Below are 100,852 nucleotides of genomic sequence, written 5' to 3'. Positions count from 1 at the left end.
CGGCAGCCCCTGTTCGACCGCGCCGTAGGGCCGCGGGCGCGCGGCGGGCGCGGGTCCGATGTGGCCGGTCGCGCAGTTCCCCGCGCCCCTACCGGCGTTGCGGCAGCCCCTGTTCGACCGCGCCGTAGGGCCGCGGGCGCGCGGCGGGCGCGGGTCCGATGTGGCCGGTCGCGCAGTTCCCCGCGCCCCTACCGGCGTCACAGCAGCGGCTACTGGACCGCGCCGTAGGGTCGCGGTCGCGGGGCGGGCGCAGGTCCCATGGGGCCGGTCGCGCAGTTCCCCGCGCCCCTACGGCGTTACGGCAGCGGCTATTCGGCCGCGCCGTAGAGGCGGTCTCCCGCGTCGCCCAGGCCCGGCACGATGTAGCCGTGGTCGTTGAGGTGGTCGTCGACCGCCGCCGTCACCACCGTCACCGGCGTGCCCGCCAGCTCCCGCTCCATGACCTCGACGCCCTCGGGGGCCGCCAGCAGCACGACCGCGGTCACGTCGTCGGCGCCGCGCTTGATCAGCTCCTGGATGGCCGCGACCAGCGTCCCGCCCGTCGCCAGCATCGGGTCGAGGACGTAGACCTGGCGTCCGGAGAGGTCCTCCGGCATCCGCGAGGCGTACGTCGAGGCCTGCAGGGTCTCCTCGTTGCGGATCATCCCCAGGAAGCCCACCTCGGCGGTCGGCAGCAGCCGGACCATGCCGTCCAGCATGCCGAGGCCCGCCCGCAGGATCGGGACGACCAGCGGACGCGGACGGGAGAGCTTGACGCCGGTGGTCCGGGCGACCGGCGTCTGGATGTCGATCGCCTCGGTGCGCACGTCGCGCGTGGCCTCGTAGGCGAGCAGGGTGACCAGCTCGTCGGCGAGACGGCGGAAGGTCGCGGAGTCGGTGCGCTGGTCGCGCAGGGTGGTGAGCTTGTGGGCGACCAGGGGGTGGTCGACGACGTGGAGACGCATGACCTAACAGTAACCGCGCTCCGGGAACGCTCGCTCTGGCATCAAACCGGCCATCGGGGGGAAAGTGGGAGGGACGTAAACGGGGTGGTGAACCAATGCCTGAGCCTGAGTCCCGAGCGGACACGTCACAGCAGGAGACCGACGCCGAGCGCAGGCGGCGCCGCGCCCGGTTCCTGCGCGAGCTCGCGGAGGCCCGCGAACTGCGGGACCGGGTGCAGCCCCGCCGCGCCAAGGTCGCCCGCCTTCGTCACGCCATGCGCATGCGGACCTTCCGCTGGTAGCGGGGGGCCGTCGCGGGAGCCGAGTAGGGCAACCGGGTGCATGTGCCTCACGTTTGCCGCGTACGATCCCGCTGGTGGTCGATCAAAACGAGCGGACACAGGGAGCCGAAGACGTCCCCTGAACGCCTTGTTTCTGCCACGATTCCGAGTGGGTGGGGCTCGGAGCCAAGCTCTCTCCGCCCGAAACCTCCGCCGGGGGGACCCCCAACCGGCACACCTATGACCAGTGGGAGAGTCACGGTGTACTTCGCCGCACTGCTCGCGCGCACCGAAGACGGGTGGGAAGCGAGCGACACAGAGCTCCTCGACAATGTGGAGACGCTGTCGGATCTGGCCGATCTCGCCCGGGAGGCCTCGGCCGAGGACGACACGGTGCTCGTCCTGATCGAGCAGGAGGACGCCTGGTTCGGCGTCGTCCGCATCGACGGCGAGGACGACCCCCGTATCTACGTGTCGGACGCCGCCGCCGCTGCCCGCAGCAGTTACGGCGAGATCCTGCTCACCGACGAACTGCTCGGAAGGGAGCCCGGGGACGACGGCCCCGACCTCGACGCCCTCGACCTCGACGGGACCGAGGACGGCGAGGACGAGGACGACGACGGCGACGAGGAGAGCGGGTCCGCCGAGGCGGTGCCGCACAGCCCCGTCGGCGACGTCGAGATCCTCGACGACCTCGGCGTCAACGCCAAGGAGCTGCGCTCCCTGGACGAGGACGCCCTGACCGCGATCGCCGAGGCCCTGGGCGCCTCGGAGGTCCTGGAGACCGTCCGCTGACGGCGCCCGACCCCGTACGTGACCGTTGGCGGGCCGCGATGCGGCTCGCCCTGGCCGAGGCCGGGCGGGCCGGCGCCGACGTCCCCGTGGGCGCCGTCGTGCTGGCCCCGGACGGCACGACGGTGCTCGGCGGCGGGCACAACGAACGCGAGGCCACCGGCGACCCGACCGCGCACGCCGAGGTCCTGGCGATACGGCGGGCCGCCGCCGGCCTCGGCCGGTGGCGGCTGTCCGGATGCACGCTCGTCGTCACCCTGGAGCCGTGCACGATGTGCGCGGGCGCGATCGTGCAGTCCCGCGTCGACCGGGTCGTCTACGGCGCCCGGGACGAGAAGGCCGGCGCGGCCGGATCCGTCTGGGACGTGGTCCGCGACCGACGGCTGAACCACCGTCCCGAGGTGATCGAGGGCGTGCTCGGCGAGGAGTGCGCCCGGCTGCTCACGGACTTCTTCCGGACCCGCTGAGAGCCTTACGAATACCGATTTCAAAGCACGGGCCACTGTGCTGTAAGGTCTCCCTCGGTAGCGTGTCCGAGCGGCCGAAGGAGCTCGCCTCGAAAGCGAGTGTGGCGCAAGTCACCGAGGGTTCAAATCCCTCCGCTACCGCTTGAGAAGGGCCCCGTCGAAAGACGGGGCCCTTTGTGCGTCCCGGAACGGAACTCAGGACGGGGGAGACGGCTTCGAGGGATGAGCCGTCTCCCCCGGCGGGGACCGGACCCTCAAGTGCGCGGCGCCGACGGGGGAGAACGGCGGTGCGCACCCCGCAGTGGGGTTCGGTCCCGGGCCCGGGATTCCTGCCAGATCCTTCGGGCCCGATTCCATCCTGCTCCTCGCCGGGGCCTCGCGGATCCGGCAAAGGCCCCGGGCATGCGGGCCGTTGGTCCTTAAAGTCCGTGTGAAGTTACACTCACCGGCGGCAACAGGGGTCCCTAGCAGCACATCAGTCACAGGGGAGGCCGCGATGGCGGTGAACGCGAAGAAGATCACCGTCTATGTGCTCGTGGTCTTCGCGCTCTACGTGATCATCACGGACCCGGCCAAGGCCGCCGACTACGTCCAGATAGCGTTCGAGGGCATCTCGGACGCCGCCAAGGCCGTCGGCGACTTCTTCACCTGGCTCGCCGACGGAGCCAAGTGACCGACCGTCACGACTCAGGAGCGCACATGATCCGCCACCTCGTCCTCTTCAAGCTCGACGAGGGCGTCGAGCGCGACGACCCGCGCGTCGTGGCCGGCGTCGAGGCCTTCCGCTCGCTGGAGGGGAAGATCCCCGAGATCCGCTTCTGGGAGCTGGGCTGGAACCTCAGCGACCGGCCCATCGCCTACGACTTCGCCATCAACTCCGGCTTCGACGACCCGGACGCGCTGCGCCGCTACGTCGAGCACCCGGAGCACCAGGCCGGCGTGGCCCTGTGGAAGGAGTTCGCCACCTGGGTGATCGCCGACTACGAGTACTGAGCCGGTAGGCCCAGCGAGCCACCCCATCTGGAGCCCTCCGCCGGAACGGCGGGGGGCTTCCGTGCGCCAACACGGGATAACACGGAGTTATGCGGTGCTTGCACACAGTGCACATGTCTTGTGATGCTATGACCGCTTTTGACGGATGAGTTGACCGATGAAGACCATTTGAAGAGGTGGCGTTGACCGTGTCGGCCAGTACTGCGCCTCCCCAGGAGGTCACGGAAGTCGCGCCGGCCGCTCCGCAGCGCAGCCGCGGCGCCGACACCCGGGCCCTGACCCAGGTGCTCTTCGCCCAGCTCAAGGAGCTCAGGCCGGGCACGCCCGAGCACAACCGGGTGCGCGGGGCCCTGATCGAGGCCAACCTCCCGCTCGTGCGCTACGCGGCCGCCCGCTTCCGCTCCCGCAACGAGCCGATGGAGGACGTGGTCCAGGTCGGCACCATCGGGCTCATCAACGCCATCGACCGCTTCGACCCGGACCGCGGGGTACAGTTCCCGACCTTCGCGATGCCGACGGTCGTCGGCGAGATCAAGCGGTACTTCCGGGACAACGTACGGACCGTCCACGTACCGCGCCGGCTGCACGAGCTGTGGGTGCAGGTCAACAGCGCCACCGAGGACCTGACGACCTCCTTCGGCCGCACCCCGACCACCTCGGAGATCGCCGAACGGCTCCGGATCTCCGAGGACGAGGTGCTGTCCTGCATCGAGGCCGGCCGCTCGTACCACGCGACCTCGCTGGAGGCCGCCCAGGAGGGCGACGGGATGCCGGGACTGCTGGACCGGCTCGGCTACGAGGACCCGGCGCTGGACGGCGTGGAGCACCGCGATCTGGTCCGCCATCTCCTCGTCCAGCTCCCCGAACGCGAACAGCGAATCCTTCTGCTGCGCTACTACAGCAATCTCACCCAGTCGCAGATCAGCGCGGAACTCGGCGTCTCTCAGATGCACGTCTCGCGGCTACTCGCGCGTAGTTTCCAGCGGCTGCGTTCCGCGAATCGGATCGAGGCATAAGAGGCGCACGGGAGCACACGCGAGAACACGGCGGATCATCGCAGTTCGCAAGCAGGATCGAGCCGTAACCGGCGCGAGCGAATCGCTCATCGGCGCTCTTCCCGACAGTTCTCTCCAGAAAAACGCTCAGACCCCCTCTTTCCAGGGCCGATTCGCGTCTGCTGTGTCGACATGTCACTACAGCGTGTTGCCGACATGTGACATTCTTCCGGCAGAGCGTTTGCCGTGGCTTCGGCTCCGGTATTCAGGTGAAGGCTGAACTCCTCGCCATGAGGCGGGGGTCGGCCGCGACCGTCCCGCGACCCAGAGGGGGTGGCATGTCCGCAGAACAGGGCAGCTCGAAGGTGCTCACGCTCACGAAGAGCGAGTCCGCGCCCGACGCCGTGCTCGACGACGTACCGGCTCTGGAGGCCCTGCCGGCCCCGGCTCTCCCGGCCTCGTCCGAGTCCATCGACACCCGCACCCTGTCCCGCTCCCTGTTCCTGCGGCTCGCCGCCCTGGACGAGAACAGCCCCGAGCGCGCCTACGTCCGGGACACGCTCATCGAGCTCAACCTCCCGCTCGTGCGGTACGCGGCGGCCCGCTTCCGCTCCCGCAACGAGCCGATGGAGGACATCGTCCAGGTCGGCACCATCGGCCTGATCAAGGCGATCGACCGCTTCGACTGCGAACGGGGCGTGGAGTTCCCGACGTTCGCGATGCCGACGGTCGTCGGTGAGATCAAGCGGTTCTTCCGCGACACCTCGTGGTCGGTGCGCGTCCCGCGCCGCCTGCAGGAGCTGCGCCTGGCCCTCACCAAGGCCAGCGACGAGCTCTCGCAGAAGCTGGACCGCTCCCCGACCGTGCCCGAACTCGCCGCCGTGCTGGGCGTGTCCGAGGAGGACGTGGTCGACGGCCTGGCGGTGGGCAACGCCTACACCGCGTCCTCGCTGGACTCGCCGGCCCCGGAGGACGACGGCGGCGAGGGCTCGCTGGCCGACCGGCTCGGCTACGAGGACAGCGCGCTGGAGGGCGTCGAGTACCGCGAGTCCCTCAAGCCGCTGCTGGCCAAACTCCCGCCCCGCGAGCGGCAGATCATCATGCTCCGCTTCTTCGCGAACATGACCCAGTCGCAGATCGGCGAGGAGGTCGGCATCTCCCAGATGCACGTCTCCCGGCTGCTGACCCGGACGCTGGCCCAGCTGCGCGAGGGCCTCATCTCGGACTGATCCTCCCGCGGGGGTTCCTCTTTGACGGAGCGTCAGCCACCATGGCGCGATGCTTCGTGGGACTCCTGGGTCGACGTGGACACCCGGCCGTCGAGGCGCCCTGATCGGCGCGTCGGCGGCCGTCGTCTGCCTCGGCGCGGCACTGGCCGCTTGCGGGGCCGGCGGCGGAGGCGGGGGTTACGTCGCGACCGGAGCGGTGGGGGGAGGTCCCTCCGGTCGGGCGATGGCGCCGACGGGGAGCGTGACGCTGGTGCCGCTGGACGGGCCGCGCCGGGAGAGCGGGGCACCGCGGGCCGCCGACCGCAACGCCCCTGCCGCGAAGGCGACTTCGCCCGGCGCCACGGTCACGGCCACGGGCACGGGCACGGCGTCCGGGGCGGGCGGCGGTCCGTCGCGGGACCCGGCCGACCCGGGCCGTACGACCACCGCTTCGCCCTCGCCCGGGGCGACTTCGCGTCCTGCGAGCCCCGCCGCGCTGACCTGGTCCGATCCGAGCCGTGCGGCCACCGACAGGCGCTGGTGCGAGGACGTGACCCTGACCTTCACCAACTCCGGCGGCACCGCCGTGCGTTCGGGCACGGTGACCTTCGGGACGCACGTCATCGGCGCGCTCGGCGTCGACTGGGGGACCGTCACCTCGGACGTGGCCCTGCCGACGCCGATCGGGGCCGGGGCGCGCAGGGAGAAGACCTGGACGGTGTGCGTCGACGCCTGGCGCGTGCCGCTGGGCATGCACATCGAGACGCGGGACGTCACCGTCCAGTGGAAGTGAGCTGTCGTACCGCTTACATGAGGGCGAGCCAGGCGACGCCGGCCACGACCGCCACGGCGACGACGATGCCGACGATGAGGCCGATGCGGGGACCCGCCGGGGCGGCGGCCTGCTGCTGTCCGCCCTGCGGCCCCTCGTCCACGAACGCGCGGAACATCTGGGTGCTGCCGGCGGGGTCGTAGTTGCCCTGGGGGTTCTGGGGGTTTGCCATAGCCCGAGACCCTAGCGAATCCGCGGTTGTGGCCCAAGTGGGGGGCCGGGACCCGGGAGGACGCTCCCCACCTGCGTGTTTACGTTCGCAATACTTGCCTTTGCCAAGTTTTTATGCCCGCGGGGCCCCAATATGTTTGCCTGCAGCAACCAACAACTCTTATGGTTGCCCTAAGCAACGAATGCGGGAGGTGTCATGGCCGAGCGGGCGCAGTACGAGGAGCTGATGCGTCAGTTCAGCGCCTTCGGCGCCGTGAAGCGGGAGCTCGGGCGGATCATGCCGTCCGACTGCCCGAGCGGCGGCGCCGCCGTGCTGACCCTGCTGGGCCGGTTCGGCGACATGCGCATGAGCAGGCTCGCCGAACTGCTCGCCGTGGACATGTCGGTCACCAGCCGCCATGTCGCCCACCTCGCCGAGCGCGGCTGGATCGACCGCTCCCCCGACCCGACGGACAAGCGGTCCCGGATCGTGCACCTGACGCCGAAGGGCCTGGCCCAGCTGGAGCTGCTCTCCGAGCGGACCACGCAGCTGCTGGCCGACTGCCTGAGCGACTGGAGCGACGAGGAGGTCGCCCAGCTCACGCGGCTCATGGCGCGGCTGCGCGCCAGTTTCGACGACAGCCGTGTCGCCGTACCGCCCCGGCTGCCGCCGCCCGCACTCGAACTCGAAGCGACCACCCGTACACCCGCGAACACGTAAGAAAAGGAAGCCCATGGCAACGACCACACCAGCCGGTGTGCGGGCTCATGCCAAGCACGGGGGAGGCTCCGCCGAGCACGGCCCGATGACGCACCGGCAGATCATGGAGGCGCTCTCCGGTCTGCTGCTCGGCATGTTCGTGGCGATCCTGTCGTCGACGATCGTCTCCAACGCCCTGCCGCACATCATCAGCGACCTCGGCGGCGGCCAGTCCGCCTACACCTGGGTCGTCACCGCCGCCCTGCTGTCGATGACCGCGGCCACTCCCCTGTGGGGCAAGCTCGCCGACCTCTACAGCAAGAAGGCCCTCGTCCAGATAGCCCTGGTCATCTACGTCCTGGGCTCCATGGCGGCCGGCCTGTCGCAGAACTCCGGCATGCTGATCGCCTGCCGTGTCGTCCAGGGCATCGGCGTCGGCGGTCTGTCTGCCCTCGCCCAGATCGTCATGGCCGCGATGATCTCGCCGCGTGAGCGCGGCCGTTACTCCGGCTACCTCGGCGCCACCTTCGCCGTCGCCACCGTCGGCGGCCCGCTGCTCGGCGGTGTCATCACCGACACCTCGTGGCTGGGCTGGCGCTGGTGCTTCTACGTCGGCGTCCCCTTCGCCGTCATCGCGCTGATCGTCCTGCAGAAGACCCTGCACCTGCCCGTGGTCAAGCGGGAGGTCAAGGTCGACTGGGGCGGTGCCACCGCCATCGCCGCCGCCGTCTCGCTGCTGCTGGTCTGGGTCACCTTCGCCGGTGACAAGTACGACTGGCTGTCGTGGCAGACGTACAGCATGGTCGGCGGTTCGATCCTGCTCGGCGCGCTCTTCGTGCTGATCGAGTCCAGGGCCAGCGAGCCGATCATCCCGCTGCGCCTGTTCCGCAACCGCACCATCACCCTGGCGTCGCTGGCCTCGATGTTCGTCGGCATCGCGATGTTCGCGGGCACGGTGTTCTTCAGCCAGTACTTCCAGCTGGCACGGGACAAGTCCCCGACGATGTCCGGTGTGCTGACGATCCCGATGATCGGCGGTCTGTTCGTCTCCTCGACCGTCTCCGGGCAGTTCATCACCCGCACCGGCCGCTGGAAGGCCTGGCTGGTCAGCGGTGGTGTCCTGGTGACGGCCGGACTGGGGCTGCTCGGCACCATCCGGTACGACACGGCCTACTGGAAGATGGCCATCTTCATGGCCCTGCTGGGCCTCGGCATCGGCATGATGATGCAGAACCTGGTGCTGTGCACGCAGAACCAGGTCGACCCGAGCGACCTCGGCTCGGCCAGCTCCACGGTCACCTTCTTCCGTTCCCTCGGCGGTGCGGTCGGCGTCTCCGCCCTCGGCGCGGTGATGGCCCACAGGATCACCCACTACGTCAAGGACGGCATCGCCGCCCTCGACCCGCAGTACCGGGCCGCGCTGGCGGGCTCGAGCTCGTCCACGGACACCATTCCGGACATGGACAAGCTGCCGGCCCCCATCCGCACCCTCATGGAGAGCGCCTACGGGCACGGCATCGCCGACGTCTTCATGATCGCCGGTGCCCTCGCGGCCATCGCGTTCCTGATCACCCTGTTCATCAAGGAGGTCCCGCTGCGGACCAAGGGCGCCCTGGCGCAGGCCGCGAGCGCGGCGGAGACCCCGGCCGACGCGGAGGCCGCCCCGGCCGCCGCCGAGGCTCCCGCCGAGACCCCGGCCGCCGAGCACGTCCCGAGCTGGGCCGTGACCTCCGACACGGAGGCCACCGCCGACGGCACGCAGCGGCTCGCCGCCGTGGCGACCATCGCCCGCCCCGAGGAGTCGGCCGGCTCCGGCGGCATCCCGGTGCGCGGCTTCGTGCGCGGCAACGAGAGCGCGCCCGTCCCGCAGGCCGCCGTCACCCTGATCTCGCTCGCCGGGCGGCAGCTGGGCCGGTCGGTGACCCAGGCCGACGGTTCCTACGCGGTGGACGCGCCGAGCGTCGGCTCCTACGTCCTGATCGCCGCCGCCGACGGGTTCCAGCCGCAGGCCTCCACCGTCGTGGTGAACGGCGAGCCGGTCTCGTACGACGTCCTGCTCAGCGGCACCAGCGGACTGAGCGGTGTGGTGCGGGCCGCCGACGGCGCGCTGCCCGTCAAGGACGCCATGGTCATCGTGACCGATGTGCGCGGGGACCTGCTCGCCACCGGACACACCGGTGAGCAGGGCGAGTTCTCCTTCGCGGAGCTGGTGCCGGGTGCCGTGACCGTCGCGGTGAACGCCGCCGGGTTCCGGCCGCGCGCGCTGCCCGTCGAGGTCGGCGGCACCGGGGTCACCCGGATCGAGATCGACCTGGACTCCGGGGCCCAGCTGCAGGGCGTCGTCCGGGCGCCGCACGGACCGCTGGCCGACGCAAGGGTCACCCTCGTGGACGCGGCCGGCAACGTGGTCGGCACCGCCACCACCGGGTCGGACGGGGCGTACGCCTTCACCGACCTGAACAGCGGTGAGTACACGGTCATCGCGACGGGCTACCCGCCGGTCGCCACCGCGCTCACCGTGAAAGGCCGTGGCGTCGACGACCACGACATCGAACTGGCCCACCCGGCCGAATAGTTCGAAAACCCCGGCCCGTGGCTGACGGTGTGCGTACTTCGAGCGGAGGTGCGCGGCCGGTGCCACGGGCCGGTTTCTTTGAGACCACTTTGCACCGCAGGGAGAAAACGGGATGGGACTGAGCGCGAGGATCCGGACGCGGGACGGATGGGCCGTCTCGCACGCGGTCGTCACGGTGACCGACATGGCCGGCACGCAGGTGCTGCGCGCCGAGGCGGACGCCGAGGGGGCCGTACGGGACACGACGACGCTGACGCCCGGGCCGTACGTCGTGATCGTCACCGCCGTCGGGTACGCACCCACGGCCTCCACGGCGATCGTCACCGCGAGCGGCCGGGCCGAGCTGGGCTCGGTGACCCTGGCACGGCAGGGCGGCACCGAACTGCCGCCGCCCGGACCGTGGACCGTGGACCCGGCGCACTCGTCCGTGGCCGCGGTCGCCCAGCACCTGGGCATCTCCAGCGTCCGCGGACGCTTCACCGACTTCTCGGCGCGGCTGGAGATCGCCCCGGACGAGGTGGAGAAGTCGAGCGTGGAGGCCGTGATCCGGGCCGCGTCCATCGACACGGGCAACGGCCTGCGCGACGACCACCTGCGCTCGCCCGACTTCCTCGACGTGGAGCGGTTCCCGGAGATCACCTACCGGTCGACGGGTCTGACGGCGGCCGGCTCGGACCGCTGGACGGTGCACGGGGAACTGACGCTGCACGGGGTCGTCCGGCCGGTCGACCTGGACATGGCCTACCTGGGCACGGGCGCCGACCCGTGGGGCGGGACGCGGGCCGCCTTCCGCGCCACGACCGAGCTGCGGCGCGAGGACTTCGCCATGAACTACAACCAGGTGGTGCAGGCGGGCATCGCGGCGATCGGCACGACGCTGAAGGTGGAACTGGACATCCAGGCGGTGCAGGGGGAGTCGCTGCCGCAAGGGTAGGCACGGCGGGGACAGGCTGAGCGGGTGCCGTGCGCCTAGGCTGGCGGCATGGCACCGAACATCGCTACGAACACGTCCGTCTCCCGCGACGAGTTGCTGGACTTCGTACGGCCCCGTCATCGCGCGATCCTGCTGACGCGGCGGGCCGACGGCAGCCCGCAGGCCTCGCCGTTGACCTGTGGTGTGGACGACTCGGGGCGGATCGTCGTCTCGACGTACCCCGAGCGGGCCAAGACGCGCAACGCCAAGCGGGACGACCGGGTCAGCCTCGTCGTCCTGAGCGACGACTGGAACGGGCCGTGGGTCCAGGTCGACGGCACGGCCGAGGTCATCGACGCGCCGGAGTCCGTCGAGCCCCTGGTGGAGTACTACCGCAACATCGCCGGCGAGCACCCGGACTGGGACGAGTACCGTCAGGCCATGCTCAAGCAGGGCAAGTCGATCATCCGGGTCACGCCGGAGCGGTGGGGTCCGGTCGCGACCGGCGGCTTCCCGGCCCGACTGGCTTCTCCGGACGCCTAGGTCCTGTCGTTCGGCCCTGGGCCCGTTCCACCATCGCCTCGATTCCCGCCACCAGCAGGTCCAGGGCGAAGGTGAAGTCGCGATCCCTCATCTCCTCGACCGTGTCACCGCCGCGGGCCGCCATGATCTCCTCGTTCTCCTTGACGATCTCGGCGGCCTCCGGGGACCGCGTCACCGCGCTCATCGCGTGCCGGAAGTACTCGTCCTGGGTCATGCCGGCGGTGGCGCAGCGGGCGATGAAGTGGCCCTCGATGGTGCCGAAGCCGTACACGAACTGGAAGACGGCGGAGATGGCGCCCGTGAGACCCGGCACGGGCAGGCCCGTCTTCCGGATCACCTGCTGGACGACCCGCGAGAAGGCGAGGGAGTTCGGGCCGATGTTCAGGAAGGTTCCGGCCAGCGGGGACAGCCAGGGGTGGCGGACCAGGAGCGCCCGGTACTCCGTTGCCAGCGTGCGCAGTTGGTCCCGCCAGTCCTCCGCGGCCTCGGGGTCGGGCAGGATCAGCTCGCCGAAGGCCGCGTCGAGGGCGAGTTCGAGGAGGTCGTCCTTGGTGTCCACGTACCAGTAGACGGACATCGCGGTGACGTTCAGCTCCGCGGCCAGCCGGCGCATCGAGAACTTGGCCAGCCCCTCGGCGTCCAGGAGACGGACGGTGACCTCGGTGATGCGGTCGCGGTCCAGGCCGGACGGCTGGCCGCCACGACCGCCTCGGCGCACCTTGCCCTCCAGCCAGACGCTGGTCCGCGCCGCACGCTCAGCCGCCTTCACCATTGGCGCACCTTCCTAGCCCTGTCCGACCTCATTGATCAAGATGCTAGGCGGCAGCCGACCTTCCGGGGCCCGGGGAACTGCGCGATCGACCCCTACAACCGGTAGCCGCACGACGGCCCTGTCACCCGGTCAGCGGGCGACGACCATCTCCGAGTCTGCCCGCTGAGCCCGCCGCAGCAACGCCGCCGCCACGAACCCGCCCAGCAGCACGGCCACGGCCCCCACCAACTGCCCGGCCCGCAGGCCTTGAGCCAGCCCTCTGGAGGAACTGAGCACGGCCCCGAGCACCGCGACGCCCAGCCCGTTCCCGAACTCCGCCAGCGTCCCGTTGATCCCGGCCCCCACCCCCGCCTTCTCCGGCGGGATCGAGCTCATGATCGCGTGCGCCATCGCAGGGTTGGCGATCGCGCAGCCCGCACCGATCAGCAGCAGCCCCGCCAGGGTCCCGGCGTAACCCCCGCCGTCCAGCACGGCGACGGCGGCCAGGCCGCCCGCCATCAGCACCATCCCCGACGCGATGGACACCGGCGTGCCGAGCCTGGCCGACCACTTCGCCGACAGTCCCGAGAAGTTGAGCGCGACGACGGTGAGCGCGAGCGGCGCCGTACGCAGGCCCGCTTCGAGGGGGCCGTATCCGAGGACGAGTTGCAGGTGCTGGGTGAGCAGGAACAGCGCGCCGCCCATGCCGAAGGTGATCAGCACGGCTCCGGTGACCGCGCCGGTGAACCGGCGGTCGCGGAAGAAGTGCGGGTCGAGCATGGGGTACGGGATCCGGCTCTCCCAGTACGCGAAGGCGCCCAGGAACAGGACCGCGACGGCCGCCGTCGACAGTACCCGGCCGGACGTCCACCCGTGCTCGGGACCGGAGATGATCGCGAACACCAGCGAGGCCATGCCGATCGTGGAGAGCAGCGCGCCGAGCAGGTCGGGGCGGTCGCCGCGGGGGTTCCTGGACTCCGGTACCAGGACCACCACCGCCACCAGGCCGAGCGCCACCACCGGCAGGTTGACCAGGAAGATCGCTCCCCACCAGAAGTGGTCGAGCATGAAACCGCCGAGCAGCGGCCCCGCCGCGAAGCCCAGCGCGTTGACCGCCGCCCAGATGCCGATCGCCCTGGGCTGCTCCTCGGGCGTGAAGATCTGCATGGCGACGGCGAGGGTGGTGGTCAGCAGCAGCGCGCCGCCCACGCCCATGCCCGCCCGTGCCGCGATCAGCCGGCCGGTGCCGTCCGCCAGGCCGGCGGCCAGCGAGCCGATGCCGAACAGGACCAGGCCGGCGATCAGCATCTTCTTGCGGCCGTAGCGGTCCGCCGCGCTGCCGGCCGTGAGCAGCAGGCCGGACTGGACCAGCGAGTACGCGTTGATCATCCACTGGATGTCGGAGGTCTCCGCGCCCAGTTGCCGGGTGAGGGAGGGGATGGCCACGTTCAGGACGGTGTTGTCGAGCAGCACGGTCAGTTGTGCGAGACAGATGACGCCGAGGATCAGCCAGCGCTGGGGGTGGCCCTGGGAAACGGACATGCTGTACACCGTATAGCCGTAGCTATACGGTGTACAGCGCGGTTGGGGTCAGCCGCTCGCCTTCTGCGTCAGGTCGTAGAAGGTGGCCGAACCCACCGTCACCTTCTTGAAGGTCTGCTCGACCCAGGAGGTGATCTGCGAGGACGTGCCGCTGCTGCTGCCGCCCATGCCGCCGCCGGTGCCCGACGAGATGAAGTAGTGGATCTTCCCTTCCTCCACGTACTTCTTGAACTGGGCCAGTGTCGGGGACGGGTCGGTGCCGTTGAAGCCGCCGATCGCCATCACCGGGTCGCCGGTGGAGAGCTGGTAGCTCGCCGCGTTCTGGGCGCCGATGGCCGCCGCGACCCAGGTGTACTTGGACGAGTCCGTCTCCAGCAGCTTCTTGGCCTGCGAGGAGACGCTCGCGCCGTTCAGCAGGCCGCCGACGCCACCGCCGCCGCCCATGCCGCCGCCGTCGCCCATCCGGCCGCCGCCGGGGAAGCCGTTGCCGTTCTGCTGGTTCTGCGTGCCGCCGTTGCCGTTCTGGCCGGGCATGCCGCCGAAGCCGCCGTTGCCATTGCCATTGCCATTGCCCGTCGTACCGCCGCCGGGGAAGCCGTTCCCGTTCTGCTGACCCTGCTGACCCTGCCGGCCCGGCATGCCGCCGCCACCGAAGCCGCCCCGCATGCCGCCACCGCCGCCGGGGCCGCCGCCCATCATGCTCGCGCCGGCCGGGCCGGCCGTCACGATGGAACCGGTGTGGCCCGTCTGCAGGGTGCTGAGGGTGTACGCCGTCGGGCCGGCCAGCGAGGCCACCAGGCCCACGGCCGCCGCCCCGAGCGCGAGTTGGCGGCTGACACGGCCAGCGAAGATCAGGCCGAGCGCGGCGGTCAGACCGCCGACGAGGATCAGGTACTTGAGCCAGGGGAGGTAGGTGGAAGTGCGGTTGAGCAGGACGTAGCTCCAGACCGCGCTCGCCACGACCGCGCCCGCGAGGGTGAGCGAGGCCCACTTCTCGGTCCGCTTCTCCCACAGGATCCCGGCGCCCATGCCGATCACGGCCGCCATGTAGGGGGCGAGGGCCACGGTGTAGTACTGGTGGAAGATGCCCGCCATGTAGCTGAAGACGATCGCGGTCATCAGCAGCGAGCCGCCCCAGACCAGGAACGAGGCCCGGGTCGCGGAGGTCCGCTTCAGTTTCCGCGTCGCCACCAGACCGCCGGCCAGCAGGATCAGCGCGGCCGGGAGCAGCCAGGAGATCTGGCCGCCGACCTCGGAGTTGAACATGCGGTTCCAGCCGGTGGCGCCCCACATGCCGGTGCCGCCGCCTCCGCCACCGCCACCGACGCTGCCGGTCTCGTCGCCGCTGAGGCGGCCGAGCCCGTTGTAGCCGAAGGTCAGCTCCAGGAAGCTGTTGTTCTGCGAACCGCCGATGTACGGGCGGGAGGACGCCGGCCACAGCTCGACGATCGCCACCCACCAGCCACCGGAGACCACCAACGCGGCTGTGGCGGCGGCCAGTTGACCGAGGCGCTTCTTCAACGACACCGGCGCGCAGACCGCGTACACGATCGCCAGCGGCGGCAGGATCAGGAAGGCCTGCAGGGTCTTGGCGAGGAACGCGAAGCCGATCGCGACACCGGCCCACAGCAGCCACTTCGTCCGGCCGTCCTCGACGCCGCGGACCACGAAGTAGCAGGCGAGCGCCATCAGCAGCGCCAGCATGGCGTCCGGGTTGTTGAACCGGAACATCAGCGCCGCGACGGGAGTGAGCGCGAGCACCGCGCCCGCGATCAGACCGGCCCCGGGGCTGAACCGGCGGCGTACGGCCGCGTACACGACGGCGACCGCGCCGACTCCCATCAGGACCTCGGGGACCAGGATCGCCCAGGAGTTGAGACCGAAGATCCGCACCGACAGCTCCATCGGCCACAGGGAGGCCGGGGGCTTGTCGACGGTGATGGCGTTGCTCGCGTCCAGCGACCCGAAGAAGAAGGCCTTCCATGACCTGCTGCCGGCCTGGACGGCCGCCGAGTAGAAGGAGTTGGCCCAGCCGGAGGCGCTCAGGTTGTAGAGGTAGAGCAGGCCGGTGGCGAGGAGCAGGCCCCAGAAGGCCGGACGGGCCCAGCGGGGGTCCTCGGGGCGGCCCCTCCACAGTCCGCGGACGAAGGGCTGCTTCGGCTCGCCGGCCCCGGGGGCCGGGACGGCCGGCGGTGCCACGGGTTCCCGCACGGCCGACGGCGTCTCCGCCACGGCCGTCGTCGGTTCCGGCCCCCAGGAGGAGGGACCGTGGTCGTCCTCCTGGTGGGGCGGCCGGTGGTCATGGATGGTCATGGTCAGTCCCTCGGATCGGTGTCGGTCGGACGCACCGGCTGCAGATGCAGGGTGGCGTCCTCCCAGCTGCGGTCCGCGACTTCACCGGCGCGGAAGCGGGTGGTCTGGTACGGGTTCGGCGGCGCGACCGGACGCTGCGGCAGCGGCTGGTACGGCTGCTGCCGGTACTGCGGGTACGCGGCCGTCGCGTACGTCGGCGAGGACGGGCCCTGCTCCGGCGTGTGCGAGGCCACCACGGTGGACGCGCGGTCCTCGCGCCGGTCGGAGAACACCCAGGCGCGGAAGAGCAGGAAGCGCAGCACGGTCGCGGCGAGGTTGGCGGCGATCAGCACCGCCAGCTCGGTGGAGTGCGCCGGGTCGCTGCTCGCCGCGTTCAGGGCGGCGAGCGAGCCACTGGTCAGGGCGAGGCCGATGCCGAAGACGACGAGCCCCTGCGCCTGGTGGCGGACGGCGCCGCCCCGGCCGCGCACCCCGAAGGTCAGGCGCCGGTTGGCCGCCGTGTTGGCGACCGCGGAGACCAGCAGCGCGAGCGCGTTGGCGACCTGCGAGCCGGAGAAGGTCCGGAAGCCGCTGTAGAGCAGCAGGTAGAAGAGGGTCGACAGACCGCCGATCACGCAGAACCCGACGAGCTGGCGGGCCAGCCCCTTGGGCACGTCCTCGACGTCACGGTCGCGCGGGTCGTCCCCGAAGGGACGGGCGAGCCGGTCCAGCGGCAGGGCGCCCGTGGCCAGGGCCTTGCCCACCCGCCACACCCCCTTGAGGTCGTCGGTCGCCGTCTTCACGATGTGCACGGTGGAGTCGGGGTCGTCGACCCAGTCGACGGGCACCTCGTGGATGCGCAGGCCCGCGCGCTCGGCGAGCACCAGCATCTCGGTGTCGAAGAACCAGCCGGTGTCCTCCACCAGCGGCAGCAGCGCCTGGGCGACGTCACGCCGGATCGCCTTGAACCCGCACTGCGCGTCCGAGAAGCGGGCCTGCAGCGAGCCGCGCAGGATCAGGTTGTACGTACGGCTGATGAACTCCCGCTTGGGGCCGCGCACCACCCGGGAGGAGCGGGCGAGCCTCGATCCGATCGCCAGGTCGGAGTGGCCCGAGATCAGCGGGGCCACCAGCGGGAGCAGGGCGTTGAGGTCGGTGGACAGGTCCACGTCCATGTAGGCGAGGATCGGCGAGTCCGAGGCCGACCACACGGTCCGCAGGGCCCGGCCCCGCCCCTTCTGCTCCAGGCGGAAGTTGGTGACCTCGGGGATCTCCGCCTCCAGCCGCGCCGCCACCAGCGGGGTGGTGTCCGTGGACGCGTTGTCCGCGATCGTGATGCGGAACGCGTACGGGAACGTGCGCTTGAGGTGCTCGTGCAGTCTGAGCACACACGGCTGGAGGTCCTTCTCCTCGTTGTAGACGGGGATCACTACGTCCAGGACAGGCGTACCGGCGTCGCCGGCCGGGAGGTGCTCCCGCGCCGGCAGGGTGCCGGGAGAAGAGTCGGTTCGCATGGAAACGACTCTGGTCAAGTGCCCTGTTGCACCCATGTGCTGGCACTGTGCTGTGCCTGTGAGTGCGATTGCCAGTTCGTTTCGGGCGCCGGGCGGGGGGCCGCCGGGGCAAGCGCCGGCAAATGCACGGTGAACGCGGTCCGTCCGGGAACGCTGTCCACGGTCACGGCACCGCCGTGCGCGGTCGCGACGGCCTGGACGATGGCGAGCCCGAGCCCGGTGGAACCGGTGGCACGGGACCGCGCCGAGTCGCCTCGCGCGAACCTCTCGAAGACGTGCGGCAGCAACTCGGCTGAGATTCCCTGCCCGTTGTCCTCGACGTCCACGCACATCCACGGCCCGCGCCGCTGCACGCGCGCGGTGATGGTCGTCCCCGCGGGGGTGTGTTTACGGGCGTTCCCCAGCAGGTTGACCAGCACCTGCTGGATGCGTGCCGCGTCCGCCGACACCAGCGCCGGCTCGTCCGGCAGGTCGAGGCGCCAGTTGTGGTCCATGCCGGCCGCGCGGGAGTCGCTGACGGTGTCGACGACCAGCGGAATGAGGTCGGTGTGCTCGAACTGCAGCGGCCGTCCGGCGTCCAGCCGGGCGAGCAGCAACAGGTCCTCGACGAGCAGGGTCATGCGGCCCGCCTCGGACTCGATACGGCCGAGGGCGTGCCGGGTGTCGGGCCCGATCTGCTCCCTGCCGCGCCGGGTCAGCTCCGCGTATCCCCGGATGGAGGCGAGGGGGGTCCTGAGCTCGTGACTTGCGTCGGCCACGAACTGCCGTACGCGCATCTCGCTCTGCTGGCGTGCGTGCAGCGCGCCGTGGACGTGGTCCAGCATCCGGTTGAGCGCCGCGCCCACCTGGCCGACCTCGGTGTGCGGATCGGTCTCCGACTCCGGGACCCGCTCACTGAGGTTCACCTCGCCGGTGTGCAGGGGCAGTTCGGACACCCGCGTCGCGGTCACGGCGACCCGGCGGAGGGGGCGGGTGGCGACACCGACGAGGACGTATCCGGCGATGACGGCGGCACCGAGGCCGGCGACGGTGACGCTGACTTCTACGAGGATGAGGGTGTTGATGGTGTTGTCGGGCCCCTTGGTGGGGACGGCGACGTAGTAGCTGCCCCGGTCACCGGTGACGTACTGGACCCGGTACGTGCCCAGCCCGCTGATCTCCACGGTGTGGATCTTGCTGTCCTTGGCGACCGAGTCCAGCGAGTCACGGCCCGCCGCGCTGAGGGAGCTGGCGATCATGCCGCTGAGGTCGGTGCTGTGGCTGGACCGCTTGCCGTACTTGGCGTCGGTGATGTGCCCCTTCTTGACGGAGGCGACGACCGTGCCCTCCGGTTGGGGGCCATGCCTGACGAAATCGCTCAGGTCGAGGGTCTGGCCGGTGCCGTTGGTGGAGGGGGTCTTCCCGTCGAGGGGCGAGCCGTTCGTGCCGGGGAACGCACCGTTCTTGTCAGGGGCCGAGCTGTTCTTGTCGGCGTCCGTACCGCCGAGCGGCCCACCGAAGCCCTTCGCCCGCCCGGCGACCTGGACCAGTTGCTGGTCCAACTGGCCGTACAGATGCGACCGCAGCGCAAGCGTCGTCACCGTGCCGATCACCGCGCACACCACCGCGATCAGTACCACGGACGCGACGACGAGCCGCGCCCGCAGGGTGCGCGGCTTGCCGGCACGTCGCTTCTGCGCACGCGGTCGTCGTCGCCCGCTCATGACGCGGCGGGCTTGATCAGGTAACCGGCCCCACGCCGGGTGTGGATCATCGGCTCCCGCCCCGCGTCGATCTTCCGTCGTAGGTACGAGATGTAGAGCTCGACCACGTTGGCCTGCCCGCCGAAGTCGTACGACCAGACCCGGTCGAGGATCTGCGCCTTGCTGAGCACCCGCCGGGGGTTGCGCATCAGGAACCGCAGCAGCTCGAACTCGGTCGCGGTGAGGTGGATGGAGTCGCCGGCCCGCGACACCTCGTGACTGTCCTCGTCCAGCGTCAGATCACCGACGACCAGCACGGAGTCCGAGCGGCGGTCGGCGGCCCCCGAGCGGCGGATGAGGCCACGCAGCCGGGCGACGACCTCCTCCAGGCTGAACGGCTTGGTGACGTAGTCGTCGCCACCGGCGGTGAGTCCGGCGATACGGTCCTCGACCGCGTCCTTGGCGGTCAGGAACAGCACCGGCACGTCCGGCAGCTCGCGCCGCAGGCGGCCGAGGACGGTCAACCCGTCCATGTCCGGAAGCATCATGTCGAGAACGACGGCGTCGGGCCGGAACTCCCGCGCGGTCTGGATGGCACCCGTGCCATCGCCCGCGCTGCGGATCTGCCATCCCTCGTAGCGAAGGGCCATGGACAGCAGCTCGGTGATCGACAGTTCGTCGTCCACCACAAGCACTCGGACGGGGCTCCCGTCCGGCCTCAGCAGTTCGGTGCGCCCCTGGGGCGAGGTCGTGGTCATGGTGGACACACTGTCGGGATCCTCTGAGAGAGCCCTTTCGACAACCTGTGATTTCCCTAAGAAACGCACAGGCGCCTCTCAGGGAACCCCTGGGAAGCTCTTTCCCTGAAGTGACGGGGGAGCGGCGTCCATCATCGGCCAGACCCTGGTCATCAGCGCGTAAAGGCTTGCTGTGGACGGCCTGAGGGACGGGCCGGGTGCGTCCTCACAGCCCGAACAGCCGGGCCCCGTTGTCATGGCACACAGCTCTCAGCCACCCGTCACCCAGCCCCAGCCGTTCCAGGGCATGCAGCTGCTCGATGTACGGGTACGGGATGTTCGGGAAGTCGGTCCCGAGCAGGATGCGGTCGCCGAGGTCCGCCAGCCGGGGCAACGCCCGCCGCGGGAAGGGCGCCAGCTGCTCGGCGAAGTCCGTGAACGCCATCGTCGTGTCCAGCCGCACCTCCCCGTACCGCTCGGCCAGGCCGAGGAAGTCCTCGTACTCCGGCATGCCCATGTGCGCGATCACCAGCCGCAGTCGGGGGTGCCGGGCCAGCACGCGCGCGATCGGCTCGGGTCCGGTGAACTTGCCGGGTGCCGGCCCGGACCCGCAGTGGATCACCACCGGCGTCCCCGCCTCCGCGAGCAACCCCCAGGCGCCGTCGAGGAGTTCGCTCGCCGGGTCGTACGCCCCCACCTGCACGTGCGCCTTGAACACCCGCGCCCCCGCGTCGAGCGCCTCCCGGACGTAGTCCTCGACGCCCGCTTCCGGAAAGAGAGTCGAGGTGTGCAGACAGTCCGGTGTTCGCCCGGCGAAGTCGACGGCCCAGCTGTTGAGCCACCGCGCCATGCCCGGCTTGTGCGGGTAGAGCATGGCCGTGAAGGCGCGTGCGCCGAACTCCCTGATGAGCGCGACCCGTTCCTCTTCCTCCTTCCGGTACGTGATCGGCCACTCCAGCCCGCCGGTCAACGGCCCCAGCGAGTCGAAGTAACCCCAGACCTTCCGCAGTACCCGCTCGGGCATGAAGTGCGTGTGGACGTCGACGATCCCCGGCAGCCCGAGCCGCCGCCAGAACCGCCGGACCTGCTCGGGCTCGGATTCCGTCCGCGTCGGTGTCCCAGTCATGCGCCCTCTCGAAACCGTGGCCGCGCCCGCCGCAGGCCACACGCGGCGAGCCCCCCAACGATCACCCTCGCACCACGACCGCGTCCACCTCCCCACCCAAAAGGGCCCTCAGAACAGCCCGTCCTGAACCCCGGCCGCCTCCCTGGACTCCCTCACCGGAACGGTCAGCCCACGCTCCTCCCCGGCCGGCACGATGTCCCACCCCGTCATCAGCCGGGTGTCCAGCACCACCACCCCCCGCGCGGTGTCGAGGTGCAGATCCGGCCCCGCGGCGGCGACCAGCTCCCCGCTCACGCACCCGCCGCCGACCAGCTCGCTCACCTCTCCGACGGCACCCGGCAGCCCCTCCAGCCCGAACACCCCGACGTGGTCGACGACTCGGCAGGGCCGCCGCTCCAGCGACTCGGGCCAGCCGGCCAGCCCCACGGCCCGCCCGTGCAACGCCTCCACCTCGGCCGCCCGCTCGGCCGCCGTCGCCGGCAGCCGGGACCGCACGGCACGCTTCTCGGCGTACGGAATCCGGTCCGGCACCCGCAGCGCGGCCCGCAGCAACTCCTCACTGCGCCGCGCGGCCATCAGTGGACCGAGCCCCAGCCAGCTGAAGCAGACCGCCCCCTGCTCGAGCAGCCGCGCGCTGCCCCGCTCCTCGGCGGTGATCCCGACCTTGACCATGCCGGGACCGAACCAGGCCAGATATACGTGGTACGGCCGCGGGTCGTCCGCGATCGTGTCGGCGGCCACGGAGTGCGCCCGGTCCAGCCGCGCACACTCCTCGCACCGCGCCCCCGTACTCCGCCCCGGCACGACGGCCCGCACCGGACACCCGTGCCCCCGCGCTCCCACACACGTCCGCACACCCCCGTCCGCGACCCCGAAGGCCACCCGTTTCCCCCGGGTCAGCACACTGCGCCGCCCGCCGTCCCACACCAGCACAGGACCATCCGCCGACCACCGCAGCCCCGTGCACTTCCACGCCTGTGCCATCACTCACGAGAGTAGAAGACCCCACTGACAACGCGATCCGAGCCCGATGGGCCCCGCCGAACCGATACGGTGCCCACAGGCCCGAAGCCGCAAGTCCGTTTTGCGACTTCGGGCCTTTCCCGTCCGGGGCCTACGGCAGCACGTACACCGGCGAGCCGTCGGGATCGCATCCGGTCTGCCGCACGCATCCACGCTTGATCAGCATCCGCAGGCAGTCGTGGACCCGTTCGAGCGTCAGCCCCGTACGAGCGGCGATCTCCTCCAGCCTGCACCGGGCGCCGCCCCGGACCAGCGCCGGAGCGAGGTGCGCCGCGACCGCGTGGACGTCCTCGGTGACGACCAGGTTCTTCGCCCGCCAACGGGCGAGCAGCTCCTGGGGCGTCATGGCCGAGGGTGCGGCCTCGGGCGCGGCGGGCTGGAAGCGGTCGGTGATGCGCTCCAGGGTGTCCGCGATGCGGTGCAGGGCCTCGGCCATGGAGAGCTGACCACGGATGATCTCCGCCTGCGATGCCGCCAACGCCTCGTCCGCCCTGATGTTCCGCTCCTCGAGCCGGACGATCGCGTCGGCGACCTGCTGCGGCATGAGGTAGGCGGTACCACCGTCCCGGGCGGGTTGCAGCGGAGCCGGGTCGAGGCTGTAGGTGCCGTCGCGTTGAATGCCGGCGATCACCTCGGAGACCCAGAGTTTGAAGGGCTGGCATTCGGGCTTGGTGCAGCCGTTGACCAGGGCGACGAGACCCCTCAGGTCCACCATCTTCATCGACTTCTGAAGCCTGTGACCTGCAAGTTTGCGCAAGGCGTCTGCTGTACAGACGCCTTGTGCAAGCTCACTGAGCCGCTTGGTGCAATCCGGCGCAACGTGCCACAGCAGTGCTTGCCGCGTGTTCGCGTAGCCGAGATTCATGGCCACGTCCGCCGCCGGAAACCAGTGCTCACCGTCAGGCGTGGTCAGCCTCCGCACTCGCGCGCCGGTCGCCGCGAAGACGAAGTCGTTGATGTCGATCGCGTCCTGTCTCTGTGCCGCCGACGGGTCCTGCGGCGTGTCGTTCTGCTCGTACATCGAGCATCACCTCCGCACCGCAAGCTAGAGACGCGCGTACACAACCCCCGTCTCCGTAAAGCACATTCACTCGATGGTGAAGAGAGGCATCGATTCTGCGACCGAGCGTCCGTCTGAGCGGCGACAAGCTCACCGCTTCAGAGCCCGATACCGCTTCAACAGCGCCGTGATGCGCTCGCTGTTCGCCTCGCCGTTGAGCTCGGTGAGCAGGTCGTCGGGGCAGAGTTCGTAGAGGTCGCCCCACCAGCGGCGTCCGTGGTTGTCCCAGATCCGGTAGCCACCGGGCACCCCTCTGGCTACGTAACGCCTCCTACTCACCGGCTTCCTCCTCCTTCGACTGAGGCACCATGGGGGGAACGGCCCTCACAGGGGTGCGGCTGGCTGCACCCCCGGTCCGGTAGAGGACCTCATGGTGGGGGCCGGCGGTCGGCGGCATCGTAGAACGAGGACGGAAACCTTCAAGGACGGAGACCTTTCATGAAGCCGCAGCAGCACGGCGAGTCGGCGCGCCACGAGGTGCGTACGGCCCAGGAGGTGCCCGAGGGCGAGCTCATTACGCTTCTCACCGCCTGGGACCAGGCCCACCCGGACACCCCGGACCCCGAGTGGCGCCACGTTCTGGACGAGCTCGCCCACCCGCGCACGACGCGTGCTTTCCACCGCCTGGCGGACACGACGGCCTGAGCGGCCGCGGCCCGCCCGCCAGGTCGTCAGTCCTCTTCCGGCGCTCCCGCCTCGCACAACTGCTCTCCGATCTCGTCCGCCCACCCCTGGGCCCACCGGCGCAGCTCTTCGATCGCGGCCGTGTCGAGGCCGTGGACGGCGAAGTCGGTGTCGTCGACCCAGTCCGTGCCGGTGAGGCGCATGTGGAGGTCGGTGAGGTCGAAGGCGTCACGGGCGTGACGGCGGCCGAGTTCCTCGAGCTCGGGAAGGCTCCACCGGCGCGCGGCGGCCCGCACGCCGATCAGGTCCCCGACCAGGCCACGCTCGGCCAGCGCCCCGACCGTGATGCCGACGGCGTCCTCCAGGGACAGGGCAGGGCCGTACCCGGTCGGCACCGGCGCCCGCCACAAGACCTCCTTGGCCACGCCCACTTCGCACTCCTCCCCGCTGTCCGGTTCGGTGACGATCAGCCGCGCGGACAGGGGACCCGTCCCCCACACTCCGGCCTGCCAACCCCGCTCCCAAAGTCCCGCCCGGAGCACGGCCACGATCCGCTCCATGTCCTCGGCGTGCTCCGTGGCGACTTCCAGTTCCCGGCCGGGCCACCCGACCAGGCCGTGCGCGTGCAGGGCGTGGTCGCCCGCGAGCGCGAGACCGTATGGATCGCCCGCGGCGAGTACGTCGGCCGGCAGCCGGCGACGCGGCTCGGAGACGGAGGTCAGGGCGGCCATCCCCCGAGTATCGCCGTCCCGGTCGACGGTGGCGCAGACATCACTGGCCGGGCGTCGATGTCGTCGGCGACCAGCGGGTGATGATCGACTTCCCGTCCCGGCTCCCTGAGCACCTGGTCGCGGCGAGCGCCGGCCGACGGCTCGTGCTGCACGCGATGCACAGCGTCGTCGACTGGCTGGCGTTCGCTGTGTGGGAGGACGGCCGGCTGCTGCGCTCGCTGAGCGTGTCCCCGGACAGCGGGATCATCGAGAACATCGGCGAACCGCTCCCCTTCGAGCGGCCCTACTGGGCCGGGGAGTGCCCCGCCGACGTCGTCCCGTGGCCCGACGAGGACGAGGAGCCGTACCCGCTCCCCTTCCATCCGCCGGAACTCGGCGAGGACGCGCTGCGCGCACTGTGCGGGTTCGTCATGGAGGGCATGCCCGAGCCCGACGACGTCGACGCGAGCCGCATCGTGCTGCACGGCTTCCGGGTACGGGATGCGCAGGCGCCCGACACCTCGGAACAGGAAGCGGAACTGCGCAGCGCCATGGAGGCCATGGGCCCACCCCGCGTCTTCGCCCTGGGCCCTGACGGCAGGCTGGTCGAGCGGCACCGGTCCTAGGGCAGGCCCAGCCACCAGGGCACGTCCAGGCTGTCGGCCGGAATGACAGCGGCCCTCGAAAGGATCTTCTCGTCGAGGGCCCGCACGAGGACGCGCAACTCACGTGCGCTCTTCTTGGGCAGTGCGTGCAGCACCGCTTCGAGTTGCGCGCGGAAGCCGGCGCCGTTGCACCCGCACTCGGGGATGCCGCAGCAAGGACCCCCGAGTGGGTCCACGAGCTGCCTCAGCGGGCCGTGGGCGAGGGCGTTCCAGTGCCAGAAGGCCTCTTCGGCGGCCTCGGGCCAGAAGCGGGTCCGCTCCAGCCGACGCAGGTCGGCCGCGCAAGATCCTGGAAGACGGTCGATCGTCGGGTACCGGCGCGGCCGCGGACGGCGGACAGGCAGATCGCCTCGCAGGGCGGACGGGCGCCTACGCGGCATCGCCCCTTCGGTTGTCGGTCATGGCCGCAAAGTACAGAACCGACTGCCGACCGGCCAACGGAATTGAGATCGACTCGGGCCACCGATCAGGGGATGATCTCGCACATGAAGAAGGTGGCGGGCCAGGACGCCGACGACGGCCACACGTGGGGCGAGCGCCTGGGATGGGCCTACGGCCTGACCGCACCCGAAGCCGTCGACCGTGCCGCCGCTCTCGTCCGGCTGGACGACGCTCGCGCCACCGTCCGGAGGACACGTGTCCACCTCAACGAGACCCGGCGCCTGACCTCGGGACTGGGACACGAGGAGCAGGACCGCGAGCCGGTGCTGCTGGCCGCCCGGGAGGCCCACGAGGAGGCCTTGAGTCGTTGTCTGCCGGAAGCCCTGTGGGACAGGTCCGTCTTCGGGAGTATCGGCACCTGGCCGGGGCTCCCCTTCGCGCTGCTCTTCCTGGAGTGGGAGGCCAGGTATCCACAGGAGTGGACACAGCACGCCAAGGCATGGGGGACGAAGGAGAGCCTCATACGGCAGCTGGCGGCCGACGACCACAGCGACGCGGTCCGAGCCGCACTCCTCGACCTGGTCGATCACGTCGTCCGGCGCGCCTACCGATGCAAGGACCGTGAGTACGTGCGTGTGGCCCGGGCGGTGGACGGAGACGACCTGCGCGACCGACTCGACAAGTCCCGCCGCTCGGACAACCCATGGGCACAACTGCACGCCGGTTACGTGCTCTGGCTGCTCGACCACCCCGAGACACCCAACACCCGCCGCGTCTGGCGGACATGGCTCGCCGACGGAACGACGAAGCCCCCTCCGGGATGATCCCGAGGGGGCTTCGGCCTGTGTGCACTCGGCAGGATTCGAACCTGCAACCTTCTGATCCGTAGTCAGATGCTCTATCCGTTAAGCTACGAGTGCTTGTTTTGTTTTTTCGCCGGTCCCGGTCCTTTCGGCCCGCTCGCGGCGACAGGAAGAACATTACATGACTGCCGCCGCCATGTGAAATCCGTTAGCTCTACCCCTTGTGAGCTGCGGAAACAGGCTCAAGTGGGGGTCTGGGACGGGGTGGGGAACGACGAAGCCCCGGTCCGTCGGACCGGGGCTTCGGTGATCACTGGTGATCAGGGGCGGAGGCGGAGGGATTTGAACCCTCGATGGGCTTTAAGGCCCAAACCGCATTAGCAGTGCGGCGCCATAGACCGGACTAGGCGACGCCTCCAGCACAGCCGCTCGCGCGAGCGCGAGTGGTGCGTGCAGATGATGACACAGTCGAGCGTGCTGTCACCAATCGGCCTCCACGGTACTAGGCAGTCGGGTCGCAGAGCAAAGGGGTTGCCCGGCGCGCGGCGGCGCGCGGCGGCGGGGTGCGCAACGTCGTACGCCGCTCCGCGTTAGTCAGGTCATGTCCCAGGTCATCGTCCGTACCCGCCGCCGGCCCCTCGCCCGGCTCGTGCTCGCCCTCGGCGCACTCGGCGCCGCCTCCTCCCTCACCCCAGCCGTCGCCCACGCCGACGCCGACCACCTCACCGTCACGGTGCGGCACGCGGGCGGCGGCAGGGACGGGACCTTCCAGCTGTACTGCCACCCCGACTCCGGGGACCACCCGGACGCGGCGGGCGCCTGCGCGGCGATCGATCGCGGCAGCCGGTGGGGCAGGGAGACCTTCGCGCCCGTACCCCAGGGCAGCATCTGCACCATGCAGTACGGCGGCCCCGCGACCGCGCACGTCACCGGCGTCTGGGCGGGGCGGCCCGTGGACGCGACGTACAGCCGCGGCGACGGGTGCGAGATCGCCCGCTGAGACCGGATGGTGCCGCTGCTACCGGATCTGCGGCCGCAGGGACGTCCGTAAGGGGACGTTCCTGCGCCGGCCGTCGGCGGACGTGGGCTTCGTCGCCCGGCGGAAACCACGGCTCCGTAAAGTCGCCCAGGCCAGGCCGGGGGCCGGAAGATACGGTCACATGTTCTGCTTCACTTCCTCGTGCGACCTCCCTCTCATCCGGCGCCGCGGGCGCAACCGGTGCCCGTAGACTCCCCCGCGTGACACGCCGCGGGACGGTTGGCAAGATGGCCCGAGCGGTCGGCAAGGTGCGGTAACAGGGAGGAAGCGTCTCGTGAGCAGCAGGCCATCCCGAGGCGCTGCTCGCCTCGCAGCCATACTCGACGCGCTTCCCGATGCGTTGGTGCTGGTCAACGCCAACGGGACCGTCGTCAACGCCAACACCATCGCCCTGGAGGCCTTCGAGGCTCCGGGGACGGCTCTGGTGGGGCGGGGGCTGCTGGACCTGCTGCCGCAGTTCGACTCCAAGCTCATCCCCGGGTCCATGCGACGGCCCGACCACATGGACCCGCGCGGCCGGACCAAGCCGACCCGCATGATCGCCCGGCGGACCGACGGGACCGAGTTCCCCGTCGAGGTGACCAGCGCCAACCTGGAGAACGGGCAGCAGGCGTACGACGGTTACGGCTACAGCGGCGACGAGCTGCTGATGCTCGTCGTGCGCGACCTGACCGGCACCGTGGACACCGAGGCCGAGCTGGCCCGGTCGCAGCGGCAGACCGAGATGATCCTGCGGGCCGCGGCCGAGGGCGTCGTGGGCACGGACACCGACGGGCGGATCGTGCTCGTCAACCCGGCCGCCGCTCAGATACTGGGCTACCGGGCGAGCGATCTCGGCGGCAAGGAGCTGCACACACTCGTCCTGCACTCGCGTGCCGACGGGTCCCCCTTCCCGTACGACGAGTCCCCGCTCGCCGACACCCTGCGCTCCGGGCGCAAGCACCGGGTGCGCGGGCAGGTGCTGTTCGCAAAGAACGGGGAGCCCGTCTCCGTCGACCTCACCACCGCGCCCGTGCGCGACGGCGACCAGCTCGTCGGCGCCGTGATGACCTTCACCGACCGGCGGCCCTACGACGCCCTCGCCGAGGAGAAGGCCGCGCTGGAGAAGCGGCACGCCGAGGAACTGGAGCGGATCGACGAGGAGCACGCCTCGGAGCTCACCGCCCTGCGGCAGAAGCACCTCAACGAAGTCGAGGACCTCCAGGAGCAGCACGAGGAGGAGCTCGCCGCCGGCGAGGAGCGGTACGCCGCGCTCGGCGAGCGGGAGAAGGACCGGTACGAGGCTCTCGCCGGGCGGCACGAGCAGCTGCTGACGCTGCTGGGGCGTTCGCTGCGGGGGCCGCTGGACGAGCTGCGGCGGGAGCTGGCCGCGCTCGCCGCCGACGACGCCGGGCAGCTGTGGCCCGAGGCCAACCAGGTGCTGCACCACCTGTCCGCCGGGTACTCGCGGATCACGACGCTCATCGACAGCGTCCTCGGCTACCAGCGCCTCGACGCCGGCAGTGAGCAGATCACCCGTACGAAGGTCATGCTCGACGCCGTCGTCGCGGCCGGTGTCGACGATGCCGTCGAGCTCATCGGGCCCGGACGCGTGCAGTTCGCCGTGCACGCGCCGCCCATCGAGGCCGAGGTCGACCCGCAGCGGCTCGCGGGCGCGCTCGCGCACCTCATCGCCGATGTCGCCGGGGTGGACGCGACCGGCAACGCGCCCGTCTCCGCGGGCGGTTACATGGACAACACCGTCGTCGTCGCCGCTGCTCAGCGCGGCGAGGTCGTACGGATCGAGGTGCGCGGGCCGTACGCCGGGGGAGACCCGGTGCACGAGCCGATCGTGCGGGGGATCGTGCGCGCCCACGGTGGTGTGCTGCAGACCCACGAAGTGCCGGGGATGAGCGGCAGCGCCTTCGTGCTGGAGGTGCCCATCGGGGGCGGGGCCGGGGCCGTCGTGGCCGAGGCCCCTGTCGAGGCGCCCGCCGCGGAGGACACCTCCGGCGGCGGACGGCGGCGGGCCCGGCGGTCCTCCGTCGACGCCTTCCTGGACAGCGAGGTCACGGGGGAGAGCGGCGAGGCCGCCACCGCCGACGCGGAGGCCGGTGTGCCCACCGGGCGGCGCAGGCGGCGGGCCGTCGAGGAGTCGGCCGCCGCCGCGGCCTCGGGTGCCCTCGAGGTGTCCGGCGGCACCGGGCGGCGGCGCGGGCGGCCGGCCGAGAGCGCCGGTGACGGGGTCGCCGCCGAGGGTGCCGTCGTCATGGCCGCCGAGCATGCCGCGGGAACCGCCGCCGCCGGTACGGGCCTGGGCGGCACCGTTCCGCCGCAGGGCGTGCCCGCGCCCGGCGGGCGCCGCGCCCGACACGGCGGCGGGGCACAACAGGCGTTGCCCGCGGCGCTGCCCGCGGCCCCCGCGCCGGCCGGTGAACCGGCTCCGGGTGACCAGTCCGGCGAGCCCGTTGCCGCCGAGGGCACCCAGCCGACCGGGCGCCGTCGGCGCGCCCTGGCCGCCGCGAACGAGCGTGCCGCCGCGCAGGAGGCCGGCCCCCGCACGGTGTTCGCCCTGCCCCCGGCTGAGGCGGACCGGACGCCCGACGGCACGGTGACCGCCGCGCCGGCGCAACCCCAGATTCCCGGCCAGGTCCAGCCCCAGGTTCCCGGCCCGCAGCCGCAGCTGCCCGGCCAGAGCGGTCAGGACGTCGCGGGTGACGCCCTGATCGACGACGGCCGTCACGACGCCGTGCCGCACGACCAGTCCGGCGACCACACCCCGCCCCAGCCGCATCCCACGAGCGCTCCTACGGGCCGCCGTCGCCGTGCCGTCGCACAGCCCGCGGCCGCGGCCGGGACGCCCGCGCAGGGAGTGCCGGCACAGGAGGCCGCCGCCGAGCAAGGCGGCCCGGCGACCGGCATGCCGATGCCGGGTCAGCCGATGCAGCCGATGCAGCCGATGCAGCCGAGTCAGCCGATGCATCCGGTTACGCCAGGACAGCAGGGGCAGCCGGTGCCCTCGGGTCAGGCCGTTGCGCCCGGACAGCAGCCGCAGCTCCAGCAGGCCGTGGCCCAGCAGCCCGTGGCCGTGCCCGCGCAGGGCGCGCTGCCGGGGGGCGTGCAGATGGCGCCGGGCCAGCCCATCCCGGTCCAGGGCGCCCCCGGCCAGCCAGTACCGGTCCAGGGTGTTCCCGGCCGGCCCGCGCAGGCACACGGAGTACCGGCAGCCCCCGGCCGGCCCGGCGCCGCCCAGGCACTCCCCGGCCAGCCGGCTCCCGTCCAGGCGGCGCCCGCCGCCCAGACGCCGGGCGCCCCCATCCCGAACCCGACGGCGACCCCGCTCGCACCCGGGCAGCCCGCGCCCGCCCAGGCCGTCACCCCGCCCCTCCCGGCACCGGGCACCCAAGCCACGCCGGTGCCTCCGGGCAGCCCCGTGCCTCCGGGCGCCCCGCTGCCCCCCGGCGCCTCCATCCCCCCGGGCACCCCCACCCCCGGCCAGCCCCTGCCGGCCGAGGCACCCCCCGGTGCCGTACCCGCCTCACCCGTGCCGCCCAACGGCGCCACCACCCCCGTACCCCCACAGCCTCCGCAGCCCGCCCAGCCCGGGCAGCCGGCGCAGCTCCCCCAATCCGCACAGCCCGCGGCGCCCACCCCGCCCCCCGCCGTCCAGCCCCCCGCCGAGGCCACGGCCAGCGTGACCGGCGTGGGACAGGCGCAGCCCGGAACGCGCGGTGTCGCTCAGCCGTTGTCCGCCGACGCGGCCGCCCCCGTCGACCCCAACTCGACGCAGGGGCGGGCGATCAGCGTGCGGACGCTGGGGCAGGGGGTGCCGTTCACCCGGCAGGCCGCGCAGGTTCAGCAGCCGACGGCGACTCCCGCACCGCACAACCCCGGGGGTTCCGGCCGGCGCCGCAAGCTGGGGACCCGGCCCGACGCCGCCGCGGCGGCAGAGCAGCCACAGTCCGCGGCGCAGCCGCAGCCGCAGCCCTCCCTGGCCGGGCAGTCCCGGCTCGCGCAGGCGACCGAGGGCACCGGACGGTCGTACGCCATAGGGGCGCCGGACGAGAACGCCGCCGAAGGGCCTGAGCCGCTGGACGGGCCGGGCGGGGCCGTCGAGGTCGCCGACCCGCCGCGGCCGCAGCCGCTGGACGACGAGCTGCCGCCGGAGCCGCTGGACAACCCGCGCCGGCTGCTGGTGTGGCCCGCGCCGGACGTGACGACCCAGCAGGCGCTCAGCGACCGCGGCTACCGGCCGGTGATCGTGCACTCGCGCGAGGAGGTCGACGCGCAGATCGCCGCGTTCCCGGCCGCGCTGTTCGTGGACCCGCTGACCGGTCCGATCACGCGGACGGCGCTGCAGTCGCTGCGGCAGGCGGCCGTCGCCGCCGAGGTGCCGGTCATGGTGACCGCGGGGCTCGGGCAGGCGACGCGCGAGGCGGCCTACGGCGCCGACCCCGCCGTACTGCTGAAGGCGCTCGCGCCCCGGGACAGCGAGCAGCATCCGCCGCGGGTGCTGCTCATCGAGGAGCACGCCGAGATCGCGCTCGCCCTGACCGCGACGCTGGAGCGGCGCGGGATGCAGGTGGCGCGGGCCGCGAGTGACGCGGACGCCGTGACGCTGGCCGGGCAGCTCAGGCCCAACCTCGTCGTGATGGACCTGATGCAGGTGCACCGCCGGCAGGCCGGGATCATCGACTGGCTGCGCGCGAACGGGCAGCTCAACCGAACCCCGCTCGTCGTCTACACCGCCGCCGTCGACCAGGCCGACCTGCCCAGGCTGGCGTCCGGGGAGACGGTGCTGTTCCTCGCGGAGCGGTCGACGAGTGAAGAGGTGCAGGCCCGGATCGTGGACCTGCTGGCCCGGATCGGCACGAACTAGCCGTAGGCGGCGGTCACTTCGCCACCAGCCGTCGCGCCGCCTCCCGCACCGAGGCGCGCAGGCGGTCGCGGTCGGTGGTCTCGGCGCCGACCAGGATGCGCCTCATCTGCGGGACGACCGCGGCCCAGTTGGCCACGGCGATCAGCAGGAACAGCAGGTCGCGGGGCGGGATGGCGTCGGTGACGACACCGCGCGCCTGGCCGTCCTCCAGGGCGGCGACCTTGCGGCGGTAGTGCTCCTGGCGTTCGGCCTCGTCGGGGAGTTCGGCGGTGGCGCCGTACTCCAGGCCCTCCCAGAAGAGCAGGCGCAGCACCTCGGGGTGCTGCTCGTGGTAGTCCATCAGGCGGTCGATCCAGCCCTCGATGTCGTCCGGGTCGACGGGGACGGCGACGGCCAGGTCGAGCATGACCTTCCCCAGCACCTGCGTGAACAGCTCGGCCTTGTTGCCGAAGTACGCGTAGATCAACTGCTTGTTGGCCTTGGCCTCGGCCGCGATGCGGTCGATGCGGGCGCCCGCGATGCCGTGCCGGGCGAACTCGGCGACCGCCGCCTCGAAGATCCGGGCCCTGGTGGCCTCGGGGTCCCTCACTGCTGCCATGAGGACAGGGTAGCGGGCAAGTAACCAACCGTTTGGTTGACAGGGAATCGAACGGCGTCCCAGACTGTTCACCATTCCAACCAACCAGTTAGTTGCTAGAGCTGGCTCGAAGGAGTCCGTCCGCCCATGTCCTCCACAACAACCGCCGCCCGAGCCCGCACCACAGCCCCCCGCCGCCCCGCCGACGGCCTGGCCGGTCGCCTGCTGCTCCCCCTCATCGCCCTGTGCACCGCCGTCACGGCGGCCAACATCTACCTCGCGGCCCCGCTGCTCCCCCTCATCGCGCGCGACTTCGGCTCGACCCCGTCGGCGGTGGCCTGGATCGCCTCGGTCGCGCAGTTCGGCTACGCGGCCGGCCTGCTCTTCTTCGCGCCGCTCGGCGACAGCGTCAGCCGGCGCCGCCTGGTGGCCGTCCTGTCGGTCGTCACCACGGCGGCCCTGATCGCCGGCGCCACGGCCGCCGGGACCACCGCGCTCGCCGCGGCCGTCCTGGTCGCCTCCGCGGCCACCGTGGTCCCGCAGCTCCTGGTCCCGCTCGTCGCCCAGCGCGCTCCCGCCGACCGGCGCGCCCGCCATGTCGCGGCCGTCATCGCGGGCCTGTTCACCGGAATCGTCGCGGCCCGGGTGCTCGGCGGGCTGGTCGGGCAGACCTTCGGATGGCGGACGGTGTTCGTCGGCGCGGCGGTGCTGACGGCCGTGCTGGGCCTGGCCACCGCGGCCGTCCTGCCCACGGAGCCCCGCAACCGCCGGGGGTCGCTGTTCGCCGGGCTGCTGGCCATGCCCTCGGTGGTCCGCCGCTCGCCCGACCTGTGGCGCGCCTGCGTGCGGCAGGCGGGGATGTACGGCGCCTGGAGCGCGCTGTGGACCTCGCTCGCCCTGCTGCTGACGGGCGGTTCCTACGGCTACTCCACCGCCACCGCCGGCCTGTTCGGCCTCTTCGGGCTCGCGGCCAGCGTGGTGGCGCCCCTGGCGGGCGGGCTGGTGGACCGTTTCGGCGCCGCCAGGGTCGTACGGTCCGCGTATCTGCTCGCGGCCGTCTCCGTGCCCCTCTTCCGGCTGGGCGGGCAGGTGCTCGTGGCCCTGTTCGCGGCGGCGATCGCCATCCACGCGGCCCTGGTCGCCTCCCACGTCGCCAACCAGACCCTGGCCCTGACGACGACCTCGACCCCGGCCACCGCCAACAGCGCCTACGTGGTCGCGGGCTTCGCGGGCGGCGCCACCGCCTCGGCCCTCGCGGGCCTCGCCTTCAGCCACTGGGGCTGGGGCGGGGTGTGCGCGGTGGCGGGGGTGTGGCTGCTGCTGGGCTGGACCACGACGGCCGTACGACGGTGACCACCGCCGTCGTACGACGGTGACCGCGACGACGGTACGGGTGCGCGCCGGGCGGGGCTCCTCGGGAGTCCCGCCCGGCGCGTCCGTGCGTCAGAGCTGGGTGACGTCCAGGTCTCCCTCGGCGTACCGCCTGCGCAGCACCTTCTTGTCGAACTTGCCCACGCTCGTCTTCGGCACCGCCTCGACGATCGACCAGCGCTCCGGGAGCTGCCACTTGGCGATCCTGCAGGCGTCGGAGGCGAGGAAGGCGCGCAGGGTCTCGAAGTCGGCGGTGGAGCCCTCCTTCAACACGACCGTGGCGAGCGGGCGTTCGCCCCACTTCTCGTCCGGTACGGCGACCACCGCGGCCTCGGCGACGTCCGGGTGGGACATCAGCGCGTTCTCCAGCTCGACCGAGGAGATCCACTCGCCGCCGGACTTGATGACGTCCTTGGCGCGGTCGGTGAGGGTGAGGAAGCCGTCGGCGGAGATGGTGCCGACGTCGCCGGTCTTCAGCCAGCCGTCCTCGCTGAACTTGTCGGCGGGGCGCAGGGGTTCGGCGTCGGGGCCGTTGTAGTAGGCGCCGGCGATCCAGGGTCCGCGGACCTCCAGCTCGCCCGCCGACTCGCCGTCCCAGGGGAGGCGTTCGCCGCCGGGGCCGGTGAGACGGGCCTCGACGGAGGCGGGGAAGCGGCCCTGGGTGAGGCGGTAGGCGAACTCCTCCTCGGTGCCGACCGCGTGGGCCGGCGGGCGGGCGACCGTGCCCAGCGGGGAGGTCTCCGTCATGCCCCAGGCGTGGCAGACCCGCATGCCCAGCTCGTCGAAGGCCTTCATGAGGGAGGGCGGGCAGGCCGAGCCGCCGATGGTGACCTGGACGAGGGAGGAGACGTCCCGCGGCTTGGCGGTCAGCTCGGCGAGCAGCCCCTGCCAGATGGTGGGGACGGCGGCCGCGTGGGTCGGCTTCTCGCCCTCGATCATCTCGGCGAGGGGCGCGGGCTGCAGGAAGCGGTCCGGCATCAGCATGTTGACGCCGGTCATGAAGGTCGCGTGCGGCAGGCCCCAGGCGTTGACGTGGAACTGCGGGACGACGACCAGGGAGGTGTCCTGGTCGGTCAGCCCCATCGACTGGGTCATGTTCACCTGCATCGAGTGCAGGTAGATCGAACGGTGGCTGTAGACCACGCCCTTGGGGTCGCCCGTGGTGCCGGAGGTGTAGCACATGGAGGCGGCCGTGCGTTCGTCGAGCTCCGGCCAGTCGTAGGTGCGCGGCCGGTCCGCGATCAGCTCCTCGTACTCGTGCACCCGGGCGGAGGCGTCGGCGAGCACGGACCGGTCGCCGGGGCCGGAGACCACGATGTGCTCGAGCGTCGGCAGCTTGTCCAGCAGCGGCGCGAGCAGCGGCAGCAGCGATCCGTTGACGACGACGACCTTGTCGGCCGCGTGGTTGACGATCCAGACCAGCTGCTCGGGCGGCAGCCGGAGGTTCAGGGTGTGCAGGACCGCGCCCATGGAGGGGATCGCGAAGTACGCCTCGACGTGCTCGGCGTTGTTCCACATCAGGGTCGCCACACGGTCGTCGCCCGTCACCCCGAGCTCGTCGCGCAGGGCGTGCGCCAGCTGCGCCGCGCGTTCCCCGATCTCGGCGAAGGAGCGGCGGTGCGGTTCGCCCTCCCCGGTCCAGGTGGTCACCTGTGACGTGCCGTGGACCCGTGACCCGTGAGTCAGGATCCTCGAGATCAGCAGCGGTACGTCCTGCATGGTGCTCAGCACGGCGTCCTCCCGGGGCGACATTGCCTACGCGGTAGTAGGGGCTCGCGCTGATTCTGCGCACATACCGAGCGGTATGTCACTAGCTGCCGGTGATCGATCAGGTCACGGTGGCGGAAACCGACCCGATCGCGGGTACCGCGCTACCGCACCAGGCCCAGCTCGGGATCCTCGCGGAGCTTGCCGAGCGCGCGCGAGACCGCCGACTTCACGGTTCCCACGGAGACGCCGAGCACCTCGGCCGTCTGGACCTCGCTGAGGTCCTCGTAGTACCTGAGGACGACCATCGCCCGCTGCCGGTCGGGGAGCTTCATGATCGCCCGCCACATCGCGTCGTGCAGCGCCTGCTGCTCGGCCGGGTCGTCACCGGCCGGCACCGGCTCCGGCTCGGGCAGTTCCTCGCACACGAACTCGTCGACCTTGCGCTTGCGCCACTGCGAGGTGCGCGTGTTCACCAGGGCCCGGCGCACATAGCCGTCCAGCGCCCGGTGGTCCTCGATCCGCTCCCAGGCGACGTACGTCTTGGTGAGCGCGGTCTGCAGCAGGTCCTCCGCGTCGCTCGGGTTCGCGGTGAGCGACCGGGCGGTGCGCAGCAGCACCGGCTGCCGGGCCCTGACGTACGACGAGAACGACGGGTACGGCAGAGTCTGCGTCGCCGGGACGGCGGCGGTCGAAGCGCTGGTGCAGACGGGTGTGGTCATGGCTCCACGCTATGAGCGGGTGCACCTTCCGCTCATCGGCCGCAGGTCCCGAAGCCGGGTCCGCCTCAGGTTGTAGGGGTGGGGCCGGCTGCACCTCCTGAAGGTGGACGAGCGGATGAGGGTCACTGCGGGATGACCCCTGCGGGCAGGCCGCGGGAACGGTGTGGAACTCAGCCGTCCGCCGTGAGCACCAGGCCGGACGTCGGAACGCCGGTACCCGCGGTGACCAGCACCCTTTCCGCGTCCGGCACCCGGTTCACGGCCGTCCCGCGCAGCTGCCGTACGCCCTCCGCTATCCCGTTCATCCCGTGGAGGTACGCCTCCCCGAGCTGTCCCCCGTGCGTGTTGATCGGCAGCACCTCCCGGGCGACGAAATCGGCCGCCTCGCCCCTCCCGCAGAACCCGAACTCCTCCAGCTGCATCAGGACGAACGGCGTGAAGTGGTCGTACAGGATCGCCACGTCCACGTCGGCCGGCGTCAGCCCGGAGGTGCGCCACAGCTGCCGGGCCACCACGCCCATCTCCGGCAGGCCGGTCAGGTCGTCGCGGTAGAAGCTCGTCATCTGCTCCTGGCCGCGCCCCGCGCCCTGGGCGGCCGCCGCGATCACCGCGGGCCGGTTCGGCAGGTCGCGGGCGCGCTCCACGGACGTGACGACGACCGCCTGGCCGCCGTCTGTCTCCTGACAGCAGTCCAGGAGTCTGAGCGGCTCGACGATCCAGCGCGAGGCGGCGTGGTCGGCGAGGGTGATCGGGCGGCCGTGGAAGTACGCCGCCGGATTCGTCGCCGCGTACTTCCGGTCGACCACGGCCACCTGCCCGAACGCCTCCGGCGTCAGCCCGTGCACGTGCAGATAGCGCTGGGCCGCCATCGCCACCCAGGAAGCCGGAGTGAGCAGCCCGAACGGCAGGGCCCAGCCGAGCGCCACGCCCTCCGCGGACGGTTCGCGGTGCTGGACCCCGGAACCGAACCTGCGGCCCGAGCGCTCGTTGAACGCCCGGTAGCAGACGACCACCTCGGCCACGCCGGCGGCAACGGCGAGCGCCGCCTGCTGGACCGTCGCGCAGGCCGCCCCGCCGCCGTAGTGGACACGGGAGAAGAAGGACAGCTCGCCGATCCCGGCCGCCTGGGCGACGGTGATCTCCGGGTTGGTGTCCATCGTGAACGTGACCATGCCGTCGACGTCGGCGGGACTCAGCCCGGCGTCGTCGAGCGCGGCCCGCACGGCCTCCACGGCCAGCCGCAGCTCACTGCGGCCCGAGTCCTTGAAGAACTCCGTGGCCCCGATGCCGACGATCGCCGCGCGGCCGCCGAGGGTGTCGCGGGTGCGCGCGCTCATCCGGCACCTCCCGACGGCGTCCCGGGCGGCACGGTCACCGTCACCGTGCCCGTGACGTGGTCGCCGATGCCGTTCGCGCCGACCACCCGGACCGTCGTCGTGTCGCCGTCGACCCGTTCGACCGTCCCCGTCAGCACCATGGTGTCGCCGGCGTGGTTGGGCGCTCCGAGCCGGATGGCGACCCGGCGGAGCACGGCCGTCGGGCCGAAGTGGTCGGTGACGTAGCGGCCGACCAGGCCGTTGGTGGTCAGGATGTTCATGAAGATGTCGGGGGAGCCCTTCCGCCGGGCCAGTTCGGCGTCGTGGTGCACGTCCTGGTAGTCGCGGGAGGCGATGGCGCCGGCCACGATCAGGGTGCGGGTGACGGGGATCTCCAGCGGCGGGAGTTCGTCTCCGGTGCGCCACCGGGTGTCCCGCCTCATCGGTTCTGCTCCCTCATCGGACCTGCTCCCTCATACGGCCTCCTCCAGGGCGCGGAAGACGGGCAGTGTCGACTCCTCGTCATAGGAGTGGAATTCGAGCCGGACCGGCAGACCCGTGCGCACCTTGTCGCAGGGCAGTCCGACGACGTTGCTGATCATGCGGACGCCTTCGGCGAGTTCGACGAGAGCGACCGCGTAAGGCGGATCGAAGGCCGGGAAGGGCGGGTGGTGCATGACGACGTAGGAGTAGACCGTCCCCTCGCCGCTCGCCTCGACCGTGTCCCAGTCCGGGCAGCCGCAGTGGTTGCAGCCGGGCAGCCAGGGGAACCGGAGCGTGCCGCAGCCGGTGCAGCGCTGGATGAGCAGGCGGTGTTCGGCGACTCCTTCCCAGAAGCCGGCGTTGTCGCGGTTGACGACCGGGCGGGGGCGCGGAGGCCGCTTGCGGGGACGCGGCGCGGGGGCGTACTTCAGGACGCGGAAGCGGTGGGTGCCGACGAGGTCGGGGCCCACGCGGACGTTCGTCCGCGTCGTGACGAAGTACCCCGTGCCCAGCTTGGTCGTCTTGCGGTCCGACACCGACTCGATCACCGAGTCGAAGGTGATCTCGTCGCCGGGGCGCAGGGGCCGCAGGTACTCCTGCTCGCAGTCGGTGGCGACGATCGAGGTGCAGCCGGCCTCGTCGAGCAGCGCGCTGAGCTCGTCGTACGCCTCGGAGTGGCCGCCGTGGCCGGAGAGGCCGCCCATGATCCAGGCCTGGAGCATGGTGGGCGGGGCCACGGCGTCCGGGCCGGTGTACGCGGGGTTCGTGTCGCCCATCGCCTCGCACCAGTGCCGGATCATGGGCAGGTTGACGGGGTCCTTGCCCGTACCGGCGACGGTGGCGGCCCGTCCCTCGTAGGCCTTCAGCCGCGCGCCCAGCTCGTCCACGCCCACCGTCGCCCCCTCGCTTCCTGAGAGGTTTCTGACTGTCCGTCAGATCTGATGCGGTGTCAAGGTCGCTTCACCGCATACGGAAACGCCTGCGCGCCATGCGTGACCGCATACGGAAACTCCTGCGCGTCACGCGTGACCGCACAGGGAAACGTCTGCGCGTCACCGCATACGGAAACGCCTGCGCGGCGGCACCGAAGTACCGCCGCGCAGACATGTCACCCCCAACCCCCCACGGAGCACACCACGGGACCCTCCCCCGGGTCAGAGCCGGCGGCTCACCACAGATGGCCGAAGTGGATGGCGACGTTCTCGTTCCCCTGCTGGATGGCCGTGAACGCGGAGCCGTTGACCTGTGCGGTATTGCTCTGGTTCGAGGCGCCGGAGCCGACCGCGTTCTGCTGCGTGGTGGACGAGTTGCCGTGGTTGTCGTGGCCGACGCCACTGCCGACGACGCTCGCCACGCCCGCGTTCGATCCGTCGTCCGCGAAGGCGCCGTTGTCCGCCGCCGCGACGCCCGCGAAGAGGGCGGCTGCCAGCGGGAGGGCGGAGACGGCGGCGATGACGCGGGCGGTACGGATGCTTGCCATGTTTCTTCCTCCAGAACCCGGCTTCCTTGCCGGAAGTACGTCAGGTACGTCAAGTACGGCTGCTGCCAGGGGAGTTGGCCGACCACCCCGGCGGTTGTGCACGACGTCGCGAGACCAGAGTTGCCCACCGAATCCCCGGCGAACCACCCCGGAAGCACCGATTCCCACTCAAGTGCTACGACAAGTCGATAAACCCCTTTCGCTACTTCGACCCCCCGAACCAGGGCAATACGAGCCACTCGGACCCATGCCGCACAAGGGGCGAAGCGTTACGGCAGTTTTCCGGCCATTCCCCTCACCCCGGCGCGTCGACCCCGACTCCCCTTCCCTTTTTCGAACGTACGTACGAACATGGAGGCATGGCCACCACCGACCGGCAGGCCACGACGCTGGCCCTCGCACACGCCCTGTCAGCCGCCGAGCGCGGACTGGCCGTCATCCCCCTGTCCCGCACGAAGCTCCCGGCCCTGCGCTCCCCCCACCGCGACGACCCCGATCCCAGGCCCTGCCACGGCGAGTGCGGCCGCCTCGGCCACGGCGTGTACGACGCCTCGGCCGACCCGGCGCGCATCCGCGAACTGTTCGCCGCGGCCCCTTGGGCGACGGGCTACGGCATCGCCTGCGGCCTGCCGCCCCACCACCTGATCGGCATCGACCTCGACACCAAGTCCGGCACCGACTCCTCGGCGGCCCTGTGCGAACTGGCCCTGCGCCACCTCTTCACGATCCCCGACACCGTCGTCGTGCTCACCCCCAGCGGCGGCCGCCACCTCTGGCTGACCGGACCGCCCGACACCGCCGTCCCCAACTCCGCCGGCCGCCTGGCCCCCGGCATCGACATCCGGGGCGCCGGCGGCTACCTCGTCGGCCCGGGCTCCCGCACCGACCACGGCGTCTACACGGCCGCTCCCGGGACCGCCCACCTCGCCCCGGCCGCCTGCCCGCCGGCCCTGCTGCGGCTGCTCCTGCCGCCACCGCGCCCGACCCACCCCTCGACCCACCCCTCGGCCGGCGACCACGGGCAGGGCCTGGTCCAGTTCGTCCTCGCCGCCCACGAGGGCCAGCGCAACACCCGCCTGTTCTGGGCCGCCTGCCGCGCCTACGAGAACGGCATCGGCCCCGCCCTCGTCGCCCCCCTGGTCGACGCGGCACTCGACACCGGCCTGACCGAACGCGAGGCGCGCGCGACGATCGCGTCGGCGGCCCGGATGACGGGGCATCGGGCCTGACACGACGGCTCGTCGCCCGGACGTCCGGGCGGTCAGGAAACACCTCGTCCGGACCACTGGGCGGGCGGCAAGGAAGCACCTCGTCCGGACCTCTGGGCGGCGCGGAGACACCTTCGTCCGCACCTCCGGGCGGCACGGAAAACAAAAGGACCTCGATGCACCACCGCCCTAGAGTGCGGACCATGTCGCTGACCCGCGTGATCCTCACTTCCGGCCGCTCCGTCGACCTCACCGAGCTGAAGCTCTCGTCGACGTACGGCGGCATGCTCGAGGGCTACCCCTGCAAGCCGGTCAACGACATGCGCATCAAGGGCCTGCTGCACACCGCCGAACGCGCCTTCCCCACCGGTCCGATCCACTTCGTCGCGCCGCCGCGCGAGTACCCCGACCAGTACGCGGGCGCCTTCGGCCCCGTGGAGATCCTGCCGCCGGTGGCCTGCGTCGGTTCCTTCCGCTCCGGCCCCCTCGACCCCGCGCACGACCCGGTCCTGTACCGCTCGGGACTCACGGTCGTCTGGTTCCAGCCGACGACCGAGGTCCCGTACGAGTGCGAGGCGACGGCGGAGCTGCGGGAAGTGGACTGGGCGGGGCTGGCGCGGGACTACGAGCTCTGACGCACCTTGTCGACGCGCCAGGCGATCACCCCGGCGGCCCCTCGGCCGCCCTGCACGTCGATCCTGGTCCCGGCCGCCTTCACCGCGAAGCGCGTGGAGACCGGGACGCCGTCGCAGGACACCCGCCGGGCGGGCGCCGTGCGGGCCGGTACGAACCCGACCTCGACGGTTCCGCGGCCCGCGCAGGCCACGGTGACGCGGTAGCCGCTGCCCTTCGGCAGGCCGAGCGCGTCCTGGACGCCGTCCGCCACGCGGTCCAGGCCGGACACCAGCGGGGCGTCGTTCGAGGTCGCGGCGAGGCCGGCCCGGGCCGCCGTCGCGAGCTCCTTCTCCCGCTGGACGGCCGCGGACTTCGAACTACGCCCGGGCGCGGCCTTGGAGCCCTCGGGGGCCGCACCGGAACTGCACGCGGTGAGGAGCAGAGCCGGTACGAGGGCGAGGGCGCAGGTCAGGAAGGCGAGACGGGGACGCTCGGTTGTCATGACCTGCAAGACAGCGGGGCCGGCGGAACCGTTCCCGCCGCTTGCTCACGGCACGAGGACGATCTTGCCTGTGGTGCGCTTGGCCTCGATCGCGCGGTGGGCCTCGGCGGCCTCGCCCAGGGGATACGTCTCCTGGACGGCGACCCTCAGTCGGCCCTCCGCGATGCGCTCGGTGATCCGCTCCAGGACCTCACCGGACGGTTCGGCGGTGACCCACACGTAGCGCAGCCCCCGGGCGGCGGCCCGCTGTTCGTCCGTTCCCGGATCGATGGACGCGCCGATGAGGAGCCCTCCCGGCCGCAGCACGTCCAGGGAACGCGGGCCGTACGCGCCCCCGACCAGGTCAAGGACCACGTCCACGTCGGTCACGGCGGCGCGGAAATCGGTGGCGGTGTAGTCGATCAGTTCGTCGGCGCCCAGCTCGCGCAGGAAGTCGTGGTTGGCCGCCCGCGCCGTACCGATGACGTACGCGCCGAACTCCTTCGCCAGCTGCACCGCCACATGCCCGACACCGCCCGCCGCCGCGTGGATCAACACCCGGTCGCCGGGCCGGACCCGTGCCAGCACGGCCAGGGCCTGCCAGGCGGTGAACGCGACCAGAGGCACGGCCGCCGCGTGCGCCAGGTCGAGGTTCTTCGGCGCGAACGCCAGGGTGTCGGCCGGTACGGCGGTGTACTCGGCGTAGGCGCCGCGCCGGGCGAGCGCCAGCATGCCGTACACCTCGTCGCCCGGCACGAACCGCGTCACGCCCTCGCCGACCCGCTCGACCACTCCGGCCACGTCGTTGCCCGGCGTCCACGGAAGCGTGACCAACTCCGGCACCCGGCCGGCCCGCAGCACGGCGTCGCCCGGATTGACCCCGGCGCCGGCCACCCGCAACAGCACCTCACCGGGCCCGACTTCCGGTACGTCGGTCTCGGTGTAGGCGAGCACTTCAGGACCGCCGAACGCGGACTGGACGATGGCGTGCATACGGGCGGTGCGCATCACAACTCCTCGGCTCCTCGGCATAGGAGGTCACGGGTCACGCGGTGCTTTCCCCATCCTGCCTGTCGCTCAGTCGACCCTGCGGTCCGCGACCTCCTGCACGACCACTCCCATGCAGGCCAGTGACACGGCGAGCACGGCGGCCGTGGTCCATGACTCGTTCAGCCAGAGATGCGACCCCACGGCGGCCCCGCCCAGCCAAAGCAGCCCCAACCCGAACCGCATCCCGCGACGCGCCCACGGCGATCGCGCTCGCCCGGCCCCCGGCCGTTCATCCGTCATGCCCAAATCAATACCACCACCCCGCAAGCCCGTCGCCGTGATCACTCGCCCCACCGATGAGAAGCTGCCGCGGAATCCGTCCTACTGGGAGCAGCGACGAGGCGGCCGACCGGCCGCCACACAAGGAGGGCGACCACGATGGCGCGTTACCTGATCTCGTTCGACGACGGATCGATGGACTTCCTCGAGGGGGAACTCTCGGCGGTTGGCGAGGCAGCCCACCGGGTGGTCAAGGAGGCCAAGGAGGCCGGCGTCTGGATCTTCGGCGCCGGAATCGAGCGCCAGCGGGCGAACATCGTGGCCCCCGACGGCACGGTCACGGACGGACCGTTCCCCGAGACCAAAGCGGTCGTCGGCGGTTTCGCGATCATCGAGGTCCCGACGCGCGAGGAGGCGCTGAGGTGGGCCGCGAAGATCGCCGAGGCGTGCCGGTGCGCACAGGAGGTACGCGAGATCATGTACGACCCGGAAAGCTGAGTCACCGATCCGGGCGTGCGTGATCGTGTGTCCGGCAAGCTTGGTGGCGGAGCAAGGCAGGCGGGCATCTGTTCAGCGCGTCCACGACCGCTCCTGACGGTTGGATCGCTGACGACGATGCCTTCCGGCTGAGCGCCTTCATCGACAGCTGCTATGACGACTCCGATCCGGTGGAGGCGCTGCGCGACGCCGTAATGGACCACTTCCCGCCCCAGGGAGATGAGGGTCTGTTCGCGGCCGTGGCACGCAAGGCCAGCCCGTTCTCGGCCTTGGCTTGCGCACTTGGTCCCGATGCGGTGCTGCAACTGCCAGGCTGGTTCGGGGACTTCCTGCTGGATGCCGAACAAGTCCAGGCGCGGCTCCCTGCGGCCGAGGAAGCCCTCACCTTCACCCGAACGCAGCGGCAGGACGCGATCGAGCGGATCCGCGCGTGGATGACTGGGCTGGGTGAACCGGGGTTGACCGTGAGAGGTCTAGGGCCATCACTTCCAGAAGAACTGGCCATCCCACCGATCACGTCGAAGAAGCGTCCTCTACGCTCCGGCTGTGATCGTTCGCTGCCACCAGATCGTCAGCCCAATCAGCCGTGAGATCGTACGAGACCATCCGGGCATTCGAATCGGCGCGGAGTATCCCGTCCTGGAGATCGTCACCAACCCACGTCAGGTCCTCCTGCGTCTACCGGAGCAGGGTTACGGCGACGGGTACAGAGAGACCCCGGGACTTTGGGACGCAGCCATGTTCACGATCGTCCGCGAAGGTGTTCCGACGTGCTGGGTCGCCGGGCTCGATAACGGCAGGCTGACGCTCGCACCGGCGGAGTGGCAGCGCCCCGGGTTCTGGGATGACTACTTCGACGACGTGCCGCAGGCGATCGCCGAGTACGACCGTCTGCGGGCTGAAATCGTGGCCCAGGCCTGACCAGTGGGCTCGGCGGGCATCGTGTGAGGGGTTGTGGGCGACGACCTTCATCGCCACGGCGGTGATCGCGAGGACCAGCATGAGTACGGCGACCCAGCCGGGCGCATAGCGGGCGCCTGTGACGTGCTCCATCTCGCCCATGCAGCAGCCTCGGCCCCTGCGCGGACGACGGCCGATGGGGACGGCGGCCAGCGTGCTGCAAGGATGGCGGACAGTACGCTGAACCCAGCGGGATCGGGCCCGCAGCACAGTGTCCGGGAGGTGCTTCATGACGGCCGAGATGGTTGCCCCGGCGTGGATGCATGAGCAGATCACTGCGGAGGAGTACGACTCCTGGTCCGAGGAGCAGGTTGCCGGCATCGAGATTGTGGACGGGATGGTCGTCGTGAGTCCGAGTGCGTCCAAGCGGCACAACCGGCTGGCCCGGATTGTGGCGAACGCCCTGGATGCCGCCGCGGGCCCGGAGTGGAATGCCGACACGGACTGCGACGTCCGGCTTCAGGACGTCCCGCTCACCAATCGCCGTGCGGACGTCGTCGTGTACCGCGCAGACACGATCGACATCACCCCGACCCGCCCTGAGCACGTGCTGCTGGTCGCGGAGGTGGTGTCGCCGGGCTCGGAGACCACCGACCGGATCGTGAAGGTCGATCAGTACGCCAAGGCAGGCATCGCCTTCTACTGGAGGATCGAGCAGGCCGCGACAGGCGTTCCCCTCGTGTACACCTACGTTCTCGACCCCGCGACGAAGGCCTACCGGGACGGAGACGTGTTCACCGGTGTCCTCAAGGTGGCGGCCCCCTTCCCGGTGGAGATCGACCTGGGCCAGATCTGACAGCCGTTGCCCCACGCGTGCCCGATCGGGCTGGAAACCACGGGATGGCGCGCGGGGAACATCGGGCAGTCACAGTAGCCAGGCACGAGAGCGGCCCCTGACCAAACACCCAGGTCAGAGGCCGTTCTCACTGCTCTCAGCGCGGAGGCGGTGGGATTTGAACCCACGGTGACATCGCTGCCACGACGGTTTTCAAGACCGTTCCCTTCGGCCGCTCGGGCACGCCTCCCCGCGCCGCTCGTGATCGGCGGCGCGGGGACAAGAGTAACGGGTTGGCACGCGCGCGCGTGGGGCAGATGTCGCGAACCCGGGGAGGTACGCGCGCGTGGGTCGGTGGGTCAGCTGTCGCCCGTGCGGGAGCCCAGGGTGAGCTGGACCGTGTGGGACTTGCCGCCCCGCTCGTAGGTGATCGTGACCGTGTCGCCGGGCTTGTGGGTCCAGATCTCGCCGATCAGGGTGGGGCCGGAGTCGATCACCCTGTCGTCCAGCTTGGTGATGACGTCGCCCGGCTTGAGACCGGCCTTGGCGGCCGGGCCGCCGGACTCCACCGAGGAGGAGCCGCCGGTGCCCGAGTCGGTGATCTTCGCGCCGTTGGTGGAGTCCTCCAGGGAGACGGAGGCGCCGATCTTGGCGTACACCGGCTTGCCGGTCTTGATCAGCTGCTGGGCGACGTACTTGGCCTGGTTGATCGGGATGGCGAAGCCGAGGCCGATCGAGCCGGACTGGCTGGAGCCGCCGAGGCCCCCGCTGCCGGTGGACTGGATGGCGGAGTTGATGCCGATGACGTTGCCCTGGGCGTCCAGCAGCGGTCCGCCGGAGTTGCCCGGGTTAATCGAGGCGTCCGTCTGCAGGGCGCTCATGTAGGAGGCGTTGGAGCCGGTGCCGTCGCTGGAGGCGACGGGACGGTTCTTGGCGCTGATGATGCCGGTCGTCACCGTGTTGGACAGGCCGAAGGGCGCGCCGATGGCGATCGTGGAGTCGCCGACGGCCACCTTGTCGGAGTCGCCCAGCGTCAGGGGCTTGAGGTCCGACGGGGGGTTCTTGAGCTTGATGACCGCCACGTCGTAGCCCTGCGCGTGGCCGACCACCTCGGCGTTGTACTTCCTGCCGTTCGGGAAGGTCGCCGTCAGCTTGCCGCCGTCGAGGGCGTCCGCGACGACGTGGTTGTTGGTGACGATGTGGCCCTGCGTGTCGAAGACGAAGCCGGTTCCGGTGCCGCCCTCGCCGCTGGTGGACTCGGCCTCGATGGTGACCGTGCTGGGCAGCGCCCGGGCGGCCACGCCCGCGACCGTGCCGGCGTCCCGCTTCACCGCGCCGCCGCTGGTGGAGGCGGAGACGGTGGTGGAGCCGGAGTTGTCGTCGTTGTTCTTGGCCAGCGTGTAGCCGAGGCCGCCGCCCAGGCCGCCGGCGACCAGCGCGGCCACCAGGATCGCGGCGACGAGCCCGCCGCGGCCGGACTTGTGCTTCGGCGAGGGCTGCGGCTCGTACGTGGAGCCCCAGCCCCCGTGGGAGCCGCTGCCGCCGTCCGAGTACGACGGGGTCGCGGGCGGCGGGGGCGGCCAGGAGCTGTCCGGGGCCGATCCCCCGGAGCCCTGCTGGGCACCGCCGGACTCCGCCGAGGCGTACGCGGGGGCGTGGCCCGCGTGCATCGGGTGCTGTTCCGGAGCGCCGGGGGCGCTCGGAGGCACCGGCGGGAGCGGGGCCGTACGGTCGCTCCCCTCGGGGGTGGCGGGTGCCGAGGGAGCGGGAGCGTCCACCGGCACGGGGGGTGCAGACGGGGCCGGGGGTACCGCGGTGCCCTCGTTCTCGGTGCTCACAGCTTCTCTCCTCGATCCACGGCTGTTCTTCTCGGTCGCACTCGGTCACGCCCGTTCTCGTTGTCGACGGTCCGGCGCGCTGCAGCTGTGCATGTCCTTTTGTATGCCGTCAGCTTTTCCCATGAGCCGTCAGGGCACCATAAGCGGTGCCTGTGGGTCCGCGGCCATTCTTTATATAGGTCATGACGCGCAAAAGGGACGCAATCTCTGCTCCTCCGATCGCACGACTACCCCCTTGCGGTGGCACCATGACGCGGTGACCCACGCACGGCAGCACACGATCAAGGTCGTCGCCCACCGCGGAGCCTCCGAGGAGGCCCCGGAACACACCCTGGCCGCGTACAAGAAGGCGATCGAGGACGGTGCGGACGCCCTCGAATGCGATGTGCGCCTGACGGCCGACGGGCATCTCGTCTGTGTCCACGACCGCCGCGTCAACCGCACCTCCAACGGCCGCGGCGCGGTCTCGGCGCTGGAGCTCGCCGAGCTCGCCACCCTGGACTTCGGCTCGCGCAGGACGCGGGAGCTCTTCCGCACGCGCGACGAGGAGCCCGACTGGGAGTACCTCCCCGAGGGCCCCGAGCACACCTCCGTGCTCACCCTGGAGCGCCTGCTGGAGCTGGTCGCGGACGCGGGGCGGCGCGTGGAGCTGGCCATCGAGACCAAGCATCCGACGCGTTGGGCCGGACAGGTGGAGGAGCGGCTGCTGATGCTCCTGAAGCGGTTCGGCCTGGACGCCCCCGAGTCGGCCGCCGACTCCCCGGTGCGCGTGATGAGCTTCTCGGCGCGCTCGCTGCACCGCGTGCGTGCCGCGTCGCCGACCCTGCCGACGGTCTATCTGCTGCAGTTCGTCTCGCCGCGGCTGCGCGACGGACGGCTCCCGGCGGGTGTCCGGATCGCCGGCCCCTCCATCCGCATCGTGCGCAACCAGCCGGCGTACATCGAGCGGCTCAAGCGGGCCGGCCACCAGGTGCACGTGTGGACGGTGAACGAGCCGGAGGACGTCGACCTCTGCGTCGAGCTGGGCGTCGACGCCATCATCACCAACCGGCCGCGCGCGGTGCTGCGCCAACTCGACCGTTGATGGTGTGTCACTGGTAAAGACCTGTGAAGAACTCTTGACCCTTCCACCCCTTTGGCACCATCCTCCGTTTCCGGACACCGTCGAAAACCAGCCACACGACTACAGGGAGTGCTCCGGCGCGTTCGGTCCGTATTCGATCGTTTCGAATGCGTCACCGCGCGTGCATTGGCCGGTTTCCGGTACAGGCCAATGGGGCATCCACACCGTGGCGTGGGGCAAAGGAGGTCTCGGGGGTGGCGTTGGTGGTGGCACAGGAGGTGCCCACGTCGTCGAGCATGGCCGTACCCCATGGCCCTGCGGGCGTGGGGGAGGCGAGACACCGTATGCGCGAACAACTGCGCAGGGGCGGCGTCTCGGAGGCGGTCATCGACGATGCCGTACTGATTCTTTCCGAACTCTTGAGCAATGCGTGCAAACACGGTCGGCCCCTGGGCGACGCCCTGGCCGGGGACGGTGACGTCCGCGCGGCCTGGCGCGTCGACCGCGGCGGCCGGCTCACGGTGGAGGTCACGGACGGTGGCGGGCCCACCCGCCCGGCTCCGGCCACACCCTCGGTCACCGCGCACGGCGGCCGCGGCCTGAACATCATCACCGCGCTGGCCGACGACTGGGGCGTCCGGGACGACGCCCGCGGCGAGGTCACCGTCTGGGTCGTGGTCCACGAGGACGTTCATGATCCCGATGCCGGGCACCGCCGCGACGACTTCGCTACGCGCGTCACTGCGCCGACGGTGTCCCGGATCCCGGCGATGCCGAGCCTGGACTTCGCGGACGCGTTCGACGACCTGGACTAGCGCGGCCACCGTCGGCGGCGCCGCCCCGGCCCGGCGTGCTCGTCCACAGGATCCCGTCGCCCATGGCGTGAACGGCTAGGCTCCCGCCGTACAGACGAGCCGTAACCGGGAGACACCCACGATGGCCAAGAAGCGACCCCCAACGAAGGCCAAGCAGCCTCAGAACACCGGCGGATCCCGCGTCGCAGGCGCTGACGGGGACGTTCCGGTCGTCGGCGCGCGCGAGCCCTGCCCCTGCGGCAGCGGCCGCCGCTACAAGGCCTGTCACGGAAGGGCCGCCGCGCAGGCGGTGACCGAGCTGGTGCACCGCCCCTTCGAGGGCCTGCCCGGGGAGTGCGACTGGGTGGCGCTGCGCGAGCTGGTGCCCGCGGCCACGGTCGAGCTGACCCTGAAGGACGGCCTCCCCGAGGGCGTCCCGTCGGTCACGCTCGCCACGGTGCTGCCGATGGCCTGGCCGGCGCTGCGCCGCGACGACGGCTCGGTGCTGCTCGGCCTGCAGAACGACACGGCCTCGGGCGACATCAGCCGCGACCTGGCCGACACCCTCCAGCGCGCGCTGACCGCCGAGCCGGGCACGCCGGTCGAGGGCCGGCGCGCTCCCGCGGAGGGCCCGCGGCTGCAGGACCTGCTCGATCCCGAAGGCGCGTTCGAGCCAGTTGTGCACGAGGGCTTCGAGTTCTGGGTTCCGGACGCGGAGAACGCGACGCCGGAGGTGGCCGCCTCCCTGGAGCGGGCCAACGCCGCGGCGATCCCGACCGTGAAGCTGACCGGCGTGGACGCGGCGTACTGGTGCCGGACGCCGGACAAGAACCACCTGCGCTGGGTCATGCCGCATCCGGAGGAGCGGCTTCTGGACGCCCTCGCGCGCCTGCACGCGGCGGGCCGCTCGCACCTCGGTGAAGGCACCCGCCTCGTGGGTTCCTTCCGGGCTCACGGGCTCATCGTGCCGGTCTGGGACCTGCCGAGTCCGGTCACGGCGGAGGACATCGAGAAGCCGGCCGCCGAGTTCGCCGAGCGGCTCGCCGGCGCCCTCGCCTCGGACGCGCCGCTGACCGCGGACGAGCGTCGCGCGCGCGGCGGTCTCACCAACCGGCAGGTCACGCTCAGTTGACAGGCCGTGACGAAATCGGGCTCGGCTGACCCACCGGTCAGCCGAGCCGGCTCGTCCGCATGCGGTGGCTCCGCTCACAAGTCCCGTCGGGATCAAGCAAATACGTGACCGGAAAGCCCGGATCGAATTTGCGAACCGCGGATCTCTTGTTACCGTTCCAGTAGCCCGGTTGCTGGTGCATCCCCCGTCGCCAGCAACCGGGTCTTTTCATGCCCGCGGATCCCTTACGGAACGCCCTCCTCCGTCAACTGTCCATCGCAGAGCCGGAGTTGCTTCCCGACCGCAGCAGCAGCGGCCCCCTCGCGCGCTTCGCCGCGAACTCCGCGACGGCCGAGTAGTCGTCCGGCGTCCCCCGGGTCCGCTCCCGGGGCGTCTCGCACATCCCCGGCTCGTCCTCGGCGCCGACCGCGCAGTTCGTCTGCACGGTGCGTCCGCCGGGCCCCATGAGGCTCAGTACGGCGTCCAGGGCGTCGCCGGTGGTGTTGCGGTAGTAGGTGCGCGCCCAGGTGTCCTCGCCCTGGGTGAGGACACAGGTCTGCGCCTCGATGCCGTCGGGCGAGGTGAGGGACGGGCCGCAGCGGGCGGCGGTGGCCAGGCCCAGACCGAGCAGCAGGGGAGAGCCGGTGGGCCGCGCGGAGGGCGCCTTGGCGTCACCCGTGGGCGGCGAGGAGTGAACGGGCCGCCGCGCGGGAGCCCGTACGACGGCACTGCCCTTGTCCCCCGACGGCCCCGCCGACGCCACGGCCAGCGGCAGCACGACCGCCGCCACCACGACGCCCGTCAGGGCGAGCAGGCGGATCCTTCGGGGGTCTCGCCCGCTGCGGAGCGGCTGTGGGGCCCTGTGTCCCCCGGAATGACGCGGCATAGAGCGGAAGATAACGACCACGCGCGCGCGTGCCGCCCCGCGCGCGCCGGACACCCCTACAACTCGGGCGCGCTCACACCCGTACGAGTGAGGACCTCGACCGCGGCGTCGGCGACGGGCTCGACGTCGGGGACCCAGGGGGCGGCGGAGCCGGGGAGCGGGGCGCGCTCCCAGCGGATGTCGCCCTCGCCGGTCTCCGTCGGGGGCAGGGCGAGGTAGCCGCCCTCGCCGTGGAAGCGCAGGGAGCCGGGGACGCAGTCCTTGGCGTAGAGCAGTTCGCCCAACTGCTCCAGGGTGTACGGCTTCACGAGGATCGCCCAGCGGCTGGGCGAGGCCACGACCGGGCCGAGTCGCATGCCCATGCGGTCGAGGGCGGCGAGGGTGTGCGCGGCGGCCAGGGCCGGCAGGCTGACCGCGCAGGGCGCGTTGCCGCCGGTGGCCAGGATGATCGGCGCGGTGGGCCGGTTGCTCCACCACCAGCGCACCATGCGCGGGTCGGTGGTGGCCGCGAGGAGGCCGGGGTCGAAGGGATGCGCGCCGGGCACCGTGCACTCGGGGTCCGGGCAGCCGCAGCGGGAACGCCCCTGCGGGTCCGGTGCCACGCCCGGGAGTACGGGCCACTGCCATTCCGTCGCGCAGGTCAGAGCCGCGCCGACCAACTCAGGCCTTCCGTCGCTGCGCTGGGACAGGAGCCTGCGTCGCCTTCCGAGGATCTCGCGCATGAGCGCTCGTTCCTTTCCGTTGCACCGCTGGCAACACCGTGGGCCACATCACATCATGTGTCGATCACTTCACTGTGCGTACCTGTTGGCGCATCACACCCCTGCCGGAGGCAAGGGGAACCCCTATGGGCCGAGCATTGGCTGCTTCCGCGGCAGCCGCGCCACCCATACTGCGTCTATCAAAAGCATGGGCCTGGCGGGGGGTGGCGAAGTCTGGCGTTTTGCCGTTACGCGTATTTCTCTTCGCCTCCGCCACGGGAGGATGGGGCACGGTCGTCGGTGGATAGGACGCCCGGTTCGGTCACCAGGTTCCGGGTGGCTGTCAACCACCCCTGGCCTTCTCCGAGTACGTACCCATCACGACCGCTGTGACGCTCTGTGGAGCAAGCCCAGTCGACCGCAATACCCCGTTACCCGAGGCTTTTTTAGGCCAACTTCGCTTAACGACCCACCCTACTCCGGTTACCCACGGACACCAGGAATCCCAGCAGGACAATGCTGGACATCCCCTCACGAGTGCGTGTACATGTGGAGACACTGCTAGCGGCGCAGAATGACATGGGGGTTTGCGATGCTTTTGAGCAATACGCACCGGTCGGAAAGCCGGACGCCATGAACGCCCCTCACCCTTCGAAAGTGGCTGGAATCGATTCAACGGTTCCCTCGCCCGCACACACTGTCGCGCCCGCGCCGGCCACCCCGGGTACCCCACCGGTGCCCCCGCCGAACGCGCCCGGGGCACTGCTCCAGGACCGCCTCGCGGGCTGGGTCTCGGACCTCACGACACTCCACGAGCTCACCGAACGCCTGGCCCGCACGGACGTGCTCGCCGAGGCCCTGACCGAGGTGCTGCGCGCCGGAGCCGCCCTGGTGGGCGCCCGGCGCGGGCTCGTCGTACTGGAACCGGGCGACGGGCTCGGACCCGACACGACGATCGGCCTGGGACTGGCCCGCGCCGACCTCGGGCACATCGAGACCGTGCCGCGCAGCGCGATGTCCTACGGCCGCATCCTCGACGGACTCCCGGGCGCCGACGGCGAGATCGCCGAGCCCGACCTGCTCGCCGAGGACGGTCTCGACCCCCGCCACCGCGAGGTGGCCGCCCGCCTCGGCTACGCCGCGTGCTACGCCCTCCCGCTGTCCGCCGAGCACGGGGGCCGTGTCGGCGCCGCCGTCTGGCTGTACGACGAGCCCGCGGAGCCGGCCGAGCGGCAGCGGCATCTGGTCGGGCTGTACGCCCGTTATGCCGGCGAACACCTGGCCCGGCTGGTCGAGGTGGAGCGCACGCGCGCGTGCATGGCGACGATGGCCGAGGAGCTGCTGCCGTCCCGGCTCCCCCGCGTCGCCGGCGTCCAGCTCGCCGCCCGGCATCGCACCGGCCCGCGCGGTGGCGGCGACTGGTACGACGCGCTGCCGCTGCCGGACGCGGCCCTCGGGCTCGCTGTCGGTTCGGTCACCGGTTCCGGCCCGAGCGCGGTCGCCGCGATGGGGCGGCTGCGCGCCTCCCTGCGCGCCTACGCCGTGATGGAGGGAGAGGACCCGGTCGCCGTCCTGTCCGACCTGGAACTGCTGCTGCGCCTGACCGAACCGGCCCGCTCCGCCACCGCCCTGTTCGCCTACTGCGAGCCCGCGTTGCGCAAGATCACGCTGGCCGGGGCCGGGCACTGCCCGCCGCTGCTGGTCGGCGAGCGGCGCACCGAGTTCGTGGAGACGTCGGTGTCCGCGCCGCTCGGCATGCTCGCCTGCTGGGAGGCGCCCAGCGTGGAGTTCCAGGCCGAGCCCGGCGAAACGGTGCTGCTCTACACCGACGGTCTGCTGCACCGCACCGGCGACCCCACCGACCGCGCCTTCGCCCGTCTGCACGCGGCGGCCGCCGGCGTGCCCAGGGCGCTGCGGCACGACCCGGACGCGATCGCCGACCACGTGCTGCGCACCGTTCTTCCGGACGGGCTCGACGCGGCCGACGACGAGGAGGACGTCGTCCTGCTGGCGGCGCGCTTCGAGTGAGCCGGGGGCGCGTGTCTCCGCAGGCGCGCCGCTGCCCCCGGTAACAGGTCCTTCGCCCCTGAGCCCCCTTCCGCACGACCGTACGATGGAGGGGGTCCAGTGCCGTAACAAGGAGGATGACCGTGGCGGAGGAGCTCCCGGACTCTATGGAACTTGCTGCTACCGCAGCGGGGCCGGAGACCGCTGAAGAAGAGCCGATCAAGCAGCGCAAGAACGGCCTGTACCCGGGCGTGTCCGACGAGCTGGCCGAGAACATGAAGTCCGGCTGGGCCGACACGGAGCTGCGCGACCTGGAGCCGATCGCCCAGGCCGCCGAGACCGCCGCACGGCGCGCCGCGCTGTCGGCGCGCTTTCCCGGTGAGCGCCTGGTGATCCCCGCGGGCAATCTGAAGACCCGCTCGAACGACACGGAATACCCCTTCCGGGCCTCCGTCGAGTACGCGTACCTCACCGGCAACCAGACCGAGGACGGCGTGCTCGTCCTGGAGCCCACCGGGGACGGCCACAAGGAGACGATCTACCTCCTGCCGCGCTCGGACCGGGAGAACGGCGAGTTCTGGCTCTCCGGGCAGGGCGAGCTGTGGGTGGGCCGCCGGCACTCGCTCACCGAGGCCTCGAAGCTGTACGGCATCCCGGCCTCCGACGTGCGCGAGCTGGCCGACAGCCTGCGCGAGGCGACCGGCCCGGTGCGGGTCGTGCGCGGCTACGACGCCGGGATCGAGGCGGCCCTGACCGACAAGGTCACCGCCGAGCGCGACGAGGAGCTGCGGGTCTTCCTCTCCGAGGCGCGCCTGCTCAAGGACGACTTCGAGGTCGGCGAGCTGCAGAAGGCCGTCGACTCGACCGTGCGCGGCTTCGAGGACGTCGTGAAGGTCCTCGACAAGGCGGAGGCGACCTCCGAGCGCTACATCGAGGGCACCTTCTTCCTCCGCGCCCGCGTGGAGGGCAACGACGTCGGCTACGGCACCATCGCCGCCGCCGGCCCGCACGCGTGCACGCTGCACTGGGTGCGCAACGACGGCCCGGTCCGCTCCGGCGACCTGCTGCTGCTCGACGCGGGCGTCGAGACGCACACGTACTACACCGCCGACGTGACGCGCACGCTCCCGGTCAGCGGCCGGTTCAGCGAGATCCAGAAGAAGATCTACGACGCTGTGTACGAGGCCCAGGAGGCCGGTATCGCGGCGGTGCGGCCGGGCGCCAAGTACCGGGACTTCCACGACGCCGCGCAGCGCGTGCTCACCGAGAAGCTCGTCGAGTGGGGGCTGCTCGAGGGGCCCGTGGAGCGGGTGCTGGAGCTCGGGCTGCAGCGGCGCTGGACGCTGCACGGCACCGGTCACATGCTCGGCATGGACGTGCACGACTGCGCCGCCGCGCGCGTGGAGGCCTACGTCGACGGGACGCTGGAGCCCGGGATGTGCCTCACCGTCGAGCCCGGCCTGTACTTCCAGGCCGACGACCTGACGGTGCCGGAGGAGTACCGCGGCATCGGCGTGCGCATCGAGGACGACATCCTGGTGACCGAGCACGGCAACCGGAACCTGTCGGCCGGGCTGCCGCGCCGCTCCGACGAGGTCGAGACCTGGATGGCCGCGCTCAAGGGCTGATATCAGACGGATGGCCGGGTACCGGTGAGGTGCCCGGCCATTGATGTGCCTGCATTCACGAACCTGGGGGGAGGGTCGCCGTGGACGACTTCTGGTCCGGCGTCGGTGTCGATCTGCATCTGGAGACCGACGACGGCGAGGGACGGCGGGTCGGGCTGGAACGGGCGCTGCGGGACGCCGTGCGCGACGGGCGGCTGGCGCCCGGGACCCGGCTCCCGGCCACGCGCCGGCTCGCGACCGAACTGGGAGTCTCGCGGGGGACCGCCAAGGCCGCCTACGACCAGCTCGTCGCCGAGGGCTATCTGACCGCCCGGCAGGGCTCGGGCACCCAGGTCGCCGAACTGCCCAGGGCCGAGGCGGAGACTCCGAGCACCGCCGCACGCGCGCGTACGCCGCGTTTCGACCTGCGGCCCGGCAGCCCGGACGTGGGGGCGTTCCCGGCGGCGGCCTGGCTGCGGGCGCTGCGGCGGGCCATCGCGACGGCCCCGTTGCTGGCGTACGACTACGGCGATCCGCGCGGGCGCGTCGAACTGCGCACGGCGCTCTCGGGTTACCTGGGGCGCGCCCGGGGAGTCATCGCGCCGCCCGAGCGGATCGTGATCACTTCCGGGTACGTGCAGGGGCTCGCGCTCCTCACGCGCGTGCTGGAGGGCGGCGGGATCGCCATGGAGGACCCCGGGCTGGCCTTCCACCGGGAGGTCGTGCGGCGCAACGGCGGCAGTGTGGTCGCGGCACGGGTCGACGAGCGGGGGGTGCGCGCGGAGGAACTCGGGGACTGCCGGGCCGCCGTGGTCACCCCGGCCCACCAGTACCCGACCGGTGTCACGCTGCACCCGGAGCGGCGGCGGGCGCTGACGGACTGGGCACGCGCGCGTGGCGGGCTGATCGTCGAGGACGACTACGACGGGGAGTTCCGCTACGACCGCCAGCCCGTCGGCGCGCTCCAGGGCATGGCACCCGGCCAGGTCGCCTACCTCGGCACGGCCTCCAAGACACTCGGCCCGGCGCTGCGGCTCGGCTGGATGGTGCTGCCGCCGCACCTCGTCGACGCGGTCGCCGACGTCAAGCTGCACAGCGACCACCACACCGAGTCCATCGGCCAGCTGGCGCTCGCCGAGCTCATCGACAGCCACGCCTACGACCGTCACGTGCGCGCCTGCCGGCTCAGGTATCGCAGACGCCGCGACCAGCTCCTCGACCGGCTCGGCGGCCGGCGGAACGTGCGCGGAATCGCGGCCGGACTGCACGCGCTCGTGGAGGTCGCCGACGAGGCCGAGGTGCTGGAACGCGCCGAGGCGGAGGGCCTGGCCCTGGGCCGGCTCGGCGACCACTGGCACACCCCGGACGAGGCACACCCGCAGGGGCTGGTCGTGGGGTACGGAACGCCTCGGGAACGGGTGTACCCGGAGGCGCTGACGGTGCTCGAGAAGGTGCTGGAGTCGGCCGACCCGACCCGCTGAGGCGCCGCCGCGCCCTTCACACCGCCAACAGCGGCGCGTCCTCCCGCCACTTGAGGATCTTGTCGAAGCTCACCACCGTGCCGTCACGGCCGGGCTTGTCGCCGATGTGGACGTGGTCGGCGAGCGCCCGGATCAGATACAGGCCCCTGCCGTGCTCGGCGTCGGCGCGGGCGGGGCGGGCCGCCGGGGGACCCGCGAGACCGGGGCCGGAGTCCGTGACCTCGATCCGGCACTTCTCGCCGTCCAGGTACGCGGTGACCCGGTACGCCTCCGAGGACGCGCCGTCCTCGGCGCCCCCGCCGTGTTCGACGGCGTTCGCGCAGGCCTCGCTGAGGGCGACGGAGAGGTCGTAGGAGATGTCGGGGTCGACCCCCGCCGTTTCCATCGCGCCGAGCAGCAGCCTTCGCGCGAGCGGCACGCTCGCGGCTTCCCGCCGCAAGTGGAGTGACCACCAGATGCTCATGCTCCAGCCTCCCGGCCGCGGCTCGACATACCGTTTCTTATTGCCGCGCGTAGGCGTGTGTAAGCACCGAGTTGACGTGACGCCGCCCATATGGGCGATGCGTCCGGTCCGGAATCGGTGTATGTCCGATCAGCTCATGTCAGAGAGTGATCTTCTGGCCCGTAGGTCACCTTGTGGACCTGCCGTACGGCGCGGGCAGGGCCAGTGGGATGATGAGCCCGCCATGACTGCCCCCCACCAGCGCAGGGCGCGCTCCGGACGAGACGTCCGGATTCTGCGGGCCGCGGTGTTCGCCGCGGTCTGCGTCGTGCTGGCCGCGGGCGGCCACGCCCTGGCCTCCTGCGCCCCGGTTCCGCTGTGGACGCTGGGCGCCGGTTTCCTGGGCGTTCTGGTGGTCACGGTGCCGCTCACCGGGCGCGAGCGGTCCCTGCCCGGGATCGCCGCGTTGCTCGCGGTGGGACAGACGGTGCTGCACACGCTCTTCGGTCTGGGTCAGCACACGGCGGCCGGCGGCATGTCGATGGCGTCCATGACGTCGGCGTCCGACGCCTCGCTGGTCCGGCAGGCGGCCCGCATCACGTGCGGGGCCGCCGCGGCGGCGATCAGCCCCGCGCAGGCCCGCCGGATCCTCACCGAAGCCCGGATCCAGCCGACCACGGCCATGGACATGAGCTCCATGCGCCCGGCCGGTTCCCCGTCCCTGGCCTCCCTGCTGCCGTCGCTGCCGATGCTGCTGGGCCACGTCCTCGCGGCGGTCGCCGCCGGCTGGCTGCTGCGCCGCGGGGACCTGGCGCTGCTCAGGCTCGTGGAACTGTCCGCGGACTCCTTGGCCGAAGGGGCTCTCGTACGGTCCCTGCGCTCCGCGTTCGCCCTGGTGCGCGCCCTGCGTGCCGGGCTTCCGGGCGCACCCGAGACGGGTCCGCGCGTGCCGGGCACCACCCTGCTCAGGCCGCCCGGGCCCCGTACCGCCGCACTCCAGCACACGGTGATCAGGCGCGGCCCGCCCGCCGCCGCGCACCTCCTCCTCGCCGCCTGACGCGACGCGAGCACCGCACTCCTTCGGGGTGGGGGCCGCCGTCGTGCGGCACGCGCGCGTGCGCGCGCACCCCATCACCGCGACCACACTCGAAGTGGAGTGCTCCCTGCCATGAAGGTCTCTCGTCTCGCCGCCTCCGGCGCCCTGGCCGGCGCCGCCGTACTCGCCCTGTCCGGCCCCGCGTTCGCCCACGTCAGCGTGCAGCCGGAGGGCACGGCGGCCAAGGGCGGTTACGCCGTCGTCGACTTCAAGGTCCCCAACGAGCGGGACGACGCCTCGACCACCAAGCTGGAGGTCACCTTCCCGGCCGACCACCCGGTGGCCTCCGCCATGCCGGAGCCGATGGACGGCTGGAAGATCAAGGTCACCAAGTCCGAGCTGGCCAAGCCGCTCGAGGTGCACGGCAAGAAGATCACCGAGGCCGTCTCCAGGATCACCTGGACCGCGGACGGCAAGGGCATCGAGCCCGGCTACTTCGAGAAGTTCCCGGTCTCCGTGGGCGCCCTGCCCGAGGACGCGGACGAACTGGTCTTCAAGGCGGTCCAGACGTACGACAACAAGGAGGTCGTGCGCTGGATCGAGGTCCAGCAGGACGGCCAGGAGGAACCCGAGAACCCGGCGCCCGTGCTGACCCTGTCGGCCGCCTCCGAGGCCGGACACCACGGCTCCACGGCCGCCGAGGACGCCTCCGACAAGACCACCACGGCCGCCTCCGACTCCACCGTGACCTCCGACGGCAGCGACACCACCGCGCGCGTGCTCGCCGTCGTCGGCATCGCCGTCGGCGCGCTCGGCGTGGCCTACGGCGTGCTGGCCGGCCGTCGGCGCACCGACGCCTGAGGTCCTTCCACCGCCCTGTGCACCGGGGGCGTACGGCCCCCGGTGCACACCGGAGCTCTCACATCTGGGACATTTTTCTATGCGCAACAAGACGTTCGCCGCGGCCGTGCTGCTCGCCGCCGCCGCCTCCCTGACCCTCTCCGCCTGCGGCAGCGGCGACAGCGGTGACTCGCCGGTCGCCGTGGTCTCCGAGGACACCGCGCAGAAGGCCGCCACCGTCCTCGACCAGCCGTTCGAGAAGCCGGACCTGGTGCTCACCGACACACACGGCCGCACGTACGACTTCCGCAAGGAGACGGCCGGCAAGCCGACGCTGATCTACTTCGGCTACACCCACTGCCCCGACATCTGCCCGACGACGATGAGCAACATCGCCGTCGCCAAGAAGCAGCTGCCCAAGGCCGAACAGGACAAGCTCCAGGTGGTGTTCGTGACCACGGACCCGGCCCGCGACACCCCGGCCGAACTCGGCAAGTGGCTCAAGGGCATCGACCCCGCCTTCGTCGGCCTGACCGGCGACTTCTCCACCATCCAGGCCGGCGCCCGCACCCTGGGCATCTCCATCGAGCCGACCCACAAGGACAAGAAGACCGGCAAGACCGTCTCGGTGCACGGCACCCAGGTCATCGCCTTCTCGCCGAAGACCGACGGCGGTTATGTCCTCTACGGCGAGGACGCCACCGTCGACGACTACACCAAGGACCTGCCCAAGATCATCAAGGGGCAGAACCCGTGAGGCGGCTCGCGCCCACGGCCCTGGTGATAACCGGCGCCCTCGCCCTCGCGGGATGCGGCGGCTCGGGCGGCTCCGGCGACACCGGGCCCGAACTGTCCGTCAGCGCCTCCTACATGCCCCAGCCCATCACGGGCGAGATGGCCGCAGGCTTCTTCGTCCTCACCAACAAGGGCGGCACGAAGGACGAGCTGACCTCCGTCACCAGCGACGCGGCGGGCAGCGTCACCATGCACGAGACCGTCGGGCAGTCGATGCGGGAGGTCACGTCCCTGGATGTGCCCGCGCACGGTCAACTCGTGTTCAAGAGCGGCGGCAACCACCTGATGTTCGAGAAGCTGAAGGGGAAGCCGAAGCAGGGCGAGAAGGTCAGCGTCGAACTGCACTTCGCCAAGTCCGACCCCCTCACCGTCGAGATGCCGGTGAAGTCGGCCACGTACAACCCTGCGACCGGCCACTGAGGGAGAGGCACCACCGTGACACCGACCATCACCCCCCGCCGCACACGGGCGCTGGTGCTGCTGTTCCTGGCCGTGATCGGCGTACTTTTCGCCGGTGCCGGCCCGGCCTCCGCGCACGCCGCGCTCACCGGCAGCGACCCCGCGCAGGGGGTGGTGGTCGACAAGGCGCCGACCCAGGTCACCCTCAGCTTCTCCGAGAAGGTCGCCACCTCCGCCGACTCCCTGCGCGTCCTCGACCCCAAGGGCAAGCGCGTCGACACCGGCAAACCGTCGAACATCAGCGGCACCTCGTACGCCGTGCAGTTGAAGAGTGGCCTGCCCGACGGCACCTACACGGTCTCCTGGCAGGTCGTCTCGGCGGACAGCCACCCCGTCGCCGGCGCCTTCACCTTCTCCATCGGCGCCCCCTCCCAGACCACCGTCTCGGTCTCCGGCGACACGGCGGGCGGCGGGGTCGTGGGCTGGCTGTACGGCTTCGGGCGGTACATGTCGTACGCCGGCTTCATCGTCATGGTCGGCGGCGGCGCCTTTGTGCTGGCCTGCTGGCAGCGCGGCTCGGGCGTGCGGCCCGTGCAGCGGCTGGTGGTCTCCGGGTGGGTGGCGCTCACCTCGGCCACCCTCCTGCTGCTGCTCCTGCGCGGCTCCTACACCGGCTCCGGCAAGGTCGGCGACGTCTTCGACCTGAGCCTGCTCGGGCAGGTGCTGCAGACCAAGACGGGCGCGGCGCTGGTCTCCCGGCTGCTGTTGCTCGCCGCGGCGGCGCTGTTCATCGCCGTGCTGTTCGGCGCCTACGACAAGCGCGAGGACGACGAGAAGCGGGACCTGACGTTCGGGCTCGCGGTCGGCGGGTTCGTGGTGTCCGCCGGCCTCGCGGCCAGCTGGGCGATGGCCGAGCACGCCTCGACCGGCCTCCAGCCGGGCATCGCGATGCCGGTCGACGTGGTGCACCTGCTCGCGGTCGCGGCCTGGCTGGGCGGGCTCACCGCCCTGCTGGTGGCGCTGCACCGCTCGAAGACACCGGTCGAAGCCGCCGCGGTGCGGCGCTTCTCGACCGTCGCGTTCGGCAGCGTCCTCGCCCTCGTCGCGACGGGCGTCTACCAGTCCTGGCGCCAGCTCGGCTCCTGGTCGGCCTTCACCGACACGACGTACGGGCAGCTGCTCCTCGCCAAGATCGGGCTCGTGGCGCTGCTCGTCGGCATCGCGTCGATCTCCCGGCGCTGGACGGCACGGCTGGCGGACGGGGTCGTGGCGAGGCCGGGGGAGACGGCCGACGATGCGGACGGGCGTGAGGAGGCCTCCGGGGACGCGGAGGCGGCCGAGGGCGCGCCGCGGCGGAAGGAGCCGGCGGCCGCCCGCGCGGGGGCCGGCTCGGCGAAGACGGCGTCGCAGGAGGCGGCGTCGGAGACTGCCTCGGATGCTGTGTCGGGCTCAGGGCCCGGGGCGGAGGGTGCCCATGGCTCCGCGGCCTCCGACGACTCCGAGGGCTCCAAGGGCTCCAAGGGCTCCGGCAGCCTCCCCGCCACCGGCGACGCGGAAGCCGGCGACGACTCCTCCGAGTCCCCCGCCGACTCCCGGCGTGCCGCCCAGCTCGCCCGGCAGCGGGCCGCCGTGGACAGCGCCCGGCAGAAGCGCGAGCGCGATGCCGACCCCGACCGCTTCGGACTACGGCGCTCCGTGCTCGCGGAGGCGGGTGTGGCCGTCGTCCTGCTCGCCGTCACCACCGTGCTGACGCAGACCGAACCCGGCCGCACCGAGCAGGAGGCCAAGGCGGCCACCTCCGCCTCTTCCTCTTCCTCCTCCTCGTCGGCGGACTCGTCGTCCGGGGCGGTGACGCTGACCATGCCCTTCGACACCGGCGGCACCGACGGCAAGGGCGTCGTCTCGGTCGACCTCGACCCCGCGCGCGTGGGCGGCAACGAGATGCACGTCTACGTCACCCGGACCAACGGGCGCGCCTTCGACATCCCCGAGGTGAAGGTCGCCCTCACCCTCGAGGCGAAGAAGATCGGGCCGCTGCCCGTCACCCCGGACCACGTCGCCACCGGCCACTGGGCGGCAAGCGACGTGCAGATCCCCATGGCGGGCGACTGGAAGGTCGCGGTGACCGTGCGCACCTCCGACATCGACCAGGTGACCGTCTCCAAGAACGCGCAGATCGGCTGAACAGCACCATGCCCGAACAGTCCCCTCCGCAGGCACCCACCCCCGCCCGCACGGCCGCCTCACCGGAGACGTCTCCCTCGCCCGGCGTCTCGCGCCGCGCCCTGCTCGGCACCGCCGGCGCCACCGGCCTGGTGCTCGGCGCGGCGGGCGGTGCCGTGGGATACGCCGCCGCGCCCTCCCCGGCCACTCCGCTGAGCTCGATCGGGGCGAACATGGCAATGTTTCACGGGAAACATCAGCCCGGCATCACCGACGGCCTGCAGGCCAAGGGCCATCTCGTCGCCTTCGACCTGGCGCCGGGCGCCGGGCGCCGGGAGGCCGCCGCGCTGCTGCGCCGCTGGTCCACGACGGCCGAACGGCTGATGGCCGGTGAGTCGGCGTCGAGCGAGGACACGGACGTGGCGCGGGACGCCGGGCCGTCCTCGCTGACCGTCACCTTCGGCTTCGGGCACAGCTTCTTCTCCCGCACCGGCCTGGAGAAGCAGCGCCCGGTCTCCCTCGACCCGCTTCCCGACTTCTCCTCCGACCACCTCGACAAGTCCCGCAGCGACGGCGACCTGTGGGTGCAGATCGGCGCCGACGACGCCCTCGTCGCCTTCCACGCCCTGCGCGCGATCCAGAAGGACGCGGGCAGCGCGGCGAAGGTCCGCTGGCAGATGAACGGCTTCAACCGCACGCCGGGCGCCACGGCCCACCCCATGACGGCACGCAACCTCATGGGCCAGCTCGACGGCACCCGCAATCCGAGGCCGACGGACGCCGACTTCGACAAGCGGATCTTCGTGCCCGCCTCCGGCTCCGGCGACCCTGCCTGGATGGCGGGCGGTTCCTACGCCGTCGTACGCCGTATCCGCATGCTGCTCGACGACTGGGAGAAGCTCTCGCTCACCGCCCAGGAGAACGTCATCGGGCGCCGGAAGTCCAACGGGGCGCCCCTGTCTGGCGGCTCCGAGAAGACCGCGATGGACCTGGAGAAGACCGACGCCAAGGGCGATCTCGTCGTTCCCCTCAACGCCCACGCGCGCATCACCCGGCCGGACCAGAACGGCGGGGCGGCCATCCTGCGACGCCCGTTCTCCTACCACGACGGCATCGACGCCGACGGGGCGCCGGACGCGGGTCTGCTGTTCGTCTGCTGGCAGGCGGACCCGCTGCGCGGCTTCGTCCCCCTGCAGCGCAAGCTCGACCGCGGTGACGCCCTGTCGAAGTACATCCGGCACGAGGCGAGCGGTCTGTTCGCGGTGCCGGGCGGTGCGGCGAAGGGCGAGTACGTGGGACAGCGGCTGCTGGAAGGATGAGCCGGGTCGCTTTGGGGCCATTAGGGTGAGGGCATGCCAGCGAGCTACGCCTATCTCGGCCCCGAGGGCACCTTCACCGAAGTCGCCCTGCGCACGCTTCCCGAGGCGGCCACGCGGGAGCTGATCCCGTACGTGTCCGTGCAGTCCGCCCTCGACGCGGTCCGCGTCGGCGAGGCCGAGGCCGCGTTCGTGCCGATCGAGAACTCCGTCGAGGGCGGGATCACCACCACCCTCGACGAGCTGGTCGCGGGCGCGCCGCTGATGATCTACCGCGAGGTGCTGCTGTCGATCACGTTCGCGCTGCTGGTCAGGCCGGGCACCGAGCTGTCCGACATCAAGACGGTCTCCGCCCACCCGGCCGCCCAGCCGCAGGTGCGCAACTGGCTCAGGAACAACCTCCCGGACGCCCACTGGGAGTCGGCCGCCTCGAACGCGGACGCCGCCCGCCTGGTCCAGGAGGGGCAGTACGACGCCGCCTTCGCGGGCGAGTTCGCCGCCGCCCGCTACGGTCTGCGGGCCCTGGAGACCGGCATCCACGACGCCGAGAACGCGCAGACCCGTTTCGTGCTCGTCGGCCGGCCCGCCCGGCCCGCGGCGCCGACCGGCGCGGACAAGACGTCCGTGGTGCTGTGGCAGCGCGACGACCATCCCGGTGGCCTGCGCGATCTGCTGGGCGAGTTCGCCACCCGCGGCATCAACCTCATGCTCCTGCAGTCCCGGCCGACCGGCGCGGGCATCGGCAACTACTGCTTCTGCATCGACGCCGAGGGCCACATCTCCGACCGCCGGGTGGCCGAGGCGCTGATGGGGCTCAAGCGGATCTGCCTGGAGGTGCGGTTCCTGGGCTCCTACCCTCGGGCCGACGCGGGCGTCGAGGACGTGAGCGCACCGCGGCTCGGGACGTCGGACGAGGAGTTCGTGGCGGCGTCCGACTGGGTGGCGCGCTGCCAGGACGGCCGGTTCTGACGACCGGTGCCGACGGGCGGTGCCGACGGGCGGTTCCGGCGGGCGGTCCGACGGGCGGTGCCGACGGCCGGTTCCGAGTGGCTCACTCGGCTCGACCGCGGTCTTACCTGCAGATTTTCGTTATCCACAGGAGTTATCCACAGGTGGGCTTCTCGACCTGGGGACAAGTCGACAAGAACGTGCCGGTCGGTCGACAAATCGGCCTCCGGATCGCTCCCGGGTTCACCGCCGCGCACATCACCCTTCGTCCACTCTTTTCCCTTGCGCAATCCTTTGGGGCGACCGGTTTCCACTCGAAAGTGCGGGTAGACGAGGTTTGTCCTGGGAATCCTCCGGTTCACGGCCGCGTTTCGGAGTGATCAATTCCGAAATCCACAGATCATCCACACAGCCTGTGGATAACTCTGCGGAGGGTGTGGACCGCTGTGGACAACCGCAGCCCAAGTCCCGTACCGCACAAGGGAATCGGGTCAACCAGGCGCCTGTCACCTGACCCGTCCCAGGGAGTGGGACGCCTTTTATTGACACACCTCGCAATTGCCGCGTAACCCAACGTAAGACGCGATTCGGAACCGAGGGGAATGGAGTCGTAAGGCGTCTCCCCGCACCGGTAGCCTTGACCGCGTGATTGACCTTCGCCTGCTCCGTGAGGACCCCGACCGTGTGCGCGCGTCCCAGCGCGCCCGTGGAGAGGACGTCGCGCTCGTCGACTCCCTCCTGTCTGCCGACGAGCGGCGCAGGTCCTCCGGCGTCCGCTTCGACGAACTGCGTGCCGAGCAGAAGCAGCTCGGCAAGCTGATCCCCAAGGCGGCGGGTGACGAGAAGGCCGAGCTGCTGAAGAAGGCCAGCCAGCTCGCCGCCGACGTCAAGGCCGCCGACGCCGAGCGCGACGCGGCCGACGCCGAGACCCAGGAGCTGCTGCTCCAGCTCGGCAACCTCGTCCACCCCGACGTGCCCGTCGGCGGCGAGGAGGACTTCGTCACCCTCGAGACGCACGGCACGATCCGCGACTTCGGCGCCGAGGGCTTCGAGCCCAAGGACCACCTGGAGCTCGGCACGCTCCTCGGCGCGATCGACGTCGAGCGCGGCGCCAAGGTCTCCGGCTCCCGCTTCTACTTCCTCACCGGCGTCGGCGCCCTGCTGGAGCTCGCGCTGGTCAACGCCGCGATCGCCCAGGCCACGGCGGCCGGCTTCACGCCGATGCTGACCCCCGCCCTGGTCCGCCCCCAGTCGATGGCGGGCACGGGCTTCCTCGGCCAGGCGGCCCAGGACGTCTACCACCTCGACAACGACGACCTCTACCTGGTCGGCACCTCCGAGGTCCCTCTCGCCGCGTACCACATGGACGAGATCCTCGACGCCGACCGCCTGCCGCTGCGCTACGCCGGCTTCTCGCCGTGCTTCCGCCGCGAGGCCGGCTCGCACGGCAAGGACACTCGAGGCATCTTCCGCGTCCACCAGTTCGACAAGGTGGAGATGTTCTCCTATGTCGCCCCCGAGGACTCCGAGGCGGAGCACCGGCGGCTGCTGCAGTGGGAGAAGCAGTGGCTGAGCTCGCTGGAGCTGCCGTTCCGCGTCATCGACGTGGCCTCCGCCGACCTCGGCGCCTCGGCAGCCCGCAAGTTCGACTGCGAGGCGTGGATCCCGACGCAGGGCAAGTACCGCGAGCTGACGTCGACCTCGGACTGCACCGAGTTCCAGTCCCGCCGCCTGTCGATCCGCTTCCGTGACGGCAAGCAGGTCAAGCCGCTGGCGACGCTCAACGGCACGCTGTGCGCCGTACCGCGCACGATCGTGGCGATCCTGGAGAACCACCAGCAGGCCGACGGCTCCGTGTACGTGCCGCCCGTGCTGCGCCCGTACCTGGGCGGCCGGGAGGTCCTGGAGCCGGTCGCCAAGTGACCGACTTCCCCTACCGCCTGGTCGCGACCGACCTCGACGGAACGCTGCTGCGCTCCGACGAGTCGGTCTCGCGCCGCACCCGTGACGCCCTCGCCGCGGCCACCGCGGCGGGCGCCGCGCACATCGTCGTCACCGGCCGCGGAGCGCCGTGGACGCGGCACATCCTCGACGACCTCGGCTACGACGGACTCGCCGTCTGCGGCCAGGGCGCCCAGGTCTACGACGCCAAGGAGCACCGCCTGCTGACGTCCGTGACCCTGGACCGGCAGCTGGCGGGCGTCGCGCTGGCCAAGATCGAGGCGGAGGTCGGTCCGCTGCACCTGGCGGCGAGCCGGGACGGGCTGGACGGCGACGTGCTCGTGGGGCCGGGATACGCCGTCACCGGCTCTCTGCCCGCCGTTCCCTTCACGGACGCGGCGGATCTGTGGGCCGCCCCGCTGAACAAGATCTACATACAGCATCCGACGCTCACCGACGACGAACTGGCCGAAGCTGCCCGCCGGGCCGCGGGCGGCTTCGTCACGGTCGCCATGGCGGGCGCGGGCATCGTGGAACTGCTGCCGCTCGGCCTGTCGAAGGCGACGGGGCTGTCCCTGGCGGCACGCAGGCTCGGTGTGAAGGCGGCGCAGACCATCGCCTTCGGCGACATGCCGAACGACATCCCGATGTTCGCGTGGGCTGCTCGGGGCGTGGCGATGGCCAACGCGCACCAGGAGCTGAAGGCCGTGGCGGACGAGGTGACGGCCTCCAACGAGGAGGACGGCATCGCTGTGGTGCTGGAGCGCTTGCTGGGCTGAGCCGACAGCGGCCGGCAGCCGCTATCAGTCGCTGTCAGTCGCCTTGTGCGGGGATGCACGGTATCTGCGGAGGATGCACGGATCGAACGTGCGCGGGCTTTCCAGGCCCGACCTTGGCTTAGCAAGCCAGTGCCTTACCACTCGGCCAATCCTCCGGGTGGGCGGCCCACGCGAGAGCGACATCGCGTGCTCGAAGCGGCCGCCCCGGACAGTTCCTGGGGGTGACTCGACGGTGGGGTAACTACACCGGAGTCCTCACCGGACTGCCCTGACGGGAGCTGGACGTACTGTCGTGCATGGACATCGCCCGGCTCCTCTCCCAGAACGTGGCGCCGAAGTCGCCGTACCTGCGCACGGTTTCCGGCGGTGTGGACACAACCATCGTGCCTGTACGACGAGTTGGGCGCCACTGATTAAAAGGGGCCGTGGATCCCGCTATCTGCGCCGCCACTTGCGGCGACGGGCCTTGCTGAAGAACCAGCCCGCCGGCGGCTCGTCGGAGCGCCACGGCTGTGGCTCGGGCTCCTCGGCGCGCCAGCGGGCGGCGAGCATACGGGCGCGGGCTGAGGGCTCGGTCGTGCCGGCGGACCGGATGAAGTCCTCGTCCAGGACCATGTCGTCCCAGTCGTCTGCCATCCCCATTCCTCTCAGCCCGGCCTTCCCTTTTGCCCAGTGTGCCCGGACAGGGGTGAAGTCCCCGTCAGCAAAGGCGACGCCTACTCCTCACCCGCCAGCGTCAGCGAGCGCAGCTTCTGTCCCGCGTACCAGGTGGCCAGGACCGTCACCGCGACCAGGAACACCGTCGCCGTGGTCAGCCCGACGTCCGAGGTCACCAGGTCACCGCCGGCCACCTTGTGGGCGACGGCCAGCGACCACTGCTGGACGCTGAGGGTGCGCGCACCGGGCACCAGGGAGCCGAACAGGGCCTCCCAGACCAGCGCGTAGACGAGACCGAACACGACCGCGTGCCGGGACACCGTGCCCAGCAGCAGGAACAGCGCCGCGTACGCGATGGACGACACCAGGGCGGCCACCGTGTAGGCGACGGCGATCTGCTGGCCGTTGCCGTTGAGGATGAAGCCGGCGATCAGCGTCGGCAGCGCAGAGAAGACCATGGTCACGGCGATCGCCACGATCAGCTTGGTGAAGATGATCGTCGGCCGTTTGATCGGCTTGGACAGCAGGTACACCACCGAGCCGTCGTCGATCTCCGGGCCGATCGCGCCGGTCCCGGCGATGACACCGATGATCGGCACCATCGTGGCCAGCGCGAGACTGCCCAGCAGGTCCTTCGCCGTCTGGTCGTCGGCTCCGACGAGACCGCGCACGATCACGGAGATCACGATCAGCAGCAGCGGCAGCGCGCCCAGGATGAGGGCCCGGCGACGGCCGAGCAGAGCCCGGTAGGTGAGTCGGGCGACTGTGGGGTCGTACATCTTCGGCCTCCTACGCCGCGACCAGATACGAGAACACGGACTCGAGGGACTCGTCGGACGGCGAGACCGTCAGCAGCCGGATGCCGTGGTCGCGGGCGACCCGGGGCAACAGTGCTGTGAATCGGCCGAAGTCGACGGCCTGGATGCGCAACGCGCCCTCGGCGAGGTCGACTTCGATACCGGACGTCGACGGGTCGGCGATCAGCGCGGCCGCGAGGGCACGGTCGTCGCTGGAGCGCACCAGGTAGCGGTGCGGGCGGTCGGTCATCAGACGGCGGATCTTGCGGAAGTCGCCGCTGGCCGCGTGCCGGCCGGCCACGACCACCTCGATGTGCCAGGCGAGCTGCTCGACCTCCTCGAGGATGTGGGACGAGAACAGCACCGTGCGGCCCTCGTCGCCCATGCGGCGCAGCAGGTCCATGAGCTGCATGCGCTGGCGCGGGTCCATGCCGTTGAAGGGCTCGTCGAGCAGGAGCAGCGAGGGGTCGTGGACCAGGGCGGAGGCCATCTTCACGCGCTGCCGCATGCCCTTGGAGTACGTGGAGATCTTGCGGTCCTGCGCGTACTCCATCTCGACCGTGGCCAGCGCCTTCTGGGCCGCCTTGGCGCCCAGGCCGTGCAACTCGGCGTTGGCGACGACGAATTCGCGGCCGGTGAGGAAGTCGTACATCGCCTCGCGCTCGGGGACGACGCCGATGTGCTTGTAGATCGCCTCGTTGCGCCACACCTGCTGTCCGTCGAGGGTGACGGTGCCGGTGGAGGGGGCCAGGAAGCCTCCCATCATGTTGATCAGGGTGGACTTCCCCGCGCCGTTCGGGCCGAGCAGGCCGGTGACGCCGGGGCCGATGGTCATGGTGATGTCGTTGACGGCGACCACGTTGCCGAACCAGCGGGAGACGTGGTCGATGCTGAGCGTGGTCACAGTCCCACCTTCTTGTAGCGGCGCAGCAGGAGGCCGTAGGCGGCGGCGATCAGGCCCAGGACGACCAGGACGTACACCGCGCCCTCGCCGTGCGTGGGACCGACCTCGCCCGGGAACGCCGAGCTCGCGCCGAGGAAGGCCGACTGGACCCCGTCGATGAGCGTGACGGGCGAGAACAGGCCGATCCAGGGGACGGCGCCCGAGCTGCCCTGCGCGTCGGCGATGGCCTGCAGCGTGGAGACCGCGCCGTAGGAGATGGTCAGCACGGCGATCACGGCGGCGATGCCGAAGCCGCGGCGCGGGGTCACCGAGGCGATGACCAGGCCGATGCCGGCGAAGAGCAGCGAGAGCAGCGCCACGGAGACCAGTCCCTGCCCGAATCCCTTGGTCTGGTCGGCGAAGTCGAGCTTGGCCAGCAGCGCGCCCACGTAGAGCACGATCAGCGGGGCCGCGGTCAGCACGAACAGCGCGGAGGCCAGCGCCGCGTACTTGGCGCGGACGTAGTCGGCGGTCTCGATCGGCCGGGAGAAGTACAGCGGCACGGTCTTGAAACGCAGGTCCCGCGAGACCGACTGGGGCGCCTGCGAGGCGACGTACAGGCTGATGACGGCCTGCATGATGATCGCGTAGCGCGTGTAGTCGACCGGCAGGTCCTTGGCCTTGGTGGCGACCGCGACGGCGACCATGATGGCCGCGGGCACGCACATCACCACGAACAGCAGCATCGGCAGGACCTTGGACTTGATGGAGCGTCCGAGGCCGTAGGAGCCGCGCAGGGACTGCGAGTACAGGGAGCGGGTGGCGTAGGAACGGCCCAGACGGGGGCCGTCGTAGTTGCGGTAGCCGATGTTGTGGATGCGGGTCTGGTCACCCGGCGTGGTCGGCATGGGCTGATCAACCGCCATGGACGGCCGCCTCCTTCCGCTGCTCTTCGTCGCTGGTGAAGACCTCCGAGATGTGGTGCCGGCGCTGCTCCATGCGAACCAGGCCGAGACCCAGGTCGGCGACGACGTCCCGCACGAGGTCGTAGGTCTCCTCGCCCTGCGCGGTCAGCAGCAGGATGTGTCCGGCGCCCGGCAGGCCGCTGCCCGCCTCGACGGTCACCCCGCGCGCGTGGAGCGCCTCGCGCATCGCGCCCGTGCCGTCCGGATGCTCGTCGGTGTCGGTGACCTCGACGGCGATGGTGGTCGTGGTCTGGGTGAAGTCCGTGGTGGAGCTGGAGCGCAGGAGCTTGCCGCCGTCGATGATCACGACGTGGTCGCAGGTGCGCTCCAGTTCGCCCAGCAGGTGGGAGGTGACCAGGACCGAGATGCCGAAGTCCGTGTGGATGCGACGGATCAGCCCGAGCATCTCGTCACGGCCGACGGGGTCCAGGCCGTTGGTCGGCTCGTCCAGGAAGACCAGCTGCGGGTCGTGGACGAGGGCCTGCGCGAGCTTCACGCGCTGCTTCATGCCGGTCGAGTAGCCGCCGATGGGACGGTAGCGCTCCTCGTACAGACCGACGTGACGCAGCGTGTCCGCCGTGCGCTCACGGGCGGCGGTCGGCGGCAGTCCGGACATCCGGGCCATGTGGACGACGAACTCGGTCGCCGAGACGTCCGGCGGCAGGCAGTCGTGCTCCGGCATGTAGCCGACCCGCTCACGGATGGCCGCGCCCTTGGTCGCGACGTCGAGCCCGAGCACTTCGGCACGGCCCTCGGAGGCGGGGGACAGACCCAGCAGGATCTTGATCAGTGTGGACTTGCCGGCTCCGTTGGCGCCGACGAGCCCGGTCACACCGGCTCCGACGTCGACGGAGAGCCGGTCAAGCGCGGTCACCCGGGGGAACCGCTTGCTCAGGCTTTCGGTCGCGATCACAGTCACGGCTTCGACGATAGTGATGTGGGCCACGGTGTACGTCAGACCGCAGAGCTGTCTTCGCCTCAGCCTCCAGACGTACGGGACCGTAGGGGAACCCCCTACCTGAGAGCTACGCACAGTGACACACCACGCGGAGTTGTCCACAGGCCCGAGCCCGCCTATTGACGCAGCCTCTAACAACTGTCACATTCGCCAGTGTCAAGTTACGGGCACGTACCGCTACGGCGGACCGGAGTGGGCGGTGGCATGACGACGGCATTGGCAGGTGAACTCTCCGCACGGCTGCGCGGGTTCAGGCAGGTGCAGCGCCTCGCCTACGAGTGCGCCGAGGCGGTCGCCGCCCGGCTGCGACCGGGGGTGACCGAACGCGAGGCGGCCCGCATGCAGCGGGAGTGGCTGCGCGAGCGAGGCGTGCGGGACTGGTTCCACCTCCCCTTCGCCTGGTTCGGGGACCGCACAGCGTTCGTGAACTTCCGCATCCCGCTCCAGTTCTTCCCGACCGACCGCCGCCTGGAGCCGGGGATGCCCTTCATCCTCGACATGGCCCCCGTGTACGAGGGCTGCACCGCGGACATCGGCTACTCCGGCTCGCTCGGCGCCAACCCGGTGCAGGACAGGCTCATCGCCGACCTGGAGGCGCACCGCGAGCTGATCCTGCGCGAGGTGCGCGAGCGACGCCCGCTGCGGACCGTCTACGAGGACGTTGACCGCCTCATGGTCCGGCAGGGCTACGCCAACCGGCACCGCGCCTACCCCTTCGGGGTCATCGCCCACAAGGTGGACCGGGTGAAGCAACGCCGCTTCTCGCCCCACCTGTTCGGGTTCGGCGCGCAGTCCCTGAAAGGGCTCGCGAGCGACGCGCTGCACGGCCACCGCGAGGGCTGGTCACCGCTGTGGTCGCCGTACCGCTTCTCCGACCACCCGCCGCAGCCGGGCCTGTGGGCGGTCGAACCCCACCTCGGATTCCGGGGCACGGGCGCGAAGTTCGAGGAGATCCTCGTCGTCACCGACTCCAGGGACCCCGAGGAGAGCGCCTTCTGGCTGGACGACGACCTGCCGCACGTGCGGCGCTGGGCAAAGGAGAAGTGACAGTGCTCAAGGGTGCGCGGGAGCGCCGGATACGGACCGGCGGCATCGAGCTGTGCGTCGCCGAGCTGGGCGACACCGGACAGCCGACGGTGGTGCTGGTGCACGGCTACCCGGACAGCAAGGAGGTGTGGTCCGAGGTCGCCGGCCGGCTCGCGGAGCACTTCCACGTCGTCCTGTACGACGTCCGGGGACACGGCCGCTCCACGGCCCCGAAGCCGCTGCGCGGCGGCTTCACCCTGGAGAAGCTCACGGACGACTTCCTGGCCGTGATCGACGCGGTCAGCCCGGACCGGCCCGTGCACCTCGTCGGGCACGACTGGGGCTCGGTGCAGTCCTGGGAGTTCGTCACCGTGGGCCGCACCGAGGGCCGCATCGCCTCCTTCACCTCCATGTCCGGGCCCTGTCTGGACCACTTCGGCCACTGGATCGACCAGCGCCTGAGGAAGCCCACCCCGCGCCGTGTCGGCCAGCTCCTCGGCCAGGGCGCCAAGTCCTGGTACGTGTACGCCCTGCACACGCCCGTGCTGCCCGAACTGGCCTGGCGCGGCCCCCTCGGCAAGCGCTGGCCGCGCATCCTGCAACGCGTCGAGAAGCTCCCCGCCGGCGACTATCCGACCTCCTCGCTCCCCCGGGACGCGGCACACGGGGCGTGGCTGTACCGCGACAACGTCCGCGCCCGGCTGCGCCGCCCGCGTCCCGACGCACACGCACACGCGCCCGTGCAGCTCATCACGCCCCTCGACGACGCCTTCCTGTCCGAGCGGCTCTACGACGACCTGGACCGCTGGGTCCCGCGGCTCACCCGCCGCACCCTCCCGGCCAAGCACTGGATACCCCGCACCCGGCCCGACCAACTGGCCACCTGGATCACCGAGTTCGTGCGGTCGGTCGAGGACGGAAGGCCCGAGACCGTGAAGCCCACCGGCAAGTACGCCGACCGCTTCGGCGGACAGCTCGTCCTGGTCACCGGCGCGGGCAGCGGCATCGGACGGGCCACGGCGTTCGCCTTCGCCGAGGCCGGAGCGCGCGTGATCGCCGTCGACCGGGACGCCGAGGCCGCCGTCCGCACCGCCGAGCTGTCCCGTCTGATCGGCGCCCCCGAGGCGTGGGCGGAGACCGTCGACGTCTCCGACGAGCAGGCCATGGAGAAACTCGCCGACAAGGTCACCACCCAGTACGGCGTACTCGACGTGCTGGTGAACAACGCCGGGATCGGCCTGGGCGGTTCCTTCTTCGACACCACCCCGGAGGACTGGAAGAAGGTCCTCGACGTCAACCTGTGGGGCGTCATCCACGGCTGCCGACTCTTCGGCAGGCAGATGGCCGAGCGCGGACAGGGCGGCCACATCGTCAACACCGCGTCCGCGGCGGCCTACCAGCCCTCCAGGGCACTGCCCGCCTACAGCACCTCCAAGGCGGCCGTGCTCATGCTCAGCGAGTGCCTGCGCGCCGAACTGGCCGGTCAGGGAATCGGCGTGAGCGCGATCTGCCCCGGCTTCGTGAACACCAACATCACCTCGACCGCGCGCTTCGCCGGCGTGGACGCCGAAGAGGAGAAGCGGCGGCAGAAGCGGACGGCCCGGCTGTACGGCCTGCGGAACTACCCGCCGGAGAAGGTGGCCGACGCGATCCTGCGCGCGGTCGTACGCAACCAGGCGGTCGTACCGGTCACGCCCGAGGCCCGCGGCGCCCACCTCATGTCCCGCTTCACCCCGCGCGCGCTGCGGGCGATCGCCCGACTGGAACCCCCGCTGTGAGCGGCGCCGGCACCTCCCGCGGGGTCAACCCCCACCCGCCCCCCAGGGCGGCCCCGTGAACGAGCCGGCCGTCTACCGGATCGAGGACCTGGCGCACGTCAGCGGCGCCAGCGTCCGCACCATCCGCGCCTACCAGGACCGCGGCCTGCTCCCCCGCCCCGAGCGCCGCGGCCGCGCCAACCTCTACTCCGACGCCCATCTGGCCCGCCTGCGCCAGATCGCCGACCTCCTCGACCGCGGCTACGGCCTGGCCTCCATCAAGGAGCTGCTGGAGGCATGGGACGCCGGCCGGGGCCTCGGCGGAGTGCTCGGGCTGGTCGCCGAGGTGGACGGTCCATGGACCGACGAGGAGGCGGTACGGATCTCGCGCGCCGAACTCGACGAGCGGTTCGGCGGCGCCCCCGACGACGAGGCCGTCGCCGACGCCGTGGAGCTCGGAGTGCTGGAGCCGGTACCCGGCGACGCCGACTCCTTCCTCGTGCCGAGCCCCCAAGAGCTCGCCGTGGCAGCCGAGTTGCACGGCGCCGGGGTACCGCTGTCCGCGATCGCCGGTCACCTGCGGGAGTTGAGAGGCCAGGTCGAGCACATCGCCGCTCGTTTCCTGGAGTTCGCCACCGAGCACGTCTTCGCGCGCTACCTCCAGGGACCGCACCGTCCGACCGAGGCGGACGCTGCCGAAGCGGCCTCACTCGTACGGCGACTGCGGCCACTGGCGCAGCAGACGGTGGACGCGGAACTGGCCCGGGCCATGCGGTTGTTGGCGATACGGCAGCTGCGCCGGCAGCTCGGCGCGGCGGAGACGCCTCAGGCGCCTCCGGTGTCACGCTCCGTGGCCCTGCCGGAGGAGACGATCAACGCCGTGGAGAGGCTGGTTGGGGCCGGGCGGGTCGCGGAGTTCGTGGCGCTGGCGGCCGAACGGGAGGTGCGGGCAAGGGAGTTGGACGCGCTCACGTCAAGGGGGCGGCCCCCTGGTGATCTTGACGAACAGGGCTGACATGTAGTCGAGTTGTCCACAGAATCGTCAAGTAGCCTGTGGATAACTACAGTTGGTTGTGGATCAAACCTCCGCGCCAAAAATTGTCTGCGTGATCCGCGTCTCTCCCGTCATCCTGAGCGGATGGACGAAAGACGCACCGTGAAGGTGTCGAAGTACCTCTCGAAACACCTGCGCCACCAGCCGGAGCGGATCGGGCTGACCCTCGACGAGGCGGGCTGGGTCGAGATCGACGTACTGATCGCCGCGGCCGCCGCCCACGGCTTCCGCTTCACCCGCGAGGAACTGGACCACGTCGTCGAGCACAACGACAAGAAGCGCTTCGCCGTCGAGGGCTCCCGGATCCGCGCCAGCCAGGGACACAGCGTCGACATCGACCTCGGACTGGCCCCGGCGACCCCGCCGCCGTACCTCTACCACGGCACCGTGGCCCGCAACCTGGACGCGATCCGCGCCGAAGGACTGCGCCCTATGAACCGGCACGACGTCCACCTCTCGCCCGACCGCGAGACGGCGACCCGCGTGGGCGCCCGTCGCGGCCGGCCCGTCGTGCTCTCCGTGGACGCCGGCGCCATGCACCGCGACGGCCACGTCTTCCACGTCAGCGAGAACGGAGTGTGGCTGACGCGTGCCGTACCGCCGCGGTACCTGCGGTTCCCCGAACCGCACTGACCCCTGCATGATCAGAGGTATGGACCACTTCCCGAGCACCGAGACCGCCGTCACCGCCCTGCGCGCCCTCGCCACGGAGTACGGCCGCGAGATCGAGGTCAGCCACGACATCGGCGCCGACCAGACCTCTCGCCGCAGCGCCGCGGGCGTCGGCGTCACCACCGACCCGGACGGCTCCCTGCCGCACGAGGCCTACGCCGAGTTCGGCGGCCTGCCCCGGGTCAGCGTCCGGCTCTACCCGGACGACGACGCACTGATCACCGTGGACGGCGTCGAGTGCCCGGACGTCGCCCGCGACGACGTGCCCGCCTTCCTGCGCTCCCTCTTCGACGACCGCGCCTTCGTCAAGGCCCGCCGGTTTCCGCCCGGCTACTTCCTGATCGTGCCGCTGCCGCAGGACCGCACCCACCGCGAGTACCTGCCGATGCTCACCCTCACCCCCTGGCTCAGCGGCCACGTGCGATGACAGGCCGTGACCGTTTCACGTGAAACCCGCCGCGCCGCATACGCTCGCCCCATGAGTCTGCGTCTGAGCACCGTGATCCTCCCCTACCGGCGCTGGCACGAGGGCGGCCGTTCGGCATGGCAGCGGGCGGAGCAACTCGGCTTCCACACCGCCTACACCTACGACCACCTGTCCTGGCGGACCTTCCGCGACGGCCCGTGGTTCGGTGCCCTGCCGACGCTGACCGCGGCCGCCGCCGTGACCGACCGGATGCGCCTGGGCACGCTGGTGACCTCACCGAACTTCCGGCACCCGGTGACCCTCGCCAAGGAGCTGATCTCCCTCGACGACATCTCGGGCGGCCGCGTGACCCTCGGCATCGGCGCCGGCGGCACCGGCTTCGACGCCACCGCGCTCGGCCAGGAACCGTGGACACCGCGCGAGCGGGCCGACCGGCTCGCCGAGTTCGTACCGCTGCTGGACCGGCTGCTGACCGAGGACGCGGTGTCGTACGAGGGCGACTACTACTCGGCGCACGAGGCACGCAACATCCCCGGGTGCGTGCAGCGCCCCCGGCTGCCCTTCGCGCTGGCCGCGACCGGGCCGCGCGGCATGAGGCTCGCGGCCCGCCACGGACAGGCGTGGGTGACCACCGGCGACCCCCGGCTGTACGAGAACGGCACTCCCGAACAGTCGGTTCAGGCCATTCGCGGCCAGGTCGAGAAACTGGCCGACGCCTGCGCCGAGATCGGCCGGGACGTGGCCGGAATGGACCGGGTCCTGCTCACCGGGTTCACCCCGGACCGCGCCCGCCCGCTGCAGTCGCTGGAGGCGTTCGTGGACTTCGCCGGCCGCCACCGTGAGCTGGGCTTCACGGAGATCGTGATCCACTGGCCCGTCCCGGACTCGGACTTCGCCGCCGACGAGAAGGTCTTCGAGCAGATCGCCATGGAGGCCTCCAGCCGCCTCGGCTGAGCCGACAGGGTGTGACGGTGCAGGTGAGGACGGTAACCACTCACCTGCGCGGACTCCCGCACGGTCGTGCGGGCATATGCGGGAGAATGGGCGGGTGACCTCAGCGACTCGACAGCCCGAGACCCCGGCCGCAGCCGTCCCGCCCCGGCTCATAGCCACCGATCTCGACGGGACCCTGCTGCGGGACGACAAGTCGGTCTCCCCACGCACGGTTGCCGCCCTCGCCGCCGCCGAGGAGGCGGGCGTCGAGGTCTTCTTCGTCACCGGCCGCCCGGCCCGCTGGATGGACGTCGTCAGCGACCACGTCCACGGCCACGGTCTGGCGATCTGCGGCAACGGCGCCGCCGTGGTCGACCTGCACGGCGGCCCCGGCGCCCACCGGTTCGTGAAGGTGCGGGAACTGGCGCGGGAGAACGCGCTGGACGCCGTATGGCTGCTCCGCGAGGCGGCGCCCGGCACGGTGTACGCGGTCGAGCAGACCTACGGCTTCCACCAGGAGCCGGACTATCCCAAGCTGCACATGGAGATCCCGGACGAGCTCGCTCCCGCCGAGGACCTGCTCGCGCCGGACGGCCCCGGCGCCGCCGAACCCGTGCTGAAGATCCTCGCCTATCACCCCACGCTCGACCCGGACGGTTTCCTGACCACCGCCCGCCTCGCCCTCGGCGACCGCGCGAACGTCACCCGGTCCAGCCCCAGCGCCCTGCTGGAGATCAGCGGTCCCGGCGTCTCCAAGGCCAGCACGCTCGCCCTGTGCTGCGCCGAGCGCGGCATCTCCCACGAGGAGGTCGTCGCCTTCGGCGACATGCCGAACGACGTCGAGATGCTGACCTGGGCGGGCCGGTCGTACGCCATGGGCAACGCCCACCCGGACGTCATCGCCGCCGCCTCGGGCCGCACGGTCGCCAACAACGACGACGGAGTGGCGGTCGTGATCGAACGGATGCTGGCCCAGCGGGCGTAGCCCGCGTCGGTCGACGGAACGTTTCGCCGCGGCGGGGACCGAGAACCCCGCCGCGCTACGCCGTCCCCACCAGCGACTCCGTCTCGGCCTCCCGGCGCACCATGTCCCGCAACGGCCCCGCCACCGCGGCCAGCTCCGCGTACGCCCCGCGCTGCACCACGCGGCCCGCGTCCAGGACGACGACCTCGTCGACCGCCTCCAGCCCTGCCAGGCGGTGGGTGATGAGCAGCGTCGTACGGCCCTCGGTGGCGGCCAGCAGATCGGCGGTGAGCGCGTCCGCCGTCGCCAGGTCGAGGTGCTCGGCCGGCTCGTCGAGCACCAGCACCGGGAAGTCGGCGAGCAGCGCCCGGGCCAGTGCCAGTCGCTGCCGCTGACCGCCGGACAGCCGCGCCCCGTGCTCGCCCACGAGCGTGTCGAGGCCGTCGGGCAGGCTGTCCGCCCAGGTGAGCAGCCGCGCCCGCCGCAGCGCGTCACGCAGCTCGCTCTCATTGGCGTCCCTCTTCGCCAGCAGCAGGTTCTCCCGCACCGAGCTGTCGAAGAGGTGCGCGTCCTGGGCGCACAGCCCCACCAGCCGTCGTACGTCGTCGCCGTCGAGGGCGTACGCGTCCACACCGGCCAGCGTGTACGACCCCGTGCCCGCGTCCAGGAACCTCAGCAGCACCTGCGCGAGCGTCGTCTTGCCGGAGCCGGACGGGCCGACCACGGCGATCCTGCGGCCCTGGTCGAGGCTGAGGTCGACGCCGGCGAGCGCGTCCCGGTCCTGGCCCGCGTGCCGGGCCGTCAGGCCCCTGACGGCCAGGGGGAACGGGGTGGCGGGCGCCTGCCGGGGCAGCTCCGGCTCCCGTACCGGATCGGGCGCGTCCAGCACCTCGTACACGCGCTCCGCGCTGCGGCGCACCCGCTGCCGGTACTGCACGGCCAGGGGCAACCCGAGAACGGCCTCGAAGGCGGCCAGCGGGGTGAGAACCACGACCGCCATCGCCACGCCGCTCAGCCTGCCGTCCGCGACGCCCTGGGCGCCCGCGAGGGCGGCTGCGGCGACCGTCAGGCCCGAGATCAGCGCGGTCAGTCCGTCGCCGAGCGCGGTGGCGGTGGCGGCCCGCGAGGCGATCCGGGTGAGGACACCGTCGGCCCGTCGCGCCTCGGCGGTACGAGCGGGCAGGGCGCCGGCGACGGTCAGCTCCGCGGTGCCGGTGAGCAGGTCGGTCACCCGCGTCGCCAACTCCCCCCGGGCCGGGGCCAGCCTGCGCTCGGCCCGGCGCGCCACGGCGCCGGTGACCAGCGGGACGCCCACACCGGCCGCCACCAGGCCGGCAGCGAGCGCCGCACCGGCCTCGGGCAGCAGCCACGCCGTGAATCCGACCGCGCCGGCCGACACGATCACGGCGGCACCGGCGGGCAGCAGCCAGCGCAGCCAGTAGTCCTGCAAGGCGTCCACGTCGGCGACGAGCCGCGAGAGCAGGTCGCCGCGGCGGGTGCGCCGCAGCCCTGCCGGGGCCAGCCGCTCCAGCCGCCGGTAGACGGCGACCCGGGTGTCGGCCAGCATGCGCAGCACCGCGTCGTGCGACACCAGCCGCTCGGCGTAGCGGAAGACGGCCCGACCGATGCCGAAGGCCCGCGTCGCCGTCACCGCCACCATCAGGTACAGCACCGGCGGCTGCTGGGAGGCCCGGGAGATCAGCCATCCGGAGGTGGCCATCAGGCCGACGGCGCTGCCGAGGGCCAGAGCGCCGAGCAGCAGGGCGAGGGCGAGACGGCTGCGGCGGGGGCCGGACATGGCACGGACCCGGGCGAGGACACTGCCGGGGGTGGCGGTCGGTTCGCCTGCCGCGGCCTCACGCTGTGCGATGTCGGACACCACGGCCGGCCGTTCGGCCCGCGGAGCCACGGAGGCCCCCTCCTCGACGACGGCGGGCACGATGGGCTCCTCCAGCCGCACCACCCGGCCCGCCACTCCCAGCAACGCCGGGCGATGCACGACCAGCAGCACGGTGCGTCCCACGGCCAGCCGCCGTACCGCCTCCACGACCTCGGCCTCGGTCGCTCCGTCCAGCGCGGCCGTCGGCTCGTCGAGGAGCAGCACGGGCCGGTCCGCCAGGAACGCCCGGGCCAGCGCCAGCCGCTGCCGCTGGCCGGCGGAGAGACCGGCGCCGTCCTCGCCGAGCACGGTCTCGGCCCCGTCGGGCAGCGCGTCCACGAACGGGAGCGCACCGGCGTCCCCCAGCGCCCGGCGCACCGCTGCGTCGTCGGCCTCGGGGCGGGCCAGCCGTACGTTCTCGGCGATCGTCCCGGCGAACAGGTGCGGCCGTTGCGGCACCCAGGCGACCTGCGAGCGCCACTGGCCGAGGTCGGCGTCCGCGAGATCCACGCCTCCGACCCGCACCCGGCCCTCGCTCACCGGCACGAAGCCCAGCAGCACGTGCAGCAAGGTCGACTTGCCCGCGCCGCTCGGGCCGACGAGCGCCACCGTCTCCCCGGGCTCGACGGCGAAGGACACGTCCGACACGGCGTCCTCGGCCCGCCCCGGGTACCGGACCGTCAGCCCCTCGAAGGCGATGCGTCCCGCCGGCACGGCCGCCGTACCGGGCGCCGGCAGGGGCGCCTCCAGGACGGCGAAGATCTCCTCGGCCGCCGCCAGTCCCTCCGCCGCTGCGTGGTACTGCGCGCCCACCTGCCGCAACGGCAGATACGCCTCGGGTGCGAGCACCAGGATGACGAGCCCGATGTACAGGTCCATGTCGCCGTGGACCAGCCTCATACCGATCGTCACGGCGACCAGCGCCACCGAGAGGGTGGAGAGCAGTTCCAGCGCGAAGGACGAGATGAAGGCGATCCGCAGCGTCCGCATGGTCGCCTGCCGGTACTCGCCGGTGATGCGCTTGATCGACTCGGCCTGCGCCTTGGCCCGCCCGAACACCTTCAGCGTCGGCAGCCCGGCCACCACGTCGAGGAAGTGCCCGGACAGCCGCGACAGCAGCCGCCATTGACGGTCCATACGCGACTGGGTGGCCCAGCCGATCAGCACCATGAAGACCGGGATGAGCGGCAGGGTCCCCATGATGATCGCCGCCGAGACCCAGTCCTCGGTGACGATCCGGGCCAGCACGGCCACGGGTACGACGATCGCGAGGCCCAACTGCGGCAGATAGCGGGAGAAGTAGTCGTCGAGGGCGTCGACCCCGCGTGTGGCCAGGGCGACGAGCGATCCGGTCCGCTGCCCGCTCAGCCAACCGGGTCCCAGCGCGACGGCCCGCTCCAGCAACCGCCCCCGCAGTTCCGACTTCACGGCGGCGCTCGCCCGGTGGGCGGCGAGTTCGGTGAGCCAGGAGACCAGCGCACGGCCGCCCGCCACGGCCACCAACAGCAGCAGGGGAGTGCGCAGTTCACCGACCGACAGACCGTGCTGGAACGTACCGACCACCGTCTCGGCGATGAGCATCGCCTGAGCGATGACCAGCGCCGCTCCGACGGCACCCAGGCCGACGACCGCCACCATGAACAGCCGGGTGGCACGGGCGTACCGGAGCAGACGCGGGTCAATCGGTTTCACGTGAAACACACTCTCTTCTCAAGGGGCATGTTTCACGTGAAACATGCCCCAAACGGGAATCAGTGCGCGGCCTCTGCGATGTGCTGCGTGCCGATCCGCTTGCGGAACACCCAGTAGGTCCAGCCCTGGTAGAGCAGCACGATCGGCGTGGCGACCGCCGCGCACCAGGTCATGATCTTCAGGGTGTAGGGGCTCGACGAGGCGTTGGTGACCGTCAGGCTCCAGTCCTCGTTGAGCGACGACGGCATGACGTTCGGGAAGAGCGACAGGAAGAGCATCGCCACCGCGGCCACGATCGTGACCCCGGACAGTGCGAATGACCATCCCTCGCGCCCGGCCTGGTTCGCCGCGAGCGCCCCGACCAGGGCGGCCACCGCCACGACCAGCGCGACCAGGCTCTTGCCGTCACCGCTGTCGACCTGCGTCCACAGCAGGAATACCAGCGCGGCCACGGCGGTCACGAGACCGACCTGCAGGGCCAGCTTCCGTGCTCGCTCCCTGATGTCCCCGACCGTCTTGAGCGCCGTGAACACCGCTCCGTGGAAGGTGAACAGCGTCAGGGTGACGACGCCGCCGAGCAGGGCGTACGGGTTGAGCAGATCCCAGAAGGTGCCGACGTACTCGAAGCTCTTGTCGATCTTCACGCCTCGCACGATGTTGCCGAAGGCCACACCCCACAGGAACGCGGGGATCAGCGAGGACCAGAAGATCGCGGTCTCCCAGTTGCGCTGCCAGTTCTCCTCGGGCCGCTTCGCGCGGTACTCGAAGGCGACACCCCGGACGATCAGGCAGACCAGGATGATCAGCAACGGCAGGTAGAAGCCCGAGAAGAGCGTGGCGTACCACTCGGGGAAGGCGGCGAAGGTCGCGCCGCCCGCGGTGAGCAGCCACACCTCGTTGCCGTCCCAGACCGGGCCGATCGTGTTGATCAGCACCCGCTTCTCGGCGCGGTCCCGGGCGAGCAGCTTGGTGAGGATGCCGACCCCGAAGTCGAAGCCCTCCAGGAAGAAGTAGCCGGTCCACAGGACGGCGATGAGGACGAACCAGACGTCGTGAAGTTGCATGTCTCGATCTCCCTGGGCCTAGTACGAGAAGGCCATCGGCTTGTCGGCGTCACGGGAGTCGCCGCCGATCTTCGTGGGCGGGTTGAGGTCGGCCTCGGTGAGCTCGGGCGGCCCGGCCTTGACGTACTTGGCGAGCAGCTTGACCTCGACGACGGCGAGAGCGGCGTACAGGAGGGTGAAGACGATCATGGAGGTGAGGACCTCGCCCTGGCCGACGCCGGGCGAGACCGCGCTGCGGGTCTGCAGGACACCGAAGACGACCCACGGCTGCCGGCCCATCTCGGTGAAGATCCAGCCCCAGGAGTTGGCGATCAGCGGGAAGCCGAGCGTCCAGATGGCCAGCAGCCAGTACACCCTGCCGAGCTTGGGGCTGAGCGCCTTGTTCTTGAACAGGACCAGGTGCGGAACCTCGTCCTCACCGACCCTCAGGTGCTGCGGCAGCATGAACTTCTTGCGGGTCAGCCACAGTCCGGCCGCGCCGATGGCGAAGGACGCCATACCGAAGCCGATCATCCAGCGGAAGCCCCAGTAGGTGACGGGGATGACGGGGCGGTAGTCACCCGGCCCGTACTTCTGCTGCTCGGCCTTGTTGACGTCGTTGATGCCGGGCACATGGGAACCGAAGTCACCGTTGGCGAGGTAGGACAGCAGGCCCGGAATCTCTATGGCCACCTTGTTGTGACCCTTGTCGACATCACCGACCGCGAAGATCGAGAACGGCGCGGAGTCCTGACCGTCCCAGAGCGCCTCCGCCGCGGCCATCTTCATCGGCTGCTGCTTGAACATGACCTTGCCGAGGGTGTCACCGCTGATGGCGGTGAGCAGGCCCGCGATGACGACCGTGACCAGGCCCAGCCGCAGTGAGGTCTTCATCACGGAGACGTGGCTCTTGCGGAACAGGTGCCACGCGGCGATGCCGACCATGAACGCGCCGCCGGTCAGGAACGCCGCGGACAGCGTGTGGAAGACCTGGCTGAGCGCGGTGTTCTGGGTCAGCACGGCCCAGAAGTCGGTGAGCTCCGCCCGTCCCTTGGCCTTGTTGATCCGGTAGCCGACCGGGTGCTGCATCCAGGAGTTGGCCGCGAGGATGAAGTACGCCGACAGGATCGTGCCGATCGAGACCATCCAGATGCAGGCCAGATGGATCTTCTTCGGCAGCTTGTCCCAGCCGAAGATCCACAGACCGATGAAGGTCGACTCGAAGAAGAACGCGATCAGCGCCTCGAAGGCGAGGGGGGCACCGAAGATGTCACCGACGAACCGCGAGTAGTCGGACCAGTTCATGCCGAACTGGAACTCCTGCACGATTCCGGTGACCACACCCATCGCGATGTTGATCAGGAAGAGCTTGCCCCAGAACTTCGTGGCCCTGAGGTACTTCTCCTTGTCTGTGCGCACCCACGCGGTCTGCAGGCCGGCCGTCAGGGCGGCCAGCGAGATCGTCAGCGGGACGAACAGGAAGTGGTAGACGGTGGTGATGCCGAACTGCCATCGCGCCAGTGTCTCCGGCGCCAGAGCCAAATCCACGTCGCAGTCTCCTTACATCGCCGTGGTAGCGGCAGTTTGCCCCTTATGTCACACACATCAGCGGAGCAACCGGGACACGCTTGTGAACGCGTTCACATTCACAAGACGATTATGACGCACTGAGTATCGAAGCTCGAAAGGGGGTCCCGCTTGGGCCATGAGGGCGGACGACCTGGGCCATGAGGGTGCCTGGAAGGGGCCATCAGGGGATGGCACCAGGGCCACGCGGCACCCTGCCGGGAACCGGTTCAACATGCCGTTGAACCGAGGGGTGCTGCCGTCGCGCCATCGCAGTTTCACGTGAAACCCACGCCCGCTGACAACCGTACGGGACGACGGACCCGTACATCGGGAAACGGCGGCCCCCGTAGATCCGGAAACGGCGGCCGCGCAGAGGCGCGACCGCCGTGGAAGCGGTGGCCGAGCGGAGGCCCGACCGACCGTAAGCGGTGGCCGGGCAGGGGCCCGACCGACCGGCTGCTACAGCTCCTTGCGGAAGTTTTCCGCCACCTTCAGGAAGATGTCGTTCGCCTCGGTCTCTCCGATCGTCACCCGCACACCCTCGCCGGGGAACGGCCGGACCACCACACCGTGCTGCTCGCAGGCCCGCGCGAAAGCGACCGTCTGCTCCCCCAGCCGTAGCCACACGAAGTTGGCCTGGGTCTCGGGCACGGTCCAGCCCTGGGCCCGCAGCCCGTCGGCCACCCGCACGCGCTCGCAGACCAGCGAGCCGACACGGCCCAGCAGTTCGTCCTCGGCGCGCAGCGAAGCGATCGCCGCCTCCTGCGCGAGCTGGCTCACGCCGAAGGGCACCGCGGTCTTGCGCAGCGCCGCCGCCACCGGCTCGTGGGCAATCGCGAAGCCGACGCGCAGCCCAGCGAGTCCGTAGGCCTTGGAGAAGGTGCGCAGCACGCACACGTTCGGCCGGTTCCGGTACAGCTCCACGCCGTCCGGCACCTCGGGGTCACGGATGAACTCGCGGTACGCCTCGTCCAGGACCACCAGCACATCGCCCGGCACCCGGTCGAGGAACCGTTCCAGCTCGGCCCTGCGCACGACGGTGCCCGTCGGGTTGTTGGGGTTGCAGACGAAGACGAGGCGGGTGCGGTCGGTGATGGCGTCCGCCATGGCGTCCAGGTCGTGCACGTCGCCGGCTGTCAGCGGCACCTGGACGGACCTCGCGCCGCTGATCTGGGTGATGATCGGGTACGCCTCGAACGACCGCCAGGCGTAGATGACCTCGTCGCCCGGGCCCGAGGTCGCCTGGATCAGCTGCTGGGCGACGCCGACGGAACCGGTGCCCGTGGCCAGGTGGGAGAGCGGGACACCGAAGCGGTCGGAGAGCTCGTTCATCAGGCCCGTGCAGGCCATGTCGGGGTAGCGGTTGAACGTCGAGACGGCGGCCGTCACCGTCTCCATCACTCCCGGCAGCGGCGGATAGGGGTTCTCGTTGGAGGACAGCTTGTAGGCCACCGGCCCACCGGCCGCGGCGGGCTTGCCCGGCTTGTAGGTGGGGATCCCCGCCAGCTCGGCTCGCAGCTTGGGGCTCGTCTCGCTCACCGCAGTCCTCCTCGCGACCACCGGCGGCCCGTCCGCGCCGCCGGCTTCCAATACTCCTCACCTTATGAGGATTCGCCGCCGCTGCGTACTGGTGGGGACGGACCTCATCCGTCCCACACGCATCACGGGCAACACCACACGAAGGCAGACGAATCCAGGGGGCGCGGCCACATATATCTATGCGCCGGTGGCTCACGCCCTGGCGCGCATCACCCGTGCAGGTGAGTTGAGACCTCTTCGAAACATCGGGGACTTGGCAGGCTCATGCGTGCCGACAAGTCACGTAATGCCATTGGATCGTTCAACTGACTTGCATTCAAAGGCAGTTGGCGTCAATTGACCTTGCAGAAACGTGCCTGTCAACGCGTGCATATGCGTCCGCCCTACCCCACCGCATGAGCCCTACTATCGGCTCGCCATGACAGCAGCAGGGAAGCACCAGGTGAGCCGCGCGGAAACCTCACGTCGAGGCAGCCGGCCGGGCCGGGCGGGCATCAGAGACGTCGCCGCCGCCGCCGGAGTCTCCATCACGACCGTCTCCGATGCCCTGAACGGCAAGGGCAGGCTCCCGGACGCCACCCGACGCCATGTACGCGAGGTCGCCGACAGGCTGGGGTACCGCCCCTCGGCCGCGGCCCGCACGCTCCGTACCGGCAAGTCGGGCCTCATCGGCCTGACGGTGACGACGTACGGGGATGAACCTTTCACCTTCACCGAGTTCGCGTACTTCGCCGAGATGGCGCGGGCCGCCACCTCCGCCGCGCTCGCCCGCGGCTACGCGCTGGTGATCCTCCCGGCGACCTCGCGCCACGACGTGTGGTCGAACGTCGCCCTGGACGGCACGGTCGTCATCGACCCCTCCGACCAGGACCCGGTGGTCAGCGAACTGGTCCGGCAGGGTTTACCGGTGGTCTCCGACGGCCGCCCGGCCGGCTCACTGCCGGTCACCGCGTGGGTCGACAACGACCACGAGGCCGCCGTACTCGGGATCCTCGACCACCTGGCCGACGCCGGCGCCCGCCGCATCGGCCTGCTGACGGGGACGTCGACGGACACGTACACCCACCTGTCGACCACGGCGTACCTGCGCTGGTGCGAGCGCGTCGGCCAGGACCCGGTGTACGAGGCCTACCCGGCGCACGACCCGTGTGCGGGGGCCGTCGCCGCCGACCGGCTGCTGGCCCGTCCGGACCGCCCGGACGCCGTCTACGGCCTGTTCGACCCCAACGGCACCGATTTGCTCGCCGCCGCCCGTCGCTACGGCCTGCGCGTACCGGACGACCTGCTTCTGGTCTGCTGCAGCGAATCCGGGGTGTACGCCACCACCGAGCCGCCCATCACCACACTCTCACTGAAGCCGCGCCGGATCGGCACGGCGGTGGTGCAGCTGCTCATCGACGCGATCGAGGGGGTCGAATCGGACCAACCGGTCGAGCAGGTGATACCGACGGAACTGATCGTGCGCACCTCGTCGCAGCGGCGTGCCCCGCGTACGACGGTCAGCCCGCCGCGTTCGCCCGAAGAGGAGTGAAACAAGCGCTGTCAGCAGCGGTCGAAGCCCTGCCCAATCGGGGCGAAAGCCGCGGTGAACTGGACTCTTGCGCCGATTCACCACCCCTGGGTCATCACATGGCGCGATCCGCATTCCTATGATGGGCCCACGACACCGCGGGCCGCTGCGACCAGGCAGTCCGAAGCGGTGCAGATGCGGCGCGATGGTGGAGGGGTCTGATGACTCAGGGGGCCGGTCAGGGACCCGAGACGGAGCGTACGGCGACGTTGCGCGACTTCCGGGTGCCTGCGTACGTCCACGAGACCGGTCCGTACGGCCACAGCACGCACCCCGGCGACGTCGTACCGCCCCACGAGGAGACGTATCCCGAGGGCTACACGCCGACCGAGCGCGACCTGCCCGTCATCAACCGCGGTGACACGCTCCAGGTGCCCGTCGACCCCGCGGCCCAGGCGGTTCCGCAGCCGAACGACGGCGTCGGCCCGCTCTTCGTCGTCGGCGACGTCCACGGCTACCTGGACGAACTGGTGGCCGCGCTGCAGGAGCAGGGGCTGATCGACGCGGGCGGGAACTGGTGCGCCGGCACCGCCAGGCTGTGGTTCCTCGGCGACTTCACCGACCGCGGGCCCGACGGCATCGGCGTCATCGAGCTGGTGATGCGGCTGTCCGCCGAGGCGGCCGCGGCCGGCGGCTACTGCAAGGCGCTCATGGGCAACCACGAGCTGCTGCTGCTCGGCGCCAAGCGGTTCGGCGACACCCCCGTCAACTCCGGCGCGGGCACCGCCACCTTCCAGGCGGCCTGGCTGCTCAACGGCGGCCAGAAGACCGACATGGACCGCCTCCAGGACCATCACCTGCAGTGGATGGCCCGCCTCGACGCCGTCGAGGAGGTCGACGGCTATCTGCTCCTGCACTCGGACACCACCGCCTACCTCGACTACGGCGACTCGATCGAGGCGGTCAACGACACGATCCGCGAGACCCTCACCCGCAACGACGCCGACGAATGCTGGGACCTGTTCCGCAAGTTCACCAAGCGCTTCTCCTTCCGCGACGAAGGCGGCGCGGACGCCGCACGCTCCCTGCTGGATACGTACGGCGGCACCCGCGTCGTTCACGGTCACAGCCCCATCCCCTATCTCCTGGGTGAGGTCGGCTCCGAGGAGGGCGAGGACGACACGGGCCCCGTGGTCGAGGGACCGCACGTCTACGCGGAAGGCCTGGCCATCGCGATGGACGGCGGGGTGACCATGGCCGGAAAGCTGCTGGTCCGACAACTTCCGCTGGATATCTGAACGTTCACGGGGCAGGCGCCCCCACGACGGAGCCGCGACAAACGGCGCAGGCCAGGACCCAATTTCCGGAAACCCCCTGTCGACCTGTGCCGTCCCGGCTCTACCATCGGCTTATCCGTAGCAGGCTCCCCTCCGTTTCTGCCCGACGGCTCGTTGGCATGCGAGCCCCAAGCCCTACGGAGCATCGGGGGATGCACATGAACAGCGTTCCGCAGCACCTGCTGAGCGAGGACCGCCAGGAGTATGAGCGGGTCCTCGATGAGGCGCTGCGCTCCGCCCCACACCGCCCGGAACTGGCCGCTGTGGGACAGCGGCTGAACAACGAACAGCTGCGCACCATGGCGCTGAACGCCACCGCACTCATCACGGCGGCCGCGGCGACCGAGTACCAGCACTACGTGAAGGTTCGCGAGGAACTGCGCCAGCCGGCGTCGTCCACCCCGTCCACCCGCGCGTCGGGCTCCACGGAGCCGGGCACGGACGCGATGGGGCTCGCTGCCACCCTCGGCGAGGCCGTCGAACCCGCCGGCGCGGGCGCCGTCGCCGTCGCCGCCGTCCTGACCCCCGTCCTCGCCGGAACGGCCGCGGTGATATTCCTGCTCGTCGGGTACGTCATCAGGTCGGTCGCACCCAAGCAGATGTTCGGCAAGACCATGATCACCGCTGGTTGGGTGTTCGGCGCGATGACCGCGGCCGCCATCCTCGTGGCCGCGGTGGGACTGCTCCTGACCGCGCTGCGCAACCGTCCGGCCCTCGAAGCCGGACCGTACGGAGAGCTGAGCGGAGAGGTGGCACGCGCCAAGGACGCCTGGCGCGAGGCGCTGCTGGAGCGTGGCGTCCTGCCGTTCCTGCGGGAAGCCCTCGCCGACCCCGGCGCGGCGGCCGCCCTGAACAGCACGGCACCCTCGGCGCCGACGAGCCGCATGCCGCAACTCGGCTACGACCGCCCGGGCTTCAGCAGCCCCGACGACGGCCCGGCCCGCGGCCACCGGCCGAGCTTCACGAGCCCGGACTACACCAGCCCGGACTTCGGAGGCCCGGAACACCAGCCGGAGTGACCCTCGGCTTGCGCCCTCCACCACGGGAAGGCCCCCTTCGGGGGAGCGCAAGCCGAACTTCGACTTCGACTACGCCATGGAGATGCGTCGGCGACTGCCCCGGCTGGCGAGGCTCTACCTCCCTGTGGCGTAGGGCGGCCCACGCCTCGGCCGTGAGGCAGGAGCCGCCCCGCGGGGCTACGGCTGTTCGGTGATCGGCAGATACACGCGGTTCCCGGCCGCGGCGAACTCCTTCGACTTCTGCGCCATGCCCTCCTCGACCTCCTCCCGGGTGCCGCCATGCTCGCGGCGGATGTCCTGGGAGATCTTCATGGAGCAGAACTTCGGCCCGCACATCGAGCAGAAGTGGGCGGTCTTGGCCGGCTCCGCCGGAAGGGTCTCGTCGTGGAACTCCCGTGCCGTGTCCGGGTCCAGGGCCAGGTTGAACTGGTCCTCCCACCGGAACTCGAAGCGGGCGTCGGACAGGGCGTCGTCCCACTCCTGGGCACCCGGGTGGCCCTTGGCGAGGTCGGCGGCATGGGCGGCGATCTTGTAGGTGATGACGCCGGTCTTGACGTCGTCCCGGTTGGGCAGGCCCAGGTGTTCCTTGGGGGTGACGTAGCAGAGCATGGCCGTACCCCACCAGGCGATCATCGCGGCGCCGATGCCGGAGGTGATGTGGTCGTACGCCGGGGCGATGTCCGTGGTCAGCGGGCCGAGCGTATAGAACGGAGCCTCATCGCAGATCTCCTGCTGAAGGTCGATGTTCTCCTTGATCTTGTGCATCGGGACGTGCCCCGGGCCCTCGATCATGGTCTGTACGTTGAAACGCTTGGCGATCGTGTTGAGTTCCCCGAGCGTGCGCAACTCCGCGAACTGCGCCTCGTCGTTGGCGTCCGCGATCGAGCCGGGCCGGAGGCCGTCGCCGAGCGAGTACGTGACGTCATAGGCGGCGAGGATCTCGCAGAGTTCCTCGAAGTTCTCGTAGAGGAACGACTCCTTGTGGTGCGCGAGGCACCACGCGGCCATGATCGAGCCACCGCGCGAGACGATGCCGGTCTTGCGGTTGGCGGTGAGCGGGACGTACGGGAGGCGGACGCCCGCGTGGACCGTCATGTAGTCCACGCCCTGCTCGGCCTGTTCGATGACCGTGTCCTTGTAGATCTCCCAGGTCAATTCCTCGGCACGGCCGTCCACCTTCTCCAGCGCCTGATAGAGCGGCACCGTGCCGATGGGGACAGGGGAGTTGCGCAGCACCCACTCGCGGGTGGTGTGGATGTTGCGGCCGGTGGAGAGATCCATGACCGTGTCGGCGCCCCAGCGGGTCGCCCAGGTCATCTTCTCGACCTCTTCCTCGATGGAGGACGTCACCGCCGAGTTGCCGATGTTGGCGTTGACCTTCACCAGGAAACGCTTGCCGATGATCATCGGCTCGATCTCCGGGTGGTTGACGTTGGCGGGCAGTACGGCCCTGCCCGCCGCGATCTCCTCGCGGACGACCTCCGGGGAGACGTTCTCCCGGACGGCCACGTACTCCATCTCCGGGGTGATCTCGCCCCGGCGCGCATAGGCGAGTTGGGTGACCGCCTCGCCGCCGCGACCGCGGCGCGGCAGGCGCGGCCGTCCCGGGAAGACCGCGTCGAGGTTGCGCAGACCGCCGCGGGGCGCGGTGTGCTTGATCCCGTCGTCCTCGGGACGGACGGGGCGACCCGCGTACTCCTCGGTGTCGCCGCGGGAGATGATCCAGTTCTCCCTGAGCGGCGGCAGCCCCCTGCGGACATCGGTGTCGACGAGTGGATCGGTGTACGGGCCGGATGTGTCGTACAACGTGACCGACTGCCCGTTGGTGAGGTGCACCTGACGGACCGGCACCCGCACATCGGGGCGCGAACCCTCGACGTATGCCTTGTGCCAGCCGATGGACTTCCCGGCCTCCTGGGACTGCGCGCCCTGAACGGGCTGCTCGTCCTTGCTGGAGGCAGGCGTGCGTACGTCCTTGTTGGTCATGAGACCTACTCCCTACGCCGGCATTACCCGGTAACAGGTTCGGCGGTCGACGCAGCGGTTTCCGTCTGTCGACGTTTCGTGGGGAACATCACTCGAGTTCGGTGATGTTCCACGTGAAACATCGCTGGGACGGAGGTCAGCGCCCTCTCAGCCCGGTGCTCCGAGCTCCCGCGTGTGCAAAGGTGCCTCCACGCTAGCGTCATTTCTGGCGCGGTGAACAGGGGGCCTCTGCCGTTCTTGCGATGATCGGGCGGTGACCACCACGCAGCAGCCCTCGTACCCGCCGGAGCAGCCCCGCCGGCCCGGCTCCGTAAGCGGCGATGCCCCGGGTCCCCCCGGGGGCCGTGAGCAGCACGCGCACGGGCACGCGTTTGGTGGCCATGAGCAGCACACGCACGGGCACGCGCCCGGTGGCCGTGAGCAGCATGCGCACGACCACGTGTCCGATGACCATGAACGCGGTGGCCAGGGGCACGGCTCCGGTGGCGGTCACGGGCACAGTCACAGCCATGGCCCGGCGGCCCCCGTATCCCGGCATCTGCGCAAGGTGATCGGGGCGATCCTCATCCCCTTCGCCGCGGCCGTAGTGGTCGGACTCGTGGTGTTGTGGCCCGGCGGAGCCCCGGCGCACCAGCGGACCGGGGTGGGCTTCGACCGGCAGTCCCAGCAGGCGACGGTCACCAGGGTCGTCGAGGTCAGCTGCAAGTCGGTCAACGCCTCCGGCGGGGGCTCGGTCGGCGCCACCTCGGCCGCCGGTGGCTCCTCCGCCCAGCAGGAGGCCAAGGGCACCTGCAAGAAGGCCACCGTCCGCGTCGACACCGGCCCCGACAAGGGCCGTACGTTCGTCGAGATCGTGCAGCCGGACCAGTCCCGGCAACTGCACCAGGGCGAGAAGGTCGTCGTCGCCTACGAGCCCTCTGCGCCGAAGAACCTGCAGTACTCGGTGACCGACGTCAACCGGCGCTTCCCGATGGCCCTGCTGGCCGGGATCTTCGCCGTCGCCGTCGTGATCGTCGGACGCTTGCGAGGCGTCATGGCGCTGGTCGCGCTCGCCATCAGCTTCCTGATCCTGAACTTCTTCATCCTGCCCGCGATCCTGCAGGGCTCGAACCCCCTGGTCGTGGCCGTCATCGGGTCGAGCGCCATCATGCTGATCGCCCTCTACATGTGCCACGGCCTGTCCGCCCGCACCTCCGTGGCCGTCCTCGGCACCCTGATCTCCCTGGTGCTGATCGGCATCCTCGGTTCGCAGTTCATCGGCTGGGCCGCACTGACCGGCAACACCGACGACAACACCGGTCTGATCCACGGCCTGTACCCGTCGATCGACATGAGCGGTCTACTGCTCGCCGGCGTCATCATCGGCTCGCTCGGGGTGCTCGACGACGTCACCGTCACCCAGACCTCGGCCGTCTGGGAGCTGCACGAGGCCAACCCGGCCATGGGCTGGCGCGGGCTGTACCGGGCCGGCATCCGCATCGGACGCGACCACATCGCCTCCGTCGTCAACACCCTCGTCCTCGCCTACGCGGGCGCCGCGCTGCCGTTGCTGCTGCTCTTCTCCATCGCGCAGAGCAGTGTGGGGGCGGTCGCCAACAGCGAACTGGTGGCCGAGGAGATCGTGCGCACGCTGGTGGGCTCGATCGGCCTGGTCGCCTCGGTGCCGGTCACCACGCTGCTGGCGGCGCTGGTGGTCTCGGCCGACCGTCCGGAGGCCGCCATGGCGGCGCAGACGTCCTCGGCTCCGGCGCGCTCGGGGAAGGGACGACGCCGCAAGCACTGAGCCCCGAAGGGCGCCTCGAGTGTCGAGCCCGGGGCAGCTCCCGCCCGCGCGAGAGAAGCGTTCCTGCGTCTTCCGTGCCCCGCGCCGAAGTGTTCCGCCGTCTCCGCGGCCGTGCCGGTCTCAGCCCGCGCTCTGCTCCTCCGCCAGGATCCGGTCCAGCGCCTCGTCGAGGTGGGCGTCGAAGTCGGCGAGCGCACCCTCCTGGCCCAACGGCACGAGCTTGTCGGTGCGGTCGAGGAAGGCGATGAGCGGGGCGGTGGACGAACGGAACAGCGCCTGGTCACAGCCCACCTGAAGCCGGATCAGGACATCGCCGAGCGACTCCGGTTCGACGGGCGAGACCCGCACGTCCCCGTCGCCGGACGGTCTGCCGACCCCGTCGATCAGCAACTCCCGGCCGAACGCCCAGGTCACCGGGTCGTCGCCCGGGAGATGGAAGGTCAGCCGCACGGCATAGGGATCACAGGACTCGTAACGCAGCTCCACCGGAATGCGGAAAGAGAGCTCCTCGGAGACGAGGAAGCTCATCATGACCTCTGCCTGTACCGACTCGCGCATCGCCTACCCCGTCATTTGTAGCCGTCTGGCTGGGAATCATCCCCTGACACAGGTGAAATATTGCTGAACGTACACAACAGATCACAAGGAGTGAGTTTTCACATACTGATAGAGATGGCGAGAGACCCCAGCAGACGCCCGATCTCGCTCTGCAGCTGCCGCGCCACCGGCAGCAGACGGTCCGCCTGATGGCACGGCAGGGAGATGGCCATCGTGGCGGCCGTCGTACCCAGGGTGATGGGGATGGCCGCGCAGACCGTCCCCAACACGTACTCCTGCCGCTCCGTCACCGCCTCCATCCGCGGAGTCCGTTCGAGCCGGCGCAGCAGGGCTCGGCCGTCGGGCACCGTGTACGGGGTGACGGGCTGCACGGGGTGACGCTGAAGGTGATCGCGGCGGCCCTGCTCGTCCAGCTGGGACAGCAGGCACTGCCCGATCGCGTGGGCGTGCCCGGTCTCGCGGAAGTCCGCCCATTCCTCGACCGCCGGATTGCCCGGGGTGTCGGAGACGCACCTGATCTCGATCTCGCCGTCCTGGTACACGGCGTAGTACACGGGGACGCCGATCGCGTCGCGAAAGCCGGCGAGCGCGTCCACGATCGTGCTGCGACGTTTCTGCTGGGCTCCGCTGCTGCCGAGCCGCTCGGCCGCCTCGCCGAGGAAGAACAGACCCTTTTCCCTGCGCAGATAGCCCTCGTGCACCAGGGTGCGCAGCAGGTGGTACGCCGTCGGGAGCGCCAGTCCGGTCTCGCGGGCGAGCTGCTTGGCGGGGGCTCCGTTCGCGCGTCCCGCGACGCATTCCAGCAGTCTCATCGCGCGCTGGACGGAACCGATGAGGGTCGCGGACTGCGGCTGTGCGGCAGGGGTCGTGGCGTGCGACGACCTCGGTGCCGCAGAAGTGGCGCGTGACGGCGCCGGGACCCCGGCCGCGCGTCCCTGCGTTCCGGGGCCGGGTTGTTTCGGGGGCCGGAGACGGGGGGTGGCGGCGGCCGCCGGGGTCGGTGGTGCGTGGGGGGAGGTGAGTGCGGTGTCTACGGTGGCCAAGGGTCACTCCAGAAGCACAAGGGGGGTTTCCCGTGCTGTGGGGTAACACGGGGAGGGGTGCGCCGCTCACCGGGGTCGTTCCCGCGACGAGTTCCGGACTCTAACCGCCCGCCACCGCTTGCGGACGGTCTGCCCGGGAAACTTCCCTCCCCCGAGGGAACCGGTGATTCCCGTTACCGGTCACCGGTCTCCCACGGCCGTCACCAGTCGCTGCGCGACGAGGAGCTCGACGTGAACTTCCGTACGACATAGATGAGTCCACCGACGAGCGCCACGAAGACCAGCGCCTTGAACAGCAGCCCGATGACGAAGCCGACGACCGTGGCTATGAGGCCGCCGAACACGACCAGGGCGATGACCGGCACGGCGATCCACTTCACCCACCAGGGCAGTCCCGAGAAGATCTCTCCCATTGCTCTCGTCCTTGTCTCTCCGCCCGTCGCTTATGCCGGGTCGTCGGTGACCCGGGGCTCTGTACCGGATCCTTCTTCTGTCCTGCCATCGATGCTAGGGCCGTGAGGGGGTCCGCCGGGGGCCTCGCATCCCTTGTCCTCCCCTGATCGAACCCCTAGGGAACCCCGAGGCCGCGGCTCAGCTCTCCGGCGGAGAGAACACCACGAGCACCCTGAGGTCCTCGCTGATGTGGTGGAACTTGTGGGCGACGCCGGCCGGCACGTAGATCACGCTGCCGCGGGCCACCTGGGTCGTCTCCAGGCCGACGGTGATCGCGGCGCGGCCGCTCACAACGAAGTAGACCTCGTCCTGGTTGTGCGGCTTCTGTGGATCATGCTCGCCGGCGTCGAGCGCGTACAGGCCGACGGACATGTTCCGTTCCCGCAGAAACTGCAGGTAGGCACCGTCGTTGGCGGCGCGTTCCGCCTCAAGTTCGTCCAGCCGGAATGCCTTCATCGCCGTTGCCGTCCTCGTCCCGATTCTCGTAGCCGATCTGGTCTGCAACGATCAGACACATGAAGAATTTCGTAGTCAAGACGATCGTGAACGCGGGCGCCCTGGCGGTCGCGGTATGGCTGCTGGACAAGATCACCCTGACCGGCGACAGCACCGCCAAGAAGGCCTGGACGCTGATCCTCGTCGCCCTGCTCTTCGGTCTGGTGAACTGGCTGATCAAGCCGATCGTGAAGCTGCTGTCCCTGCCGTTCGTCATCCTGACGCTCGGCCTGTTCACGCTCGTCGTCAACGCCCTGATGCTGCTGCTGACCTCGTGGCTGGCCGGCAAGCTCGACCTGAGCTTCCACGTCGAGGGCTTCTGGACGGCGGTCCTCGGCGGCCTGATCATCTCGATCGTCTCCTGGGCGCTGAGCGTCGTTCTGCCGGACGAGGACTGAGCGGACGATGAGCTACCGCGTCTGCTTCGTCTGCACCGGCAACATCTGCCGCTCCCCGATGGCCGAGTCCGTCTTCCGCACCCGCGTTCAGGAAGTCGGGCTCGACGGCCTGGTCGAGGTGGACAGCGCGGGCACCGGCGGCTGGCACGAGGGCGACGGAGCCGACCCGCGCACCGTCTCCGTCCTTCGGGAGAACGGCTACGACGGCGCTCACATCGCCCGGCAGTTCCATGCCTCGTGGTTCTCCCGTCTGGACCTCGTCATCGCCCTCGACGCGGGCCACCTCAGGGCTCTGCGCCGTCTCGCGCCGACCCCGGAGGACGCGGCGAAGGTGCGGCTGCTGCGCTCGTACGACCCCGCCGCGGGCGACGACCTGGACGTGCCCGACCCGTACTACGGGGGCATGGAAGGCTTCGAGGAGTGCCTTGAGATGGTGGAGGCGGCGAGCGAGGGCCTCCTCGCCGCGGTACGCGAGCAGGTGGAGGGACGGGCGGCATGAGTGGTTCCGCGACCGACAGGCCTTCGGGCGACGGTGACGGCACGCGCGCGGTGCGGGCGGGACTGCCCGAGACGGCCAAGAACGAGCCGACCCTTCCCGGCCCGGTGTTCGCCGCCCACTTCCACCTGCCGGGCGACGTCAGCGGCCCGTACACCTACGGCCGCGACGACAACCCCACCTGGACGCTGCTGGAACGCGCCATCGGCGAACTGGAGGCACCCGGCCGGGCGGACGTGGAGACGCTCACCTTCGCCTCGGGCATGGCCGCCATCTCGGCGGTGCTGTTCTCCCAGGTGAGCGCCGGGGACGCCGTCGTACTGCCCGCCGACGGCTACCAGGTGCTCCCCATGGTCCGCGCCCAGCTCGAGGCGTACGGCGTCGAGGTGCGCGCCGCCCCGACGGCGAACGACGCTCAGCTCGACGTCCTCGACGGCGCGAAGCTGCTGTGGATCGAGACGCCGTCGAACCCCGGGCTGGACGTGTGCGACATCCGGCGCCTCACCGAGGCGGCACACGCGCGTGGCGCGCTCGTCGCCGTCGACAACACCCTCGCGACGCCTCTGGGGCAGCGTCCGCTGGAGCTGGGCGCCGACTTCGCCGTGGCCAGCGGCACCAAGCAGCTCACCGGGCACGGGGACGTCCTGCTCGGCTACGTCGTCGGGCGGGACGCCGAGGCCATGGCGGCCGTACGCCGCTGGCGCAAGATCGTCGGTGCGATCCCGGGGCCCATGGAGGCCTGGCTCGCACACCGTTCGATCGCCACGCTCCAGCTGCGGGTGGACCGGCAGTGCGCCACGGCCCTCACGCTCGCCGAGGTGCTGCGGGATCGGCCCGAGATCAGCGGGCTGCGCTATCCCGGGCTGCCCGACGACGCCTCGCACAAGGTCGCCGCTCAGCAGATGCGCCGCTACGGGTGCGTCATCTCCTTCACGCTGCCCACGCGCGCGCGTGCCGAGCGTTTTCTGCAGGCGCTGCGGCTCGTGGACGACGCGACGAGCTTCGGCGGCGTGCGGTCGACGGCCGAGCGGCGCCGGCGCTGGGGCGGGGATCCGGTGCCGGAGGGCTTCATCCGCTTCTCGGTCGGCGCCGAGGACCCCGAGGACCTGGTGGCGGACGTCCTGCGGGCTCTGGAGGAGTCCGCCGAGTGACCGGCTCACGGGCTACGAGCGGGCGTCCCATCGTGTGTGACGGGCGGTCCGAGCCTCCCCCCTCGTGGCTCGGACCGCCCTCGGTTCCGCGCGCGAAGAACCGCGCGACCAAGGCTAGTTGACTCTCTGTCAGTGTCCAATCACAGTAGCGACAGAGACCTATCGACTTATTTATAGTTGGGCCCTGCCCGGGGCCGGAGAATGGGCAGGGAAAGGGGGAGGGCGGACCATGGATCTGGCCTTGCTGCGCACGTTCGTCACGGTGCACCGGGCCGGCTCCTTCACCCGCGCCGCCGCCCTGCTCGGCCTGTCACAGCCGGCTGTGACCTCCCAGATACGCACACTGGAACGGCAGCTGGGCCGCCCCCTGTTCCTGCGGCAGGCCCGCGGAGTGACCCCGACGACCATCGGGGACGAGCTCGCGCACAAGGCCGCCCCGCACCTCGACGCCCTGGTGGAGATCGCGGAGACCGGCCTCGACGACGAGTCCTCCTTACGGACCCTGCATCTCGCCGGTCCCCCCGAGTTCACCGCGGAACGCGCGCTGCCCGCTCTCACCGAGCTGACCGGCGAGGACGGCCAGGGCTTCGCGCTGCGCGCCTCCTTCGGGAACGCCGAGGAGACCCTGGAGGGGCTCGCCGCCGGGCATCACGATCTGGCCATCAGTACGGCACGTCCGCGCGGCGCCCTCCTCACGGCGACTCCGCTCTGCGACGAGGAGCACGTCCTGGTCGCCTCCGCGGCGCGGGCCGAGAAGATCGGCCGCTTGAAGCCTCGACGCAAGGGCGCACCCGCCCTCGAAGACGTCCCCGTGATCGAGGTGCACGAGTCGCTGCCCTTCGTCTCGCGCTACTGGGCCTCCGTCTTCGACTCCCGCCCGGCCGCCCCGGGCACCGTCATCGTCCCCGACCTGCGCGCCGTCCTCGCCTGTGCCGTGGCGGGTGGCGGTCTCGCGGTGCTGCCCCGCTATCTGTGCGCGAACGCGCTGGAGCGGGGACAGGTCGTGGCCCTGCACGATCCCGCGGTGCCGCCGCTGCGGACGTACTTCCTCGTGGTCCGTACCGGCACGCTCGCGATGCCGCACATCGCACGGGCACACGAATGGCTGTTGGGGGCAGCGGCCGACTGGTGCTGACCTGCGGTTTTCGCCAGCCCGAGCGGCGGTTACGGGGTGAGCTCGGCCGGTGACGACTTGCGATGTTTCACGTGGAACCATCCGGGCCACATTCCCCCCATGACCGTCCGACCCGTGGTCAAGCGCACCGCCCGTGCCGTTCTGCTGGACGGCGACGCCCTGATCCTCATCAAGCGCACGAAGCCCGGCGTAGATCCCTACTGGGTCACTCCCGGTGGCGGGGTCGAGCCCAGCGACACGACCGTCGTCGACGCCCTGCACCGAGAGGTGTACGAGGAGCTCGGCGCGAAGATCACCGATGTGGTGCCCTGTTTCGTCGACACCGTCGAGCACATCGGCGAGGACGCCGGCGCGACCGGCGTGAAGGTGCAGCACTTCTTCGTCTGCCGTCTGGAGTCCATGGACCCGAACCTGCGGCACGGTCCCGAGGTCGAGGAGCCCGCCGGCGAGTACGAGATCGTCCGCGTGCCGTTCACCCGGGTCGGGATCGCCTCCGTCCACCTCGTACCGCTGTCGCTGCGGCACTATCTGGACGGCAACATCGAGGGCGTGCGCGCCATGCACGCCCCGGACCTGGGCTGAGCCGCGGCCGGCCGGTCAGCTACCGATCATGGCGCACCAGCTCATACGCCTCCCACAGATCGCCGCCCAGGTAGGAGTGGGTCGCGAGACCTGACAGATGGCTGTCCGCATTGACCGCCACGGAGACCGGCACCACGCCGAACAGGTCCCTGTCGGACAGGGAGTCCCCGTAGGCCACGCAGTCGTCCCTCGTCACTCCGAACTCCGCGCACAGCCGGTCGGCGATCTCGACTTTGGCCGCCGCGCTGAGTACCCCGGTCGGGTCCACCGGCTCGGTGAACGGCACAGCGGGAAAGCGCGACC

At 71.0% G+C, this 100,852-nt stretch carries 97 protein-coding genes, 5 tRNA genes and 1 riboswitch (1 of these 103 running past the window's edge); of the genes, 56 read left to right on the top strand and 46 right to left on the bottom strand.

Annotated elements, in window-relative coordinates; genetic code table 11:
* Nucleotides 1–308 precede the first annotated feature (308 nt).
* Nucleotides 309–944, bottom strand: coding sequence for a uracil phosphoribosyltransferase (gene upp, locus ACIGDI_RS38050; protein ID WP_399906679.1), 636 nt, complete (start codon nt 942–944; stop codon nt 309–311).
* A gap of 95 nt (nt 945–1,039) precedes the next feature.
* Here upp and ACIGDI_RS38045 point away from each other — a divergent pair, with 95 nt between their 5' ends.
* The 9 genes from ACIGDI_RS38045 to ACIGDI_RS38005 all read left to right on the top strand — a co-directional run bounded on the left by ACIGDI_RS38045 (nt 1,040) and on the right by ACIGDI_RS38005 (nt 6,452).
* Nucleotides 1,040–1,225, top strand: a complete 186-nt coding sequence (locus ACIGDI_RS38045) for a hypothetical protein (protein WP_079078070.1) — start codon at nt 1,040–1,042, stop codon at nt 1,223–1,225.
* 240 nt (nt 1,226–1,465) lie between these two features.
* A complete protein-coding gene (locus ACIGDI_RS38040) occupies nt 1,466–1,999 on the top strand; it encodes a hypothetical protein (RefSeq protein WP_399906760.1) in 534 nt (177 codons plus the stop codon).
* Between the two features lie 38 nt (nt 2,000–2,037).
* Nucleotides 2,038–2,463 (top strand): tRNA adenosine(34) deaminase TadA, encoded by a 426-nt coding sequence (tadA, locus tag ACIGDI_RS38035; RefSeq protein ID WP_399906677.1) that lies wholly within the window; start codon nt 2,038–2,040, stop codon nt 2,461–2,463.
* Nucleotides 2,464–2,519: 56 nt separating this feature from the next.
* A tRNA-Ser gene (locus tag ACIGDI_RS38030) sits at nt 2,520–2,604 on the top strand.
* Nucleotides 2,605–2,959: 355 nt separating this feature from the next.
* Complete coding sequence (locus tag ACIGDI_RS38025; protein ID WP_399906675.1) at nt 2,960–3,136, top strand: hypothetical protein; 177 nt, start codon at nt 2,960–2,962, stop codon at nt 3,134–3,136.
* A 26-nt stretch (nt 3,137–3,162) separates the two neighbouring features.
* The gene (locus tag ACIGDI_RS38020; RefSeq protein ID WP_200703538.1) at nt 3,163–3,456 is read left to right on the top strand and encodes a Dabb family protein; all 294 of its coding nucleotides are present in this window, start codon (nt 3,163–3,165) and stop codon (nt 3,454–3,456) included.
* 176 nt (nt 3,457–3,632) lie between these two features.
* Nucleotides 3,633–4,472 carry an RNA polymerase sigma factor SigF gene (locus ACIGDI_RS38015; RefSeq protein ID WP_200703537.1) on the top strand — a complete coding sequence of 280 codons (840 nt, stop codon included), beginning with the start codon at nt 3,633–3,635 and terminating at the stop codon, nt 4,470–4,472.
* Nucleotides 4,473–4,789: 317 nt separating this feature from the next.
* Complete coding sequence (locus tag ACIGDI_RS38010; RefSeq protein ID WP_200703536.1) at nt 4,790–5,680, top strand: RNA polymerase sigma factor SigF; 891 nt, start codon at nt 4,790–4,792, stop codon at nt 5,678–5,680.
* A gap of 223 nt (nt 5,681–5,903) precedes the next feature.
* The gene (locus ACIGDI_RS38005) at nt 5,904–6,452 is read left to right on the top strand and encodes a hypothetical protein (protein ID WP_399906672.1); all 549 of its coding nucleotides are present in this window, start codon (nt 5,904–5,906) and stop codon (nt 6,450–6,452) included.
* Nucleotides 6,453–6,465: 13 nt separating this feature from the next.
* Here ACIGDI_RS38005 and ACIGDI_RS38000 read toward each other — a convergent pair whose 3' ends face one another.
* Nucleotides 6,466–6,663 carry a hypothetical protein gene (locus ACIGDI_RS38000; RefSeq protein ID WP_399906670.1) on the bottom strand — a complete coding sequence of 66 codons (198 nt, stop codon included), beginning with the start codon at nt 6,661–6,663 and terminating at the stop codon, nt 6,466–6,468.
* A 195-nt stretch (nt 6,664–6,858) separates the two neighbouring features.
* Between ACIGDI_RS38000 and ACIGDI_RS37995 the strand changes: the two genes are divergently transcribed.
* The 4 genes from ACIGDI_RS37995 to ACIGDI_RS37980 all read left to right on the top strand — a co-directional run bounded on the left by ACIGDI_RS37995 (nt 6,859) and on the right by ACIGDI_RS37980 (nt 11,372).
* Nucleotides 6,859–7,362, top strand: a complete 504-nt coding sequence (locus ACIGDI_RS37995; protein ID WP_399906668.1) for a MarR family winged helix-turn-helix transcriptional regulator — start codon at nt 6,859–6,861, stop codon at nt 7,360–7,362.
* Nucleotides 7,363–7,375: 13 nt separating this feature from the next.
* Complete coding sequence (locus tag ACIGDI_RS37990; RefSeq protein ID WP_399906666.1) at nt 7,376–9,916, top strand: MFS transporter; 2,541 nt, start codon at nt 7,376–7,378, stop codon at nt 9,914–9,916.
* A gap of 112 nt (nt 9,917–10,028) precedes the next feature.
* Nucleotides 10,029–10,850, top strand: a complete 822-nt coding sequence (locus ACIGDI_RS37985) for a YceI family protein (RefSeq protein ID WP_399906665.1) — start codon at nt 10,029–10,031, stop codon at nt 10,848–10,850.
* A 48-nt stretch (nt 10,851–10,898) separates the two neighbouring features.
* The gene (locus tag ACIGDI_RS37980) at nt 10,899–11,372 is read left to right on the top strand and encodes a PPOX class F420-dependent oxidoreductase (RefSeq protein WP_200703530.1); all 474 of its coding nucleotides are present in this window, start codon (nt 10,899–10,901) and stop codon (nt 11,370–11,372) included.
* Here ACIGDI_RS37980 and ACIGDI_RS37975 read toward each other — a convergent pair.
* The 10 genes from ACIGDI_RS37975 to ACIGDI_RS37930 form a co-directional block, all read right to left on the bottom strand.
* Nucleotides 11,302–12,144, bottom strand: coding sequence for a TetR/AcrR family transcriptional regulator (locus ACIGDI_RS37975; protein WP_399906663.1), 843 nt, complete (start codon nt 12,142–12,144; stop codon nt 11,302–11,304). The two genes, ACIGDI_RS37980 and ACIGDI_RS37975, sit on opposite strands and share 71 nt — an antisense overlap.
* A gap of 129 nt (nt 12,145–12,273) precedes the next feature.
* Complete coding sequence (locus ACIGDI_RS37970; protein WP_399906661.1) at nt 12,274–13,665, bottom strand: MFS transporter; 1,392 nt, start codon at nt 13,663–13,665, stop codon at nt 12,274–12,276.
* 48 nt (nt 13,666–13,713) lie between these two features.
* Nucleotides 13,714–15,978: an ArnT family glycosyltransferase gene (locus ACIGDI_RS37965; RefSeq protein WP_399906659.1), complete on the bottom strand. Its 2,265-nt coding sequence runs from the start codon at nt 15,976–15,978 to the stop codon at nt 13,714–13,716.
* Nucleotides 15,979–15,980: 2 nt separating this feature from the next.
* Entirely contained in the window at nt 15,981–17,471 is a 1,491-nt protein-coding gene (locus tag ACIGDI_RS37960) for a glycosyltransferase (RefSeq protein ID WP_399906657.1), read from the bottom strand.
* A gap of 14 nt (nt 17,472–17,485) precedes the next feature.
* On the bottom strand, nt 17,486–19,174 hold the full coding sequence (locus ACIGDI_RS37955; RefSeq protein WP_399906655.1) for an ATP-binding protein: 1,689 nt from the start codon (nt 19,172–19,174) through the stop codon (nt 17,486–17,488).
* The gene (locus ACIGDI_RS37950; RefSeq protein WP_234491525.1) at nt 19,171–19,911 is read right to left on the bottom strand and encodes a response regulator transcription factor; all 741 of its coding nucleotides are present in this window, start codon (nt 19,909–19,911) and stop codon (nt 19,171–19,173) included. Before ACIGDI_RS37950 ends, ACIGDI_RS37955 begins: the two co-directional genes overlap by 4 nt.
* Before the next feature lie 205 nt (nt 19,912–20,116).
* On the bottom strand, nt 20,117–21,016 hold the full coding sequence (locus ACIGDI_RS37945; RefSeq protein WP_399906653.1) for an amidohydrolase family protein: 900 nt from the start codon (nt 21,014–21,016) through the stop codon (nt 20,117–20,119).
* A gap of 108 nt (nt 21,017–21,124) precedes the next feature.
* On the bottom strand, nt 21,125–22,000 hold the full coding sequence (locus ACIGDI_RS37940) for a DUF2797 domain-containing protein (protein ID WP_399906651.1): 876 nt from the start codon (nt 21,998–22,000) through the stop codon (nt 21,125–21,127).
* A 130-nt stretch (nt 22,001–22,130) separates the two neighbouring features.
* A complete protein-coding gene (locus ACIGDI_RS37935) occupies nt 22,131–23,060 on the bottom strand; it encodes a Bro-N domain-containing protein (protein WP_399906650.1) in 930 nt (309 codons plus the stop codon).
* Nucleotides 23,061–23,189: 129 nt separating this feature from the next.
* Nucleotides 23,190–23,378, bottom strand: a complete 189-nt coding sequence (locus ACIGDI_RS37930; RefSeq protein WP_272176592.1) for a hypothetical protein — start codon at nt 23,376–23,378, stop codon at nt 23,190–23,192.
* A gap of 159 nt (nt 23,379–23,537) precedes the next feature.
* Here ACIGDI_RS37930 and ACIGDI_RS37925 point away from each other — a divergent pair, with 159 nt between their 5' ends.
* Nucleotides 23,538–23,744, top strand: a complete 207-nt coding sequence (locus ACIGDI_RS37925) for a hypothetical protein (protein WP_399906648.1) — start codon at nt 23,538–23,540, stop codon at nt 23,742–23,744.
* A gap of 26 nt (nt 23,745–23,770) precedes the next feature.
* On the opposite strand, the gene ACIGDI_RS37920 is transcribed toward ACIGDI_RS37925, so the two are convergent.
* A complete protein-coding gene (locus ACIGDI_RS37920) occupies nt 23,771–24,454 on the bottom strand; it encodes a hypothetical protein (protein ID WP_399906646.1) in 684 nt (227 codons plus the stop codon).
* On the opposite strand from ACIGDI_RS37920, the gene ACIGDI_RS37915 reads away from it, so the two are divergent.
* Complete coding sequence (locus ACIGDI_RS37915; RefSeq protein ID WP_399906644.1) at nt 24,382–25,059, top strand: DUF6928 family protein; 678 nt, start codon at nt 24,382–24,384, stop codon at nt 25,057–25,059. The genes ACIGDI_RS37920 and ACIGDI_RS37915 overlap by 73 nt on opposite strands.
* Here the strand turns inward: ACIGDI_RS37915 and ACIGDI_RS37910 are convergent.
* Nucleotides 25,056–25,478, bottom strand: a complete 423-nt coding sequence (locus ACIGDI_RS37910) for a hypothetical protein (RefSeq protein WP_399906642.1) — start codon at nt 25,476–25,478, stop codon at nt 25,056–25,058. The two genes, ACIGDI_RS37915 and ACIGDI_RS37910, sit on opposite strands and share 4 nt — an antisense overlap.
* A 105-nt stretch (nt 25,479–25,583) precedes the next feature.
* On the opposite strand from ACIGDI_RS37910, the gene ACIGDI_RS37905 reads away from it, so the two are divergent.
* A complete protein-coding gene (locus ACIGDI_RS37905; RefSeq protein ID WP_399906640.1) occupies nt 25,584–26,303 on the top strand; it encodes a hypothetical protein in 720 nt (239 codons plus the stop codon).
* A gap of 23 nt (nt 26,304–26,326) precedes the next feature.
* Here ACIGDI_RS37905 and ACIGDI_RS37900 read toward each other — a convergent pair.
* A tRNA-Arg gene (locus ACIGDI_RS37900) sits at nt 26,327–26,399 on the bottom strand.
* Between the two features lie 210 nt (nt 26,400–26,609).
* Nucleotides 26,610–26,700: transfer RNA gene (locus tag ACIGDI_RS37895), tRNA-Ser, on the bottom strand.
* 183 nt (nt 26,701–26,883) lie between these two features.
* On the opposite strand from ACIGDI_RS37895, the gene ACIGDI_RS37890 reads away from it, so the two are divergent.
* Nucleotides 26,884–27,282, top strand: coding sequence for an SSI family serine proteinase inhibitor (locus ACIGDI_RS37890; RefSeq protein ID WP_399906639.1), 399 nt, complete (start codon nt 26,884–26,886; stop codon nt 27,280–27,282).
* Between the two features lie 313 nt (nt 27,283–27,595).
* Nucleotides 27,596–32,179: a PAS domain-containing protein gene (locus ACIGDI_RS37885; protein WP_399906637.1), complete on the top strand. Its 4,584-nt coding sequence runs from the start codon at nt 27,596–27,598 to the stop codon at nt 32,177–32,179.
* Nucleotides 32,180–32,192: 13 nt separating this feature from the next.
* Here ACIGDI_RS37885 and ACIGDI_RS37880 read toward each other — a convergent pair whose 3' ends face one another.
* Nucleotides 32,193–32,777 carry a TetR family transcriptional regulator gene (locus ACIGDI_RS37880; RefSeq protein ID WP_399906635.1) on the bottom strand — a complete coding sequence of 195 codons (585 nt, stop codon included), beginning with the start codon at nt 32,775–32,777 and terminating at the stop codon, nt 32,193–32,195.
* A 126-nt stretch (nt 32,778–32,903) separates the two neighbouring features.
* Between ACIGDI_RS37880 and ACIGDI_RS37875 the strand changes: the two genes are divergently transcribed.
* A complete protein-coding gene (locus ACIGDI_RS37875; RefSeq protein WP_399906633.1) occupies nt 32,904–34,109 on the top strand; it encodes an MFS transporter in 1,206 nt (401 codons plus the stop codon).
* Nucleotides 34,110–34,199: 90 nt separating this feature from the next.
* Here the strand turns inward: ACIGDI_RS37875 and ACIGDI_RS37870 are convergent, their stop codons facing one another.
* The 6 genes from ACIGDI_RS37870 to ACIGDI_RS37845 all read right to left on the bottom strand — a co-directional run bounded on the left by ACIGDI_RS37870 (nt 34,200) and on the right by ACIGDI_RS37845 (nt 39,835).
* Entirely contained in the window at nt 34,200–35,879 is a 1,680-nt protein-coding gene (locus ACIGDI_RS37870; protein ID WP_399906631.1) for a long-chain fatty acid--CoA ligase, read from the bottom strand.
* A 119-nt stretch (nt 35,880–35,998) separates the two neighbouring features.
* Entirely contained in the window at nt 35,999–36,556 is a 558-nt protein-coding gene (locus tag ACIGDI_RS37865; protein WP_399906630.1) for a SigE family RNA polymerase sigma factor, read from the bottom strand.
* Between the two features lie 170 nt (nt 36,557–36,726).
* Nucleotides 36,727–37,893, bottom strand: coding sequence for a lipid-transfer protein (locus tag ACIGDI_RS37860; RefSeq protein ID WP_399906628.1), 1,167 nt, complete (start codon nt 37,891–37,893; stop codon nt 36,727–36,729).
* On the bottom strand, nt 37,890–38,315 hold the full coding sequence (locus ACIGDI_RS37855) for an acyl dehydratase (RefSeq protein ID WP_399906626.1): 426 nt from the start codon (nt 38,313–38,315) through the stop codon (nt 37,890–37,892). Before ACIGDI_RS37855 ends, ACIGDI_RS37860 begins: the two co-directional genes overlap by 4 nt.
* Nucleotides 38,316–38,345: 30 nt before the next feature.
* Complete coding sequence (locus ACIGDI_RS37850) at nt 38,346–39,248, bottom strand: bifunctional MaoC family dehydratase N-terminal/OB-fold nucleic acid binding domain-containing protein (RefSeq protein ID WP_399906624.1); 903 nt, start codon at nt 39,246–39,248, stop codon at nt 38,346–38,348.
* A 275-nt stretch (nt 39,249–39,523) separates the two neighbouring features.
* Nucleotides 39,524–39,835, bottom strand: coding sequence for a hypothetical protein (locus ACIGDI_RS37845; protein WP_200704156.1), 312 nt, complete (start codon nt 39,833–39,835; stop codon nt 39,524–39,526).
* A 359-nt stretch (nt 39,836–40,194) separates the two neighbouring features.
* Between ACIGDI_RS37845 and ACIGDI_RS37840 the strand changes: the two genes are divergently transcribed.
* On the top strand, nt 40,195–41,064 hold the full coding sequence (locus ACIGDI_RS37840) for a bifunctional DNA primase/polymerase (RefSeq protein WP_399906622.1): 870 nt from the start codon (nt 40,195–40,197) through the stop codon (nt 41,062–41,064).
* A gap of 155 nt (nt 41,065–41,219) precedes the next feature.
* Nucleotides 41,220–41,678 (top strand): hypothetical protein, encoded by a 459-nt coding sequence (locus ACIGDI_RS37835; RefSeq protein WP_399906620.1) that lies wholly within the window; start codon nt 41,220–41,222, stop codon nt 41,676–41,678.
* On the opposite strand, the gene ACIGDI_RS37830 is transcribed toward ACIGDI_RS37835, so the two are convergent.
* Nucleotides 41,666–42,160, bottom strand: a complete 495-nt coding sequence (locus ACIGDI_RS37830) for a hypothetical protein (RefSeq protein ID WP_399906619.1) — start codon at nt 42,158–42,160, stop codon at nt 41,666–41,668. The two genes, ACIGDI_RS37835 and ACIGDI_RS37830, sit on opposite strands and share 13 nt — an antisense overlap.
* Before the next feature lie 45 nt (nt 42,161–42,205).
* On the bottom strand, nt 42,206–43,147 hold the full coding sequence (locus ACIGDI_RS37825) for an NADP-dependent oxidoreductase (protein WP_399906617.1): 942 nt from the start codon (nt 43,145–43,147) through the stop codon (nt 42,206–42,208).
* 420 nt (nt 43,148–43,567) lie between these two features.
* On the opposite strand from ACIGDI_RS37825, the gene ACIGDI_RS37820 reads away from it, so the two are divergent.
* From ACIGDI_RS37820 to ACIGDI_RS37805, 4 genes are all read left to right on the top strand, one after another.
* Entirely contained in the window at nt 43,568–43,906 is a 339-nt protein-coding gene (locus ACIGDI_RS37820; RefSeq protein ID WP_399906615.1) for a YciI family protein, read from the top strand.
* Between the two features lie 170 nt (nt 43,907–44,076).
* Nucleotides 44,077–44,496, top strand: coding sequence for a hypothetical protein (locus tag ACIGDI_RS37815; protein WP_399906613.1), 420 nt, complete (start codon nt 44,077–44,079; stop codon nt 44,494–44,496).
* The gene (locus tag ACIGDI_RS37810; RefSeq protein ID WP_399906611.1) at nt 44,453–44,827 is read left to right on the top strand and encodes a hypothetical protein; all 375 of its coding nucleotides are present in this window, start codon (nt 44,453–44,455) and stop codon (nt 44,825–44,827) included. Before ACIGDI_RS37815 ends, ACIGDI_RS37810 begins: the two co-directional genes overlap by 44 nt.
* Before the next feature lie 268 nt (nt 44,828–45,095).
* Nucleotides 45,096–45,662 carry a Uma2 family endonuclease gene (locus ACIGDI_RS37805; RefSeq protein ID WP_399906610.1) on the top strand — a complete coding sequence of 189 codons (567 nt, stop codon included), beginning with the start codon at nt 45,096–45,098 and terminating at the stop codon, nt 45,660–45,662.
* A gap of 142 nt (nt 45,663–45,804) precedes the next feature.
* Here ACIGDI_RS37805 and ACIGDI_RS37800 read toward each other — a convergent pair.
* Both ACIGDI_RS37800 and ACIGDI_RS37795 read right to left on the bottom strand, forming a co-directional pair.
* A tRNA-Ser gene (locus tag ACIGDI_RS37800) sits at nt 45,805–45,891 on the bottom strand.
* A gap of 109 nt (nt 45,892–46,000) precedes the next feature.
* The gene (locus ACIGDI_RS37795; protein WP_399906608.1) at nt 46,001–47,479 is read right to left on the bottom strand and encodes a S1C family serine protease; all 1,479 of its coding nucleotides are present in this window, start codon (nt 47,477–47,479) and stop codon (nt 46,001–46,003) included.
* A gap of 256 nt (nt 47,480–47,735) precedes the next feature.
* Between ACIGDI_RS37795 and ACIGDI_RS37790 the strand changes: the two genes are divergently transcribed.
* From ACIGDI_RS37790 to ACIGDI_RS37780, 3 genes are all read left to right on the top strand, one after another.
* A complete protein-coding gene (locus ACIGDI_RS37790; RefSeq protein WP_399906606.1) occupies nt 47,736–48,563 on the top strand; it encodes a glycerophosphodiester phosphodiesterase in 828 nt (275 codons plus the stop codon).
* A 146-nt stretch (nt 48,564–48,709) separates the two neighbouring features.
* Nucleotides 48,710–49,357 carry an ATP-binding protein gene (locus ACIGDI_RS37785; protein WP_063824473.1) on the top strand — a complete coding sequence of 216 codons (648 nt, stop codon included), beginning with the start codon at nt 48,710–48,712 and terminating at the stop codon, nt 49,355–49,357.
* Nucleotides 49,358–49,478: 121 nt separating this feature from the next.
* Nucleotides 49,479–50,468, top strand: a complete 990-nt coding sequence (locus tag ACIGDI_RS37780; RefSeq protein ID WP_272176570.1) for a DUF5926 family protein — start codon at nt 49,479–49,481, stop codon at nt 50,466–50,468.
* A 244-nt stretch (nt 50,469–50,712) separates the two neighbouring features.
* Here the strand turns inward: ACIGDI_RS37780 and ACIGDI_RS37775 are convergent, their stop codons facing one another.
* Both ACIGDI_RS37775 and ACIGDI_RS37770 read right to left on the bottom strand, forming a co-directional pair.
* Nucleotides 50,713–51,333, bottom strand: coding sequence for a hypothetical protein (locus ACIGDI_RS37775; RefSeq protein ID WP_399906604.1), 621 nt, complete (start codon nt 51,331–51,333; stop codon nt 50,713–50,715).
* Nucleotides 51,334–51,389: 56 nt separating this feature from the next.
* The gene (locus ACIGDI_RS37770) at nt 51,390–52,055 is read right to left on the bottom strand and encodes a bifunctional DNA primase/polymerase (protein ID WP_399906602.1); all 666 of its coding nucleotides are present in this window, start codon (nt 52,053–52,055) and stop codon (nt 51,390–51,392) included.
* Nucleotides 52,056–52,550: 495 nt separating this feature from the next.
* Here ACIGDI_RS37770 and ACIGDI_RS37765 point away from each other — a divergent pair, with 495 nt between their 5' ends.
* The 3 genes from ACIGDI_RS37765 to ACIGDI_RS37755 all read left to right on the top strand — a co-directional run bounded on the left by ACIGDI_RS37765 (nt 52,551) and on the right by ACIGDI_RS37755 (nt 57,129).
* Nucleotides 52,551–54,062, top strand: coding sequence for a PP2C family protein-serine/threonine phosphatase (locus ACIGDI_RS37765; RefSeq protein ID WP_399906600.1), 1,512 nt, complete (start codon nt 52,551–52,553; stop codon nt 54,060–54,062).
* A gap of 116 nt (nt 54,063–54,178) precedes the next feature.
* Entirely contained in the window at nt 54,179–55,669 is a 1,491-nt protein-coding gene (locus tag ACIGDI_RS37760; protein ID WP_399906598.1) for an aminopeptidase P family protein, read from the top strand.
* An 80-nt stretch (nt 55,670–55,749) separates the two neighbouring features.
* Nucleotides 55,750–57,129 carry a PLP-dependent aminotransferase family protein gene (locus ACIGDI_RS37755; RefSeq protein ID WP_399906596.1) on the top strand — a complete coding sequence of 460 codons (1,380 nt, stop codon included), beginning with the start codon at nt 55,750–55,752 and terminating at the stop codon, nt 57,127–57,129.
* Nucleotides 57,130–57,145: 16 nt separating this feature from the next.
* Here ACIGDI_RS37755 and ACIGDI_RS37750 read toward each other — a convergent pair whose 3' ends face one another.
* Nucleotides 57,146–57,592 (bottom strand): ATP-binding protein, encoded by a 447-nt coding sequence (locus ACIGDI_RS37750; protein WP_399906594.1) that lies wholly within the window; start codon nt 57,590–57,592, stop codon nt 57,146–57,148.
* Between the two features lie 223 nt (nt 57,593–57,815).
* On the opposite strand from ACIGDI_RS37750, the gene ACIGDI_RS37745 reads away from it, so the two are divergent.
* From ACIGDI_RS37745 to ACIGDI_RS37705, 9 genes are all read left to right on the top strand, one after another.
* On the top strand, nt 57,816–58,628 hold the full coding sequence (locus ACIGDI_RS37745; RefSeq protein ID WP_399906593.1) for a hypothetical protein: 813 nt from the start codon (nt 57,816–57,818) through the stop codon (nt 58,626–58,628).
* A gap of 111 nt (nt 58,629–58,739) precedes the next feature.
* Nucleotides 58,740–59,468: a YcnI family protein gene (locus ACIGDI_RS37740; RefSeq protein WP_399906591.1), complete on the top strand. Its 729-nt coding sequence runs from the start codon at nt 58,740–58,742 to the stop codon at nt 59,466–59,468.
* Between the two features lie 79 nt (nt 59,469–59,547).
* Nucleotides 59,548–60,204, top strand: a complete 657-nt coding sequence (locus ACIGDI_RS37735) for an SCO family protein (RefSeq protein WP_399906589.1) — start codon at nt 59,548–59,550, stop codon at nt 60,202–60,204.
* Nucleotides 60,201–60,662: a copper chaperone PCu(A)C gene (locus tag ACIGDI_RS37730; protein ID WP_399906587.1), complete on the top strand. Its 462-nt coding sequence runs from the start codon at nt 60,201–60,203 to the stop codon at nt 60,660–60,662. The genes ACIGDI_RS37735 and ACIGDI_RS37730 overlap by 4 nt, the downstream gene beginning before the upstream one ends.
* A gap of 15 nt (nt 60,663–60,677) precedes the next feature.
* Nucleotides 60,678–62,825, top strand: a complete 2,148-nt coding sequence (locus ACIGDI_RS37725) for a copper resistance protein CopC (RefSeq protein ID WP_399906585.1) — start codon at nt 60,678–60,680, stop codon at nt 62,823–62,825.
* Nucleotides 62,826–62,833: 8 nt separating this feature from the next.
* A complete protein-coding gene (gene efeB / locus ACIGDI_RS37720; RefSeq protein ID WP_399906583.1) occupies nt 62,834–64,123 on the top strand; it encodes an iron uptake transporter deferrochelatase/peroxidase subunit in 1,290 nt (429 codons plus the stop codon).
* Nucleotides 64,124–64,156: 33 nt separating this feature from the next.
* The gene (gene pheA / locus ACIGDI_RS37715; RefSeq protein ID WP_399906581.1) at nt 64,157–65,089 is read left to right on the top strand and encodes a prephenate dehydratase; all 933 of its coding nucleotides are present in this window, start codon (nt 64,157–64,159) and stop codon (nt 65,087–65,089) included.
* Between the two features lie 624 nt (nt 65,090–65,713).
* Nucleotides 65,714–66,991, top strand: coding sequence for a serine--tRNA ligase (serS, locus tag ACIGDI_RS37710; protein WP_399906580.1), 1,278 nt, complete (start codon nt 65,714–65,716; stop codon nt 66,989–66,991).
* Entirely contained in the window at nt 66,988–67,788 is an 801-nt protein-coding gene (locus ACIGDI_RS37705; protein WP_200701799.1) for an HAD family hydrolase, read from the top strand. The genes serS and ACIGDI_RS37705 overlap by 4 nt, the downstream gene beginning before the upstream one ends.
* 67 nt (nt 67,789–67,855) lie before the next feature.
* Here ACIGDI_RS37705 and ACIGDI_RS37700 read toward each other — a convergent pair.
* The 6 genes from ACIGDI_RS37700 to ACIGDI_RS37675 form a co-directional block, all read right to left on the bottom strand.
* Nucleotides 67,856–67,943 (bottom strand) — tRNA-Ser (locus ACIGDI_RS37700).
* Between the two features lie 280 nt (nt 67,944–68,223).
* Nucleotides 68,224–68,424: a hypothetical protein gene (locus ACIGDI_RS37695; RefSeq protein ID WP_200701798.1), complete on the bottom strand. Its 201-nt coding sequence runs from the start codon at nt 68,422–68,424 to the stop codon at nt 68,224–68,226.
* Between the two features lie 80 nt (nt 68,425–68,504).
* Nucleotides 68,505–69,224, bottom strand: coding sequence for an ABC transporter permease (locus tag ACIGDI_RS37690; RefSeq protein WP_142153484.1), 720 nt, complete (start codon nt 69,222–69,224; stop codon nt 68,505–68,507).
* A gap of 10 nt (nt 69,225–69,234) precedes the next feature.
* The gene (locus ACIGDI_RS37685; protein WP_142153486.1) at nt 69,235–70,146 is read right to left on the bottom strand and encodes an ABC transporter ATP-binding protein; all 912 of its coding nucleotides are present in this window, start codon (nt 70,144–70,146) and stop codon (nt 69,235–69,237) included.
* Nucleotides 70,143–71,051 carry an ABC transporter permease gene (locus ACIGDI_RS37680; protein WP_399906577.1) on the bottom strand — a complete coding sequence of 303 codons (909 nt, stop codon included), beginning with the start codon at nt 71,049–71,051 and terminating at the stop codon, nt 70,143–70,145. The genes ACIGDI_RS37685 and ACIGDI_RS37680 overlap by 4 nt, the downstream gene beginning before the upstream one ends.
* Complete coding sequence (locus ACIGDI_RS37675) at nt 71,041–72,003, bottom strand: ABC transporter ATP-binding protein (protein WP_399906758.1); 963 nt, start codon at nt 72,001–72,003, stop codon at nt 71,041–71,043. The genes ACIGDI_RS37680 and ACIGDI_RS37675 overlap by 11 nt, the downstream gene beginning before the upstream one ends.
* A gap of 249 nt (nt 72,004–72,252) precedes the next feature.
* Here ACIGDI_RS37675 and ACIGDI_RS37670 point away from each other — a divergent pair, with 249 nt between their 5' ends.
* The 7 genes from ACIGDI_RS37670 (at nt 72,253) to ACIGDI_RS37640 (ending at nt 78,902) form a co-directional block, all read left to right on the top strand.
* Nucleotides 72,253–73,095, top strand: coding sequence for a M24 family metallopeptidase (locus ACIGDI_RS37670; protein WP_399906575.1), 843 nt, complete (start codon nt 72,253–72,255; stop codon nt 73,093–73,095).
* On the top strand, nt 73,092–74,852 hold the full coding sequence (locus ACIGDI_RS37665) for an SDR family oxidoreductase (protein WP_399906573.1): 1,761 nt from the start codon (nt 73,092–73,094) through the stop codon (nt 74,850–74,852). The genes ACIGDI_RS37670 and ACIGDI_RS37665 overlap by 4 nt, the downstream gene beginning before the upstream one ends.
* 55 nt (nt 74,853–74,907) lie before the next feature.
* On the top strand, nt 74,908–75,846 hold the full coding sequence (locus ACIGDI_RS37660) for a MerR family transcriptional regulator (RefSeq protein ID WP_399906571.1): 939 nt from the start codon (nt 74,908–74,910) through the stop codon (nt 75,844–75,846).
* A gap of 123 nt (nt 75,847–75,969) precedes the next feature.
* Nucleotides 75,970–76,518, top strand: coding sequence for an RNA 2'-phosphotransferase (locus ACIGDI_RS37655; protein ID WP_399906569.1), 549 nt, complete (start codon nt 75,970–75,972; stop codon nt 76,516–76,518).
* Nucleotides 76,519–76,537: 19 nt separating this feature from the next.
* Nucleotides 76,538–76,984 carry a hypothetical protein gene (locus ACIGDI_RS37650; RefSeq protein ID WP_399906567.1) on the top strand — a complete coding sequence of 149 codons (447 nt, stop codon included), beginning with the start codon at nt 76,538–76,540 and terminating at the stop codon, nt 76,982–76,984.
* Between the two features lie 51 nt (nt 76,985–77,035).
* A complete protein-coding gene (locus ACIGDI_RS37645; RefSeq protein WP_399906565.1) occupies nt 77,036–77,938 on the top strand; it encodes an LLM class flavin-dependent oxidoreductase in 903 nt (300 codons plus the stop codon).
* Nucleotides 77,939–78,014: 76 nt separating this feature from the next.
* Nucleotides 78,015–78,902, top strand: coding sequence for an HAD hydrolase family protein (locus tag ACIGDI_RS37640; protein ID WP_399906563.1), 888 nt, complete (start codon nt 78,015–78,017; stop codon nt 78,900–78,902).
* 55 nt (nt 78,903–78,957) lie between these two features.
* Here the strand turns inward: ACIGDI_RS37640 and cydD are convergent, their stop codons facing one another.
* From cydD to hisC, 4 genes are all read right to left on the bottom strand, one after another.
* On the bottom strand, nt 78,958–82,452 hold the full coding sequence (cydD, locus tag ACIGDI_RS37635; RefSeq protein WP_399906561.1) for a thiol reductant ABC exporter subunit CydD: 3,495 nt from the start codon (nt 82,450–82,452) through the stop codon (nt 78,958–78,960).
* A gap of 59 nt (nt 82,453–82,511) precedes the next feature.
* On the bottom strand, nt 82,512–83,516 hold the full coding sequence (gene cydB, locus ACIGDI_RS37630) for a cytochrome d ubiquinol oxidase subunit II (protein ID WP_399906559.1): 1,005 nt from the start codon (nt 83,514–83,516) through the stop codon (nt 82,512–82,514).
* A gap of 18 nt (nt 83,517–83,534) precedes the next feature.
* The gene (locus tag ACIGDI_RS37625; RefSeq protein ID WP_399906558.1) at nt 83,535–85,043 is read right to left on the bottom strand and encodes a cytochrome ubiquinol oxidase subunit I; all 1,509 of its coding nucleotides are present in this window, start codon (nt 85,041–85,043) and stop codon (nt 83,535–83,537) included.
* 480 nt (nt 85,044–85,523) lie between these two features.
* Nucleotides 85,524–86,603, bottom strand: coding sequence for a histidinol-phosphate transaminase (gene hisC / locus ACIGDI_RS37620; RefSeq protein WP_399906556.1), 1,080 nt, complete (start codon nt 86,601–86,603; stop codon nt 85,524–85,526).
* Nucleotides 86,604–87,021: 418 nt separating this feature from the next.
* Here hisC and ACIGDI_RS37615 point away from each other — a divergent pair, with 418 nt between their 5' ends.
* From ACIGDI_RS37615 to ACIGDI_RS37605, 3 genes are all read left to right on the top strand, one after another.
* Entirely contained in the window at nt 87,022–88,134 is a 1,113-nt protein-coding gene (locus ACIGDI_RS37615) for a LacI family DNA-binding transcriptional regulator (RefSeq protein WP_399906553.1), read from the top strand.
* A gap of 200 nt (nt 88,135–88,334) precedes the next feature.
* Nucleotides 88,335–89,411 (top strand): metallophosphoesterase, encoded by a 1,077-nt coding sequence (locus ACIGDI_RS37610; RefSeq protein WP_200701785.1) that lies wholly within the window; start codon nt 88,335–88,337, stop codon nt 89,409–89,411.
* Nucleotides 89,412–89,602: 191 nt separating this feature from the next.
* Nucleotides 89,603–90,469, top strand: a complete 867-nt coding sequence (locus ACIGDI_RS37605; RefSeq protein ID WP_399906550.1) for a hypothetical protein — start codon at nt 89,603–89,605, stop codon at nt 90,467–90,469.
* A 177-nt stretch (nt 90,470–90,646) separates the two neighbouring features.
* On the opposite strand, the gene thiC is transcribed toward ACIGDI_RS37605, so the two are convergent.
* Nucleotides 90,647–92,455, bottom strand: coding sequence for a phosphomethylpyrimidine synthase ThiC (thiC, locus tag ACIGDI_RS37600; RefSeq protein WP_399906547.1), 1,809 nt, complete (start codon nt 92,453–92,455; stop codon nt 90,647–90,649).
* Nucleotides 92,448–92,637, bottom strand: a riboswitch (TPP riboswitch). Its footprint overlaps the gene before it by 8 nt.
* A 71-nt stretch (nt 92,638–92,708) precedes the next feature.
* Between thiC and ACIGDI_RS37595 the strand changes: the two genes are divergently transcribed.
* On the top strand, nt 92,709–94,238 hold the full coding sequence (locus ACIGDI_RS37595; RefSeq protein ID WP_399906544.1) for a YibE/F family protein: 1,530 nt from the start codon (nt 92,709–92,711) through the stop codon (nt 94,236–94,238).
* A 120-nt stretch (nt 94,239–94,358) separates the two neighbouring features.
* On the opposite strand, the gene ACIGDI_RS37590 is transcribed toward ACIGDI_RS37595, so the two are convergent.
* The 4 genes from ACIGDI_RS37590 to ACIGDI_RS37575 form a co-directional block, all read right to left on the bottom strand.
* Nucleotides 94,359–94,796, bottom strand: a complete 438-nt coding sequence (locus tag ACIGDI_RS37590; RefSeq protein ID WP_142153520.1) for an SsgA family sporulation/cell division regulator — start codon at nt 94,794–94,796, stop codon at nt 94,359–94,361.
* A gap of 98 nt (nt 94,797–94,894) precedes the next feature.
* Nucleotides 94,895–95,629, bottom strand: coding sequence for an IclR family transcriptional regulator (locus tag ACIGDI_RS37585; RefSeq protein WP_399906756.1), 735 nt, complete (start codon nt 95,627–95,629; stop codon nt 94,895–94,897).
* 410 nt (nt 95,630–96,039) lie between these two features.
* Complete coding sequence (locus ACIGDI_RS37580; protein ID WP_200703064.1) at nt 96,040–96,252, bottom strand: DUF5326 family protein; 213 nt, start codon at nt 96,250–96,252, stop codon at nt 96,040–96,042.
* Nucleotides 96,253–96,430: 178 nt separating this feature from the next.
* The gene (locus ACIGDI_RS37575) at nt 96,431–96,748 is read right to left on the bottom strand and encodes a cupin domain-containing protein (protein ID WP_200703065.1); all 318 of its coding nucleotides are present in this window, start codon (nt 96,746–96,748) and stop codon (nt 96,431–96,433) included.
* A 59-nt stretch (nt 96,749–96,807) separates the two neighbouring features.
* Here ACIGDI_RS37575 and ACIGDI_RS37570 point away from each other — a divergent pair, with 59 nt between their 5' ends.
* The 5 genes from ACIGDI_RS37570 (at nt 96,808) to ACIGDI_RS37550 (ending at nt 100,549) form a co-directional block, all read left to right on the top strand.
* Nucleotides 96,808–97,185: a phage holin family protein gene (locus ACIGDI_RS37570; protein ID WP_399906539.1), complete on the top strand. Its 378-nt coding sequence runs from the start codon at nt 96,808–96,810 to the stop codon at nt 97,183–97,185.
* 7 nt (nt 97,186–97,192) lie between these two features.
* Entirely contained in the window at nt 97,193–97,684 is a 492-nt protein-coding gene (locus ACIGDI_RS37565) for a low molecular weight protein-tyrosine-phosphatase (RefSeq protein ID WP_399906536.1), read from the top strand.
* Nucleotides 97,681–98,832 (top strand): cystathionine gamma-lyase, encoded by a 1,152-nt coding sequence (locus tag ACIGDI_RS37560; RefSeq protein ID WP_399906534.1) that lies wholly within the window; start codon nt 97,681–97,683, stop codon nt 98,830–98,832. Before ACIGDI_RS37565 ends, ACIGDI_RS37560 begins: the two co-directional genes overlap by 4 nt.
* A 229-nt stretch (nt 98,833–99,061) precedes the next feature.
* Nucleotides 99,062–99,967: a LysR family transcriptional regulator gene (locus ACIGDI_RS37555; RefSeq protein WP_399906532.1), complete on the top strand. Its 906-nt coding sequence runs from the start codon at nt 99,062–99,064 to the stop codon at nt 99,965–99,967.
* Between the two features lie 99 nt (nt 99,968–100,066).
* The gene (locus ACIGDI_RS37550) at nt 100,067–100,549 is read left to right on the top strand and encodes an NUDIX domain-containing protein (protein ID WP_399906529.1); all 483 of its coding nucleotides are present in this window, start codon (nt 100,067–100,069) and stop codon (nt 100,547–100,549) included.
* Between the two features lie 19 nt (nt 100,550–100,568).
* Here the strand turns inward: ACIGDI_RS37550 and ACIGDI_RS37545 are convergent, their stop codons facing one another.
* On the bottom strand, nt 100,569–100,852 hold the final stretch of the coding sequence (locus ACIGDI_RS37545; protein WP_399906526.1) for an HAD family hydrolase. Its footprint extends 349 nt past the window's final position; 284 of the gene's 633 nt are visible here — the last part of the coding sequence; the start codon falls outside the window, past its right edge; it ends in the stop codon at nt 100,569–100,571.

It is taken from the genome of Streptomyces sp. NPDC085900, assembly GCF_044540925.1.
In the GTDB taxonomy this organism is placed as follows: Bacteria; Actinomycetota; Actinomycetes; order Streptomycetales; family Streptomycetaceae; genus Streptomyces; species Streptomyces gilvifuscus.
The sequence above is the reverse complement of the archived record's forward strand: the minus strand, read 5'-3'. Positions and strand labels throughout refer to the sequence as shown.

Coding starts and splice junctions, on each gene's coding strand:
- ACIGDI_RS38010 (WP_200703536.1), top strand. CDS start 4,790: ATGTCCGCAGAACAGGGCAGCTCGAAGGTGCTCACGCTCACGAAGAGC.
- ACIGDI_RS37560 (WP_399906534.1), top strand. CDS start 97,681: ATGAGTGGTTCCGCGACCGACAGGCCTTCGGGCGACGGTGACGGCACG.
- ACIGDI_RS37670 (WP_399906575.1), top strand. CDS start 72,253: ATGACGACGGCATTGGCAGGTGAACTCTCCGCACGGCTGCGCGGGTTC.
- ACIGDI_RS37645 (WP_399906565.1), top strand. CDS start 77,036: ATGAGTCTGCGTCTGAGCACCGTGATCCTCCCCTACCGGCGCTGGCAC.
- ACIGDI_RS37925 (WP_399906648.1), top strand. CDS start 23,538: ATGAAGCCGCAGCAGCACGGCGAGTCGGCGCGCCACGAGGTGCGTACG.
- ACIGDI_RS37745 (WP_399906593.1), top strand. CDS start 57,816: ATGACTGCCCCCCACCAGCGCAGGGCGCGCTCCGGACGAGACGTCCGG.
- ACIGDI_RS37615 (WP_399906553.1), top strand. CDS start 87,022: ATGACAGCAGCAGGGAAGCACCAGGTGAGCCGCGCGGAAACCTCACGT.
- cydB (WP_399906559.1), bottom strand. CDS start 83,516: ATGCAACTTCACGACGTCTGGTTCGTCCTCATCGCCGTCCTGTGGACC.
- ACIGDI_RS37830 (WP_399906619.1), bottom strand. CDS start 42,160: ATGACAACCGAGCGTCCCCGTCTCGCCTTCCTGACCTGCGCCCTCGCC.
- ACIGDI_RS37765 (WP_399906600.1), top strand. CDS start 52,551: ATGCTGGACATCCCCTCACGAGTGCGTGTACATGTGGAGACACTGCTA.
- ACIGDI_RS37575 (WP_200703065.1), bottom strand. CDS start 96,748: ATGAAGGCATTCCGGCTGGACGAACTTGAGGCGGAACGCGCCGCCAAC.
- ACIGDI_RS37975 (WP_399906663.1), bottom strand. CDS start 12,144: ATGGTGAAGGCGGCTGAGCGTGCGGCGCGGACCAGCGTCTGGCTGGAG.
- ACIGDI_RS37610 (WP_200701785.1), top strand. CDS start 88,335: ATGACTCAGGGGGCCGGTCAGGGACCCGAGACGGAGCGTACGGCGACG.
- ACIGDI_RS37980 (WP_200703530.1), top strand. CDS start 10,899: ATGGCACCGAACATCGCTACGAACACGTCCGTCTCCCGCGACGAGTTG.
- thiC (WP_399906547.1), bottom strand. CDS start 92,455: ATGACCAACAAGGACGTACGCACGCCTGCCTCCAGCAAGGACGAGCAG.
- ACIGDI_RS37990 (WP_399906666.1), top strand. CDS start 7,376: ATGGCAACGACCACACCAGCCGGTGTGCGGGCTCATGCCAAGCACGGG.
- ACIGDI_RS37805 (WP_399906610.1), top strand. CDS start 45,096: ATGACGGCCGAGATGGTTGCCCCGGCGTGGATGCATGAGCAGATCACT.
- ACIGDI_RS38000 (WP_399906670.1), bottom strand. CDS start 6,663: ATGGCAAACCCCCAGAACCCCCAGGGCAACTACGACCCCGCCGGCAGC.
- ACIGDI_RS37740 (WP_399906591.1), top strand. CDS start 58,740: ATGAAGGTCTCTCGTCTCGCCGCCTCCGGCGCCCTGGCCGGCGCCGCC.
- ACIGDI_RS38005 (WP_399906672.1), top strand. CDS start 5,904: ATGGCGCCGACGGGGAGCGTGACGCTGGTGCCGCTGGACGGGCCGCGC.
- ACIGDI_RS37695 (WP_200701798.1), bottom strand. CDS start 68,424: ATGGCAGACGACTGGGACGACATGGTCCTGGACGAGGACTTCATCCGG.
- ACIGDI_RS37845 (WP_200704156.1), bottom strand. CDS start 39,835: ATGGCAAGCATCCGTACCGCCCGCGTCATCGCCGCCGTCTCCGCCCTC.
- ACIGDI_RS38020 (WP_200703538.1), top strand. CDS start 3,163: ATGATCCGCCACCTCGTCCTCTTCAAGCTCGACGAGGGCGTCGAGCGC.
- ACIGDI_RS37950 (WP_234491525.1), bottom strand. CDS start 19,911: ATGACCACGACCTCGCCCCAGGGGCGCACCGAACTGCTGAGGCCGGAC.
- ACIGDI_RS37935 (WP_399906650.1), bottom strand. CDS start 23,060: ATGTACGAGCAGAACGACACGCCGCAGGACCCGTCGGCGGCACAGAGA.
- ACIGDI_RS37775 (WP_399906604.1), bottom strand. CDS start 51,333: ATGCCGCGTCATTCCGGGGGACACAGGGCCCCACAGCCGCTCCGCAGC.
- ACIGDI_RS37910 (WP_399906642.1), bottom strand. CDS start 25,478: ATGCCGCGTAGGCGCCCGTCCGCCCTGCGAGGCGATCTGCCTGTCCGC.
- ACIGDI_RS37880 (WP_399906635.1), bottom strand. CDS start 32,777: ATGGCAGCAGTGAGGGACCCCGAGGCCACCAGGGCCCGGATCTTCGAG.
- ACIGDI_RS37985 (WP_399906665.1), top strand. CDS start 10,029: ATGGGACTGAGCGCGAGGATCCGGACGCGGGACGGATGGGCCGTCTCG.
- ACIGDI_RS37940 (WP_399906651.1), bottom strand. CDS start 22,000: ATGGCACAGGCGTGGAAGTGCACGGGGCTGCGGTGGTCGGCGGATGGT.
- ACIGDI_RS38025 (WP_399906675.1), top strand. CDS start 2,960: ATGGCGGTGAACGCGAAGAAGATCACCGTCTATGTGCTCGTGGTCTTC.
- ACIGDI_RS37760 (WP_399906598.1), top strand. CDS start 54,179: ATGACCGTGGCGGAGGAGCTCCCGGACTCTATGGAACTTGCTGCTACC.
- ACIGDI_RS37555 (WP_399906532.1), top strand. CDS start 99,062: ATGGATCTGGCCTTGCTGCGCACGTTCGTCACGGTGCACCGGGCCGGC.
- ACIGDI_RS37960 (WP_399906657.1), bottom strand. CDS start 17,471: ATGCGAACCGACTCTTCTCCCGGCACCCTGCCGGCGCGGGAGCACCTC.
- ACIGDI_RS37605 (WP_399906550.1), top strand. CDS start 89,603: ATGCACATGAACAGCGTTCCGCAGCACCTGCTGAGCGAGGACCGCCAG.
- ACIGDI_RS37865 (WP_399906630.1), bottom strand. CDS start 36,556: ATGACCACACCCGTCTGCACCAGCGCTTCGACCGCCGCCGTCCCGGCG.
- ACIGDI_RS37750 (WP_399906594.1), bottom strand. CDS start 57,592: ATGAGCATCTGGTGGTCACTCCACTTGCGGCGGGAAGCCGCGAGCGTG.
- ACIGDI_RS37890 (WP_399906639.1), top strand. CDS start 26,884: ATGTCCCAGGTCATCGTCCGTACCCGCCGCCGGCCCCTCGCCCGGCTC.
- ACIGDI_RS37565 (WP_399906536.1), top strand. CDS start 97,193: ATGAGCTACCGCGTCTGCTTCGTCTGCACCGGCAACATCTGCCGCTCC.
- ACIGDI_RS37965 (WP_399906659.1), bottom strand. CDS start 15,978: ATGACCATCCATGACCACCGGCCGCCCCACCAGGAGGACGACCACGGT.
- ACIGDI_RS37780 (WP_272176570.1), top strand. CDS start 49,479: ATGGCCAAGAAGCGACCCCCAACGAAGGCCAAGCAGCCTCAGAACACC.
- ACIGDI_RS37570 (WP_399906539.1), top strand. CDS start 96,808: ATGAAGAATTTCGTAGTCAAGACGATCGTGAACGCGGGCGCCCTGGCG.
- ACIGDI_RS37785 (WP_063824473.1), top strand. CDS start 48,710: ATGCGTCACCGCGCGTGCATTGGCCGGTTTCCGGTACAGGCCAATGGG.
- ACIGDI_RS37905 (WP_399906640.1), top strand. CDS start 25,584: ATGAAGAAGGTGGCGGGCCAGGACGCCGACGACGGCCACACGTGGGGC.
- ACIGDI_RS37915 (WP_399906644.1), top strand. CDS start 24,382: ATGGATCGCCCGCGGCGAGTACGTCGGCCGGCAGCCGGCGACGCGGCT.
- pheA (WP_399906581.1), top strand. CDS start 64,157: ATGCCAGCGAGCTACGCCTATCTCGGCCCCGAGGGCACCTTCACCGAA.
- ACIGDI_RS37650 (WP_399906567.1), top strand. CDS start 76,538: ATGGACCACTTCCCGAGCACCGAGACCGCCGTCACCGCCCTGCGCGCC.
- ACIGDI_RS37680 (WP_399906577.1), bottom strand. CDS start 71,051: ATGGCGGTTGATCAGCCCATGCCGACCACGCCGGGTGACCAGACCCGC.
- tadA (WP_399906677.1), top strand. CDS start 2,038: ATGCGGCTCGCCCTGGCCGAGGCCGGGCGGGCCGGCGCCGACGTCCCC.
- ACIGDI_RS37855 (WP_399906626.1), bottom strand. CDS start 38,315: ATGAGGCGGGACACCCGGTGGCGCACCGGAGACGAACTCCCGCCGCTG.
- ACIGDI_RS38045 (WP_079078070.1), top strand. CDS start 1,040: ATGCCTGAGCCTGAGTCCCGAGCGGACACGTCACAGCAGGAGACCGAC.
- upp (WP_399906679.1), bottom strand. CDS start 944: ATGCGTCTCCACGTCGTCGACCACCCCCTGGTCGCCCACAAGCTCACC.
- ACIGDI_RS37840 (WP_399906622.1), top strand. CDS start 40,195: ATGGCCACCACCGACCGGCAGGCCACGACGCTGGCCCTCGCACACGCC.
- ACIGDI_RS37640 (WP_399906563.1), top strand. CDS start 78,015: ATGCGGGAGAATGGGCGGGTGACCTCAGCGACTCGACAGCCCGAGACC.
- ACIGDI_RS37945 (WP_399906653.1), bottom strand. CDS start 21,016: ATGACTGGGACACCGACGCGGACGGAATCCGAGCCCGAGCAGGTCCGG.
- ACIGDI_RS37860 (WP_399906628.1), bottom strand. CDS start 37,893: ATGAGCGCGCGCACCCGCGACACCCTCGGCGGCCGCGCGGCGATCGTC.
- ACIGDI_RS37875 (WP_399906633.1), top strand. CDS start 32,904: ATGTCCTCCACAACAACCGCCGCCCGAGCCCGCACCACAGCCCCCCGC.
- ACIGDI_RS37770 (WP_399906602.1), bottom strand. CDS start 52,055: ATGCGCGAGATCCTCGGAAGGCGACGCAGGCTCCTGTCCCAGCGCAGC.
- ACIGDI_RS37955 (WP_399906655.1), bottom strand. CDS start 19,174: ATGAGCGGGCGACGACGACCGCGTGCGCAGAAGCGACGTGCCGGCAAG.
- ACIGDI_RS37820 (WP_399906615.1), top strand. CDS start 43,568: ATGGCGCGTTACCTGATCTCGTTCGACGACGGATCGATGGACTTCCTC.
- ACIGDI_RS37735 (WP_399906589.1), top strand. CDS start 59,548: ATGCGCAACAAGACGTTCGCCGCGGCCGTGCTGCTCGCCGCCGCCGCC.
- ACIGDI_RS37655 (WP_399906569.1), top strand. CDS start 75,970: ATGGACGAAAGACGCACCGTGAAGGTGTCGAAGTACCTCTCGAAACAC.
- ACIGDI_RS37970 (WP_399906661.1), bottom strand. CDS start 13,665: ATGTCCGTTTCCCAGGGCCACCCCCAGCGCTGGCTGATCCTCGGCGTC.
- ACIGDI_RS37590 (WP_142153520.1), bottom strand. CDS start 94,796: ATGCGCGAGTCGGTACAGGCAGAGGTCATGATGAGCTTCCTCGTCTCC.
- ACIGDI_RS37995 (WP_399906668.1), top strand. CDS start 6,859: ATGGCCGAGCGGGCGCAGTACGAGGAGCTGATGCGTCAGTTCAGCGCC.
- ACIGDI_RS37580 (WP_200703064.1), bottom strand. CDS start 96,252: ATGGGAGAGATCTTCTCGGGACTGCCCTGGTGGGTGAAGTGGATCGCC.
- ACIGDI_RS37835 (WP_399906620.1), top strand. CDS start 41,220: ATGCACCACCGCCCTAGAGTGCGGACCATGTCGCTGACCCGCGTGATC.
- efeB (WP_399906583.1), top strand. CDS start 62,834: ATGCCCGAACAGTCCCCTCCGCAGGCACCCACCCCCGCCCGCACGGCC.
- ACIGDI_RS37550 (WP_399906529.1), top strand. CDS start 100,067: ATGACCGTCCGACCCGTGGTCAAGCGCACCGCCCGTGCCGTTCTGCTG.
- ACIGDI_RS37825 (WP_399906617.1), bottom strand. CDS start 43,147: ATGCGCACCGCCCGTATGCACGCCATCGTCCAGTCCGCGTTCGGCGGT.
- ACIGDI_RS37920 (WP_399906646.1), bottom strand. CDS start 24,454: ATGGCCGCCCTGACCTCCGTCTCCGAGCCGCGTCGCCGGCTGCCGGCC.
- ACIGDI_RS37690 (WP_142153484.1), bottom strand. CDS start 69,224: ATGTACGACCCCACAGTCGCCCGACTCACCTACCGGGCTCTGCTCGGC.
- ACIGDI_RS37870 (WP_399906631.1), bottom strand. CDS start 35,879: ATGTCGCCCCGGGAGGACGCCGTGCTGAGCACCATGCAGGACGTACCG.